The organism is Streptomyces sp. NPDC048623, from assembly GCF_040650755.1.
Classification (GTDB): Bacteria; Actinomycetota; Actinomycetes; order Streptomycetales; family Streptomycetaceae; genus Streptomyces.
On record NZ_JBEZHV010000003.1, the window covers coordinates 170487 to 283852 of the forward strand.

Genomic DNA, 113366 nt, shown 5'->3' on the forward strand with positions numbered 1-113366 from the left:
GGCTGGCGTGCCCTCGTTCGCGGGCATCTCGCGGCCAGCCGCAGCGGCAGACCTGCGGCAACCGGCCTCGACACCGTTCTCAGCACCATCGAACAGGCCATCGACGCCTTCGCCGAAGGCTACGAACACGCCCAACAACTCGTCGTACGGAAGGAAGAGGCCGCTCGGCGCGAATTCATCGACGACCTCCTCCACGGTCTGGGAGACGCCGGGCGCCTGTCCGCTCGCTCGGAGAGATTCGGCCTGCGACTGTCCCGCGCGCACGCCGTCGCAGTCGCGGAGGGCCCCGCGAAATACGAGGAGACCGACCCCGTGCCAAGAGAGGTGGAGGCCGGCCTGTTCGCCCGTTTCGAAAGGCGTCGCATCCTGTTCACCACCAAGGACGGCCGGATGGTGTGCATCGCGCCGGCCGACCAGGACGACGTACTCGTCCACTTCGCCAAGCGAGCGCACGCGGCGACAGGCGGCCAGGCCGCGATCGGTCGGGCCCGTCCGGGCGTCGGCGGCATCGGCCACAGCTACGAAGAGGCACTCAACGCACTCGACGTCGCCGGCCGCATGGGCTTCGAGGAGCCACTGTTGCGCGCCGCGGACCTGCTGGTCTTCCCCGTCCTCGCCCGCGACCGGCAGGCGCTGGTGGACCTGGTGGACAACGCGCTCGGCCCGCTGCAGCAGGCACGAGGCGGCCCGCAGCCCCTGATCCACACCCTCATCGCCTACTTCGATTCCAGCTGCGTCGCCACCGAAACCGCTCGGCGCCTCTCCTTGAGCGTACGGGCCCTGACCTATCGTCTCGGACGCGTTCACAACCTCACCGGCCTGGACCCGAACGACCCCATGCAGCGCTACACGCTGCACACCGCGGTCATCGGCGCACGGCTGCTCGACTGGCCGACAAGATGATCCACATGCTCATGACAGCCGCTGCCGCGACCCTGTAGGGCTTACGGTCCCGTCGGCGACCGGCGACGACGCAGCGTACAGCGATGATCTGATGGCAGATCCCCTGCACGAGACCTCAACCGGTCGGTACAGGGGGAAGGGGGGGGCAGCATGGTCGTGCTGCCGCAGCAGGGTGAGGTCGGCAACCAGGACGGGCACATGGTCGTATGCGGCGACGACGGACTCGCGCAACGGCTTGCCGACGAGCTTCGGGACGTCTACCGCCAGCAGGTCGTACTCGTGGTTCCCGGCGACCAAGAGGAGGAACGGTCGGCCCGACGGACGGCCCAGCGGCTCGGCACAACGGTCGGGGTCCGCTCCGGGGGTTTCTCACCCGAGGGCGCCGATGGCGCGCTGCTCCAGCCGCTGGAGGAGGAGTTCCTGGCGTCGGCACCGACCGAGGACGTCCTGCGGCTCGCAGGCGCGGACCGGGCCTCGGCGCTCGCGTTGCTGTACGAGGACGACGAGACGAACCTGCGCGCTGCGCTCGCCGCCCGGAGGCTGAGCCCCGGGCTACGGCTCGTGGTCCGTATGTACAACCGCAAGCTCGGGCAGTATCTGGAGGAACTCCTCGATCAGGCCGTCCTGATGGCCGAGCCCGGCATCGACCGGGCGGTCCTGGAGGCTTCCACGACGGTGCTGTCCGACGCGGACACCGCGGCCCCGGCACTCGCCGCCACCGCGACCGCCGGCACCAGCAGGGTCGTCCAGGCCGACGGCCTGCTCCTGCGCGCCGCCGAACGGACTCCGCCGGAGCGGGGTGAGGTGGCCCCCGCCGGATTGTGCACACTGGCTCTGCTCTCGTCCACGACCTCCGATCCGGCGGGTGCCGAGGGCTCCGACTCCAGCGGGCCGGCGGGGCCCGAACTCCTCCCGGACGACCGCACGGTGCTGCGTGCGGCCGGGCGGGGAAGCATCGTTCTGGAGACCGTCCACCACACCGGGCCCACGATGCACGCCCGCCGTCTCTCCCGTCACGGCGCTCCGCTGCGGAAATTGTTCTCCACCCGGCTGCGCTGGGCGCTCGCGGGCATCGTCGTCTGCGTTCTCGCACTGAGCGTCACGACCACCGTCCTCACCGACGCCGACCCCGTCCACGCCGCCTACCTCACCCTGCTCGACCTGTTCGCCATCAACGACCCCGCTGTCGAGGAATCCACCACCCGCCAGGTCCTCCAACTCCTGTCCGGTCTCGTCGGCCTCGCGCTGCTCCCGCTCCTCGTCGCCGGTGCGCTCGAAGCCCTCGGCACCTTCCGTGCCGCCGGCGCGCTGCGCCGACCGCCCCGGGGCCTCTCGGCCCACGTCGTGCTTCTCGGCCTGGGCAGAATCGGAACCCGGGTTCTCGCCCGGCTCCGCGAACTGGACATCCCCGTCGTCTGCGTGGAGGAAGACCCCGAGGCCCGTGGCGTTCCCCTCGCCCGCAGCCTCGGCGTCCCTGTCGTCCTCGGCGACGTCACCGACGAGGGCGTCCTCGAAGCCGCGAAGATCCACCGCGCCCACGCCCTGCTCGCCCTCACCAGCTCCGACACCACCAACCTCGAAGCCACCCTCTACGCGCGCACGATCAAGAACGACCTGAAGGTCGCCCTGCGCCTGTACCACGACGACTTCGCCACCGCCGTCTACCGCACCCTGCGCACCGCCCACCCCGACGCCCTCACCCGCAGCCGCAGCGTCACCCACCTCGCTGCCCCCGCCTTCGCCGGCGCCATGATGGGCCGCCAGATCCTCGGCGCCATACCTGTCGAGCGGCGGGTCCTCGTCTTCGCCGCCCTGCTCGTAAGGGGACATCCGCGCCTCGAAGGCCGCACGGTCGCGGAAGCCTTCCGTCCTGGCGCCTGGCGCGTCCTCGCACTGGACACCGCCGAACCCGCAGCCCGCCGCCCGGACCTCGCCATCCCCCATGACGACGGCGAGCATCCCCAACTCCTGTGGGACCTCCACCCCGGCTATGTCCTTCGTCCCCAGGACCGCGTCGTGATCGCGGCGACCCGCCAAGGCCTCGCGGAACTCCTCAGAGCGGCACCGTCCCGCCGCCCCGGTCAGGAATGACGTGGGCCGACGATCGCCTGGCCGGCCGACAGGTCCTGGGGTGTCCTGATGAACGGCAACAGCCGCGGCTCTCACCGGGGTGCAGGGCTAGAGCGTGTCTCTTTGATCGGTTGGTCAGTTGATCGGATGTGTCTGTCCGGTTAGTTATCACTGATGCGATGTGGGACCGGATCGAGCCGTTGATGCCGGCCGATCCGGTCCGTGGTCGGCGGTGGGCCGATCACCGCCGCACCCGGCCATCGCGTGGAAGTACCGCACCTGCTCGCCCTGGCGGGACCTGCCCGACGAACTCGGCTCGTTCCAGACCGCCCACGAACGGCTGCTCAGGTGGGCCGTGGACCGCACCTGGGAACGCATCCTCGCCGCGGTCCTGGCAGCGGCCGACGACGCTGACGACATCGGCTGGACCGTGTCGGTGGACTCCACCGTCTGCCGGGCTCACCAGCATTCCGCCGGCGCCAGGAAAAAGGGGCTCCAGGCCGGGCCGAACCCGACGACCACGCGCTCGGACGCTCCCGCGGCGGCCTGAGTACGAAGGTCCATCTCGCCAGTGACGCCCGTGCACGGCCCCTGGCCCTCCGCGTCACCGCAGGCCAGGCGGGCGACGCCCCGGCCTTCGAGACCGTCATGGCTGCCATCCGCGTTCCGCGAAGCGGCCCCGGACGACCGAGGACCCGCCCCGATGCCGTCCTCGCGGACCGCGCGTACTCATCCCGCGCGATCCGAAGTCACCTCCGCCAACGCGGAATCCGCGCTGTTATCCCCCAGCCCTCCGACCAGATCGGCCACCGTCTGCGGCGAGGCAGTGCGGGCGGTCGCCCGCCGACTTTCGACGCGGAGTCGTACAAGCAGCGCAACGCGGTCGAGCGATGCATCAACCGCCTCAAGCAGTGGCGCGGCCTGGCCATGCGGACCGACAAGCTCGCCATCGCCTACCAGGCCGCGCTCCACCTCGCCGCGATCCTCATCTGGGCACGGCGATAGCCCGCTCAGCGATCGACCACCCAACGTGCGTCCGCAGGCCAAGAGCCCGTGCCAACGATGTGCTCCACGAGCCTGAATGCCTCACGGATGGGGACGGTGTCCTCATCCGGATACTCGTCGCCCTGCCCGTTGGAGAGGATGAACCCGTCGCTCGACCCCGCAGTTCCGGGGTCCACGGCGTGCTCGCCGGGATCACCCTCGCCTTCGAGCAGCACCACCATCGCTCGCTCGGCATTCGTCACGAAGGCCAGCAACCGTCCAGACGAACTGGTCAGCCACGTCTCAAGCTGCCCGCTGTCGATCCTCGACCGAAGAGCCTCCACCACCCCCGCCGACGACACAGGGACAGGGCTGTCGTCATTGATCACCCAAGACTCGATCACGAGCACGACGATCTCACGGACGGATCCAAGAGACAGGCCCTAGGGCACCGTTTCGCGTTCCACGGCTTCATCGCGGCGCACAGCGACGCCCTGGGGCGTCGTCACGAACCAAGCGTCACGTCTCCAGCAGAGGCGGAGCCGCCGCACAGGTCGTCGGTCAGCCAACGATGGCGACCGGTGCGTCCCACACGTTGCGATCGACTGTGATGGTGTAACCGCCGCGGGTCTCCTTGCTGTTGGCCTTGTACTGGTGACCGCGGCTGTGGTCGGTGTACAGCTTCGGATCCCAGGGCCAGTCCTTGGTTGTGGTCTCCTGGCCGTCCCACAACGCGTACCACAGGTTGCCCGGGAGGTCCGTGCGGTCCCTGGCGCTGGCGATCGCCTTGGCGCTGGAGCTGCTGAAGCCGTAGAGGCCTGCGCGGTAGGTCTTGGCGCGCAGCGTCCTCGTGAAGGACCGCACATAGGTCAAGGTCGCGTCGTTGCACACCTTGTCAGCGATATCGTACGACTCCATGTTGAGGTAGATCGGGCTGCCGGCCTTGATGCCAAGCGCCGAGGCCTTGGCGATCGCGTCGTTGGCGTTGCTCGCCCCGACCGAGGCCGCGGTGGCTGCGGTGAACCGCTCCTTGTTCCCGCTCTTCTGGCAGGGCGGCTGAGCTCCGACGTAGAGGGGGATGATCCGCCAGCCAAGTGTGTCTACGGACTTCGTCCAGGACTTGGTCAGGTTGGGCTGGGCACAGCCACGGTTCTTACCGCCGATGTAGACAGCGACACCGCCGTAGTACGCGTCCTTCTTCCACGCCTTCATCGCACTGAACGAGGGCGCCGTGCACGCATCGAACGCCCGGCCTGTGTAGGTCCTTTGCGCCGGCCACACTGTTGCGGCCATCGAGGTCTGCGCTGCCACCCCCGCACCAACGACGACGAGGACCCCCGTCGTCGCCAGCGCAATGTGGCGCCCTCTTCTGGACAGCCGATGCTTCGGCATTTCCCATCCCTTCTCAATTGTCTTCCGGATTCCGCGCCACCCTAACGGGACACTGCAGGGGCGCAGCAGCCACGAGCCGTCCCCTCGCACGCCGACGTCCTGCGCTTCACAGACCCTCGGCGTTCTCCGTAGGTGCGCGCAGGAGGAGGTCCCCAGACCTCATCGGACACGGCGCACGACAGCGCGTGCTGGGCACACCGTGCCACGAAGAACCTTGTGGTCAGCTCGTACAGAAACTGCTCCGTTGATCTCTTCCTCCGCTGTGTGCGGCCGGCAGGCGCTGGGTGCGGTTGGCAAGGCTCAGCCCGAGCAGTCCAGGAACTTCTGGACGGCAGGCAAGTACGCCCCGATGAATGCTGTGAGGTCCTTCCGGCGCTGGGCCACGTCCTGGGGAGGGTCGCTCGGGATATGGGCCTCGACGATCACCTTCCTGTCCGCGCCCTGACGCTGGCAGGCGGCCGCGGCGAGCGCCCCGCTGTCCGCCACACGCCCCTGGTCGCCGACGTTGACCGGGGCCGGGTTGCCGTACCGGTCGAGCTCGCGCTTTCTCACCTCCACCGGGTCGGTGTCGGACGGGGCCAGGTCTGTCTGGAGGTACAGGGCGAGCTTCTTGTCGACGGAGATCTTGCATCGGGAGCTTCCCCCGCCCAGGTCCACCGGCTCGGCGCGCAACTCCTTGCCAGCGGGCAGCAGCGGACGGAGGACGTCCTCCGTGATGGTGATCCCGCAGAACTGTTCGGGCACGGCGTACGACGCGGGCTGGGCACACCCTGCCACGGAGAGCATGGCGAGCCCGGCCCCGGCGAGCGCGGCCGCGAGACGGCGGCGGCTGGCGTTCGTACGTCGGAGGGATGGACAGGTCGGCTCGACCTGCGGAGGTTTCATCCTTCACCTGCCAGAGCCGAGGCCCTCTTGTTGCCGTCGAAGGCGGCGCCGTTGATTTCGCCGGTGATCGTGTACCTGTTCTGGCCCTTGTGTTCGGGGTTCGCCTCGATCCAGGCGTCTGCGAGCGCCTGGAGCTGGCGTTCCCTCGCAGTAAAGGTATCCCCGTTCATCCGGGCGGTCTCATCGTTGATCCGGGCCTGCTCGTCCAGCTGCCACTGATAGGCGAGAGCGTCGATGCCGCGCTGTGCCGCGTCACCCACGACAGGGATGAAGTTCGCCGCGCCGCCGAAACCGTGATAGAGCCACTTGGCGTTCCAGCTCGGGTCTTCCTTGTCCGTCTGCAGCGCCTGGTAGCGGGCTTCCTCCAAGAAGCCGACGGTGGCTCCGGCCCGCTGCAACGTCTCCTTCTGGTCCGACGGTACTCCCGTGTGGATGTCGTTCAGCATCTCCCGGTTCATGGCCTCGTTGAGCATGCCGTACGCGTCCTGATCACGGGAGACCTGCTTGCTGACTTCCAGCAGCGCCGCGCGATCAAGGAGTCGCGGGTCCTTGTCGTCGTCGGCCAGCGTGCTCGCCGAGTGGTGCACCACGTCGCTGTGCCGGGAGAGGACCTTCGCCATGTCGTCGCGCATCTCCGCCGGGAAGTCGTCGCCGCGCGCCGACAGGTACTCCAGCGAGCGGTCGAGGACCTTGCGGTGCTCAGGAGTCAGGTCGACCTGCGGTGCCGTCGGGTCGTTCGGGTTCATGCCGGTGGCGGCGGCCGTCAGCGCGGCGCCGGTGGCGTTCGTGGCCGAGTTGCCGTCCTTGCTGTCCAGCGGCGTGTCGTCGAAGGTGTCGCGGTCGCCGAGGACGTACTTGGCGTTGTCCTCCGGCGCGGTGGTGTTGAAGAACTCGGTGGCGGCGTTGGGGCTGGCGGCGAGTGCCGTCATGAAGCCGGTCATCGGGTCGCGGCCGAAGTCCTCGCCGATGAAGTTCATCTTCGGCATCGGCGGCACCCCGGAGTTCCAGTAGTGCGAGGGGAGCTGCATCTTCTTCTCGGTGGCGACGAGCGCGTTGCCGTAGTCGTTGAGGAACCGGTTGTCCCAGTCGCCGGTCCGCATCAGGTTGCTCATCAGCTGGAAGCCGTACACCTGGGTGCCGCGGGTCTGGACGCGTTCCTCGCCGAGCTTCACCATGTCGTTCTCCCAGGTGCGCATGGCGGGGCTGTCGGACTGGGTAGCGCCGGCCAGGACGAGGGACAGGTTCTGCTGGAAGTCGCCGAGGTCCTTCAGCCGGGCCCGCTGGAGACCGCCGCCGTCCGAGGGGTCGGACAGGTCGGCCCAGAACTCCAGCACGCCGCGCGGGCCGAGTGTGGTGGCCAGCTTCTCCTGGAAGAGCCGGTCGTCCTTGTAGGCGGCGAGGTCCTTGTTGAGCCGGTCGAACTGCTCGGGGGTCAGGTCGTCCCCCTTCGTCTTCAGTAGGTTCGCGATCTCCTCCGCGTCCTTCATGGCCTTCGCGGCGCGGTCCCGGTCGTAGTAGGCGGCGTCGGAGAATCCGTACGGTGTCTGGCCGACGAGCATGGTGAGCGCCTGCGCGGCGGTGGTGTCGCTCTCGGTGGCCTGGGTCAGGATCTTCTGCACCTCGTCGCGCAGGGCGTTGACGTCGGCCTGGGTGTGTTCCGGCACCTCGTGGCCCTTGGCGGCACGGTCCGGATGGATGTTCATGGTCACGGTGAAGCCGCCGTCGCCGGTGGCCACGACGGTCAGGTTCCGCGTCAGGGCCTGTTCGATCGTTTCGTTCAACTGCTGCTTGTAGCCGACGAGTTCGCCGTGAGTGTCCTTGAGGATGTTGGCGATGCTGGTGGCCTGGGTGGCGGCGTCGGCGAACTCCTTGGCCGTCTTGCCGACGAACTCCTTGGTGACGGTGGCGTTCACCCCCTCCCAGTGGGCCTTCGCGGCCTTGCCGCCGAGGTCGCCGCGGGCGTCCGACTCCAGGTCCCACAGCTTCTTCGCCATGGCCTCCCAGTCGCCAGCCGCCGTGCCGAGCTGCGTGAAAACCCCGAACCTGAGGGCATCGAGATCCATCAGTGCTGCGCCCTCTCCTCGAAGCCCTTGTTGAGCTGCTCGAACTTGAACTGCGTGGCGATCACGTACTCGTCGTCCGCGTGGGCCTTCTTGGAGTACTCGAGATGGTTGGAGATATGCCCGCAGGCGTCCAGCAGAGTGGTCAGCTGCTTGCCCCACTTCTCGGCCACGGTGCTCAGAGCCGGGCCCAGCGCGAATTCCTGCTTCATCGCGGTGCCCGCCTCCTGGGTGCTGGCCCTGGCGTGGTTGCCGTCGGTGGCCAGCCGCTGGTGCAGCTTGAAGGCGGCGTTGCCGATGGCCGCGAGGTCCGACTGCTCCACCGTCAGCACAGCGTCGGGGTTCGAACCCCCACCTCCTCCACCGCCGCCGCCTCCGCCGTCGAGCTGGTTCAGACGCATCGCCGTCTGCTTCTCACGGACCGCGGCCTTGGCAGCAGCCCACTCTTCATCGAATGACACAAGACCCCCGTGTGATTCCTCAATCCGATGCAAGTGCGAATCGATCCTAGGTACCGGCACTGCACACGTGAGGCGTCTCACGAGCACACTTCCACGAAAGCGCACGTCAAAGGCCTGCACCCATTCGAAAGATGGGTGGCAGCATGTAGATGGAACGGCTGGCCGCCAACGACGGAACTTGCTCCTGCCGACTCCCCGTCCTGGGTGGCTGGTGGCGTGCCACGGGCACCCGACAGGCCAGCGCACCATGTTCGCGGTCTACGGCCTCATCGCGGTCGGCGGCGGCGCGGTGACCTCGTCTTCGCAAAGCTGGACGACTGGGCGGGCCGGTCATGAGTGGGGGCTCCGAGGCACGGCAAGCCGTATGACCGAGCCGCCGACGCCTGCAGTACGGGGTCGTGGGTCTGGCCGGCCTGGTGGTCCTCCTGGTGGGCGCCGCCCCCGTCGGCTCCGCGCGCGTGACGGATCCTCGCAGGCCTCCCGCCCCATTCGGCCAGGGGCGCGTCCTGGACGCGTTCCCACCCGGCGTTCGGCAGTAGCGGCTGCTGGGAATTATCGGACCCTCGAAGAGGCCCGCAAGCCGAGACGGCGGCCGTCGCCGGCTGCTCCGGCTAGGAGTAGCTGGGGGCGCCCGCTGTCGCGATGATGGGCAGAAAGGCCGAGGTTGGACGGCGGCCATGCCGTCGACTCCCGTGGGGCCCTCCCACCCGTGGGGTCGGGCCGATGCCGCGCTGCTAGGACGCTGTGCGTCCTCGGCCGGCGCGGAGGAGCAAGGAGGCGCTGTGAACGACTACCCCCCGATCGCAGACCACGGCATAATCGGCGATCTTCAGACGGCGGCGCTGATCGCCGCCGACGGAACCGTCGACTGGTGGTGTACCCCTCGGTTCGATTCCCCCAGCGTGTTCGCCTCACTGCTCGACAGCGATCGCGGCGGTTTCTGCCGCCTCGCCGCCGATGTTGGAGGCGACGCCGCCGTCCGCCAGCTCTACCTTCCTGACACCGCCGTCCTCATTACCCGCTTCATGACGCCCGGCGGCGTCAGCGAGGTCGTCGACTTCATGCCTCCCGACCCGTCGACGAGGCCGTCGGCCCGGCACCGGCTGATTCGGGTCGCGCGGGTGGTACGCGGCAGCATGCCGTTCGAACTGATCTGCCGACCCCGTTTTGACTACGGTCGCGCACCACATGACCTTAAGCGCCTCGACGACGGATCCGTGCTGTTCCGGGGGCCCGGCACCGATCTGCACCTGCAGGTCACCGCTCCGATCGTCCTTCACCCGGACGGCTCCGACGTCTCCGCCCGCTTCACCCTTCAGGCTGGGCAACGCGCCGCCGTCGTCCTGACCAGTGAAACCAGCGACCTGGGCGACCTCAGCGGTCGGCCCGGTGGTGGAACGCCCTCCATCGACGCGATCCTTGCCGACTTCGACGCATGCAGCGCGTTCTGGCTGAACTGGCTACGCGCCTCCCGCTACCGCGGCCGCTGGCACGAGATGGTCACCCGCTCCGCGATCACCCTCAAGCTGCTGACGTACGCCCCCACCGGGGCCCCTATCGCCGCCGCCACCATGGGCCTGCCGGAACAGATCGGCGGCGAGCGGAACTGGGACTACCGCTACACCTGGGTCCGCGACGCCTCGCTGTCGGTGCGGGCGCTGATCGGCCTCGGCTTCACCATGGAGGCGAACGCCTTCCGCCGGTGGCTGCGTGAGCGCCTGGACGCCGGCGGCACTGCCTCCGGCGAGCCGCTGCAGATCATGTACCGCGTGGACGGTGAACCGCACCTGACCGAGGAGGTGCTGGATCATCTTGAGGGCTATCGCCGCTCCGCACCGGTACGAGCTGGAAACGCCGCCGCCGACCAGATCCAGCTCGACATCTACGGTGAGGCCGCCTACGCCCTCGCCCAGGCCGAGGACATCGGTGGCCTCCGGGGCTGGCGCGCATTCACCAACGTCATCGACTGGCTCACCGAGCACTGGGACCGGCCCGACGAAGGCATCTGGGAGACCCGAGGCGGCCGCCAGGACTTCACCTACAGCCGCCTGATGGCCTGGGTCGCCTTCGACCGCGCCATCCATCTGGCCACCACCCGCTCACGCCCCGGCGACCTGGACGGCTGGCAGGACGCCCGCGACGCGGTCTTCCAGCAGATCACGGAACGCGGCTGGCGCGAGGAGCGCCGCGCCTTCGTTCAGCACTACGACAGCGACGTCCTCGACGCCTCCCTGCTCCTGATGCCGAAGGTCGGCTTCCTCACCCCCACCGACCCCGACTGGCTGACCACGCTCGACGCCATGGACGCCGAGCTGGTCAGCGACAGCCTCGTCTACCGCTACAACCCCGCGGCCTCCCCGGACGGCCTGCGCGGCTCGGAGGGCACCTTCAACCTGTGCAGCTTCCTGTACGTAGAGGCACTCGCCCGGGCCGGACGCGTCAACCAGGCCCGCTACGCCTTCTCCAAAATGCTCACCTACGCCAACCACGTCGGCCTGTTCGCCGAGGAGATCGGCCCCTCCGGTGAGCAGCTCGGCAACTTCCCGCAAGCCTTCACCCACTTGGCCCTGATTGACGCTGCGCTCGCTCTGGACGAGGAGCTCGACCGCGTCGAGGGCAGGAGAGGCTGACCAGACGCGGCGTCGGCTGCCCGAGGAAGACTTTGGACCGTCGACGGGGCATGTGGTGCGGGGTCACTCCTGCGGCACCCCTGGCGGTGCAACCGTCCCAGCCCCGGTCGCAGGGGGCCGGCCGGTGCGTGGCAGCAGGGCCGCGGCAGTCAGCCCGCCCAGGCCGACGACCGCGGTCGCCGCCATCGCCGCCGCGTACGCGCCCTTGCTGAGTCCTGCCACCAGGATCGTGCCCGCGACGGCCGTGCCGAGCGAGGAGCCGAGGTTGGAGATGCTGCGCGACAGACCAGAGATCTCGCCCTGCTGCGTCTCGGGAAAACACGACTGCACCACGTTCACCGACGGGGTGAGCATCACCCCCAGCCCCAACCCGATCAACAACAGGCCGGGGGTGAACGCCCAGGCACCGGGCTTCCAGGCGACCAGAGCCAACAGCACGGCTACGCCAGCGATCGTCACGACGAAGCCCGCCATGATGAGGGTGCGCTGGGAACGGCGCTGGGCCAGCTTCTCGGCGGCCAGTGAGGAGGCGAGGATGCCGAGGGTCGCGGCGGTGAAGATGACGCCGGTCTCGATCGCGTCGTAGCCGCGGACTACCTGCAGGTATGCGGCGACGGTGAACGAGACGCCCATCAGCATCAGCCACTGCGTGTTCTGGGTGACCAGGCCCAAGTTGGAGGTGCGGTTGCGGAACAGGTCCGTCGACAGCAGAGCCTCCCGGCCGGCGCGCTCGCGGCCCCGCACCCAGGCGAAGAAGCCGGCCAGCACGAGCGCACCAGCGAGCAACAGGCCCAGCGCCAGCCAGCCGTTGTCGTCGACGGCCAGGATGCCGGTCACCAGCAGCACCAGGCCCGCCGCCGACAGTACAGCCCCGACCGTGTCAAAGGGCCGCGCGGGATCGGGCGGCAGCGGATCGTCGATTCTGCGGCTGAGCATCACGATCACCACGATCACGAGCGCCTGGAACACAAATGCGGCCCGCCAGCTGATCGCGCTCGTGATCAGCCCGCCAATCAGCGGACCGGCGGCCGCCCCGATCCCGCCCATCGCCATGATCGCGCCGAACGCACGCGCCCGGGACGCCGTGTCGGTGAACAGCAGCGTGGTCAGGATGTAGACCGGCGGGATCAGCAGCGCCGTCCCCACGCCCTCCAGAATCGAGTTCCCGAGGATCAGCACCCCCAGCCCCGGCGCGGCCGCACTGAGCACCGCCCCCACGCCGTACACCACTAGTCCCGTCAGAAGGCAGCGTTTGCGCCCCCACTTGTCGGTCAGCTTCCCGCCCGGGATCATCAGCGCGGCCATCACCAGCAGGAAGATCGTGATCGCGACCTGGACACCCTGCACGGTAGTGTCCAGATCTTCGCTGATGTCATTGATCATCACGTTCATGTTCGAGCCCGCAAAACTGCAGATGAACTGGGCCAACGCCAACGGGGCGAGAACCCGCCGCGCCGTCGGCGCAGGTCCCCGAGCTCTCGCAGCAGCCGATCCCGCCATATCGCCCATCCCATCCGCTCGCCTGCCTCGATGACCGCCGCGCGCTGCCACTCCCCGCAGAGCGCCACAGCGTCACCGCGACCGTCCCACGAACGCCTGCCGTCGTGACGAAGACGCGCAGTGAGCGACCGGGTATGTCACCACGACGAGGGTGCGGCACGGCAGACTGCGGGCCGGGACTCGGAGCGCAAGGGCACGGATGCCTGGCAGGTCCGCCAGGTTGGTGACGGCACCGCCTGCTCTGGCACCGGACTGGTCCTTCCGTCTCACAGACCGTGGCGAGCGAAGCGGATTGCGTGGCCCTGGGCTGGGGTTCCGTTTGACGGTATGGACGCGGTAAGCGCATCGTAGCCAGCCGGGATGCTCTGGCTGGGACGCTGCCACTTCGTCCCGAGAGCGGCATGCGCGGCGCAATGTAGCCGAGAGTCCCCGGTTAGCCCAACCGGGGACTCTCGGGATGGTGGATATCTCCACCGCCACCTTCTGCCGGCCCGTCGAAGGGCACACTCACCACACCGCCCTGAATGACGACACGACCGTGGATTCGCGTGCGCGTGGCACTGAACCCTCACGCCGCCGCGTAGCTGGCGCGGAAGAGGTCTTGAGCGCGCTCGAGGTCGCTTTCCGTCCGCAGTCGTACCTCCAGATCGCCTGTGCCATGGTGCCCCAGGCCCGTCACGTTCCTGGTGAAGTCAGGGACAAGGTCGACATCGGCCGGGTCAAGCGACAGATACACATGGACCTTGGTCCGCTGGGGCGGGCAGATGCTCGCGAAATTCTGCAGCCGCCGGTAGGCGCTGTAGTGCTTGCGCTGCACCTTGGTGATGCCGTCGCCAAGGCCGAGGAGCACTTCATCCGCCGCTGCCGCCAGCTCCACAAGACGCTCCGGTCCCATGCCGGCCAGTCCCGTGGGCTGTACTCGCCTGCCTTGCGTCGGCCGTCCTGCGGCCGTGGCCACGGTCTCAAGGCCAATAAGGTCCCTGCCGAAGAAGCGGTAGCGGACCAGATCGATGCTGCGCCGGTGCTCACGCACGGCGTGGAGGTCGTAGCGGGTGTAGTCGCCGGCCACACAGATCAATCGGGGTCCGCTCCAGAGCACCTGGGCCGCGGCGTTCGCCCCGAGCTTGTCACGGACCAGGTGCTCGAACTCGCTGCGGTGATCGACGAGCCAGCTCAGGTAGAAGAGCCCCTGGTTGATCACGCCCGGATCCGTGCCGCGCTTGTACTCGACCACGACGGGTGCCCCGTTCGCGTCGAGCCCCAGCGAATCGATTCGGCCGGCGTGAACAGGCCCCGTGCTGTATTCGGATGCCAGGAACCGGACGCCCAACAACGCCTCCATGCCTGTCTCGACAAGGCGCTGCACGTCCACTTCGGCAGCGGCGAGCCGGGGCGCGAGCTCGCTCACGCCCCTGTCCATGGTCTGGAACAACCGCAGTTCCCACACCTCCCCATTCCGTGGTCGGCTCCAACGCATAAGGCTGCAGGCATATTTCCAGGCCGACGTGCAGCTACGGAGCGTATTCGACCGCCGATACAGGCAAGCGAGGCGAGAGCGATGGCGCCCTGGGGCGCGCACAGCAGAAAGCCGCCCTTCCGACCGGGTTGTCACACCGGCTGGAAGGGCGGCTTTCTACTGCTGACGGGTAGTCAGCGTATGAGCCGGGCGTGCGTCAGATATGCGTCAAGATATCGCCCGTAACGCACGTAATGCACACTCGGCAAAGCCGCAGGTCAGCGGCCCTTTTCGGCGGGCTCAAGGATCGCGACGCACTCGACATGGTGGGTCATCGAGAACGGGTAAAGTCGCTGCCGTTCACCTTCCCCTGATGACACCAGAGGTCAGGCTCACTTCGTCAGTGAAGGGGCGATGTGGATGCCTCGCGACCGGGACTCGAGACGACGACCGCGTCTCCCCATCAGTGGCGTTGCGGGGACCTCCCGCACTGAGCGTCCAACCAGCGAAGCGATGTTACGCCGCAAGCTGTACCGAGTCCTCGCCAAAGCCCCGGTCGACGCCGACTCCTGGCCGCCGGAAGCTCACGGCGATCCCGGATCGGGTGGTGAACTCCACCAGCTCGTGGCACAGCACACCCAAGGCCGGCGTAGCCGCCACCTCCAGTGCAGCTGCCAACTCAGGCAGCTCCGCAGCGAGTTCCCATGAACTCGAATCGAAACAGAACACACCCAGATCGGGAAGAGCCGCCAGTCGAAAGCAGATGTTGACCTCCGGCATCGGCCCGCGACCAGCCTGGGCTGCTGCCTTGCGGTCAGCCAGGCCCGTCGGACAACCGCACAGCGATCCACGCGCCCCGGCCGGCTCCAGAAACCTGTTTCCGTCACAGACATGGAGAGTCCCGCCCTCTCCACGCATCACCATGCGAAACGAGACAGCCCGACTTCCTTCCAACAGGATACGAACGCGATCGCAACGTGTCTGGACCGCAAAAACCTGGTCGCCGTCGGTTTCCAACAGCTGTGGTACGCCTCCCAGGAGCCCGCCCAAGGCATCAGCCACCGCTCGGTCCTCAGTCGTAACGCGCCACGCCGACACTGCAATGGGCCTTCCGCCCTGCTGGCCCGCGACGCGGAACCACCCTACGGGGCGGCCTCCGGACGCGTGAGGAGCATATGACGCGTCCTCGGTAGGCTCCAGATCCGAGCCAGAACTCTGCGGCAGATGAGTGATGTGATTCCTCCGGTAGACAGCGGCAGTGCGCTCGCACTTGCCGGTGACGGCGTTCTTCTTGTTCATCGCACTGAAGCCGGGCGGGCCATGGCGGCGACGCCACCAGACGCACAGTGCCTGCGCCGTACTCGCGTCCGCACGCGAAAGACAACGTGCGGACAACACCGTCCGCATCCGAACCGCCGCCCAGCAGCAAGTGCGAACGGGATCCATCGTCCACAGAATCGCCGGTTAGGCTAACCGGCGATCACGGTGTATGTTCCGCGGACCACCGGGCCCGTCCGAGGCGACAGATCACCCTCAGCCCGTCAGGCGGGCCGCGTCTTCGTCATCCACGGTGGCCCAGTCGATGACTGCACGGGTCTCGCCGTTGAACGGTCGGCCATGCTCCGCTTCGCTGGCCTTGCGGACAATCACGCGGTCGATAGCCAGCCGCAGCAGGTCTCCCCTGTCACCCTCGCTGGCAGCCTCCCACATGTGCCGGAACACCTTCGGGTCATCGAACGCCGTCAGGTCGATGGAGGGTCCGCGCAGCTCCGCCAGCGACTCCTCGGCGGCGGTGAGCCGTTCTTCCGCCTCTCGCTTGGCGGGCATCCTGTAGCGCGCTGACCGGCCCTTATAGAACCCTGCGCGGTCGTCCGCGTGGAACTGGTCGAGCGCTGCCTCAGCGGCCTTCACGGCGGCCACGGCCTCCCGGATTCCCTCAGTCTCTTGCGGAGCCGTGAGGGCCTGCCAGCGCGCTGCCACGACGACCATGAGGGGGTCGCCCAGTTCCAGCCGTCCCAGACGTGCCGCCCACTCCCCGAACACATACCGTTCAATGGCGCTGCGGTACACGGACGCGGGTTCCGCACAAGCACCACCCTGCGGCTTGAGCTGGCATCGGTAGTTCAGACCGTCGGCCACCATGCGAAGGTTGCACGACGCGCAGTAGAGCAGGCCGGCAAGCGGGTACCAGCGGCGACCTTCGGGACGTTCCGCGGGCCGCACGGCGTGTCCGGCAAGGGTTGCCCGAGCCTTGTCGGCGGTCTCCTCCGGGATCATCTTCGGCACCGTCTCCGGCTCGACGCAGCGGACCGGGTTTCCCTTGTCGTCGAGGTACTTGGCGGGCTTGTGTCCATTGCCGGAAGCCACCGTGAGCCAACCGCAGTAGACGGGGTGGTGAACGATCCGGCCAATGGTGTTCGCTCGCCATGTCTTCCCTGACGGAGATGGGATGGCCTCTGCGTTGAACCGTTTCGCCAGCGCGCGCGACGACGTGCCCCCGGCGACGCTGTCGAAGATCCGCACAACGACCGCCCAGGGCGACCGCTTCTCTCCCTTGCGCCGAGTGTTGTCCGGGGACAACTTGCGGGTGACGGGGTCGACCACCAGGCCGTACGGGGCTTGGTTCAGCCACTTCCCCTCGCGCTGCTGCCGAGCCTTGGTCGTCCGTACGTTGTGGCTGAGCCTCTGGGAGTACTCGCGGGCGTCCTCAGCGCGCTGGATGATCCAGCGACGATCGCGCTCGATGGAGCTGTCCAGCTGTTCGTAGTCGAAGATCACACGGGCCCGGCCGAGGATCGGCACGATGGCCTCTACACCCTTCCGGGTGAATCGGTCCAGTGCGTACACCCACAGGGCGGGTACCTCTCCGTTCAGCACGGCGTCCATGGCGGCGTCGTACTTCGGCCGCTGGATGTCGGACCACGCGGACAGGTTCTCCTTCCAGACCTTGCGGACCCGGTACCCTTCCTGGTCAGCCCACTGGCGGCCTCGGTCCTCCTGCGCCCGGATGGACAGGGCCCGCTCCCCTTCCCGGACAACCTTTGACTTCCTGAGCAGGAGGTCGACCTCTGGTCTGTCGTCCGTGCTGCCTCTGTGCATGTGACCAGCCTCTGACCTGCGGGTACGGCCCGCATCCCGAGTGGTAGCAGGGTGTACCACCGACCTGGGTCGCGGAGCACCACAGTGTGCCCGGGGTGGCCGGGTCGGCGCCGACCGTGCTTGCGGCGGCCGTGGCCGGGGCGACCTCGCGGATCCGGGTCGGCACGGGTGGGGTGATGCTGCCGAACCACCAGCCGATGGTGGTGGCGGAGCAGTTCGGTGTTCTGGAGTCGCTGTTCCCGGGGCGGATCGACATGGGGCTCGGCCGTTCGGTCGGATTCACCGACGGGATCCGGCGGGCGCTCGGCCGGGACAAGGAGGACGCGGACCGTTTCGCGGAGCAACTGGACGAGCTGCTCGGCTGGTTCACCGGTACGCAGCGCGCGCATCCGCAGGTGCACGCGCGGCCCGCGGAGGGGCTGCGCGTGCCGCCGTACGTCCTGGCGACCGGCGAGGGCGCGGCGATCGCGGCGGCGGCCGGGCTGCCGTTGGTGATCGGCGATCTGCGGGGCCGGGCGCGGCTGCGGGAGGCGGTCGGGACGTACCGGTCCGCGTTCGTCCCCTCGGTGTGGTCGGCCGAGCCGTATGTGATGGTCGCGGGCACGGTCGTGGTGGCCGGCAGCGAGGAGCGGGCGCGGCGGCTGCTGATGCCGGAGGCCTGGTCGATGGCGTGCGCGCGGACGGTCGGTGTGTTCCCGCCGCTGCTGCCGCCGGAGCGGATCGAGGCGCTGCCGATGTCGGAGAAGCAGCGCGGTTTCTACGAGGCGGGGCTGAGCGGGCATGTGTACGGCACCGAGGAGCAGGTCGCGGAGCAGCTGGCGCGGGCGGTGGCGGAGACGGGCGCGCAGGAGGTCCTGGTGACGACGAGCACCCACGACCGGGACGCGCTGCTCGACTCGTACCGCGCGCTGGCTCGACTGGCGGGCCTGACCAGGGCAAACGAGGCAAGCCGGGCCTAGAATCAGCGGATGCGCGACACCGGCACCGACCGCACCGACCCGTTCCCCCTCGGCTCCGCCGCCGCCCCTCACGACCCGTTCGTGCGGGTGCGGGGCGCCCGGGAGCACAATCTGCGCGGGGTCGACGTCGACATCCCGCGCGACGCGCTCACCGTGTTCACGGGGGTGTCGGGCTCGGGGAAGTCGTCGCTGGCGTTCGGCACGATCTACGCGGAGGCGCAGCGGCGCTACTTCGAGTCGGTCGCGCCGTACGCGCGCCGCCTCATCCACCAGGTCGGGGCGCCGAAGGTCGGGGAGATCAGCGGGCTGCCGCCGGCGGTGTCCCTGGAGCAGCGACGGGCGGCGCCGAACGCCCGTTCCTCGGTGGGCACGGTGACCACCCTGTCCAACTCGCTGCGGATGCTGTTCTCCCGCGCGGGCGCCTATCCACCGGGCGCCGAGCGGCTCGACTCGGACGCCTTCTCCCCCAACACCGCGGCCGGGGCGTGTCCTTCGTGCCACGGTCTGGGCCGGGTGCACGAGACGAGTGAGGAACTGCTCGTGCCGGACCCGGGGTTGTCGATCCGCGAGGGCGCGATCGCGGCGTGGCCGGGGGCCTGGCAGGGGAAGAACCTGCGGGACGTGCTCGACACCCTGGGCCACGACGTGGACCGGCCGTGGCGGGAGCTCGACGCGAAGGACCGCGAGTGGATCCTGTTCACGGACGAGCAGCCGGTGGTGACGGTGCACCCGGTGCGCGAGGCGAACCGGATCCAACGTCCGTACCAGGGCACGTACATGAGCGCCCGGCGCTATGTGATGCACACCTTCTCCGACTCGAAGAGCGCGACGCTGCGGGCGAAGGCCGAGCGCTTCCTGACCAGCGCGCCGTGCCCGGTGTGCGGGGGCAGCCGGCTGCGGCCCGAGGCGCTGGCGGTCACCTTCGCGGGCCGGACGATCGCGGAACTGGCTGCCCTGCCGCTGACCGGGCTCGCCCGCACGCTCGCCGCGCACGACGGCTCCGAGACGGCCCGGGTGCTCACCGAGGACCTGGTGGCGCGGATCGCCACCGTCACCGAGCTGGGGCTCGGTTATCTCAGCCTCGACCGGGCGACGCCGACGCTCTCCAACGGGGAGCTGCAGCGGCTGCGGCTCGCCACCCAACTGCGGGCCGGCCTGTTCGGAGTGGTGTACGTGCTCGACGAGCCGTCCGCCGGTCTGCACCCGGCGGACACGGAGGCGCTGCTCGTGGTCCTCGACCGGCTGAAGGCGGCCGGGAACACGGTGTTCGTGGTCGAGCACCATCTGGATGTGGTGCGGCACGCCGACTGGCTGGTGGACGTGGGGCCGCGGGCCGGTGAGCACGGCGGCCGGGTGCTGCACAGCGGACCGCCTGAGTCCCTCGCGGAGGTGGCGGAGTCGGCGACCCGCCGTTTCCTCTTCGATCCGGCTCCGGTTCCGGTACGGGCGGTGCGCGCCCCGTCCGGGGAGCTGAGGGTCGGCCCGGTGACCCGGCACAACCTGAGGGCTCTGGAGACCGCGTTCCCGCTCGGGCTGCTCACGGCGGTGACGGGTGTGTCCGGGTCCGGCAAGTCGACGCTGGTCGGGGCGCTCACCGAGGTGGCGGAGGAGGGCGGCGGTGTGGCCCGGGTGGTGACGGTCGATCAGAAGCCGATCGGCCGGACCCCGCGCTCCAACCTGGCCACCTACACGGGTCTGTTCGACGTCGTACGGAAGCTCTTCACGGAGACCGAGGAGGCACGCGCGCGCGGCTACAAGGCGGGCCGCTTCTCCTTCAACGTGCCGGGCGGACGCTGCGAGACGTGCCAGGGCGAGGGCTTCGTCTCGGTGGAGCTGCTGTTCCTGCCGAGCACGTACGCGCCCTGCCCGGACTGTCACGGGGCCCGCTACAACCCCGAGACGCTGGAGGTACGGCTGCGGGGGCGGACGATCGCCGAGGTCCTCGACCTCACGGTGGAGGCGGCCGCGGACTTCTTCGCCGGCACCCCGGCCGCGGCCCGGCCGCTGCGCACTCTGCTCGACGTCGGCCTCGGCTATCTGCGCCTCGGGCAGCCGGCCACGGAGCTGTCCGGCGGCGAGGCGCAGCGCATCAAGCTGGCCGCCGAGCTCCAGCGGCCGCGCCGCGCGCACACCCTGTACGTCCTGGACGAGCCGACGACCGGGCTGCACCCGGCGGACGTGGAGGTGCTGATGCGGCAGCTGCACGGGCTCGCCGACGCGGGGCACACCGTGGTGGTGGTCGAGCACGACTTGGACGTGGTGGCGACCGCCGACCGGGTCCTGGACCTGGGGCCGGGTGGCGGGGCCGAGGGAGGCAGGATCGTGGCCGAGGGGACGCCCGCGGAGGTGGCCCGGACGCCGGAGAGCCGGACCGCGCGCTTCCTCGCGGCCCGGCTCGGCATCTGAGCCGGGACCGCATCACCGCCCCTCGGCCCCTGTACGGTGCCGGCCCCGGCCCCCGTACGGTTCCGGCACCCGGGCGTCTCCCCGCCGGACCCGCCTCGACCCACCTCTCCCCCCACCCCCCCCGGAGCCGCTACCGCGGGTCGACGAACTGCATCTCCAGCGTGACCTTGATGACGTCACCGAGGACACCGGGCGCGAAGTCCAGGCCGAAGTCGCTGCGCCGGAACTCGCCGGTGGCGTCGAAGCCGGCGTGCCTGTGCCCGTCCACGGGGTTGTCCACGACCCCGCCGAACTCGACGTCGAAGGCGATCGGCCGGGTCACGTCGCCGATGGTGAGCTCGCCCTCCAGGGTCCAGTCCTCGCCGTCTCCGGAGATCCGGGTGGAGCGGAAGGTCATCGTGGGCCGCTTCTCGACGTCGAGCAGATCGGCGGCGCGGACGTGGGCGTCGCGGTCCGGGTTGCCGGTGTCGACGGAGGCGAGCCGGACCGTGGCGGTGACCGAGGACGCGTCGAGGGTCTCGCCGACGGCGAGCTCGGCCTCGAAGTCGTTGAAGCGGCCGCGGACCTTCGAGATCCCGAAGTGGCGGATGACGAAGCCGACGGAGGAGTGCAGCGGGTCGAAGGCCCAGCGGCCCGGGGTCAGCGGGAGGGCGGTGGGGGCGGTGGGGGCGGCGGGGACGGTGTTCTGCGTTTCAGCGGTCATGGGCTCCACGCTCGCGCGGCGTGGCACGGCGAGGAAGGCCGTGCCGAGACGGGTAGTGGGGAGCCTGGTAGTCGCGGAGCCTGGTAGTGACAGGGCCACCCTCACCCGCGCCCGCGCTCGTACGATCGACGGATGAGCGACAACGAGCTGGGGGCGTTCCTGCGCGCCCGTCGTGAGGCCGTGACCCCCGCCGAGGCCGGGCTTCCGGCCGGTCCCCGGCGGCGGACCCCGGGCCTGCGCCGGACCGAGCTGGCCATGCTGGCGGGGATCAGTGTCGAGTACCTGGCCCGGCTCGAACAGGGCCGGGACCGCAATCCCTCGCCGCAGGTGCTCGGCGCGCTGAGCGAGGCGCTGGGGCTGCCGCTCGAAGCCCGGCTGCATCTGCGGAACCTGATGAAGTCCGGCACCCACCATCACATGTGCACCCGGGCGCCCACCCCGGCGAACGAGGTGCGGGCCCCGGTCCGGGCGCTGCTCGACCGGCTCGGCCCGACCCCGGCGTTCGTCCTGAACATGCTGGGCGAGATAGTGGCGCACACCGACGGCTACGCCCGGCTCGCGGGCCCGGTGGGCCTCCTCGACGGCGAGCGGCCCAGCCTGCCGCGCTTCGTCTTCACCGACCCCCGCGCCCGTGAGGTCTATCCGGACTGGGACCGGGTGGCCGACCAGCAGGTGGCCGGCCTTCAGCTCTCGCTCACCCGCAGCGACCCGCACATGGCGGAGCTGGTCCAGGAGCTGACCGTGACGGCGGGACCGGCCTTCTCCTCCCGGCTCGGCGGGCCCGCACCCGTACCCTCCCGCTCCGGTGTGGACCGCTTCGTCCACCCGGAGGCGGGTGAGCTGCGCCTCGCGTACGAGGTCCTGGAACCGACCGAGACGGACGCCCAGCGCCTGGTGGTGTACCTGCCGGCGGACGAGGCCACGGAGGTGGCGCTCGACGGACTGATGGGCCGCCGCCCGGGCACCCTGCGCGCCGTCGGAGCCTGACCACCGCCCCCGTACACGGACCGGGGGTGTACCCAGGTGCACCCCGGTCCGGTATCTGGCCCCAGTGGCCCGGCCCGCTCCGAGCGGCAGAGTCGACGGCGACGGATCAGGAGCCGAACGACGGGGAGGCCGGCGGGATGCGGGTGTGGAAGGCGGAGACGGGGGTGTTCCTCGCGGTCGCGTTCGTGGCGGCGGGGCTGCTCGGGGCGGTGCAGCCGGGGACGGGGATACCCACGGAGGTCGTGCAGCTGACCCAGTTCGGGCCGGCGCTGGGCGTCCTGGTGGTGGCGCTGCTCTGGCGGGGGCGGATCCGGGCGCGGCTCGCCGGGGCGCTGCCTTCGCCCGGGGGCACGGAGCACGAGCGGGGCCCCGGGCTGTGGCTGCCGCTCACGGCGCCGCTGGTCATCGGGCTCGCGGCGGGCGGGTACGGGCTGTCGACCGGCGATCCCGGGTTCACCGATCCCAGGACCCTGGACCAGCCCTTCGCGCTGATCGTGGCGGCCCAGCTGGTGGGTGCCTGCGGGGAGGAGATCGGCTGGCGCTGCTTCCTCCAGCCGCTGCTGCGCGTCCGGTTCGGTCCGTGGACCGCCTCGCTCCTGGTCGGTGCGGTGTGGGGCGTCTGGCACGTGGGGGTGTTCGCCGAGGCACCGGCGTACGCGGCGGGATTCCTGGTGGCGACGATGGCGCTCTCCGTGGTGCTCGGCCTCGGTCTGGAGCGGGTCCGGGCCAACCGGCTGCTGCTCGCGGGCGGCTTCCACGCGCTGGTCAATCTGGGGATGCTGCTCTTCATGGACGAGGAGTCGGGCGCGGTCGCCCCGATGGTCCTGTTCGGAGCGGCGGCGCTGCTCGCCGCGGTGCCGTGGGGGCTGCGGCGGCCGGCGGATACCATCGGCGACGCGGCGCGACGGGGCGCGCTCTGACAGGGGTCGCGGGGGAACGGGCGATGGGAACAGTAGGTGACGTGCGGCCGGCCGACGGCCCCGGCCGCACGTCAGGCCGGTCGGCCCGGTCCGGCCTGCCGGTCCGGGCCGCGGCACGGAGCCTCCGGCGCTGCCAGCTGCTGTCCCTCGCCGCCCTCGCGTTGCCCCTGACGGGTGCTCTGGTGGTGGGTGCGCTGCTCCTCCTTCCCGTCGGCCTGGGATTCCCGCTCCTTCCGCCCGCGGCGCGCATGCTGCGGCGGCGCGCCGACCGGGCCCGGGCCCGGGCCCGGGCCCTCCATGCCGTCCCCACCGCACCCCTCCCCCGCACCGCGCGCGGAATCCTGGGAGACGCGGGCTTCTGGCGGGAGCTGCGCTGGGCGTGGCTGGAGCCGGTGACCGGTGGACTGCTCGTCGCGGTGCCGCTCGCGCTGTTCTGGTACGGGGTGTTCGGAGCCCTCGTCCAGCCCTTCGTGTGGCGGTGGTTGGGCGACGGCAACTGGTACGCGTTCGTGCCGGTGGTCTCCCCCGCCACCATGGCGGCGGCCCTGCTGCTGGGGCTCGGCTTCGCTGCGACGGGGCTGCTCCTGGCGCCCTGGGCGGCCGCCCGGCACGCCCGCTGGACCGGGCGCGCGCTCTCGGAGCCGTACGAGACACGACTCGTCCGCCGGATCGATCAGCTGACGGGCACCCGGGCCGACGCGCTGGACTTCCAGGCGGCGGAACTCCGGCGTATCGAGCGGGACTTGCACGACGGGGCGCAGGCCCGCCTGGTGGCGCTCGGGATGACCCTGGCGGAGACGGAACGGCGTCTCGACAGCGATCCGGCGGCGGCGCGTGCGCTGCTCGCGGACGCGCGGGAGGTCTCGGAGCGGGCACTGGGGGACCTGCGGGAGCTGGTGCACGGGATCCTGCCGCCGGTCCTCGCCGACCGGGGGCTCGGCGACGCGGTGCGCTCGCTGGCGCTCGACAGCTTTCTCGATGTGCGGGTGGACACCGCCGGTCTGCCGCCGGGCCGGCTGCCGGCGGCCGTGGAGTCCGCCGCCTACTTCGCGGTGGCCGAACTGCTCGCCAACGCGGGCAAGCACTCCGGCGCCCAGGAGGTCCGGATCGGCCTCGCCCACACCGGTGGTCTCCTGCGGGTCACCGTCGCCGACGACGGGCACGGCGGCGCGGCCCCGGCCGCCGCTCCGGCCGCCGCTCCGGCCGCCGCTCCGGGCGGCGGCGGGCTGCACGGGGTGCTGCGCCGGCTGCGTGCGTTCGACGGAACCCTCGCCCTGGACAGTCCGCCGGGCGGTCCCACTCTCGCGACCCTGGAGATACCGTGCGTGTCGTCCTCGCCGAAGACCTCTTCCTCCTCCGGGACGGGCTGACCCGCACCCTTCAGGAGCACGGCTGCGAGGTGGTCGCCGCCGTCGACAACCATCCCGCCCTGGTCCGGGCGCTGCGCGAGGAGCGCCCGGACGTCGCCGTGATCGACATCCGGCTGCCGCCGGGCTTCACCGACGAGGGGCTGCGGGCCGCCCTGGAGGCCCGCCGGGAGCGGCCGGGCCTGCCGGTCCTGATCCTCTCGCAGTACGTGGAGCAGTTGTACGCCCAGGAGTTGCTGGCCGGCGGCGAGGGCGCCGTCGGTTATCTCCTGAAGGACCGGGTGACGCACACGGCTCAATTCGTGGACGCGGTACGGACGGTGGCCGCGGGCGGCACGGTGCTCGACCCTCAGGTGGTGGCCCGGCTGCTCGCCCGCAGCGAGGCGCGCGGGAACACGGCGGCGCTCACCCCGCGCGAGCACGAGGTGCTTCGGCTGATGGCCGAGGGGCGCTCGAACGCGGCCATCGCCACCGCCCTCCACTTCAGTGAGAGCGCGGTGGCGAAGCACACGGCGGGCATCTTCGCGAAGCTGCGGATCGAGCCCTCGGCCGACGACAACCGCCGGGTGCTCGCGGTCCTCGCGTACCTCCGCCGCTGAACCCCCTTACTTGCTACGCGACGTGCGCCGTGCCCGCAGCCACTCCTTGTTCATGGCGGAGATCGACGGCAGCGGGATGCCCTTGGGGCAGGCGGTGGCGCACTCGCCGGTGAGGGTGCAGCCGCCGAAGCCCTCGGCGTCCATCTGGGCGACCATGTCGAGGACCCGGGTCTCCCGCTCGGGCGCGCCCTGCGGCAGCACGTTGAGGTGGTTGACCTTGGCGGAGGTGAACAGCATCGCCGAGCCGTTGGGGCAGGCCGCGACGCAGGCGCCGCAGCCGATGCACTCGGCGTGCTCGAAGGCGTAGTCGGCGTCGGCCTTGGGGACCGGGGTGGCGTGGGCCTCGGGCGCGGAGCCGGTGGGGACGCTGACGTAGCCGCCGGCCTGGATGATCCGGTCGAAGGCGGAGCGGTCGACGACCAGGTCCTTGACGACCGGGAAGGCGGCGGCCCGCCAGGGCTCGACGTCGATGGTGTCGCCGTCCCGGAAGGAGCGCATGTGCAACTGGCAGGTGGTGGTGCGCTCGGGGCCGTGGGCGTCGCCGTTGATGACCAGGCTGCACGCGCCGCAGATGCCCTCGCGGCAGTCGTGGTCGAAGGCGACGGGGTCCTCACCGCGCAGGATGAGATCCTCGTTGAGGGTGTCCAGCATCTCCAGGAACGACATGTCGGGTGAGACGCCGTCCACCTCGTAGGTGGCCATGGCGCCCTCGGTGGCGCCGTTCTTCTGGCGCCAGACGCGCAGGTTGAGCCTCATGCGTAGCTCCGCTGGGTGGGGTGGACGTACTCGAAGGTCAGGTCTTCCTTGTGGAGGACGGGGGCGTCGCCCGCTCCGCCGAACTCCCAGGCGGCGGCGTACGAGAACTCCTCGTCGCGCCGGGCCGCCTCGCCGTCCGGGGTCTGGGACTCCTCGCGGAAGTGGCCGCCGCAGGACTCGGCGCGGTGGAGGGCGTCGAGGCACATCAGCTCGGCGAGCTCCAGGTAGTCGACGATCCGGTTGGCCTTCTCCAGGGACTGGTTGAACTCCTCACCCACACCGGGGACCTTGATGCGGCGCCAGAACTCCTCGCGGATCCCGGGGATGCGGCGCAGCGCCTGGCGCAGGCCGTCCTCGGTGCGGGCCATGCCGCAGAACTCCCACATGAGTTCGCCGAGTTCGCGGTGGAAGGAGTCGGGAGTGCGGTCGCCGTCGATGGCGAGCAGGAGGCGGATCCGGTCCTCGGTCTCGGCCAGCACGTCCTGGACGGCGGGGTGGGCGTCGGTCACGGGTTCGGCGTGCGGGTGGCGGGCCAGGTAGTCGTTGATGGTGGCCGGGAGCACGAAGTAGCCGTCGGCGAGGCCCTGCATGAGGGCGGAGGCGCCGAGCCGGTTGGCGCCGTGGTCGGAGAAGTTGGCCTCGCCGATGGCGAAGAGGCCGGGGACGGTGGTCTGGAGGTCGTAGTCGACCCAGAGCCCGCCCATCGTGTAGTGCACGGCGGGGTAGATCCGCATCGGCACCTCGTACGGGTTCTCGGCGGTGATCCGCTCGTACATGTCGAAGAGGTTGCCGTACTTCTCCTCGACCTTGGCCCGGCCCATCCGCCGGACGGCGTCGGCGAAGTCGAGGTAGACCCCTTGTCCGCCGGGGCCGACGCCGCGGCCCTCGTCGCAGACGTTCTTGGCGGCGCGGGAGGCGATGTCGCGCGGGACGAGGTTGCCGAAGGAGGGGTAGATGCGCTCCAGGTAGTAGTCGCGCTCCTCCTCGGGGATCTCGTTCGCCGGGCGGGTGTCGCCCTGCGCCTTCGGCACCCAGATGCGTCCGTCGTTGCGCAGCGACTCGCTCATCAGGGTCAGCTTGGACTGGTGGTCGCCGGTGCGCGGGATGCAGGTGGGGTGGATCTGGGTGAAGCAGGGGTTGGCGAAGTACGCGCCGCGCCGGTGGGCCCGCCACACGGCGGTGGCGTTGGAGTTCATGGCGTTGGTGGAGAGGTAGAAGACGTTGCCGTAGCCGCCGGTGGCGAGGACGACGGCGTCGGCGTAGTGGGTGGAGATCTCTCCGGTGATCAGGTCGCGGGCGACGATGCCGCGGGCCCGGCCGTCGACCACGATCAGGTCGAGCATCTCCGTGCGGGGGTGCATCTCCACGTTGCCCGCGGCGATCTGCCGGGACAGCGCCTGGTAGGCGCCGAGGAGGAGCTGCTGGCCGGTCTGGCCGCGCGCGTAGAAGGTGCGGGAGACCTGGACGCCGCCGAAGGAGCGGGTGTCGAGGAGTCCGCCGTACTCGCGGGCGAAGGGGACGCCCTGGGCGACGCACTGGTCGATGATCTCGACGGAGATCTGGGCGAGGCGGTGCACGTTGGACTCGCGGGCGCGGAAGTCGCCGCCCTTGACGGTGTCGTAGAAGAGGCGGTGGACGGAGTCGCCGTCGTTGCGGTAGTTCTTCGCGGCGTTGATGCCGCCCTGGGCGGCGATGGAGTGGGCGCGGCGCGGAGAGTCCTGGTAGCAGAACTGGACGACCTGGTAGCCCTGTTCGGCGAGCGTGGCGCCGGCTGAGCCGCCGGCCAGGCCGGTGCCGACGACGATGATCCGGTGGCCGCGGCGGTTGGCGGGGTTGACCAGCTTGGCCTGGAAGCGGCGGGTGTCCCAGCGTTCGGCGATCGGCCCGGCGGGGGCGGCGGTGTCGGCGAGCGGCTCGCCGACCGTGAAGTCGGTGAAGTCGGGGGAGGACATGGTCAGTTCACCACTCCGGTCATGACGGCGACGGGGACGGAGACGAAGCCCGCGGTCAGGACGAGCGCGAGGGCGTCGGCCAGGAACTTCAGCGTGCGCTCGCGGCGCGCGTTGCCGACGCCGAGGGTCTGGGCGGCGCTCCAGAAGCCGTGCCGGACGTGGAGGCCGACGGCGAGCATGGCGACGATGTAGATGACGTCGCCGTACCAGGTGGAGAAGGTGTCGACGACGTTCTGGTACGGCATGCCCTCCTGGAAGCCGCCGGGGTGGACGGTGCCGGTGGTGAGGTCGAGGAGGTGCCACACGATGAACAGGCCGACGATCACGCCGCCCCAGCGCATGGTGCGGGTGGCGTAGGAGGAGCGCCTGCGGCGGTGCACGTACGCGGTGGGGCGGGCCTTGAGGTCGCGCCTGCTCAGCTGGTACGCGGAGACGGCGTGGGCCACGACGGCGGCGACCAGCACGATCCGGACCAGCCAGAGCGCCCACTGGTGGTGCAGGACCGGGGCGCCCATGACGCGCAGCCAGTGGCCGTAGGCGTTGAACTCCTCGGGGCCGAAGAAGACCTTGAGGTTGCCCGCGACATGGGCGACGAGGTAGCCGAGCATGATCAGGCCGCTCGCGGCCATGACGGTCTTCTTGCCGATGGTGGATGCCCAGAAGCCGCGGGTGGGGGCGGCGGGCGGGGGTGCGGACTTCTGTCCGGGCTGTCGTCCGGGCTGTCCGGGTTGCCGATCGGACTTGGTTGCCAGAGCCATGGGGGCGACGGTAGGGCCGAATGGCCTAAGAGGTCCAAGACATGGTTCAGCTGATCTCAATAGGCGGGACCTATGAAGGCCGGTAGAGTCTGGGTCATGCAGTTCCAGCAGCTCCTGTATTTCGTCGCCGTCGCCGAGACCCTTCACTTCACCCGGGCCGCCGAGCGGGTGCATGTCTCGCAGCCCTCGCTCTCGCAGCAGATCAAGGCCCTGGAGCAGGAGCTGGGGGCGGAGCTCTTCAGCCGGGCCCGGGGCAACATCGCGCTCACCGACGCGGGCGAGGCCCTGCTGCCGCTGGCCCGCCGGATCCTCGCCGACACGGACACCGCGCGCCACGAGGTGCAGGAGCTGGTGCAGCTGAGGCGGGGGCGGGTGCGGCTCGGTGCGACGCCCAGCGTGTGCACCGGGCTGCTGCCGGACGTGCTGCGCGACTTCCACGAGCTGCACCCGGGGATCCGGCTGCTGATCGAGGAGGGCGGTTCGCACGATCTGGTACGGGAGCTGGCGCGCGGCTCGCTCGACCTGGCGCTCGTGGTGCTGCCGCTGCCGACGCCGTCGCCCGCGCTGACCACGGTGGAGCTGCTGACCGAGGACCTGGTGGTCGTCTCCTCGGCCTCGGCGCCCGCGCCGCGCCGGCCGGTGCGGATCTCGGATCTGCGCGACCAGCCGCTCGTGATGTTCCGGCACGGCTACGACCTGCGGGAGCTGACCGTGGCGGCCTGCCGGGCGGAGGGCTTCGAGCCCTCATTCACGGTGGAGGGCGGCGAGATGGACGCGGTCCTCGGTTTCGTCCGCGCGGGTCTCGGCCTCGCGGTCGTCCCGGCCATGGTGGCCGCCCGCGCCGGCCGCGACCTCCGCATCACGGCCCTGGCCCGCCCGGGCCTGCGCCGCACGATCGCCCTGGCCCACCGCAGCGACGTGGCCCCGCCGCGCGCGGCGCGGGAACTCCAGAAGCTTCTGCTGCACCGGAGGTGACGGCCGCGGGCGCAGCCCGCGGGAAGAGGGCGAGGGCCTGATCCGCCGGACAGGCCCTACACCGCGTCCACCAGTGCCAGCGACCGGATGCGGTCCGGGGCGCCGGGGCGGGCGTAGTACCAGCCCTGGGCCGTGTCGCAGCCGAGGTCGCGGAGCTGCTGGGCCTGGGCGCCGGTCTCGACGCCCTCGACCGTGACTGCGAGTTCCAGGCTGTGGGCGAGCTGGACGATGCCCTCGACGATCTTGATGTCGACCGGGTCCACCGGGTGCTGCTGCATGCCCTGGGTGAAGGAGCGGTCCAGCTTGAGGACGCTCACCGGGAGGCGGCGCAGGTTCGCCAGGTTGGAGTAGCCGGTGCCGAAGTCGTCGAGCGCGATGTCGACGCCCATCTCGGCGAGCTGGCGCAGCGGCTTGAGGAGGTCGTCGTCGGCGCCGATCAGCGCGGACTCGGTGACCTCCAGACACAGCGCCCCCGGTGCGAGCCCCGAGCGTTCCAGGACGTCGACGGTCTCGGCGACCAGGCCGGGGTGGTGCAGCTGGGTCGGCGAGAGGTTGACGTTGATCCGCAGCGGGCCGGTGGCGGGGTGGCCGCCGGGCGCCTCGTCCTGCCAGAACCGGGCCTGGCGCACGGCCTCCTGGAGCACCCAGCGGCCCAGCGGCACGATGAGCCCGGTGTTCTCGGCGAGCGGGATGAAGCGGTCCGGGCCGAGCACCCCGTGCTGCGGGTGGCACCACCGTACGAGCGCCTCGGCGCCGTGCACGCTGCCGTCACCGAGGTGCACCAGCGGCTGGTACTCGATGAAGAACTCGCCGCGCTCCAGGGCCGCCGGCAGCGCCGTGGTCAGCCCGTGCCGGGTGATGGCCCGTGCGTCGGCCTCCTCGTCGGCGTACTCGAAGCGGTTCCCGCCCGCGGACTTGGCCCGGTACATGGTGATGTCGGCGCTGCGCAGCACCTCGGCCGCGGTGCGCTCCCCCGCCGGTCCCTCGACCACGCCGACGCTGCCGCGCACGGTGAGCTCGCGTCCGTCGATGCTGATCGGGGTGGCGAGCGAGGCGAGCATCCGGTCGGCGAGCTCGCCGACCTTGCGCTCGCTGACGGCGCCGGTGGTCAGGGCGACGAACTCGTCGCCGCCGAGCCGGGCGACCATCTCGCCGGGCGCGGTGACACAGCTCTGGAGCCGGTCGGCGACCTCCACGAGCAGCCGGTCGCCGGTGGAGTGGCCCAGGCTGTCGTTGATGACCTTGAAGCCGTCGAGGTCGAGGTAGCACAGGCCGAAGCGGCTGTCGCCGCCCGGCCCGAGGGTCTTCTCCAGGCGTTCGAAGAACAGCGTGCGGTTGGGCAGCCCGGTGAGCGCGTCGTGGGTCGCCTCGTACCGCAGCCGCAGGTTGAGCAGCCGCCGCTCGGTGGTGTCCTCCATCAGCGCCAGCTGGTAGCGCGGGACGCCGTTCGCGTCGCGCAGCAGCGAGACGGTGAGGTTGGTCCACAGGACCGTGCCGTCGCCGCGGTAGTACGGCTTCTCCACGCGGTACGACTCGCGCTCGCCGCGCACCAGTTCGTCGTACAGGCGCCAGACGTGCGGTCCGTCCTCGGGGTGCACCCACTCGACGATGTTCTTGCTGGTGACGGTCCCCTCCAGACCGCCGAACATGCGGGTCAGGGCCTCGTTCACCTCAAGGATGTTGCCGTCGAGGTCGGCAACGCCGATGCCGATGGCGGCACCGTCGAAGACGGCGCGGAAACGGCTCTCGGTCGCGTGCAGGGCGAGTTCGGCGGCGCTGCGCGCGGAGAGCGCGGAGTGCGCGATGGACTCCTGCTCGGCGAGGGTGCGTTCGCGCAGCGCCTGGGCGAAGCCGGCGGCCATGGCGTGCTGGAGGCGGGAGCAGCGGGCGCGCAGCTCGTCGGTGCCGATGCCCTGTTCGTCGCCGTAGTACAGCACCAGATACGCGTCGACCACGCCGAGGCTGCGGGCGAGCGCGTCCGGGTCGGTGCAGTGCGCGGCCACCAGGGCCTGCCCGGCCCGGTGCGCGGGCGCCGTGTCGAAGGGCCGGGCGTGCAGCGCGTCCCACAGCTCCCGGGCGGGCGGCAGCAGATGCCGCTCGAACTCCTGGCGGGTCATCGAGGTGGCGGTGACCGGGAACACGGCGCGGCTCCAGATGGTCACGAACCGCCTGAGTCTGTCCTCCGGTCCGTCGGCCACGGAACCGGCAGGCTGGGACGGCACCTTCACGCCTTGCGCCCCACCCCTGCGAAGCCGGAGAAGGCGAAGGGATCCTCCTCCTCGTCGGGGGTGCCGGGCCGCCACAGCGGCATCGGCACGACGCCCGGTTCGACGAGCTCGGTGCCGTCGAAGAAGCGGGTGATCTCCTCGTGGGAGCGCATCACCAGCGGGTTGCGGATGTCGCGGTAGACGCCGACGGCCCCGCCGGCCCGCTCCTCCGGCACCGGGATGCCCTCGTACGAGGCGTGGGTGAGGATCAGCATGCTGCCGGGCGCGAGCGCGTCGACCAGCTCGGCGACGGCGGCGTACGGCTCGTCCGAGTCCTCCAGGAAGTGCAGCACGGCGACCAGCAGCAGGGCCACCGGCCGGTCCAGGTCGAGGAGTTCGCCGACCTCGGCGCTGTGCAGGATCTCGCGCGGCTTGCGCAGGTCCGCGGCGACCACCGCCGCGCGGTCGACGCCTTCGAGGACGGCGCGGCTGTGGGCGACGGCGACCGGGTCGTGGTCGACGTAGACGACCCGGGCCGTGTCGCTGGCGGCCTGGGCGACCTCGTGGACGTTGCCGAAGGTCGGTATCCCCGAGCCGATGTCCAGGAACTGCGTGACGTCGTTGTCAACGGCATGCCGCACGGCGCGGCGCATGAAGGCACGGTTCGCCTGCATGATCTTGGGCAGGCCCGGAAGGAACTCCATGGCCTTGCGGGCCGCTTCCCGGTCCACTTCGAAATTGTGCGAGCCGCCCAGATAGAAGTCGTACATACGGGACACGCTCGGCACCGAGATGTCGATGCCCGGCGGAGCCCAGGCGGGACGCTCCATCAAAGTCTCCAACAAGTCGCCGTGGTCTGCGGCCAGGTGTACGCCGCCTGTGTTCGAGCAGAGGCTACTGATCGACCGCCACAAGAGCGAGTAGAAACGGAAATTCGCGATCCGTTCTTGGTCACACTCCATTGGCACATGCGCGCGGTAAGGAAGAGTTCACGCCTTCAGGTCGTGCAAATTCACGTGCATATGGTCGTGCGCGCCGCTGACCTGGCCTCCGTCCGAGGCCGCGAGCCGAAGGAAGCGCCCGCCGCGCACAACCGGAGTCGACAACCGGCCAGTTCGGGGAATCGGGCCCGCGCGGCGCCGCGCGCCGCTCCCGCACCACCCTCGCACGCCGTCCCCGCGGGCTCGGCCGGATCGGTGGGAATCCCCCACCGGAGGGTGACTTCGCGGCGACGGGACCCACGCGGGGCGACAGAGTCGGCGGAATCGTCAAGTCCGCACACTTCCGGATCCGCTCCATCCGGCGAATCAAAGTCCGTTCCGGTCCACCCGGGCCGTCCGGGTGATCAAGCTGCACTGCGTGTCTCTCTTGTCTCAGTTGTCTCAGTACCGCTTCACCCGCTATGGAACGCGGCTCGCGCGCCCGCTGGCGGCAGGGGCGCTGATGTGGCTGCTGACGGCGCCCGCCCTACCCGCCACCGCGGACGCCTGCGCCTGGGCCTCGACCGGGCCCGGCGGATCGACCGGGGTGTCGATCGCGGGTGACGGGCCCTGTCATCCGGCCCATCCGACCCATCCGCCGCACCCCACGCATCCCCCGCACCCGACCCATCCGCCGCACCCCACGCATCCCCCGCACCCGACCCATCCACCGCATCCGTCGCACCCGCCGCATCCCTCCAAACCGCCGAAGCCGACGCCCAAGCCCACGCCCAGGCCCGAGCCCCCGCCCACGCCGGCCCCGAAGCCGCCGCCCCCGGTGCGCACCACACCACCGCGGCCCGCCCCGCCACCGCCGCCGCGTCCCGCGCCCCGGCCGCCCGAGCCGGCACCGGCGCCGGAGCCCCCGAGCCCGTCCCCGGCCCCCACGGTGCGCCCCCGGCCCGCCCCGGTCGTCCTGCCGCACTACCGGCGCACGGCCCGGGTCAAGCCCAAGAGCACGCCGAACGTGCTCACCGCGACCCTGCTCGTCACGGCTCCCGCGGTGCTCGCGACCGCGATCCTGCGCCCCCGCTCCCGCTAGCCGCCCCAGCCGTCCCACCGGGCCCGTCCGGCCCGACCAACGGAGGAACCCCTTGTCCGAATGGGTAGTGCTCACCCTCGCGATGGCCGCCGCGTGCGCCGTCGTGCTCGCCATCGTCGTCATGAACAACCGGCGGATCGCCGAGGACGACGACCCCAGCGAGACCCCCGACGTCATCGAGTACATGACGATGATGATCGGCGTGGTGTACGCGATCGTCCTCGGCCTCGCCATCGCCGGCGTCTGGGAGGCCCGCAGCGCGGCCCAGGAGACCGTGCGCCAGGAGGCGCAGGCGATGCACGAGATCTCGGAGCGGGTCGAGGTGTACCCGCTCGCCACCCGGGAGCGGATCCGCGCCGACGTCGACGCGTACGTCCGGTACGTCGTCGACGACGAGTTCCCGTACATGGCGGAGCACGGCGAGCTGAGCGACACCGGCACCGAACTGCTCGGCAAGGTGCGCCGCAGCGTGACCGACTACCAGCCCGCCAACGACTTCGAGGGCCAGGCCTACCAGCCGCTGGTGGACCAGGTCGCGGTCGCCGACGACGCCCGCAACGCGCGCGGCGAGAACGCGGGCGCGACGATGCCGGGGGTCGTGTGGTTCGGCCTGATCACCGGCGCGCTGGTGACGGTGGGCCTGATCTTCACGCTCCAGATCCGGCGCACCGGACGGGAGTTGCTGCTCGCCGGCCTCTTCAGTGCCCTGATCGCCTTCCTGCTCTTCCTCATCTGGGACTTCGACGCGCCCTTCAGCCGGGGCCTGGCGGCCACCGCCGCGCCGTTCACCGATCTGTTCCCGCAGGTCGCAGGCTGATCCCAGGGCACACACTGGGCCGAGCGGGGGACATCGGTGCCCCATTCGCACGTCTGGGATCGCGGCTGTGGTAAAGGGCTCCTAGCGTTTCGGGCATCGAGGTGCATGTCCCGTCTGTTGCGCGGATACCCCTTCCGCGGCTGCTCCTCGGGGACCCGGAGGATTGACCATGCGCGCGATACGTGCCGCGTCCACCGCTCTGCTGGGGGCGGCCGCCCTCGCCCTGGCCGCCCCCCACGCCGTCGCCGCCGACGGCGCCCCGGCGCCCGCCCGTCAGGCTCCCGGAGCCAAGGCACCGGGCGACTTCGTCGTGTCGCCCGGGGTCGTCGCACCCGGCGGCCGGGTCACGCTCAGCGCCCCCGGCTGCGCGAGTACGGCGACGGCCTCGGCCGGCATCTTCGACACCGTCACCATCGCCCCGGGCTCGGCGGTCACCGCCACGGTGGACGCGGACGCCAAGCGCGGCGCCGTGTACACGGTGGCGTTCAACTGCACCGGCGGGATCCAGGGCACCGTCGACCTGACCATCAGCGGCGGGACGACGGCGACGCCGACGGCCCGCTCGACCGTGCTCACCACCCCGCGCGGAGTTGCGGGCGGCCTCGGCGGCTCCTTCGACGCCACGAACTCGTGGACCTTCGCGGCCGGCGGCGCCCTGGTGCTCGCGGCGGCCGGCGGTCTCGTCCTCGTGGTGCGCCGCAGGTCGTCGTCGACCGACGGCCGGCGTCACTGACGGCGCGGCCGCGGCCGTGCCCGGCACGACCACCGCCCTCTCCGCCCGCGGCACCCGCGGCGCGGAGTCCGCAACGCCCGTCGCCCCCGAGCCCTGACTGCGGACTCGGGGGCGACGGGCGTTGCGGGCCGACCGGGAGGTTCGGCCGGTCAGACCCCCGCGCCGGTCATACGGCGCCGGCGGGCGATGAACAGCGACCCGCCCAGCGCGGCGGCGGCGACGAGGCTGCCGCCCACCGCCATCTCGGTGGAGCTCGGGGCGAGCGAGCCGCCCAGCCCGCCCGCCGCACCCTGGCCGGCCAGCACGCGGAACTGCGTCGTGAGCTTCCGGCCGTTGGTGCACGTGGCGGTCACGGTGTAGAGGCCGGGCGTGGCGTTGTCGAAGATGCGGACGCTGACCGTGGAGAACCCTTGGTTGGAGCCCGAGAGGGTGCCGGACGGGAAGGCCGCGGACGAGACCGTGCCCGCGGCGCAGTCCCTGGTGGTGACCAGGAGAAGCGCGCCCTGGTGGACCGCGAAGGGGGAGACGGTGATGTTGGAATTGGTGACATTGGAATTGTCGCCACCCTTGGGGGCCTGGAAGGAGCCGACGGTCACGCTGCTGGGCCCGTTGGTGGCGGTGGCGAGGGGGGCCGCGAGCCCGAGCGCCGCGAACGCGGTCGCCGTCACCGCGAGAGTGCGTGCAACACGCATGGTTGAACCTCCAGTGGAAGACGCCCCGAAGCCGTGCTTCGGGAGATTCGACGAGTACGCCTCCCATGACGAACCATCACAAGTCGGGAAGACCTTCGCATGTCGGCCTTGGGCCGGTCCGGTGAGGGACGGCACCGGCCGAACGAGTGGGGAATCTGACGGATCCGCAGGTCACACAGCGTCAGAACGATGATCTGACGATTACTCGGATGGCTGATCACCCGTTCCCCCGCGGGACCGCCGGGGCGGGGTCGCTCCTCCGGCGGACACCCGTTCGCCCCGCCCGGCGCGCCGGATCGCCTCGGCGCCCTTACGGTTCCCGTGACGCCACCAAGGGAGAACCATGAGCCCCAAGGACTTCAGCCTCTTCGACGCCGCCAGGAGACGCCAACCCTGGGGCGCGCTGGCTCTCGTCATGCTGTCCGGCCTGGCGATAATGCGCAACGGCGTGGGCTTCGAGTCCGGCCCGCCGCAGCCCAGCGCGGCCGCGCGCCCGGTCGCCCGGCCGGTCGCCCCCGCCCCGACGGCCGGCGCCGTCCCCGAGCTGCCGTTCGCCCCCGCCTCACGCATCAGGATCCCGGCCATCCGGGTGGCGGCCCCGCTCATGGACGTGGGTCTGGACACCAACGGCTGGGTCGCCGCCCCGCCGCCCGAGGAGGCCAACCTCGCCGGCTGGTACCAGAACGGCATCGCGCCGGGCATGCGCGGCACCTCCGTCATCGTGGGGCACGTCGACAACCTGGCGGGGCCCGCGGTGTTCTACGGACTCGGCTCGCTGCAGCAGGGCCAGCACATCGAGGTCGACCGTTACGACGGCCACGTGGCCGTGTTCGAGATCTACGGGGTCGAGGTCTTCGCGAAGAACGACTTCCCCGGAGCCCAGGTGTACGGGGACACCGGCCAGCCGGAGCTGCGGGTGATCACGTGCGGCGGCGGCTACACGCGCGCCCACGGCTACGACGGCAACGTGGTGGTCTTCGCCCGGATGGTCAGCTTCCGCTAGGCGGTCCGTACGGCGGAGGGCCCGGCACCCACGAGAGGTGCCGGGCCCTTCGCTTACGCCCGCGCCGCCGAACCGGCTCAGCGGCGCGGCACGGTGATGGCGTAGCCGGCGTCGAGCAGGCGCGGCAGATAGCGCTTGAGGGCGGCGACGCTGTGCGAACGGTTGCCGCCCGCATCGTGGTTGAGCACGACGACGCCCTCGCCCGCGCCGTCCAGGACCCGCCGGACGATGGTGTCCGCGGGCGGCTCCTGCCAGTCGAGGGTGTCCACGGTCCAGGCCAGCGGTTCCATGCCGAGCTCGGCGCCGATCTCGAACGACAGCTTGTTCCAGGCCCCGTAGGGCGCGCGGTACCACAACGGCGGTGCGCCCAGGGCCTGTTCGATGACGTCGCTGGTGGAGCCGAGCTCCTTGCGGATCTGCGAGGGGCGCAGCTTGGGGACGAGCGGATGGGACCAGGAGTGGTTGCCCACCAGGTGCCCGTCCTCGGCCATCCGCTTGAGCAGGTCCTGGTTGTCGACCGCCATCTCGCCGCAGACGAAGAACATCGCCCGGCAGCCGTAGCGGCGCAGGGTGGCGAGGATCTCGGGGGTGTAGCGCGGATCGGGACCGTCGTCGAAGGTGAGCACCATCGAGCGTCCGACGCCGGTCAGATGGAGGAAGGGCCGGGTGCGCACCGGCGGGAGCGCGCGGCGGAGGGCGGGGGGCGCGTAGCCGGTCATCGGCTGGAGGCGGTACGCGGCGGGCCGCAGCCGCGCGGCCTGGGCCCGGGCCTTGGCCTCTGCCTGTGCCTTCGCCTTCGCCTGGGCTCCGGCCGCGCCGGGTGCCGGGTGCTCGGGCCGCGTCCCGGCCGCCTCGCCGCCCGTCGCGCCCTCGGCCCCGCCCGTCCCGCCCGTCCCGTCCGCCCCGCCCAGGCGGTCCACGGCGAAGACTCCGACGGTGGCGGTGGCGCCGAGGGCGGCGGCGAGGCGGAGCAGCGACCGGCGCCCTGTGGTCGTCTCATCCTTTTTCATGACCAATAGTGCGAACGGTGGACGGCACCGGCCGCGCAGCGACACCGACCTCCCGTCGGAAAACACCTGATGAGCCGATAACCTCGGAGGGTGAATGGATTCGAACGAGGTACGGACGGCCCGAAGGTGATCGTCGCCGGGGTCGACTGCTCGGCGTCCTCGCTCCGCGCGGCGGCGTACGCGGCGGGGCTCGCCAGGCGGCAGGGCGCGCTCCTCGCCCTCGTCTACGTACAGCCCGTCCTTGCCGCCGGTGCGGCGATGGGGGCGCCGGTCACGGGCGTCACCGAGGAGATCGCCGAGGGTCTGGCGGCCGAGATCCGGGAGTCCGCGGAGCGGGTGCGAGAGGTCTGGAAGGTGCGCTGGGAGTTCCACACCTTCCACGGGGACGCCTACGCGGGCCTGGTCTCGGCCGCCGACGAGCTCAAGGCGGACGCGGTGGTGGTCGGAGCCTCGGAGTCGGCCGGGCACCGGATCGTGGGTTCGGTGGCGGTACGCCTGGTGAAGGCGGGCCGCTGGCCGGTCACCGTGGTGCCGTAGGCAGCACGGACCGGGCGGCTACTCCCCCATCACGAGTCCGTCCCGGGCCGCGCCCCGGCCGAGGACGACCGAGCGGATGGCGTCCCGGGGCTCGGTGTACTGCGCCTGGCCCTGCCTGATCGCCGCGTTCAGATCGGTCACCCGGCCGCGGGCGGTGTCGAACAACTGGGGGACGAACTCGGCCTTGGACACCTCCCAGCGGCGGCCCGGGGCGGTGGGCGGGGCGAAGGTGAAGCGGGCCAGGGTGCCCATGTTGCCGCGCCGGTCGTAGGCGCCCTCGTAGTTGATCATGTCACCGGCGATCTGGTCGCCCATGCCGTAGACGATCCAGGTGCCGTTGACCTTCTCGTACGCCTGCGGCACATGGGCGTGGGTGCCGATGATCAGGTCGATGTCGGGCCGGTCGCCGGTACGGGACGCCGTGAGCGTCCGGCCGAGCGAGAGCTGCTTCTCGTCGGGCTCGGTCTGCCACTCGGTGCCCCAGTGGACGGAGACGACCACGACGTCGGCGCCTGCCGCGCGGGCGGCCCGGGCGTCCGCGACGATCTTCTGCTCGTCGATGAGGTTCACCGCCCAGGGCTGTCCCTCGGGGAGCGGATAGCCGTTGGTGTCGTACGTGTAGGCGAGCTGCGCGACGGTGGCCCGGCCGGCCTTGAGCAGGGTGGGCCGGGCGGCCTCCTCGGCGCTGCGGGCGGAGCCGGCGTGCCGTACACCGGCCTTGTCGAGCGCGTCGAGAGTGCGGCGCAGCCCGGCGGCGCCGTCGTCGAGGGTGTGGTTGGAGGCGGTGGAGCAGGAGTCGTAACCGGTCGCCCTGAGCGCGGCGGCGACCTCGGGCGGCGACTTGAAGGCGGGGTAGCCGGTGTAGGGGCCGCCGGGCGCGCCGTACACCGTCTCCATGTGGCAGATCGCCAGATCGGCCCGCGAGACCACGGGTTTCACGCCGGAGAGCATGGGGCGGAAGTCGTAGCCGTCGCCGCCCGCGTCGGCGGCGGCCTGCCGGATGATCGAGTCGTGCGGGAGGACGTCGCCGGAGGCGACGAGGGTGAAGGGGGTGGGGGCGGAGGCGCCCCCGGGGGCGGCGGGGCGCTCCGGCGTCCCGCTCTGCGCGGCGCCGCCGCCGGGGCGGTCCGGGGCGCGGCCGGCGACGGCGCAGCCGGCGGCCGCGGTGAGCAGGACGGCGGCGAGGGCGGCCGCGCCGGGTCTGGTGCGTGGGGTCATCTGCCGGGCTCCACGGGTTCGGGGTTCGGAGTTCGAGGATTCATGGGTTCATGAGATGAACAGCTTTTCCTACGAATTCACGGTGGCCGATAAGCCTCAGTCAAGGGCCAATGCCGTAGCTCGCCGTAATCCCGCTGAATCGGACGCACGGCGTCCGCCGGTCCGTTCGTCGCACCATTCACCGCTCGGTGCGACCGTTCGTCGCACGCCGCTGTCCCTTCCCTGTCGCCCGGGCGTCCGGATGCGTTCACATACGGCGCATGACGACGGCACTGACGCCTCCGACCGCAGCGGCGGCGACCACCACCGACGAGTGGGCCCTGAAGGAGCTCCAGCGCGAGCACGGACCGGCCCTGCACTCCTTCCTGCTCGGGCTGACCGGGGGCGACCGGCAGCGGGCCGAGGACCTGGTGCAGGAGACCCTGGTCCGCGCGTGGCTGCACCCGGAGGCCTTCGACTCCCCCTACGAGTCCATGCGGCCCTGGCTGTTCACGGTGGCCCGCCGGCTGGCCATCGACGCGCGCCGCTCCCGGCTCTCCCGGCCCACCGAGATCGGCGACGAGCTGCTCGCCGTCACCGCCGACCCGGCCGACGCCACCGAGTCCGCCGTCGCCGCGCTCGACGTCCGGGCGGCGGTGCGCGGACTGCGCCCCGAGCACCGGGCGGTGCTCGTACGGCTCTACTTCCACGGACTCACGGTCAACGAGGCCGCGGCGGATCTCGGCATCCCGGCCGGCACCGTCAAGTCCCGCTCGCACTACGCGCTGCGCCAGCTCGGCCACCGGCTGCCCGGGTACCGGCCGCGCCGTCGCGGCCCCGTTGCCCGGTCCTCGGCCGCGGCCCCACAATGACGCCCGTGACAACGACGCCACTGACGCTGACTCTCGCCGCCGCCGAGAAGATCCTCGCCGACAACTTCGCCCCCTGGGTGCTCGACCTGGGGCTCTCCGTGGCCTCCGTCGACGGCCAGGAGGCCGTCCTCCGGCTCCCCTGGTCCGAACGGCTCGCCCGGGAGGGCGGCGGGCTCTCCGGCCAGGCTCTGATGGCCGCCGCCGACACGGCGACCGTGATCGCGGTGGCCGCCGCCCGCGGCGGCTTCGTCCCGATGACCACCGTGCAGCAGTCCATCAGCTTCCAGCGGCCGGTGGCCGGCGCGGACGTCCTGGTGCGGGCCCGGCTCACCAAGGCGGGGAAGCGGATGGCCTTCGCGGACATCACGATGACCGCCGAGGACAGCGAGGAGACGGCCGCGCACGCGACGGCGGTCTACGCGCTGCTCGGCTGAGCCGCCGCCACGGCCGGCCGCCGGCCAGCCCTCGGCCGGACCACGGCGGGTCCTCGGTCCGGCCCTGGGCCGGCTCCCGGTCAGGCCTCGGCCGGACCACTGCCGTCCCCCGCGTTCACCCCCGTCACACGGCGCCCACCAGCACCGATGCGGCGGGGCCGGACAGCCGAATCCGCCCGGCCCAGTTGGGCGAACCGCCCCCGCGGACGCCCTTCTCGGAGGAGGCTCGTCCCCGGGGCGAACAGGACCTGGGGTCCGGAGAACCGGGAGAAGGTGGGAACGGTGCTGCCCGAGAGCACGAACGGCGCCGGCGGAGGCGGACTCGCCGTGCCGATGGACTGGCTGTGCGCCGAGTACGTCGCCGACGACGTGATGCGGATCAGCGGGCTCGTCGCGCCCGGCTCACTGGAGTTCCGGGCCGGGGTGCGCACCCTCGCCCTGACCGTCCTGCTCGACGGTCCCGGCGGGCCGGGCCCGGACGGCTGGCTGCGCCGCACCGCCCACGACCACCCCTGGGACGCCTGGGTCACCGCCCGGCTCGCCGCCCCGTCCGCCGCGACCCCGGCAGCCGATCTGGCACTCGCCCGGGACACCTGGCGGCTGCTGCGGAACACCGAACTGCGCGCCGCCGACCTGGCCGGCCTCGCGGGCTTCGGCGGGCCGGGACCGGTCGACGAGGAGCGCCAGGTGTGGCTGCCCGCCTGGCAGTTGGGCGTGGCCCTGAGCCACCTCGCGCTGCACCTCTGCTGACAGACGCACCCCTGAGGCCGCCGTGCCCGGTCAGCCGCGGGCGCGGCGCATCAGCAGGTCGCGGAGCTGGCGGGCGTGGCGGCGGGAGACCGCGAGGACGGCCTCGCCGACCCGGACGGAGGTCGCGCCGCCGTCCAGGCGCAGCTCGTCGATCCGGCCGAGCGCGACCAGATGGCTGCGGTGGATCCGGACGAAGCCACGGGCGGCCCAGCGCTCCTCCAGGACCGACAGCGGGATGCGCACCAGATGGTTGCCGTGGTCGGTGTGCAGCCGGGCGTAGTCGCCGTGCGCCTCGACGTACGCGATGTCGTCGACGGCCACGAAGCGGGTGACGCCGCCGAGTTCGACCGCGATCTGCTCGGGGGCGGGTGCGGGCGCCCCCGGGGCACCGGAGCCGGTGGCACCGGCGGAGGCGGGTGCGGCCTGGGCGCCCGCGTGCACGAGGTCGCGGACCCGGCGCACCGCCTCGGCGAGGCGTTCCCGGCGTACCGGCTTGAGCACGTAGTCGACGGCCTCCAGGTCGAAGGCCTGGACCGCGAAGCCCTCGTGGGCGGTGACGAAGACGATGAGCGGCGGGCGGGCGAGGCCGCCGAGCACCCGGGCCAGGTCGAGGCCGCCGAGGCCCGGCATGTGGATGTCGAGGAAGACGACGTCGATGCCCTCGGGCCCGTCGGGCCCGGACTCGACGGCCCGGCCGATCCTGCGCAGCGCCTCGGTGGCGTCGCCCGCGCCCTCGGCGGTGCGCACGCGCGGGTCGGCCCGCAGCAGGTAGAGCAGTTCCTCGAGGGCCGGCGCCTCGTCGTCGACGGCCAGTACGCGCAGCATGCCGGGAGTCTATTTCAGGCCGTGTCGCGGCCCGTCGCGCAGGCCGCTCCGCGCTACTTCAGGAGCTTGGACAGGCGGCGGTCGGCGAGCGGCTTCCCGCCGGTCTGGCAGGTGGGGCAGTACTGCAGCGAGGAGTCGCTGAAGGAGACGCTGCGGACGGTGTCGCCGCACACCGGGCAGGGCTCGCCGTCCCGGCCGTGCACGCGCAGCCCGCTCTTCTTCTCGGCCTTGAGCCGGCCGGCGGCGAGCCCGTGGGAGCGTTCGACGGCCTCGCCGAGGGTGGTGCGCATCGCCTCGTAGAGGCCGGCGGTCTCCTCGGCGGTGAGGTTCTGGGTGGGCTTGAACGGGGACATCCTCGCGGCGTGCAGGATCTCGTCGCTGTACGCGTTGCCGATGCCCGCGATGAGGCTCTGGTCGCGCAGCGCGCCCTTGATCTGGCGCCGTTCGCCGGCCAGGAGGGCGGTGAAGGCGGCGAGGTCGAAGTCCGGGGCGAGCGGGTCGGGGCCGAGGCGGGCGACGCCGGGCACCTCGGCGGGGTCGCGGACGACGTACACGGCGAGCCGCTTGGTGGTGCCGGCTTCGGTGAGGTCGAAGCCGTCGCCGCCGGTGAGCGCGATCCTGAGCGCGAGCGGCCCCTTGCCCGGCTTCGGCGGCCCGGACGGCAGGACGTCCTTCCAGTGCAGCCAGCCGGCCCGGGCGAGATGGGTGACGAGGTGCAGTTCGCCCGCGGCGCCGTCGGTGGCGAGGTCGAGGAACTTGCCGTGCCGGGCCACGCCGGTGACCCGGGCGCCGTCGAGCGCGGTCACGGGCGGGTCGTACGTCTTGAGCACGCTGATCGCGGCGGGCAGCACGCGGGCGATCTCCTTGCCCACGAGGTGCTCGCCGAGGAACTCGCGGAGGGCTTCGACCTCGGGCAGCTCGGGCATGCCCCCACCCTGCCGTACGGGCGGGGCGCCCGCCCGTCGGACGCGCGCGCCGGTTCCGTACGAACCCGGCCCGTACACCCCCGGGCCGTACGCCCCCGGGCAGGGTGCGCGGTCAGGTCGGCTCGGTCGTCCACTCCCCCGGCTGGTCGGTGACGAACTCGCACCACACGCACTTGCCGCCGCCACGCGGCTCGACGCCCCACAGGTCGGAGATGCGGTCGACGAGCAGCAGGCCGCGCCCGGAGACGCCGGCCTCGCCGGCCTCGCGGCGGCGCGGGAGGGCGCTGGAGCGGTCCTCGACCTCGACCCGGAGGCGGCGTTCGGGCCCGGCGAGCATCCGCAGGGTCACGATCGCGCCGCCGTCGGTGTGCATCAGCGCGTTGGTCATCAGCTCGTCGGCGACCAGCTCGATCTCGAAGGAGCGGTCGCCCACGCCCCAGGCGCGCACGGCGGCGCGGATCATGTGGCGGGCGGAGCTGAGCGCCTCGGGGTCGTTCTGGCCGACGTGCTGCTGGAGCCGTCCGCCGGTCTGCGCCGTCCGCTCGCCCTCGCGGCGCAGGAGCAGCACGGCCACGTCGTCCTCGCCGCCGCGCTCGTCGACGACGTCGCAGAGGTGGTCGGCGAGCCGGCCCAGGTCCCGGGGCCCGCGTTTGACCAGCGAGGAGAGCCACTGAAGGCCCTCGTCGAGGTCGGCGCCCGGCTTCTCGACCAGGCCGTCGGTGTAGAGCAGCAGGGTCTGGCCGGGGTCGAGCTCGACGGTGGTGACCGGGTAGTCGAGGCGCGCGAACTCGGCGGAGAGACCCAGCGGCAGGCCGCCCTCGACGGGCAGCCTGCGGGCGCTGCCGTCGCGGTCCTGGAGCATCGGGTCGACATGGCCGGCCCGCACGATCTGGACGAGTCCGGTGCCGGGGTCGGCCTCGGCGTAGGTGCAGGTGGCGAAGCGGTCGGTGTCGAGCTCGTGGAGGAAGACGGAGGCGCGGGCCATCACGGTGGCGGGCGTGTGGCCCTCGGCGGCGTAGGCGCGCAGCACGATCCGCAGCTGGCCCATGACGGCGGCGGCGTGGGTGTCGTGGCCCTGGACGTCGCCGATGACGGCGCCGACCCGGCCCCCGGGCAGCGGGACGATGTCGTACCAGTCGCCGCCGATGTCCCGGCCGAGCCGGGCCGAGCGGTAGCGGACCGCGATCTGGGCGCCGGGCACGTCGGGGATGCGGCGCGGCAGCATGGCCTGCTGGAGGCCCTCGGCGAGGTCGTGCTCCTGCTCGTACAGCATGGCGCGTTGAAGGCTCTGGGCGATGGAGCTGCCGAGGGCGACGAGCAGGTTGCGCTCGTCGGCGCTGAACCCGGTCCGGTCGCTGTAGAGCAGACCGAGGGCGCCGATGGGGCGGGCCTGGGCGATCAGCGGGAGGTAGACGGCGGAGGTGATGCCGAGGCCGCTGATGTGCGGCCACAGGATGGGGTAGGAGGCGGCGAAGTCCTCGGGGGTCTCGATGAAGCGGGGGCTGAGGGTGCGGATGACCTCGCTCATCGGGTACGGCTCGTCCACCCGGGTGAACCGGGTGCCCGGCACGAAGGCGCCGACGGGTCCCTCCGCCACCAGATGGATGCGGCCGGCCTCCAGGAGGCCCATGACGAGGCTGGCGGCGCCGAAGTGCTCCAGGCCCTGGGAGTCGTTCAGGAGGTCGATGATGTCCTGCACGGTGCGGGCGTGGGCGAGGGCGGCGGTCATGCCCTCGACGACGCTGGTGCGCTGCCGCCGGCCCTCGTCGAGGCCGAGCCGGGCGGCGGACTCGGTGAGTTCCGCGGAGGCGTCCCGGAGGATGCCGATGATGCGCACCGGGCGCCCGTCGGGGTCGCGGCGGACCACGCCCTGGGTGTGGGTCCAGCGCTGGCCGCCGTCCCGGGTGCGGATGCGGAAGTACGCGCCGTAGGTCTCGCTGCCGTCCTTGAGCGCCTGGGCGACCAGGGCGTCGAGGCGACGGCCCTCGTCGGTCAGGACGCGGGATCCGAGCGTGGCGGGGTCGCCGTCGTAGTCGGCGGGATCCAACTCGAAGATCTCCAGGGCACTGTCGTCCATGACCATCCGGCCGGTGAGCAGGTCCCAGTCGAAGCTGCCCATCCGGAATTCCCGGCCGAACTCGTGGAAGAAGCAGGCCGACTCCGCCGTGCCCGCCGCGCAGCGGCACCGCTCGGCCGCCTCCCCGCCCCCTCTGCCCGCAGTCATGGGGCCACGCTAGGCGCCGCACCGGCCGCGCGCACGGCGAAGATCGGCACAGCTTCGCAACAACATGCGCGGCAGGATTCGCGGCAGGATTCGCGACGGCTTGCGCACGGCGGCTCAGCCCTCGAAGGTCTCGGGCTGCCCGGGCCCGGTGTCGGCGGGGAAGGGGTCCGGGAAGACCGGCGGCGGCTCGGGCCGCGGGTGCTCGCCGGGACCGTCCGGAACGGTCGGAGTGCCGGGCTCCATCGGTACGTCGGGGGTGGGCGCGGGGCTGCCGCCGTCGGGCACGGGCGGGGCGACCGGGTCGCGGGGCAGCTCGTTCTCGCGGGGCGCGGAGGGGGTGTGCGGCACGGTCGGCACCGAGGGCGGGGGGGACGGCGCCGGGGGGTCGGTGGGGGCGGCCGGGGCCTGGCGGTCCGGCAGCGGCCGGGGCGGGTCGCTGACCAGGTCGCAGGAGGCCGGGGCGCAGGAGGGCAGGACGTCCGGCCTGCGGTCCTGGTCGCCGTCGGTGCCGGTACGGCGTTCGAGCCAGGTGTTGTCGGCGGCGCTGGCGATCACCAGGCTGCCGACGACGCCGCTGGTTGGGGTGATGACGACGACCCGGTCGGGGCGGTAGCCGGGCCAGGCCTCGCCCTTGTGCACGGCGCCCTCGGCGGCGGCCGGGGAGCGCAGCGGGTTGCCGCAGGCGCAGCGGACCCTCGGGGTGCCGTACTGGTCGACGAGGACGGCGGTGCCGGCCTGGAGCACGGACTGGAAGGCGGTGGCGCGCCCGTCCTGGAAGCCGTGGCTGGTGACGCGGGTGTCGGCGCGCAGCAGCACCGGGGTGAGCTCGCGCACCCAGTCGGGGAGCCTGCTCTCGGGGATGCCGGCGGCCTCGGCGAAGGCGCGGGCCTTGGCCGGTTCGGCGGTGAGGTAGGAGACCTGCTGCTCGACGTTGCAGCTGGCGACGGCGCGGGTGCCGCCGTAGAGGCCGGGGGTCGAGCCGGTGAGGGCGTGTCCGGCGGGGGCCGGGTCGGCGACGCCGGTGACGGGCGGCGCGTCCTGCTGCACGGGGGGACCCTCCTGGGCCGTGGAGGCGGTGAAGGGGGCGGGGCCCTGGGCGCCGGCGGGCTGGAGCAGCACCTCGCGGGCGGGTCCGGAGGCGCTCTGTTCGGCCCCGGGTTCGCCCGGGTCGCCGCCGGAGCAGCCCGCGAGGAGCAGGGCCGAGGCCAGCGCGGCGAGCAGGCGCGCGGTCCGGGGGGCGTGGCCTGGTGGTGTCGGGGGCCGTCGTCTGGATGCGTCGCGCACTGGGTCTCCCGCCTTGTCACCTTGTCGCCCCGGGTCGTTCCTTCATGTCTGCCGCAGGCCCCGGGGGCCCGCAATCCGGGCGCGTCCATCCGGCGTGGCACCCACCCCCACCCCGCCACTTGAACACGTTCAAGCAAGGCTCTAGGCTCACCACCGAAGGATTGAACGCGTTCAATGACCTCGTCAGGGGGTGCCGGTGCCATGTCCGTGCTCGTCGGACTGATCGTGATGCTTGGCATGCTGGTCGTCGTGCCGCTCGGGCTCCGCCTGCTCGACGGACCGCAGCCGGTCACCCTGCGGCTGCTCCGCCGTGCCTGGCCGCTGCTCGCCCTGCCCGGCGCCGTCTCGCTCTGGCTCCCGCGCTCGCCGCTCGCCGTGCTCCTCGCCGCGGTCTACGCCCTGGCCACCCTGGCACTCGCGCTGCACGCCCCGGTCCGCCTGGCACTCACCCGGTCGCTCGCCCCCGCCGAGATCGCCGCGCTCACCGCGCTCACCACCCCGGCCGTCGCGGGCCTCGCCCTGGTCGCCGAGCGCGCCGGACACGAGCTGCTCGGCTTCGAGCTCGGCATCCTCGCCCTCACCGTGCCCCACTTCCACTTCGCGGGCTTCGCCGCAGCGCTGGTCGCGGGCCTCGTGTGCCGTACGGCCCCGGGACCGGCCACCCGCTTCGCGGCGCTCAGCGTGCCGCTCGGCACCCTGCTCGTCCTGCTCGGCTACTTCGTCGACGACTGGGCCGAACTCGCCGGGGCCCTCGTGCTCACCGCCGGGATGTGGGCGGTCGCCCTCGCCACCTGGCGCGAGCTGCGCGCGGACGCCCCCGATCCGGTCACGCGGGCGCTGCTCACCACCTCGGCCGCGGTCCTGGTCGCGACCATGCTGCTCGCGCTGAGCTGGGCCCTCGGCGAGGCCACCGGACTGCCGCACCCGAGCCTGACCTGGATGGCCGCCACCCACGGCCTGGGCAACGCGCTCGGCTTCGCCCTCTGCGCGCTGCTCGCCTGGCGCCGGCTCGCCCCGGCCCGTACCGGCGGCGCCACCCCGCCTCGTACCGCCACCGCTGTCCCCGCCCTCCGAACGGAGCTCCCGGCATGACCCGCCTGATCCGCAGCCTCTCGGACGTCCTCGCCACCGGCCCCGCGACCGGCTCCACCGCCGACGCCCCCACCGGCGACGCCTCCGCCACCGACGCCTCCGCCACCGGCCTCAGCTACCCCGAGGTCGGCGCCACCCGCACCGGCCCGCTGCCCGCCGGCTACCACTACCTCCACCACACCGTCCGGGTCGGCCACGGCCGAGCCGCCTACGAGGCCGCGGGCGCGGCTGTCACCACCTGGGCGATGCACCGGGCGACCGGCGCCCGGGTGGCCACCTCGGCCGAACGGGCCGTGCCCGGCGTCACCCTGGAGGTCTCCCTCGGCCTCGGCCCGGTCCGGTTCACCGCGCCGTGCCAGGTGATCTGGACGACGTACACCGAGGCCGAGACCGGTTTCGCGTACGGCACCCGCGGCGGGCACCCGGAGCGCGGCGAGGAGTCGTTCGTCGTCGATCTGCACGAGGACGGCAGCGTGTGGTTCACGGTGACCGCGTTCAGCCGGGCCGCCGCCTGGTACACCCGGCTCGGCGGGCCGGTCGTACGGGCCCTCCAGCACGCGTACGCCCGCCGGCTCGGCCGCGTGCTCGGAGGTCTCGTCGCGGGTCACGTCGCGGGTCACGTCGCCGGCCGCACCACCGGCCGCGCCACCGGTCTCGCCGCGGGCCGATGAGAGTTACGCTCGCTGTGTACTCACCCGTGCTCCTCCGAGGAGGCGGCCATGAGCCAGTACGACGAGTACACCAACCCCTCGCAGGCCGAGGGCGAGCGCCTCGACGAGGATCTGGACGCGCAGCAGAAGGCGCAGGTCCATCCCCAGGTCACGCGCACCACTCCCTCCCAGGCGGAGGGTGAGCGGACGGCGGACGACGACGAGAACCAGAAGCGCTGACCGTCCGCACCGCCGTACGCGATGGACTGGTTCAACGCCCCCGACTACTGGCTGAGCCGGATCGTCTTCCAGCGGGGGCTCGCCGGCCTGTATCTCGTGGCGTTCCTGTCCGCCGCGTTCCAGTTCCGGGCGCTCATCGGCGAACGGGGCATGCTGCCGGTGCCCGACTTCGTACGGGTCGTGCCGGCCCGGCGGGCGCCCAGCCTCTTCCAGTGGCGCTACTCCGACCGCCTGTTCGCGGGCGTCGCATGGGGTGGCGCCGCTCTCGCGCTCGCCCTGGTGGCGGGGGCCGGCGACGCGGTGCCGCTGCCGGTGTCGATGCTGCTCTGGCTGCTCGTGTGGGCGCTGTATCTGTCCATCGTGAACGTGGGGCAGACCTGGTACTCCTTCGGCTGGGAGTCCCTTCTCCTGGAGACCGGCTTCCTCGCCGTACTGCTCGGCAACGACGACGCCGGGCCGCCGGTGCTCGTGCTCTTCCTGCTGCGCTGGCTGCTGTTCCGGGTCGAGTTCGGCGCCGGGCTCATCAAGATCCGCGGGGACGCGTGCTGGCGGAATCTGACCTGCCTCTACCACCACCACGAGACCCAGCCGATGCCGGGACCGCTGAGCTGGTTCTTCCACCACCTTCCCCGGCCGCTGCACAAGGTCGAGTGCGCCGCCAACCATGTGGTCCAGCTCGGCGTCCCCGTGCTCCTGTTCACCCCGCAGCCGGTCGCCACGATCGCCGCGGGTCTGATGATCACCACCCAGCTCTGGCTGGTGCTCTCCGGCAACTTCGCCTGGCTGAACTGGCTCACCATCGTGCTCGCGCTCTCCGCCGTCGACGGCTCGCTCCTCGCGGGCCACGACCACCCGCAGCCCGGGGCGCCGGTCTGGTACGTGGTCGTGGTGTGCGCCGCCACGGCCCTGATCCTCGTCCAGAGCCGGCACCCGGTGCGCAATCTGCTCTCCCGGCGCCAGGCGATGAACCGGTCCTTCGACCCGCTGCACCTGGTCAACACGTACGGCGCCTTCGGCACGGTCGGCCGGGTGCGGGACGAGATCGCGGTGGAGGGCACCGCGGAGCCGGAGGAGCCGCACGCGGGGACGGTGTGGCGGGAGTACGGGTTCAAGGGCAAGCCGGGCGACCCGCGCCGGATGCCGCGCCAGTTCGCCCCGTACCATCTGCGGCTCGACTGGCTGATGTGGTTCGCGGCGCTCTCCCCCGGCTACGCCCGCGACTGGTTCGGGCCGTTCGTGGAGCGGCTGCTCACCGGGGACCGGGACACCCTGCGTCTCCTCCGGCACAACCCCTTCCCGGACGCGCCGCCGGTCTACGTACGGGCCCGGCTCTACCGCTACCGGTACACGAGCCGGCGGGAGCTGCGGGAGACCGGGGCGTGGTGGCACCGGACGCTGGTGCGCGAGTATCTGCCGCCGGTGCGGCTGCGCGAGCCCGCCGGGCGGCGCTGAACCCTCGTCGTACGCCCTGCGCGTCCCCCGGTCATGCCCATGCATGCCCGTGCCCCCGGCCGCGCGGGGCGGACGGAGGCACGGGGGGCGGCAGATGCCGGTCGGTCGATGCCGGTCGCTCGATGCCGGTCAGTCGATGCCGGGCAGGATGTGCGGCTCGGCGAGGTCGTCCTCGTAGCCGGCCAGACGGATCGGGGCCGAGCGGGCCCACACTTCGAGGCTGCCGAGCTCTCCGGAGCGCCGCTTGCGCTCCTCGGGTTCGGCCGGTCGCTCTTCCTGCTGGGTCAGTTCCGGTGTCACCGCGTACTCCTCTGGGTCGCGAAAAGGGGGATTCTGGGCCGTTCGGTCGCGGTTGCGCCGTTCCTTCCGGGCGGGACCGCGGCCTTGGTGGCAGGCCAGTCCCCCGGCCGACCGTGGAGGTTCGGTGGAACCCCGGATGGCCGACCGTGGACATCACATTAACCAGATGAGCGCCTCAGCGCTCTATGGGGCACGAAAGTGTGACGCGTTCGAGTGAAACTGGCTCGTTCAACGCGTTTACCGAGGTCAAACGCCCGATCATCGATCAAACGCGGGGCGCTGAACAACGCTTCGATCGATCATCGGGCGCGGTGCTCGTCACCACTTGCCGGGCGCGTAGTCCTTCATGAAGACGCCGTACAGGTCCTCGCCGTCCTCGCCGCGCACGATCGGGTCGTAGACCCGGGCCGCGCCGTCGACCAGGTCGAGCGGGGCGTGGAAGCCCTCCTCGGCGAGCCGCAGCTTGTCGAAGTGCGGACGCTCGTCGGTGATCCAGCCGGTGTCGACCGAGGTCATGAGGATGCCGTCGGACTGGAACATCTCCTGCGCGCTGGTCCGCGTCACCATGTTGATCGCGGCCTTGGCGGCGTTGGTGTTCGGGTGCCCGGCGCCCTTGTAGCCGCGGTTGAAGACGCCCTCCATGGCGGAGACGTTCACGACGTACGCGCGCCCGCTCTTCGCCCGCGCGGCGGCCTCGGCCATCGCCGGGCGCAGCTTGCTGATGAGAATGAAGGGCGAGGTGTAGTTGCAGAGCTGGGTCTCCAGGAGCTCCACCGGGGAGATCTGGTCGATGGTCTGCACCCAGGTGTTGCTGTCGACGACGTCGGGGACCAGGCCGCCGGCGTCGATCGCGGTGCCGGCGTGGTGCCGCTCGATGCTCGCGTTGCCCGCGACCAGGGCCAGGTCGGCGACCTTCTGGGCGTCCAGGCCGCTGGTGCCGAGCGGGAGCGCGGCCAGGCCGTCGACGGCGCCGGAGTTGAAGGCGCCGATGACGTGGTGGGCGGGCAGCTCGCCGGCGGGCAGCGGCGCGGTCTCGCCCTCGACCAGGGCGGCGTACGCGGACGGCAGCCGGCGCACGGTCTGGGTCGCGTTGTTCACCAGGATGTCCAGCGGCCCGGCGGCGGCGAGCTGGTCGGCGAGGGCCACGGACTGGGCCGGGTCGCGCAGGTCGATGCCGACGACCTCCAGGCGGTGCATCCAGTCCGCGGAGTCCTCCATCGCCTTGAAGCGGCGGATGGCGTCCTTGGGGAAGCGGGTGGTGATGGTGGTGTGCGCGCCGTCGCGGAGCAGCCGCAGCGCGATGTACATGCCGATCTTGGCGCGGCCGCCGGTGAGCAGCGCGCGCTTGCCGGTGAGGTCGGCGCGGGCCTCCCGCTTGGTGCGGTTCAGCGCGGCGCAGTCCGGACAGAGCTGGTGGTAGAAGTAGTCGACCTCGACGTACCGCGCCTTGCACGTGTAGCAGGAGCGCGGACGCTGGAGTATCCCGGCGATCCGCCCGGCCTCGGTGACCGAGGAGGGCAGGATGCCCTCGGTCTCGTCGTCGATGCGCTGCGCGGAGCCGGTCGCGGTGGCCTCGGTGACCGCCTTGTCGTGGGCGGTCTTGGCGGCCCGGCGCTCCTGGCGGCGGCGCTGCTTCACCGTCCGGTAGATGCCGGCGGTGGCGCGGCGGACGGCGATGGCGTCCGGGTGGTCGACGTCGATCGTGTCGAGTTCGTCGAGCACGCTGAGGCAGACGGCAAGTCGCTCCGGGTCGATGCCCGGCCCGTACTCCTGGGACTCTCCGAGGTCCTGGGTCTCCCCGAGGTCCTGGGTCTCTTCGGTCACCGTCATGGCCTTCGTCGTTCCTCGATCGCTCGCGCCTGCAAGTACTCCCGAAGAGGCAACTTTACGGAGCCGGGGGCCGTCGCTCCAAACCCTTGCGGGGCGGGTGGTCGAACACACAGTCGCCGCACAGGCCTCCGGACGGGGAGCGGTAGTAGAGGCAGCAGGTGGTGCGGCGCAGCGCGGGGCCGTGGACGGTGGGCGCCAGGTCGGAGTGGGCGAGCAGACCGCGGGCGAGCCCGACGGCCCGTTCGGCGGCTCGTTCGGCGGCCCGGTCGGCGGCCCGGCCTGCGGTCTCGGGCCGGTCGTGGGCGCGGGGCCGGCGGAGCAGCTCGCGCAGCGCTCCGGCGAGCGCGGAGCCCGCGTTCCCCCACAGCAGCCGCGGGGAGATCCTGCCGTCGCGGGCGAGGGCGGCGTGCAGCGGGACCAGGTGGGCCTCGTGGACGGCGGCCCGCAGCTCCTCGACGGTGGCGGGACGGCTGCCGGTGCCGGACCACCACAGCTCGTCGGGGGCGGACAGCGTGCCGCTCCAGTGGAGAGTCTCGGGCGTGAGGTCGGGGAAGCGGCCGAAGAGCGCGGCGGGACCGAGGGTCACGGACCAGAGGCGGGCGGCCAGACCGAGGTGGGCGGCGGAGGCGGCGACCCGGCGCTCGGAGGTGCGGAGGCCGGCGGCGACGCGGTCGATGCGGGCGGCGAGGGCGGCGTCGGCGCCCTTGTCGCCCGCGTACAGGAGCGCGAGGGGGACGTGGTCGCCCTGGGGCGCGGGCGCCGTGGGCGGAGTGGGCGGAGTGGGCGGCGGGCTGGTGCGCAGGGCGAAGAAACCGCCGATCCGCGCGCTCTGGTCGAGGTCCACGGCGCACACGGTACGGGTGGGGCCCGGTGGGGTCCCGGTGCGGGCCAATGTGGACCGGGCGGGGGCCGCGGTGGCTCGGAATGCGGGGCGGCCGAAGCGGGTCCCGCGGCCCGCCGTGCGCCCGAAAGATCCCGTTCCGCCCCTCCTGACCTGGGACGGCGTACAGCCTGAGGTGTACGAGGAGCCGTCGTACTCCCTCCGCGGTATGTCCGATCGTGTTCCCTGGTACGACGACGCGGACGCCCGGAAGAGAGATCGTGGAGGTATGAGCCCCCTCGCGCTTTCCGTGCTCCTCGCCCTGGTCTCCGCGGTCGCCTACGCGGCCGCGGCGATCGTGCAGGAGCGGGTCGCCGCCGCGGCCGACGGCCCGCGCTACGCGCCACTGCGCCGCCCCGCCTGGTGGGGCGCCGTCGCGCTCAACGGCGTCGGCGCGGCGCTGCACGTGGCGGCACTCGCGTACGGCCCGCTGAGCCTGGTCCAGCCGCTCGGCGCGCTCACCATCGTGTTCGCGCTGCCGATGGCGGCGCTGTTCGTGGGCCGCAAGGTCGGGGGCACCGCCTGGCGGGGTGCCCTGATGGCGACGGTGGGCCTGGCCGGACTCCTCAGCCTGACCGGCGGCCCCGGGTCCCATCCGCTGTCCGACGCCGACCGGCACCTGCTCACGGCGGTGACCTTCGGCGGGGTGGCGGCGCTGTTCGTGCTCGCGCAGCTGGTGGGCCGGTCGGCGCTGCGCAGCGTGATCCTGGCCGCGGCGGCCGGGGTGTCGTTCGGTCTCGCGTCGGTGTTCACCAAGACGGTGGCCGAGCAGTGGTCGCCGGACGCGCCGCTCGCCGAGTGGACCAGCCTGCTGATCCTCTCGGCACTCGCGATCACCGGTCTGCTGCTCTCGCAGGCCTCCTACCGGGGCGCGGGCCTCGCCGCGCCGCTGGCCACGGTCACCGTGGTCAATCCGGTGATCGCGGCGGCCGTGGGCCTCACCCTGTTCGGCGAGTCGTTCCGGTACGGCGCCGCCGGCACCGTCGCCGCCCTGATCTGCGGCGCGGTGGCGGCGGGCGGCCTGGTGCAGCTCACCCTGGACCGGCTCGCGCGGTCCGAGGACTCCCCGGCGGTGTCATCGGGCCCGGCGGCGACGCCGGGCGGGTCAGATCGAGACGCCGCGGGCCCTGAGGTACGCCAGGGGGTCGATGTCGGACCCGTACCCGGGACCCGTCCGCATCTCGAAGTGGAGGTGCGGTCCCGAAGCGTTGCCGGTCGATCCTGAGCGGGCGATCCGCTGGCCGGCACCGACCCGCTGCCCCTCGCGGACGGAGAGCGCCGAGAGGTGCGCGTACTGGCTGTAGCGCCCGTCCTCGTGCCGGATGACGACCTGGTAGCCGTACGCGCCGCCCCAGCCGGCCGAGACGACCTTCCCGTCGGCCACGGCCCGTACGGAGGTGCCGGTGGGCACGGGGAAGTCGACGCCGGTGTGGTAGCCGCTGGACCAGGAGGAGCCGGCCTTGCGGTAGCGGGTGCCGATGTCGGTGTCGGCGACGGGGGAGGCGAAGCGGGCGCGCTCGGGGGCGGGCTTGTGGACCGGATTCGGGGCAGGCTTGGCGGCGACCGGCTTGGTGACGGGCTTCGGGGCGGGCTTGGAGGCGGTCGGCCGGGGCGCGGGGCGGGCCGGGGTTTTGGTGGCGGGCGGGGCCGGGGTGGGCGGCGTGACCGGGGTCTTCACGGTCGGCGGCTTCGCGGTCGGCGGCTTCGCGGTCGGCGGCTTCGGGGCGGCCGGCTTGGTCACGGGCCCGGGCTTCGGCGGCGCGGCGGGGGCGCTGATCCGGAGGGTGAGCCGCTGGCCGGGGAGGATCAGGTCGGGGTCGTCGCCGACGACCTCGCGGTTGGCCGCGTAGAGGCGGGGCCAGCCGCCGCGTACATGCTCGTCGCGGGCGATCTTCGAGAGCGAGTCGCCGCGGGCGACGGTGTACATCTCGCGGACGGTCGGCACGGTGGTCGGGCTCGCCTGGCTCGTCGGGCTCGCCTGGCTTGTCGGGGCGGCGGTCCGCTGGGCGGGTAACGCGGCCTGGCGCGCCCGCGGGGCGTCCGTCAGCGGCCGGGTGCGCTCGGTCTGGGTGGTGACGGAGGGGGCCGCGTCCCCGCGCTCCAGCCCGGCACGGGGCGCGCAGGCGGGCCAGGCGCCGGGGCCCTGGCCCTTGAGCACCCGTTCGGCGATCACGATCTGCTGGTCCTTGGAGGCGAGGTCGGCGCGCGGCGCGTAGTGCGTGCCGCCGTACCGCTCCCAGGTGGACTGGGTGAACTGGAGTCCGCCGAAGTAGCCGTTACCGGTGTTGATCTGCCAGTTGGACGAGGACTCGCAGGACGCGAGCTTGTCCCAGACGTCCAGTGAGGCGGCCTGCGCCGCGCCTGCGCCGACCAGCGGCAGGGCGATGCCGGCGCCGCCGGCGGTGACGGTCAGCGAGGCACGGTTGATCCGGCTCGGCTGGTACCGACGGTGCTTCCCGCGATTCCCGCGTACGGCCATGGGCCCCCCTCGAAGGCATCGGCAGTCGCCCACGGTAGGGGCTGACAACCGTGCGTGACAAGGCCTTCCGGCCGATCCCCCGCCCCTTCCGTCACGTCCCCGGCCGGGTCAGCGGCCGGCTGGCCCGGGCTGCGGCTGGGGTTCGGGTTCCGGTACGGGTACGGGGTTGGGCGGCGGGACCGGCGGGGGCACCGGGGAGGGCGGGGCGGGCGGCACGGGGCCGGGCGAGGGCAGCGGGTCGGGGATCGGGGGCTGGGTCATGACGGACTCCCGGGCGGCGGTACGGGTGGGGTGCGGGCGCCGGGCCCCAGGCCGTGTCACGGCGCGGCGGGCCCGGATCCCAGCCTCCCCCTGTGCGGGTGCCCCGGCGCGCCGGACCCATTCCTTCGGGTGGTGACGCGCCCGGGCGCCGTCACCAGAGTTCCGGCGTGGCCTTCAGCTGCCGTTTGGCCGCGCGGGCGACCTCCGGCGCGGGCGGCGGGGCCTCCTCGGGGTGCCGTTCGGCCCACTTGGCGGCGTACGGGCAGAGCGGCACGACGGGGACGCCCTCGGCGGCGGCGATCCGGTAGAACTCCTTCACCAGCGCCCCGGCGACGCCCCTGCCCTCGTGCGTGGCCTCGACAACGGTGTGCACGGCGACAAGGGCGTGCGGTTCCTCGTCGAGGACGAAGTAGACGACGACGCCGGCGTAGTCGCCGTCGTCGAACGCCTCCAGGCGCCCCTTGTCCCGGTCGTCGCGGATGGTCAGGTTCAGCTCTGCCATGCTCCGGGCCTCCTCGGCCGTCGTCAGACCTGCGCGGGTACCGCGTGCGGCGGGCGCACCGTGTCGGTCCCCGGCACGGGCGCCGACGCGTCGCCCCCGAGCTCCACGATGCGGTTGCCGGCATCGACGTGCACGACACGCGGCACGAACGTGCGCGCCTCGGCATCGTCGATCTGCGCGTAACTGATGAGGATGACCAGGTCCCCGGGGTGCACCAGATGTGCGGCCGCGCCGTTGATCCCGATCACTCCGGAGCCGCGCTCGCCCTCGATGACATAGGTCTCCAGCCGGGCCCCGTTGTCGATGTCGACGATGTGGACGAGCTCGCCGGGCAGCAGATCGGCCGCCTCCATCAGCTCGGCGTCGACGGTCACGGATCCGACGTAGTGGAGATCGGCCTGCGTCACGGTGGCGCGGTGGATCTTCGACTTGAACATCGTTCGTATCACTGAGGTACTCCTGGACATAGGCTCCCTGCCTGCGTTTTTGCAGGTCAAGGGCTGTTTCCACACCTTACAACGAGTCGCATGTCCGGGCAGCATTCCCCAGGTTTCTCAGGACTCATGCTGACCACGTGCTGACTTTCCTGACGCATCATTCAGACAGTGATGGAGGACCTCGCCCACTCTCCCGACCTCCACTGCGACGACCCTCACAAGGGTACGCAGCACCCGCCCAAGAGCCCTCGTGACCGTCGTCACCCCGACACCGATCTTCGGGTCGCTCGGGCTCCTGGTCGGTTGCAGTCATCAACCGGCCAGTCAACGGTCCGGGTCCAGCCAACGTCGTCACCGCCTGGTCTCCTTGATGCTGAGCAGGGTGTTCGCAGGCGGCGGAGGCACATGAGGCTGCAGTGTCTTCACCGGCCCCCGGGCGAGTCCCTGTTCGGTGGCTGCCGTGTTCGCGGATCGTAAGATCCGATACGCCGATTCCGGGCCGGATGGTTCCTACAGTTGGCCACACGCGCCGGTACGGGAGAGGTGGGTCGGGTGATGGTCGGTCGGGGTGGGCTACGCGCCGAGGTAGGGGTGATCGGCGGTTCGGGGCTCTACGCGCTCTTGGACGATGCCGTGGAGATACGGGTGGAGACGCCGTACGGGGAGCCGAGCGACGTGCTGGTCGTGGGTGAGGTGGCCGGCCGCTCGGTGGCGTTCCTGCCGCGGCACGGTCGAGGGCACCGGCTGCCGCCGCACCGGATCAACTACCGGGCGAACCTGTGGGCCCTGCAGGCGCTGGGGGTGCGTCAGGTGCTCGCTCCCTGTGCGGTGGGCGGGCTGCGTCCGGCATACGGTCCGGGCACGCTGCTGATTCCCGACCAGTTCGTCGACCGGACCTCCGGGCGGGTGCAGACCTTCTTCGACGGCCTGCCGCTCCCGGACGGGACGGTGCCCGAGGTCGTGCACGTGTCGATGGCGGATCCGTACTGCCCGCATGGGCGGGCGGCCGCTCTGGACGCCGCCGGGGCGGCGGCGTGGGGGCCGGTCGACGGCGGGACCCTGGTGGTGATCGAGGGGCCGCGTTTCTCCACGCGTGCCGAGTCGCGCTGGTTCGCCGCGAGCGGCTGGTCGGTGGTCGGCATGACAGGCCATCCGGAGGCCGTCCTGGCCCGTGAACTCGGCCTCTGCTACACCTCGTTGGCCCTGGTGACCGATCTCGACGCGGGAGCGGACACCGGGGAGGGTGTCACGCACACCGAGGTACTGACGGTCTTCGCCCGCAATGTCGAACGGCTGCGCACCGTGCTGCTCAAGACGATCGGACTGCTGCCCGTGGTCCCTGACTGCCCGTGCGGGCACGCGCTGGACGGTCTTGCGACAGGGCTGCCCGGGGTCTCCGGTAACTGACCCGCAGCCTCGTACCGGGAGTGCGCCTGGGAACCCATGCCCGCGGTGGACCGAGATGACGAAAGTCTGACGGAGCGGCGTCGGGCCTGGTCGTGCGCGGGGAGAGCTGGTCGTATCGGGGGTGTGAACAGCACAGTGGAAGATCCCCGAGATCCCCGAGGCACCCCCGTGGGCCGCCGCGTCGTGCTCGGTCTGCTCGGGCTCGGCGTCGCGGGCGTCGCGGCGGGGCCGTACCTCCAGCAGGCGCAGAGCACCGTCGCCGCCAAGGATCCGACCGGGCTGACCGGTCTGCTGCCGGGCAGTGGCGGTTTTCGGTACTACTCCGTGGTCTCCTCGGTGCCCGCCCGCACCGAGCAGACCTACGCGTTGAGCGTGGACGGCCTGGTCGAGCGCCCGGCCCGCTACCGCCTGGCCGACCTGCGGGCCATGCCGCAGCGCCGCATCGTGCGGGACGTGCAGTGTGTGACCGGCTGGCGGGTGCCCGACACCCCCTTCGAGGGCGTCTCCCTCGCGCACCTGCTGGACGTCGCGGGTGTCCGGGCGGGGGCCGGCGCGGTCCGGTTCACCTGCTTCGACGGCGCGTACACCGAGAGCCTCACGCTCGACCAGGCACGTCGTGACGACGTCCTCGTGGCGCTGCGGATGCGGGACACCCCGATCTCCCATGCCCACGGCGGGCCGGTGCGGCTGTATGTGGCGCCGATGTACTTCTACAAGTCCGCCAAATGGCTGTCGGGCATCACCGTCACCTCGGCGGTGCGGCCGGGTTACTGGGAGCGGTACGGATACGACGTCGACGCCTGGGTCGGCCGGTCGAACGGGCGGGACGATGCGCCGACCGGCTGACCCCGACCCCCGCCTGCTCCGCTTCGCCCGCCCCGTGCGCTGGGTGCATCGCACCACCGCGGCGCTGATGCTGACCTGCCTGGCCACAGCCGCCTGTCTGTACGTGACCCCCCTGGCCGAACTGGTCGGGCGCCGCCGGCTGGTCGTGACCGTGCACGTGTGGTGCGGTCTGGCCCTGCCCGTGACCCTGCTGCTCGGACTGCTCTTCCGGTCCCTGCGCGCGGACGCGGCCCGGCTCAGCCGGTTCACCCCGTTCGACCGGGCGTGGCTGAGGGCTGTGCGGTCCCGTGCCCCGTACCGCCCGGCGGGGAAGTTCAACGCCGGACAGAAGCTCTACGCACAGTGGACGCTCGGGGCGATGCTGGTGATCGTCGGTACGGGACTGCTGATGTGGCTCACCCATCTCGCGCCCCCTTCGCTGCGGACCGGTGCGACGTTCGTCCACGAGTGGCTCGCCGCGGCCATCGCGGGCGTGACGGCCGGGCACGTCTGGATGGCGGCACGGGATCCGCAGGCCCGGCTCGGGATGCGGACCGGCCTGGTGGACCGCGACTGGGCCGCACGCGAACACCCGCACTGGAGACGGGAGCGGGAAGCTCTTACGGAAGAGTGACGGGAGGCCGTGGTGGAGCCGGACCGGGGCCTCGGCCCTCTAGCGTGGGGCGGTATGCGGGTATTGGTCACCGGCGGAGCCGGTTTCATTGGCACCCAGATCGTCGACGCGCTCCTCGTGCGCGGCCATGACGTCGTCTCCTACGACGTCCTGCTGCCGTCCGCGCACTCCGGTCCGCCTCGCGTGGCGCGCCCTGGGGAGGAGCTGGTCATCGCGGACGTGCGGGACGGCATGGCCGTCGCGGAGGCCCTGCGGGGCGTGGACGCGGTGTGCCACCAGGCGGCGATGGTGGGCCTGGGCAAGGACTTCGCGGACGCGCCGGCGTACGTCGGCTGCAACGATCTGGGCACGGCGGTGCTGTTGGCCGCGATGGCCGAGTCAGGGGTGCGGGAGCTGGTCCTGGCCGGGTCGATGGTGGTCTACGGCGAGGGCCGCTACGAGTGCGGCCGGCACGGTGCGGTACGGCCGGCTCCAAGGCTTGAGGCGGATCTGGCGGAGGGCCGGTTCGAACCCGGCTGCCCGCTGTGCGGAGCCGCGCTCACGCCGGGGCTCGTGACCGAGGACGCGCCGGCGGACCCGCGCAACGTGTACGCGGCGACGAAGCTCACGCAGGAACACCTCGGCGCGGCCTGGGCCCGCGCGACCGGCGGCCGGGCGGTGTCGCTGCGCTACCACAACGTCTACGGCCCCGGCATGCCACGGGACACGCCGTACGCCGGGGTGGCGTCGCTGTTCCGTTCCGCGCTCGCCCGCGGCGAGGCCCCCCGCGTCTTCGAGGACGGCGGCCAGCGACGGGACTTCGTCCACGTCCGGGACGTGGCCGAGGCGGCGGCGCTGGCCCTGGAGGCCGCGAACGGCCTGGGCGCGGGCTCGTTCACCGCGTACAACACCGGCAGCGGTGATCCTCGTACGGTCGGGGACATGGCCTGGGCCCTCGCCCGGGCGTACGGCGGGCCGCTGCCGGTGACCACGGGCGAGTACCGGCTGGGGGACGTACGGCACGTCACGGCGGACTCGTCCCGGCTGCGCCGGGACCTGGGGTGGAAGCCGCAGGTCGGATTCGAGGCCGGGATGAGGGAGTTCGCGCAGGCCGAGCTGCGCTAGCGGCCGGGTCGCCAGGGCCGCACGAGGCCGCCGGCCCTGGCGGGCCTCGAAGGGGTGCGGGGCGTCCGGCCTGACGGCCCGCGTCGGATCCTCCGCCGCGGTCAGTTCGACGCGGCCGGCAGGGTGACCTCGAAGCGGCAGCCGCCCGGGACGTTGCGGACCTCGGCGCGGCCCGCGTGGGCCTCGACGATGCCGCGGACGATGGCGAGGCCGAGCCCGGCCCCGGCCGGTGGGGTGCGGGCCTCGGTGCCCCGCCATCCGGTGTCGAAGACGCGGGGCAGGTCCTCGTCGGCGATGCCGCCGCAGCCGTCGGTGACGGACAGGACGACGGCTCCGGCGCGCCGTTCGGCCGCCACCGCGACCGTGCCGTCGGCCGGTGTGTGGCGGATGGCGTTGACGAGGAGGTTCGCGAGGACCCGGGTCATCTCCTTGCCGTCCACCTCGACGGGGACCGCTTCGACCTCCTCCCCCACCAGGCGCACCCCGTGCTCGCGGGCGAGCGGGTCGGCGCCGCTCAGGGCGTCGCCCACGAGGTCGTACACGGACATGCGGCTCGGGCTGATGGCCAGCGCGCCGGCGTGGATGCGGGAGAGTTCGAAGAGGTCGGTGACCATGGTCGTCAGGCGCTCGACCTCGGTGCGGATCTGCCGGTGGTAGCGGGCGGGGTCGGCGGCCATGCCGTCCTCCAGGGCCTCCGCCATGGCCCGCAGGCCGGCCAGTGGGGTGCGCAGGTCGTGGGAGATCCACGCGACGAGTTCCCTGCGGGATGCCTCAAGGGATCGCTCGCGGCGGCGGGAGGCGTCGAGTTTCGCGCTGGTGGCGGCCAGTTCCCGGGTGAGCGCGGCGAGTTCGGCGGTGGCGGCGCCGTCCGGTGCGGCGAAGCTGCCCCCGTCGCCGAAGTCGCGGGCGGCGCGGGCCAGGGCCCGGCTTCGGGCCACCACCCAGCGGCCCAGGAGCAGGGCGGTACCGAGCGAGACGAGGGCCGCCATGGCGACGACGACGGTCACCACCCACAGGTCGTGCGCGGACAGGAACATCGCCTGGGCCACGGCGAGCGTCCCGGCGAGCATCGCGGTGACCGTGACGGCCGCGACCACGGTCAGGGAGACGGCGACCGAGCGGCGGCGTACGAGGCGGAGCACCAGCGCTCCGGCGAGACCGGCGCACACGGCTCCCGCCAGTGCGAACCCCGCGATCAGCAGGACGTCCTTCATGCCGCTCCTCCACCCGTCGCGTCCGTACCGTCCCGCTCGGGTTCGAAGCGGTAGCCGACGCCCCATACGGTACGGATGAGCCGGGGCCGGGCCGGGTCGTCCTCGATCTTGGCGCGCAGGCGCCGGACGTGGACCGTGACCGTGGACAGGTCGCCGAAGTCCCAGCCCCACACCCGCCGCATCAGTTCCTCCCTGGTGTGCGCGGCGCCGGGGTGCTCCAGGAAGTACGCGAGGAGGTCGAACTCCCGGAGTGTGAGCGCGAGTTCACGGCCCTCTCGGGTGGCGCGGCGGGTCACCGGGTCGACGGCGAGACCGGCGGCGCGCAGGATCGGCCGCGGGGCTGCCGGACCGGCGGCCGCACGGCTGCGACGCAGCACGGACTCGACCCTCAGCACCAGCTCGCGCGGGCTGAACGGCTTGGTGACGTAGTCGTCCGCACCGACCTCCAGGCCGGTGATCCGGTCCTCCTCGTCGCCGCGCGCCGTCAGCATGATCACCGGTACGGGCCCGGTCTCGCGCAGTCTGCGGCACACCTCCAGGCCGTCGATGCCCGGCAGCATGAGGTCGAGCAGAACGAGGTCCGGCCACCGCTCCCCGGCGCGCAGCAGGGCGTCGGGGCCGTCGGCCGCGTGCTCCACGGCGAACCCCGACCGGTCGAGGTAGCCGGTCACCACCTCGGCCACGGTCGGGTCGTCGTCCACGACCAGGATCCGGGCCGTGGGCCGGGCCACGGGCGGGACCGTGGGCCGGGCCGCGGGCCCGGGGGCGCTGTACTCGTTCATGCCGCACAGCGTCGCATCCGCCGCGCCGGGGGTCACCGCCACCCGGGCGTACGCACCTCGACGTCCGCGTTTCGTAAGGACTTCCACGCCCCCGATCCACCAGGTGCTTCCTACGGTGGGAGCCGTGACCCTCCTGACCGTAGATGTCGTTCTTCCTTGTCTCGACGAGGCCGAGGCGCTGCCCTGGGTGCTGTCCCGCATCCCGGCCGGCTGGCGGGCGATCGTCGTCGACAACGGCTCCACCGACGGCTCCGCCGGTATCGCGGCGGGCCTCGGCGCCACCGTCGTGACCGAGCCGAGGCGCGGTTTCGGTGCCGCCTGCCACGCCGGGCTGCTCGCCTCCGACGCCGAGTACGTCTGCTTCTGCGACTGCGACGCCTCCCTCGACCCCGGCCTCCTGCCGGGCCTGGTCGGTGCCGTGGCCGACGGCTCCGCCGACCTCCTGCTCGGCCGCCGCCGGCCCACCGCGCGCGGAGCCTGGCCGGTGCACGCCCGGGCCGGCAACCTGGCGTTGTCCTGGCTGCTGCGCCGCCGTACCGGGCTTCGGCTGCGCGACCTGGGCCCGCTGCGCGCCGCCCGCCGCGAGGCGCTCCTCGGCCTCGGGCTGTCCGACCGACGCAGCGGCTACCCGCTCCAGATGGTCGTCCGGGCGGCCGACGCGGGCTGGCGGGTGCGCGAGGTCGACGTGCCGTATCTGCCCCGGGCCGGACGGTCGAAGGTCACCGGCACCTGGCGGGGCACCTGGCAGGCGGTCCACGACATGCGCAAGGTGCTCGACGAGCCGACGCCGGTGTCGGCGCCGACGACCGGAGTACGCCCGTGACCGCCCTCCTCGTCATCGCGAAGCAGCCGCTGCCGGGCCGGGTGAAGACCCGGCTCACTCCCCCGTTCACCCCCGAGCAGGCCGCGGCGCTCGCCGAGGCGGCCCTCGCCGACACGCTGACAGCGGCCGCCCGCGTTCCTGCGGACCGGCACGTCCTCGTGCTCGACGGGGAGCCCGGCCCCTGGCTGCCGCCGGGATTCCGTGTCGTTCCCCAGGCGGCTGGAGGGCTCGACGCACGGCTCGCGGCCGCCTTCGCGGCCTGCGACGGGCCGGCGCTGCTCATCGGCATGGACACCCCGCAGGTCACGCCCTCGCTGCTTGCCCCGGCCCTGTGCTGGGACGCGTACGACGCCTGGTTCGGTCCGGCGGCCGACGGCGGCTTCTGGGCCCTCGGTCTGGCCGAGCCCGATCCCGCGCTCCTGCTCGGTGTGCCGATGTCCCGGCCGGACACCGGCGCCGTCCAGCACGCGCGGCTGCGGAAGGCCGGGCTGCGCGTCGGCCGGTTGCCGGTCCTGCGGGACGTGGACACCGCGTCGGACGCCCGGGAGGTGGCGGCCGCCGTGCCCGGGAGCCGCTTCGCCGGCCGGTACGCCGAGTTGACCGGCGCGACGGCGGGAGCCGGCCGTTGACCACGACCACCACATCCGAGACCACCACGGCGTGGCGGGCCGATCCGTACACCGACGCCCTGCGCACCGGTCAGGGGCCCCTCTTCCTGCGCCGGCACGACGGCTGGCTGCTCCCCCTGGAGGTCGAGCGCTGGTGCGAGGCGCCGGACGTCGCCGACCGCACCGTGCTCGACCGCTGCCGCGGCACGGTCCTCGACGTCGGCTGCGGGCCGGGACGGCTCGCCGCCGCGCTCGCCGCCGAAGGCCGGCGGGCCCTCGGCATCGACATCAGCCCGGCCGCGGTGGACCGCACCGCACGACTCGGCGCCACGGCGCTGTGCCGGTCGGTCTTCGACCCGCTGCCCGCCGAGGGACGCTGGGACACGGCGCTGCTGATCGACGGCAACATAGGCATCGGCGGTGACCCGGCCGCCCTCCTGCGCAGACTCCGCCAGGTCGTGTCGCGTTCGGGGCAGGTCATCGCGGAGTGCGCGCCCGTCGACGTCGACGAGTGCTGCGAGGTGCGCGTCGACGACGGCCGGGGCGGACGGGGGACGCCGTTTCCCTGGGCCCGGGTGGGCGCCCGCGCCCTGGCCGCGCACGCGCGGGACTCGGGCTGGGCCGTCCGCGAACAGTGGGCCGTGGCGGGGCGCCCCTTCCTGTGCCTCGCCCCTCAGTCGTCGGCGGCAGGACTCCGCTGAGGACGAACCCGCCCGCGTCGTACGCGATCCCGCCCCCGCCGTACGAGATACAGCGCCCCCGCCGACGCGGCCACGCCCGCCAGCACGATCGCGAGATTCCGGCCGTACGGGAGGGGCAGCGCCGACGGGTTGGGCGGGACACCAGGGCGTACGAGCAGGGGCAGGGCGATCAGGACCACGCAGCCCGCCACGAGCAACGCCCCTCGCCACAGGCCCCGTTGACGCCGCCCCACGAGCAGCAGCCCCACGCCGAACACCAGCGGGGCGAGGATCCCGTCGTGCAGCACGAGCGCACCGGCCAGCCACACGAGCACCCCGAGCGGATCCGGCTCGGCCACCACGAGCCATGCCCCGAGGCCGATCAGCACGAGACCGAGCCCGCCGACCGCGAATCGCAGCACCTGAGTCGTGCTCACCGTTCTCACAACACCTCCAGTCTGTGCACCCACTTGGTCTGCAGGACCCCAGGCCGGCCGGGGGCGATGATCCGGGCCGGGAAGCCGTGGTCCAGCGAGAGCGGCTGCCCGTTGAGTGTCAGGGCGAGGAGGGTGAGCGGGTCGTCCGCGTACTCCGCGCCCATCTCCATCACCCGGTAGGCGCCGCTCACTTCGAGCGAGGTCACCCGCACCGCATCCCGGCCCGGCCGCCCACCGGCCCGCTCGACCAGGTCCCGTACCCGTACGCCGCCCCAGTCGGCGTCGACGCTCCAGCCCTCGACGCAGGCGATCGGCAGCCGGGCCCCGGAGTGGGGCATGGCCCGCAGGGCGTCGAGCGTGAGGAGGTACGGCCGGGGCCCCGCGACCTCGAGCCGCCACCCCGCCAGGCCGCGCGCCGTGACACCGGCCGCGGCGGCGGTCCGGTTCACCGGCAGCCCCTGCGGGCCGTGGTCGGGGTGCCGGGGCGCGAGCAGGTCGAGCGCCTTCAGCGGGGTGAAGGACTGCCCGACGGTCGTCAGCGTGACGACACCGACGGCCGCGCCCGTGGCGAGGAGCAGCGAGCGGCGGCCTGTGGCGTCCTCGGCCGGCAGGGCGCGCGTCCCGGCCGAGCTCCTCCCCCAATGGTCCCTGATCTCGGGGGTCTTGACCGCGATGTGCAGCAGGATCGCTCCGGTGACCACCCAGGCCACGGCGAAGTGGACGGGGACGAAGGCGAAGGGCCACGGGTACCACTCGACGATGTTGAGCAGCCCGGTGAGAACCTCGAAGAGGGCGGCGGCCACCAGGACCGCGACCGACAACCGCTCCAGGCCGTGCCGCACGGAGCGCACCGGCGGCCACTCGAACAGCCGGGGATAGACCGCCCACAGCTTCACGAGAAGCAGCACGATCGCCGCGAGTCCGGTGGCGACGTGCAGGCCCTGGGTGAGCGCGTAGCCCCACACCGGCCGGGCGGGCAGCCGGTCGGCGAGCCAGTCCGGCGGGTGCTGGAGGTAGTGACTGACGAGGCCGGTCGCGAAGCAGACGGCGAAGGCCGCGCCGAGCCACCGGCCGACGGCCGTCGCCGTTCTCGCGTCGTGCAGGCGCCCGGTGAAGGCGGGTGGCCGGACGGCCGGGGGCCGGAACGCGGGGCGCGGCAGGTGCGGCCGACGGGGCAGGCGCGGCAGCCTGGGCTTGCGGAACGTCATGCCGTCCATGACACCGCCGCGAGCGGCCGCGCGGAGCGCCCGACACCTTACGAAACCCGAACGCCTCGCCGGGTCTCCTCCTCGTCCGTCGCACGCGCTGCCAGTCTGCGGCCATGACCCGCGCCCGCCGTCTTCCGCTCCCTGTCATCGTCACCGCCCTCCTGCTGTCGCTCCTGGCCGTCTCGCTGATCCTTCTGCTCCGTGGGGACGCCGGCGGGGCCGGTTTCCTGGCCGGGTACGCGGGCGCGTGGGCGGTGTTCGCGGCGGCGGTGGTCGCCCTGCGCCGGGTTCCCCGCCGGCACGTCGTCCCGCTCCTCCTCGCGGGGGCGGTCGCGGTGACGGCGACGGGCCTTGCGGCGGCCCCGCGGACGAGCACGGACTCCTACCGTTACGCGTGGGACGGGCGGGTGCAGGCCGCCGGCGTCTCGCCGTACGACCACGCGCCCGCGGACCCGGCGCTCGCCGGGCTGCGTGACGACTGGCTCTTCCCCGGCCCCGCGGCCTGCGGGCGCGGCGACGCCGACCTCGCGCCGCTCGACGCGGGCGGGTGCACACGGATCAACCGGCCCGCCGTCCACACGATCTACCCTCCCGTGGCGGAGGGCTGGTTCCTCCTCGTCCACGAACTCTCACCGGACGACGTCCGCCACAAGGGGCTCCAGACGGGCGCGGCGCTGCTCTCGCTGGCCGTCACCGGCCTCCTGGTCGGCGTGCTGCGCCGGCGGGGCGACCCGCGCCGGGCCGCGCTGTGGGCGTGGTGCCCCGCGGTCCCCGTCGAGGCGGTCGACAACGCCCATGTCGACGTCCTCGCCGTGCTGTTGTCGGTCGGCGCGCTCGCCCTCGTGGCCCGCCGCCGTCACCTCACGGGCGGGGTGCTGCTCGGTCTGGCGGTAGCCGCCAAGCTGCTGCCCGCCGTGCTTCTGCCGGGCGCGCTGTCCGGCGTCCGGCGGCCCCGTACGGTCGTGGCCGTGACGCTGTCGGCCGCGGCCACCGTGGCGCTGGCGTACCTGCCGTACGTGCTCCTGTCCGAGGGTTCCGTCCTCGGCTATCTGGGCGGCTACGCGCGGGAGGAGGGCTACGACGACGCGGGCGCGGGCGGGCGGTACGCCCTGTTGCGGCTCGTGCTGCCGGACGCGTGGGCGCTGCCCGCGGCCTTGCTGGGCATGGCGGCGGTGTCGGTGACGGTGTGGTGGCGCGGCGACCCCGAACGCCCGTGGCACGGCGCCCTGTCCACCCTCGGCACCGGCTTCCTCCTGCTGACGCCCGGCTACTCCTGGTACGCCCTGCTGCTCATCGCCCTCGTCGCCCTCGACGGGCGCTGGGAGTGGCTCGGCGTCGCCCTCGCCGGCGCGGTGGCGTATCTCGCAGGCGCGGCCACCGGCACCGCCGCGTACGGAGCGGCGGGGGCGGTGGTGTGCGCGATGTGGTGGACACGGCAACGAAGCATCGGACGATCCGCCCGGACGCGGAGCGAGGCCACCACCCCCACGAAGGACCCCGCCGACACCTCCGAGCCGCGACCGGCCGCCCGTAGGTCCAGTTCGCCGGCCGACTGGCCGAGGCCAGGCAGGTCGACGGCGATGGGCCGCAGCCCCGCCGCCGCCAGCTCCGTCAGCACCGGCAGCCAGGTGGGCGGCCGCTGTACACGGGAGGTGGGGATAGTGCGGCTGTCACAGTTGCGGATCTTGCTGGCCGTCGCCGAGCACGGCGGGTTCACCGCCGCAGCGCAAGAAAGTCTTCTATTGGTCCGGAGGAAGGTGGGCCGAGCCTGGTCGGAGCGTCAGTGCCCCCGGCGGTATGGGCCGGTGAGGGGGCGTTAGGGGAACACTAGGCCCGCGTTAGCGCGGTGTTCGAGACTGTACGACGACCTCCGTCACCCCAGGTGACCCGGGCACGTGGAAGGTGATCGTATGACGACAAGGCATCCCCAGGGCGGACCGGCCCGGGAGACCGGCGACCAGGCGCGGCCCGCGTCCCACAAGGCCGCCGAGCCGGGGCGGGGGGCGGCGACGGGCTGGCTGCCGGCCCTTCAGTCCGTCGCGGGCAACGCGGCGGTGGTGCAGATGCTGCGCCAGGCGGGCCACGCCTGGGTCCAGGAGCAGCACCAGCACGGCGCCGGCTGCGGGCATCAGCAGGCCGTGCAGCGTTCGGCGGTCCACGATGTCCTCAAGGCCCCCGGCCGCCCCCTGGACGAGGCGACCCGCACGGACATGGAGTCCCGGCTGGGGGCGGACTTCTCCGACGTCCGTATCCATGACGACGCCGCTGCCAAGGCTTCGGCCGGCGAGGTCGGGGCCCGTGCCTACACCTCGGGCAGTCATGTCGTCATCGGCGAGGGCGGCGCGGACAAGCACACCCTTGCCCATGAGCTCACGCATGTGATCCAGCAGCGGCAGGGGCCCGTGGCGGGCACGGACAACGGCAGTGGCCTCAAGGTATCCGACCCGGGGGACCGGTTCGAGCGGGAGGCGGAAGCCAACGCGCGGCGGGCCATGGCGAGTTCGCCGGTGCAGCGGGACGCCGTGGAGACCGCGCAGGAGCGGACGCCCACGCTTGGTCCGGCGGTCGTCCAGCGGTATCACCTGGGCGTTCTCCGTGCTCCGGGCAATGAGATGCTGAACCTGAAGGTGTCGCAGACCGGTCAGTACTTCATGATCGTCAACGAGTATGACACCACCACCATCTGGGGCAGAGCCGAAGCGGCCGCGCCGCGATACTGCAGGCCCACCAACCAGCAGAATGTTCCCCTCACCCTCCAGGTGGGAAGCGAGACGCTCATCGGCGTCTACACGGAGTACGAGCCGGAATCGGCGTTCCTGGCGGACTGCTCGCACACCGCCGAGGAAATCATGCACCGCAAGCGGCTCCAGATGGGGCAGGACGCCAGCCGGATTCGCGGCCGTGGGGTGTTCGGGGGCGCGGGGCACAACGGCAACGTCCGGCAAGCCCTCGCCTACGCGCGGAACCGGGGAGTGGGGAACGGCGAGGAACGACCGAATCCCGGTGAGGCGTTCGCCATCATCGAGACCCGGTGGGACATGGCGGACGCCGACCACGACGACGCCTCTCCATGGAACGAGTCCGGGTGGCCCTACCACGTTGCCGCGGTCGTGGCCAGGGACGGCGACGACCGCATCACGATCGAGCAGACCGCGGGGTCGAGCGACGCCGTCCAGAACCAAGGCTACGAAGGGATCATCGACATCTATACGTCGGGAAGCCTCGCGGGCGGTGCGGCGCTGCCGGCCAGCTTCCACGGGCGGCACGCCGGAGCGTTCTCCGAGGGGGCCGTCACCGTCACGCTCGCCCCGATCAACGAAGGCCGGCTGCAACAGGAACACGGCGCCCGGCGGTACATGGAGGACTAGGAAACACCGTGCGGGCGGTCGGCCACCCGCGAGAAACCCGGCACGGGGCGCGGGAGCCGCGCTCCCGGGCCGTGCCGTGGCGCCTACTGAGGTTGAACTCGTGATGTCGCCGGGTCGCTCAGGCAGGTCGGTAGTAGACGGTCAGCCAGTCCCGGGCTTCGGCGAACTCCCGCAGGCCGGCGGCCTTGTGGACATTCAGGTTGTCCCAGACGAGAACGATCGGGCCGCCGAGCTGCTCATTTCCGGCCCCAGCCAGGCCGATGACGCGCATCAACTGTCGTTTCCAGTGGTGACACTTGGCGGGCGCCGCCCAGGACCGGAAATCCGGCTCCCCGCCCTGGCCACCTCCCCGACGGCGCCAGCGCCAGGATGATGCTCGCCACGCGGCACCGGCGACACGGGAGCCCCGTCCGAGCGGCAAGGACCGGGCGTTGCCCTGGGACGCACGGTACGACGTACACGCCGACCGGGCTTCGGTCGGCTCTGTGCGGCGCTTCCCCGAAGGCGAGTCAGCGGGAGGCGTGACGCGGGTGATGTCGAGGCCCGTGGGCGGGTCCGTCCTCGTCCGGGGACCCCGCAGCCTCGATGGCGTGACCCGCGGGCCGGAGCCCGGCCAGGGTGACCGCGACGAGTCGCCGGACCGCCGCCTTCGACGGGAGGCCCGCCGCCGCGCCGAGCGCGTGGAGGCAGTACGCGGCGAGTTCGTCGGCCTCGACGTCGGCGCGCAGGGCGCCGGCCGCGGCGCCCTCGGCGACGAGGTCCCGGACGAGCGCCAGGAGCCGCTGGTGGGCCTGGGTGATCGCCGGGCTCTGATGGAGCAGGGCGGCCATGTCGGACCCGTGGTGGCCGTGCCGCTCGTACGCGATGAGGGCGTACGCCTCCAGTACGGCGCGGAGCCGCTGCCCCGTGTCCGTGACACGGTCCCGTACGGCTGCCAGCTGTTCGAGGTGGTGGGCGACCTGGCGCTCGTGCCAGGCGACAAGGATCGACTCGACGTCAGGCCGCCGGCGCCCCGGCCCCGCTGGGTGACCGCCCTCCTGATCGGTGCGGCCGTCCTCGGCGTGGCCTTTCTCGCCCTCCATCTGGCGGGCGGCGGCATGCGGGGCCACGGCTGATGGCGATGTCGCCGCGGCTTCGCAAGCTCGCCCTCACCGCCCATGTGACCGTCTCCGTCGGCTGGTTCGGCGCGGTCGCCGTCTTTCTCGCCCTCGCCGTGACCGGGCTGACCGCACAGGACGCCCTGACGGTGAGATCGGTGTACGTCACCCTGGGTGTGACCGGCTCGTACGTCATCGTGCCGCTCTGCTTCGCCTCGCTGGCGACCGGCGTCGTCTGCTCCCTCGGCACCACCTGGGGCCTCCTGCGGTACTGCTGGGTGACGGTGAAGCTCGCGATCACGGTCCTCGCGACCGGCGCACTGCTCCTCCACATGCCGCCCATCAGCCACATCGCCGACGCGGCGGCCGCACCGGACTGGACCGCCGGCGCGCTCACCGGCCTGCGCGCCCAGCTCGTCGTCCAGTCCGTCGCCGCTCTCGTCGTCCTCCTCGTGGCGACGGCCCTGTCGACGTACAAACCCCAGGGCCGGACCCGCTATGGGCAGAGAAGGCTGCTGCGGACGCCGTGAGGTGCGCCATGAGGTGTGCCGTGAACGGGGTGCTCCGCCGGGTGACGCACACTCACTCCTCCTTCGGTGTCCCGGACGCCCGTCGGTTCCTCTGCCCGGAGAACCGACGGATGGGGGCCGGGGCGGTGAGCGCGGCCAGGATCCGGGCCGCCTGGACGAGCGAGCCGATCAGCAGGAGGGCGCTGCCCAGGACGAGCAGTCCGGTGGCGGGCCCGGGCTCGGCCCGCAGCCCGTCGTACAGACTGCCCGCGGAGAACACCGCGGCCGCGGTGAGCGCCCAGAACCAGCGCCGGGCGCGCCGGGCGCCGGCCGGGGCCATCAGTGGCCCTTGGGGTTGGCGATCCACACCTGGATGGTGATCGCGACCAGGGCGAGCAGCAGCACGGCGGCGATGCCGAGGGCGAGCCTGCGCTCGCGCCATCGCCGCTTCGGGCTCCGGTCGAGGAACGGCACGAGGAAGATCAGCCCGAACACACCCGCGATGACGTAGGCGATCGAGGCGACCCCGAACCACTCCTCCATGGGGAAGAACCACCAGAACATCCACAGCGGGCGGGTGACCTCGATCCCTTCGACGGGCGTCGGCCCGACGACCGGCGGCAGCAGCACGCCGAGGATGGACAGCACGCCGAGCAGGACCAGGCCGAAGGCGGCTACGCGCTGGAGGTGTGCCGTGAACGGCTCCGGCGTCTCCACCTCCGGGACCGGGATCTCGGGATGCGGTGAGATCCTGTGCCGCTTGACCAGCAGGGCGTGCCACACGAAGAGCAGCAGGACGAGGCCGGGGATGATCACCGTGTGCGCGCTGTAGAGGCGCAGCAGGATCGACACCCGGTCGGTGAGCTCCTCCGTGAACCAGATCCCCGCCCCGCCGAGCAGTTCCGCCACGTCCAGGTTGTGGATCAGCGCCTCGTAGCCCTCCTGGTCCCACTTCAGGACCGTGCCGGTGAACACGGCGAGGAAGGTCAGCAGGAACATGGCCGCGCCCAGGACCCAGTTCCCCTCGCGGGGCTTCTTGTACGAGGCGTGGAAGAACACGCGCAGCAGGTGGAGCAGGGCGAGGACGAACATCGCCTGCGCCGCCCAGTAGTGCAGGGCGCGGGCGAAGCCGCCGAGCCAGGCGCCGGTCACCAGCTCGCGTACCGACTGGTTCGCGTCCTCCGGCATCGGGTCGTAGTACTGCGCGATGTAGATCCCGGTGGCCAGAAGGATCACGAACGCGACCGCGGTGATGCCGCCCAGGCTCCAGGACAGGTTGTTCGCGTGTTCCGGAACCGGGTAGGCGAGCGCCTTGATCCCCATGCGTTCGTCGATCGCGTCGACCGTGCGGTGGAACCAGCCGCGCCGGGCGGGGGCGGCGGTCTCGCTCTCGCCCGGCGCGTCCGAGTTCGGGGCACTCGGGTTCGGGGCGGCCGTCATGGCTTCTTGCCCTTCTGCGCGGCGGCGGCTCGGCGTTCGAGTTCACGGATACGGTGCGGGGGCCGGAGCCGTACCGACAGCCAGAGCCCGACGGCCACCGCGCACACGGCCAGGGCGAACAGCACCGCGTCCTGGGTGCCGGAGATGCCGCGAGCGGGCCGGAATCCGTCCAGCACCCTGCTCGTGCCGGTCTCGGTGCCCGTCGCGAGGCGGCCTCCCTCCGGGGCGGACGGCAGCTTGCCGCCGAGCGAGTCCCACAGCAGCACGCGTGCCCGCCGTAGCGCCGCCTCGTCCTCGCCCGGGGCTTCGACGGCATCGAGTGCCCGCCGCACCAGAACGAGGTCGACGCCCTCCTTGTCGGGTGCGTCCAGGGCGTCCTCGATCCGTTCGGCCACCCGTTCCTCGCCCGCGTCGTTGGCGATCAGCGCGATGGCCTGTGCGACGAGTTCGGCGGATTCACGGCTCTCCTCCTCATCCGCCCGGGCCGGCCCGGAGAACACCGCGGTGAGGGCCAGAACGAGCGCCATCACGATCAGCGGTGCCGCGATCAGCCCGGGGAAGCGGTGGCGTGCGCTCGGTCCTCCGCCTCCCCTGCCGGCCGACGGGACCTCACTCATCCATGCCTCCCTGCTGCGGCTACCCGGCACAGCACCGCGATCTCCCTCAGAGACTGGCGGGTGCCGGGCGCGCTCCCTGGCCCCGACCCGCCGGACCGCCGGGAGCGTCACTCCTTCGCGCACCGGCGGTGCACGACGATCGACCCGTGGGAGAGTGGAAGGCGGTTCACGCGGAACGGCTCCTCGCCAGGGCGGGGGCCGACGCCGAGTCCGACGAGACACCCACGGACACGTAAGGACGTCGAGATGAGCGAGGGCCCGGTCGCGGCGCCGTCCCAGCGTGCCCTGGTGGTCGACGACGAGGTGGAGCTGGCCCGGCTGGTCGGTGACTACCTGTCCCGCGAGGGGTTCGCGGTCGACGTCGCGCACGACGGGGAGCACGCTCTCGAACTGGCCCGGGCCGCGGCGCCCGACGTGGTCGTGCTCGATGTGATGATGCCCGGCATCGACGGTGTGGAGGTGTGCCGTCAGCTGCGTACCTTCACCGATGCCTACGTCATCATGCTGACCGCGCGCGCCGAGGAGGTCGACAAGATCGTCGGCCTGTCGGTGGGCGCCGACGACTATCTGACCAAACCGTTCAGCCCCCGGGAGCTCGTCGCCCGGGTCAAGGCGATGCTGCGCCGGCCCCGGACCTCGCCGTCAGGAGCGGACCACGCGTCGCCGGTGCGCCGGTTCGGCGAGCTGACGATCGACCCCGAGGCCCGGGAGGTGAGCGTCGCGGACCGTCGGGTGGAGCTGACCCGGCTGGAGTTCGACCTCCTTGAGGCGCTGTCGGCCCGCCCTCGTCTGGCCTTCAGCCGCCGCCGGCTCATCGAGCAGGTATGGGCGAAGGACTGGGGCGGCGACGAGCACATCGTCGACGTCCACATCGCGCACCTGCGGCGCAAGCTCGGAGACGCCCCGGCCGCGCCCCGCTATGTGCTGACCGTACGCGGCGTCGGCTACCGGATGGGGCCCGGTTGATGCCCCGGCTGATGCCCCGGCGCCCGGGCCTGACAGGTCAGCTGGTTCTCGCCCAGCTGCTCGCGGTCCTGGCCGGAGCCGCCGCCCTCGCACAAGTGGGGCGTGACCGCGCCCGCGGAGCAGGGCACCACGCTGCCGGTCCGGCAGGGCGAGCGGATCAAGCTGGTCCTGGAGAACCGGAGCATGATGTGGCACCCGATGCACCTGCACGGCCACACCTTCCAGGTGGAAGGCGACGGCGCCCCGGGACCGCGCAAGGACACGGTCATCGTGCCGCCCATGGGCAGGGTCACCGTCGAGCTCGACGCGGACGACCCCGGCCAGTGGCCGCTGCACTGCCACAACGCCTACCACGCGGAGGCGGGGATGCAGACCATGCTCTCCTACGTGAAGTAGCTCCCTCCGCGGTGCGGGAACGGGCGGCGGGCCCGCCCGCACCGCCCCCGTCCGTTACGGAACCGGCGCCCAGCGGGACCGGGGTTGCGGCCCGTACGACGGCACTGGAGCCTGAAGGTGTCCGCCCACGACATCGCCTGGCCGGTGCTTCACCCGGCCGAGAGGAGGCGGGCCGCGATGACCAGCATCACCCGCCGCATCACCACCCTGTTCCGGGTCAAGGCGAACAAGGCCCTCGACAAGGCCGAGGACCCGCGCGAGGTACTGGACTACTCCTACGTCCAGCAGCAGGAGATGCTGCAGAAGGTACGGCGCGGCGTGGCCGACGTGGCCACCAGCCGCAAGCGCGTCGAATTGCAGATCGGACAACTGGAGCAGTCCAGCGGCAAGCTGGAGGGGCAGGCGCAGCAGGCGGTGGCCGCCGGACGCGAGGACCTCGCCCGCGAGGCCCTGGCCCGGCGCACCGCCGTGGCCTCCCAGCTCGCCGACCTCCAGGGCCAGCACGAGACCTTGCAGGCCGAGGAGGAGAAGCTGACCCTCGCCGCGCAGCGTCTGCAGGCGAAGGTGGACGCCTTCCGTACCAGCAAGGAGACCATCAAGGCCCGTTACACCGCGGCCGAGGCCCAGACCCGTGTCACCGAGGCCGTCACCGGGATCGGTGAGGAGCTGGGCGACGTCGGCCTGGCCATGCAGCGTGCCCAGGACAAGACCGAGCAGTTGCAGGCCCGCGCGGGCGCGCTGGACGAGCTGATCGCCTCCGGCGCGCTGGAGGACGCGACCCTGCCGGCCGGACGCGACGACATCCAGGCCGAGCTCGAACGTGTCACCGCCGGGCAGGACGTGGAGGCCGAGCTGGCCCGCATGAAGGCCCGGCTCCCGGCCTCTGCCACCCCACCTGCCGTGGAGGGCAAGGGCACCGCGGCGAGCACGCCGGACCAGGAGGCGACATCATGATCATGCGCATCCTGGGCGAGGGCCAGTACGAGATCGACGACAAGCACCTCGGCCATCTCAACGAGCTGGACTCCGACCTGCAGTCGGCCGCCGACGCGGGCGACGAGACCGCCTTCGCCACCGCGCTGTCGGCCCTGCTGGACGCCGTACGCACCCTGGGCGCTCGGCTGCCGGACGAGACGATCACGCCGTCCGACCTGGTGCTGCCGGATGCGGACACCGGCCTCGCGCGGGTGCGGGCGCTTCTCTCGGACGAGGGCCTGATCCCAGGGTGACGACGTGACGACGTGACGACGTACTCCGACCGGATCGCCCGGCACCCGCTCCCGCTCCCGCTCCCGCTCCCAGGGACCTTCCGGTCCGAAGATGTCCGTCACCGGTCGTCGCCGGCGTGTTCGCTGCTCATGGCGGTCTCCTGCGGCGTGGCGGGCGGCAGCGGCGTCATGCGCCATCGGCGCAGGCGCGAGGCGTTGGTGACGACCGACAGGGAGGACAGGGCCATCGCGGCCGCGGCGATGATCGGGCTGAGCCGGATGCCCCACAGCGGATAGAGGGCCCCGGCGGCGACGGGGACGCCGACGGCGTTGTAGACCAGGGCGAAGAACAGGTTCTGCCGGATGTTGCGCATCGTCGCGCGGGAGAGCCTGATCGCGGTGACGACTCCGGTCAGTGAGCCGGAGATGAGGGTGATGTCGGCGGCTTCGATGGCCACGTCGGTGCCCGTTCCGATGGCCAGGCCGACGTCGGCGGCGGCCAGCGCGGGAGCGTCGTTGATGCCGTCGCCGACCATGCCCACCCGGCGCCCCTCGCTCTGAAGGCGACGGATCTCGTCCGCCTTGTGCTCCGGCAGCACCTCGGCCAGGACCCGCCGTACGCCCACCTGGGCGGCGATCGCGGCGGCGGTGCGGCCGTTGTCGCCGGTCAGGATGACGGTCTCGATCCCGAGCCGGTGCAGGGCGGCGATGGCCTGGGCGGAGTCGTCCTTGACGGTGTCGGCGACGGCGAGCACGCCCGCGGGCCGGCCGTCGACGGCGGCGAGGACCGGGGTCTTGCCCTCGGCCGAATAACGGCCGGCCACCGGGTCGAGCGCCGTGGCGGCGATGCCGGCGATGCCGGCGTCGCCGAGCAGCCGGGCGGCGCCGACCAGGACCGTACGGCCGTCGACGGTCGCCTGCACGCCCTTGCCGGTGACCGAGTCGAAGGCGCTCGCCGCCGGCCAGGTCAGGCCCCGGTCACGGGCCCCGGTGACGACGGCTGCCGCGAGCGGGTGCTCGCTGTCGGCCTCGGCCGCCGCGGTCAGTGCCAGGAGCTCGTCGTCCTGGAACCCGTCGGCGGCATGGACGTCGGTGAGTCGCGGCTTGCCCGCCGTCACGGTGCCGGTCTTGTCCAGCACCACGGTGTCCAGCTTGTGGGCGGTCTCCAGCGCCTCGGCGGAACGGATGAGGATGCCCGCCTGTGCGCCCTTGCCCGTACCGACCATGATCGACAGCGGGGTGGCCAGCCCGAGCGCGCACGGGCAGGCGATGATCAGGACCGAGACGGCCGAGACCAGCGCCAGGGTGAGCGCGGGGGCGGGACCGATCGTGAACCACAGCGCGAAGGTGACGATCGCGATGGCGATGACGGCGGGCACGAAGTACGCGGAGACGGCGTCGGCGAGCCGCTGGATGGGGGCCTTGGACGCCTGGGCCTGCTGCACGAGGCGCACGATCTGGGCGAGCATCGTGTCCGCCCCGACCTTGCTCGCCCGCACCCGGAGCGCCCCGGTGCCGTTGACCGTGGCGCCGATGACCGTGGCGCCGGCCCGCTTCGTGACCGGCATCGGCTCACCCGTGATCATCGACTCGTCCACCGCCGAGGCCCCCGACAGCACTTCGGCGTCGACCGGCACCTTCTCTCCGGGCCGGATCAGCACCTCGTCGCCGACCGCGACCTCCTCGACCGGGATCTCGGCCTCGGTGCCGTCGCGGATCACCCGGGCCGTGCGGGCCTGAAGCCCCAGCAGGGCACGGATGGCCTCGCCGGTGCCGGCCTTGGCCCGGGCCTCCAGCAGACGGCCCAGCAGGATCAGGGTGAGGATCACCCCGACCGCCTCGAAGTACACCTCCCGTACGTCCTCCGGAAGCAGGCCGGGGGCGAGGGTGACCAGGAGGCTGTAGCCGTACGCCGCCGTCGTGCCCAGCGTGATGAGGGAGTTCATGTCGGCGCCGCGGTGCCTGAGCGTCAGCCACCCGGTGGAGTGGATCGGCCACCCGGTGTAGAACATCACCGGAGTGATCAGCGCCAGCTGCAGCCAGTGGTTCAGCAGCCAGCCGGGCACCCAGTCCGCGTGGAACAGCGAGTCGGCCATCACGGCGAAGAGCACGGGGAGTGTGAGCACCGCGCCGACGGTGACCCGGCGGGTCAGGTCGGTGATCTCGGCCCGCCGCTCGGCGGCCTCGGCATCCTCCGCCTCGGCCTCGGCCCGGGTGCCGGTGCCGGCGCTTGTGCCGGCGCTTGTGCCTTCGATGGTGGCGGCGTCGGCGGCGCCGCGGACATCGCTCGGGACGGACTCCGCCGCGTCGCCGTCGGCCGGTTCGACCAGCATCGTGCCGTGGATCATGTTCATCCCGCAGGCGAAACCGAAGGCCCCGGCCCGGTCAGGGCTGATCCGCACGGTGGTCCGCGCGTACGCGGGAAGCCCGGCGCTGACCCTCAGGTCTGGGAAGACGACCCGGGACGTGCACTCGCCGCTCTCCTGCCGGTCGAAGACCAGCTCCACCGGCACTCCCTGGCGGACCCGGATGACATCGGGGCTGTAGCCGCCCCGCACCCTCACCTCGATCCGCTGCACCCCGGCCTCCAGCTGTGCGGCGCGGGCGCGGCGCGGCCCGAAGAAGAACCAGCCGAGACCGGCGATCAGGACGGTGGCGAGGGCCACCACGACGACATCGGCGACACCCATGGCGGATCGTCCTCCCTGCGCGGTCGCTCCTCCGTCCATCGTCGCTCGCGGGTACCCGTACGAGGGAGGAGCGGGTCGACCCGACACCCTGGGCCGGTCGGCTCTGCACCCGCGCGACCGCGCCGAGGGACCATGACGGTGACGGAACTTCCCCGGACGTGCTCCGCACATCGCGGGCCCGCCGTCTCCCGAAGGAGGCGCCGTGATGAACCTCCCCGCTGATGATGTTCTTCATGATGCGCGGCATGCACGGCGGCCAGGGCGGAGGCGACCGGCACCGGTACCGGTACCAGGACGATCCGCTGCACAAGCGCGACCACGACCACGACCACCAGTACCCCGGATCCGCCCGGCCCTGACCGGCCGGACCCCCTGCGTCGACGGCAGGACCGGGTGAACGTCATGGGTGCCCTGGCAGCCATCGTGATCGGCGTGCTGGTCGTGGCCGCGATCGCCTACGACGTCGCGCGCCTGATCACACCGATCGAGAGCCGCTGCCCGCCGCCGGCCCGGCTTCGGGGACGGCGGGCCGCCCTGGAGGAAGCTGAACGGTGGTGTGTCGGCCTTCGTCTGCGCGGCCGGATCGGCCAGGCCGCCTACCAGCGGAGGATGGCCGCCCTCGCCCACGGGCGCCGACGGCCGGAGCCGCCGCGCGGACCCCACTCGCACGTCACGCGGAGGTGACACGACCATGGACGCGCTCGTCTGGACTCTGATCGTCCTCGCCGGCCTGGCCACCCTCGCATGCGCCGTCCGTCTCGTCCGGCGCCACCACCGCGACCCCGCGAGGCTGGTCCGTACCCTCCACCGCACCGCCCTCGTCCTGCCGGCCGCCGGGCTGCTCCCCCTTCCCGCCCTCCTGGCCGACGAGGCGCCCGCCGCGGCCTGGGGCCTCTGGGGTGCCATCACCATCGTCGCCGCCCTCGTCTACGCCTGCGGAGACGCGCTGCGCGACGTGCCGCCTCGCACCCCGAAGGGGGCCGAGACCTGGAGCGGGCCATGACCGATCGCCCTCCGGTCCTGCGCGGAATGTGCTCCCGCGCGACGCACCCGAGGCCCGCTGACGAGCGCCTGTCCCCGGGTGGCGGAGGCGACGAAGCCATGGCCTGCCCGAGCGCCGTCACCGTGGTCGAGCGGCCCCTCTGTCCGTCTCGTCACCCCGTCGTCGCGTCGAGGGTGGTCCGCGCCTCCGTGCGGCATGCCTCCGCCCGGTCCGGGTGGCCCGCGCCGTCCAGGGTCGTCGCCAGTTCGGTGAAGGCGGTGGCGATGCCATGCGGGTCGCCGAGCCGCAGGCGGAGGGCCAGGGCCTGTTCGCCGGACTCGACGGCCTCTCGCCACCGCGCGAGGTCCCGGTGGGCGGTGGCGGCGTCGAGGAGCGCGTACGCCTCCCGGTAGACGTTGCCCTGCGCGCGGGCCAGGGCGCGGCTGCGCTCCTGGCAGTCCACGGCTTCGGCCCGGCGGCCCTGCGCGCGGCGGATCAGGCCGAGGATGTTGTACGTGGCGGCCGCCGCCTCCGGTGTCCCGCCGGCCTCGTGGAGGGCGAGCCCTTCGTCGCACGACCGCTCGGCCCGGTCCAGGGCTCCCCGGCGGAGGTGGAGCAGGGCCAGGTTGTCCAGGGCGATGGCGATGTCGGCGGGCTGACGGGCGGTGCGGTGGATGTCCAGGGCCCGCTCCAGGCAGTCGGCGGACTCGGCGGTTTCGCCGCGTTCGAGGCGGACCAGGCCGAGGTTGTTCAGGGCCCGGGCCTCGCCCCGGCGGTCGTCGGCGGTACCGAAGAGAGCGGTCGCGGCGCCGAGTTCGTCGGCGGCCTCGTCGAGGAGGTGGCGTGCCGCGGCCAGCGTGCCGAGTTCCAGCCGTCCGGTCGCCTCGGCGACCGGGTCGGGCTCGGGGTCGGCCCGCGCGAGCCGTACGGTCTCCCGCGCAAGGTGCTCCCAGTCCTGCCAGTGGCCGCGCCGCTGGAGGAACCCTCTTATCCGGGTGGTGAGTTCGGCCAGGACGGCGGGTGGTACGGCGCCCGCGGCGGCGGCCTGGAGTGCCGCTCCCAGGACGGTGCCGCGTGCCTCCTCCAGCCAGGCGATGGCCTGTTCCGCCGTGTCGAAGCGGTGCTCGGGATACGGGGTGCCCGGGCCCCGGTAGCCCGCTCCGGCGCTGTGTCCGGGGCGGAGCAGCAGGTCGGCCGCGTGGACGGCGGCGAGATGGCTGCGGGTGAGGCGGGCGAGCATCACGTTCGGGGCGGAGGTGCGGACCGGGCCGTCACCGAGGCCGCGGCCGAAGACCCTGAGCAGGTCGTGGAACCGGTAGCGGTGGTGCTCCACGCGCTCGGCGGTGCCCTGGCCGGCGGCTCCCCGTTCGGGCAGGAAGACCTCCAGGAGGTGGGCGTCCGCCAGGGTCTCCAGACGTTCTTCGGCCCGGTGGTCGGCCAGACCGAGGGCCGCGGCCGCGTCGGACACCCCGAGGTCGGGCACGTCGAGCAGGCTCAGCATCCGGAAGGCGGAGGCGGACTCGGCGTCCGGCAGTCCGTCGTAACCGGCCCTCAGGCTGCTCGCCACCGCGAGGTCCCCCACCGCCAGTTCCCTCAGGCGGCGCTCCTCGTCCCGCAGCCTGCGGGCCATCGCCCCGAAGGCTCCGGGCGGCCGTCCCGCGGCCCGGGCCGCGACCACGCGCAGGGCGAGCGGGTGGCCGCCGCACACCTGGAGGATCTCCGCCACGCTGTCGGCCTCGCGGTCGACCGGGTCGGCGCCGACGGCCTGGCGCAGCAGCCCGCGCGCCTCCCGCGGGTCCAGGGCGCCGAGCCGCAGCACGGTCCTGGTGGACAGGTCGGTCAGCCGGAACCGGCTGGTCACCAGGACCAGGCAGGTCCCGGACGCCGGCAGCAGGGGCCTGACCTGCGCGGCCCGGTGGGCGTCGTCGAGCAGCAGGAGCAGCCGGCGTCCGGCGGTGACGGTGCGGTACAGGGCGGCGCGGCGCTCCAGGCCGCCCGGTATCCGGTCGGCGGGGACGCCGAGGTCTTCGAGGAAGCGGCCGAGGACGTCCTCAGGGCGCACGGGACGCTCGCGGTCGCCGTCGAGACGCGCGTACAGGTGCCCGTCGGGGTAGCGCGCGCCGAGCTGGTGTGCGGCGTGGACGGCGAGCGCGGTCTTGCCGATCCCTCCGGGGCCGGTGACGACGGCGATACGCGGGGCCGTGCCGCTCGCGGGCCCGGTTCCCTGGCTCCTGGCCGGCGACGTCCTGGCGGCACCGCGGGCCGTGATCCTTCTGATCTCGACGAGTTCGGGCCTTCGTCCGACGAAGTCGGCGATGTCCGGCGGGAGTTGTGAGACGACCGGCCGCACGTCCACGGAGGCGGCGGCCGCGGCGGGTGCGGGCCGCAGCGCGGGGTCCCCTTCCAGGATGCGCCGCTGGAGGTCGCACAGTTCACGCCCGGGTTCCACACCCGCCTGTTCCACCAGGGTGCGCCAGGTGTCCTGGAAGACGGCGAGGGCCTCCGCCTGACGGCCGGCCCGGTGGAGCGCCAGCATCAGCAGGGCGCGGAGGCGTTCCCGTACGGGATGCGCAGCGGCCAGTGCGGACAGTTCGGGCACGATCTCGTGGTGCCGCCCCTGGTCGAGCAGCAGCGCGTACCGCTCCTCCTGCGCCGCGAGCCGCATTTCCTCCAGGCGGTGCCGCTGCCGCTCCGCGTGCGGCCCGGGCACCCCCTCCAGGGCCCCGCCGCGCCACAGCGCGAGGCCCTGGTCCAACTCCCGGGCGCACGCGTCGAGATCGCCCTCGGAGCGCCGCTGCCGGGCGGCCTGCCATGCCTCCTCGAAGCGGCGCGCGTCCAGATGTCCGGGCGCGGCCGGGAGGGCGTACGCGTCGCCACGGGACAGCAGCACGGTGGCCCGGGAGCGGTGGGCCCGGCCCGGCTCCAGAGCCTTGCGGAGCCGGGCCACGTAGGTGACGACCAGCTGGGGCGCGGTGGCGGGGGCGGAGGTGCCCCATACACCGCGCACGATGTCCCGGCGGGCCACGTACGCCCCGTCGGCGCAGAGCAGCAGGGCGAGCACCGCCCGCTGCTTCGCGGTGCCGGTGTCGACCTCCGACGTGCCGTCGAACACCCTGACAGGGCCTAACAGTTGATAGTTGAGCACCAACGTGCGCGTCCCACCCCTTCACGTCCGTCACCAGCAGCGGGGCGCTCAGCCTAGGACGTGAAGGGGCGTGTGGGAATGGTGTGCTCCGCCTCCTCAGACGGCCTGCCAGAGGGCGGGGACGTTCGGCGGCTCCCAGCCCGTCTGGGAGGTGTGCGCCTGGAGGCAGCTGTAGAGCAGGCCGCCGTAGGTGACCCGGTCGCCGACCCGGTACGCGACGCCGGCCGCCCAGGCCGGTGCCTGCGTCGAGGTCGGGGTCGGGGTCGGGGACGTGGTCGGGGACGGAGAGGCCGTCGGGGACGAGGACGCCGTCGGGGACGGGGAGGCCCCGCCGTTCTTGCGGTAGAGGTGGATGTTCTTGATGTAGACATCCGTGCGCTGGGACATGCCGGTGCGCCCGTAGATGCCGCATTTGAAGTAGTGCGTGTTGTCACCGCGGTCGTTGAACGTGTTCTTCAGCTGGCCGTTCACGTACACGTACACCTTGCCCGCGTCGGCGTCGTGCACGACGTTGAGGTGGATCCACTGGTCGTAGACCGGCGAGTGGATCCGGGTCGTGGAGTCGTAGTAGTTGATGCTGTCGGTGTTCATCGCCAGGGTCATGAACGCCGTGGCAGCGGTGGCGCCCCCGAAGATCTGCTGGACACAGACCCGGTGTGCCCCCGAGGCGATCTTCATGTCGCACTCGAACTGTGCCGAGCCCGAGGTGTATTCGTCGAGGAAGCGGAGCTCGCTGCGTGGCCCGGAGTCCTGTCCCGGGAAGGTGCTGGGATCGGTGTCGTAGAGCCAGAAGTGGTGCAGGCCGGTGCTGTCGACGGTGTGCCGGGTCATATTGGGCGGCTGGTGGACCTTGTAGTCGCCGCTGACCTCGGCCCAGCCCGAGCCGATCGCCACGGCCTGCGCGGGTCGCGCGGTCCACAGGCCGGCCGCCGCCAGGGCGGCGGTGGCGGCGGCGGCCGCGCCGCCGCCCAGGAACATCCGTCTGTCCATGTCGAACTCCTCCTCCAACGCAGGTGAGCCACCGTCGCGCCGACGGGGCGGTGGGGGCCGGGTCCGGCCCGAGGGGGACGCCTCGGGCCGGACCCGGCCGCCGGTCATCCGGTGAAACCGGCCGTGATCTTGGTGAACTGCCAGTTGTCCTGGCTGATGCCGGAGCAGTTGGAGGTCACGCCACCGCCCGCGCAGCCGCGGTCACGGTTGACGGACCAGAAGGCGAGGCGCGCGATGTGGTTCGCGTTCGCCCAGTCGCGGATCTGCGTCCAGATCGCCGGCGTGGTCGTCTCCTGCTGGTCGGAGAGGCCGTTCATGCCGGAGATGCCGACGTGGGCGTACGCGGTGGCGTCGCTCCAGCCGAAGGTCGACTTCAGCTTGTTCTTCAGGCCGTCGGCGGCGTTGACGGTGTTGCCGTACATGTCGGCACCGCCGTTGAAGTCGAAGGGCATGATGGTGAACACGTCGATGTTCGCGTTCAGCGCCTTCGACTGCTCGATGAGCCGGTTGCCCCAGTAGGTCGGGCCGGTGGTCGAGGTGCCGAAGGTGAGGATCGTCTTCAGGCCGGGGTTGTCGGCCTTGACGGTCTTCAGCGCGGTGAGGATCTTGTCCTGCACGGCCGCGTTCTCGAACTCGTCGGTGTTCTCGATGTCGACGTCGATGGACTTCAGCCCGTACGCGTCGATGACCTTCTGGTACGCGCCGGCGAGATCGGCCGCGGTGGCGCAGTTCGGGCCGAGCTTGTTGCCCTGCCAGCCACCGATCGACGGGACGACGTCGCCGCCCGCGTTGCGGATCGCGTTGATGGTGCTCTGGTCGGTGCCGCCCGCCAGCGGGCGCGTGCCGTCCCAGGCCGGGTTGCACCCGCCCGAGGAGAGGATGAAGGCCATGGTGAAGGTCTTGATCCCCGTCGCGCTCATCACCGAGGCCGCGCTCGGCGGCTCGCCCCAGCCGAGGTAGAGATAGGGCGCGGCCTGCTTGAAGCCGGTGCCGCCGCCGCTGCCGGCGTCGGTGGTCACGGAGACGCTGTTGGAGGCCGCGGAGGCGTTGCCGGCCGCGTCATGGGCCTTCACGGTGAAGCTGTACGCGGTGCTCGCGGACAGCCCGGACACGGTGGCGCTGGTCCCGGTGACCGTGGAGACCTTCGACGAGCCCTGGTACACGTCGTAGCCGGTCACACCCACGTTGTCGGTGGAGGCGTCCCAGGCCAGCGACACACTGGACGAGGACTTCCCCGTCGAACGCAGGCTCCCCGGCGCCGACGGCGCCTGCGTGTCACCACCGCCGCCACCGCCTCCGGGGCCGTCGAGGCTGATGTCGTCGGCGTAGTAGGTGCCCTGGGCGTACCAGCCGTGGGTGTAGATCGTCGCGCTGGTCTGCGCGGAGCCGGTGGTGAAGGTGTACGTCAGCTGGGTGTACGAGCTCGCCGACGGGGTCCATGTCTCCGATGCGCCGTCCACACCCAGGTAGACGTAGCTGCCACGGACCCAGCCCGACAGCGTGTACGTGGTGTTCGGCTGGACGGAGACGGTCTGGGTGCACTTGGCGTTGTCGCTGGAACTCGCCGCGCCGGCCAGCGCCTTGGCGCCGCCGTGCACGGGGCTGGAGACGACCGAGCCGAGGCCGCCGGTACAGCTCCAGCCGGAGAGGTCCCCGGTCTCGAAGCCGGGGTTGGTCAGCAGATTCGCGGCCTGCGCCGGGGTGGGAAGGGCGACCAGGGCCGCCGCACCGAGCAGCGTGGCGCCCAGTGACGCCACCACACGATGTCGAGTACGCACCGCACCTCCAGAGGAAGTCGGGGGATGGAGGAAGGACCGGCACGCACACTCCGCGGCGTCGCGATCGGCCGGTCCTGGTGGGGGGTGCGCACACACTGGCCTGGACCAATTCTCCGGTCAAGCCCCCGGCACGCGGGGCCCGCCGGGTGCTCCGCCCGTCACCGGGCTCCGGCTGCCGGTCGGTTGCGGTGGCCGCGGCACCCGGCGACATCGCCAATTCCGCTGGTGGGCCGGGGATCCGAGGCGTCCCGTGGGGTCCCGGGCGACACCGGACGGTCGGGCAGGTCGCCGCCCGCGGACGGAGGACTCGGGTACCGCGATTCCATTCGGATTCCATTCGCCCCCGGACGAGCACACGCCGGGCGGCACCCCGGAGGGGGCGGTCTGATCTGCCCCTTCACCGCTCCGCGCAGTCGGGTTCTCGGGGCGAACACGCCCCGCCCGGCGCGGTGTCGGTGACGGCCGGGCACGGGTCCGCGGCCACGGAATCCCGCCGGCGGGCGAGAGGTCTCGTTGACCACGGCGGCTTCACCCGGTTTTCTGCGTCTGCCAACTCCCGTACTTTCAGAGCACGTTCAGGAGGACAGATGCATCGCCCGCTCCAGCGCCCGGTCCTGTGGGCCACCGCCTTGCTCGGAGCCGTGATCCTCGCGGCGTTCGGCATCGGGACCGCCTTCGCCGCGATCCCCATCGGCGAATCCCGTACGGGCAAGATGACCTGGTACGACGACGCCGGCACCGGCGCGTGCGGCACCGCCATCAACGCGGCCGCCGAGGACCTGGTCGCGGTCTCGTACCAGTGGTGGACCGCCGCCAACCCCAACAACGACGACCTCTGCAAGGGCATCTCCGTCGAGGTCACGTACAACGGAAAGACCATCACCGTGCCCGTCAAGGACAAGTGCCCGTCCTGCAGCTCCGAGCACATAGACCTGAGCAAGACCGCCTTCCAGAAGCTGGCGAACCTCGATCTCGGCGTCGTCACCGGCATCACCTGGAAGTTCGTCTCCACCGGAGGTGGGGGCGGTGGTGGCGGGGGCGACACGCAGGCGCCGTCGGCGCCCACCGGTCTGAACTCGACCGGCAAGACCTCCTCCAGCGTCTCGCTGGCCTGGACCGCCTCGACCGACAACGTGGGCGTGACCGGCTACGACGTCTACCGCGGCACCACCAAGGTCTCCACCGTCACCGGGACCAGCGCCACCGTGTCCGGGCTGTCTGCGAGCACCGCGTACAGCTTCACCGTGAAGGCCCATGACGCGGCCGGGAACGTGTCAGGTTCCTCCAACAGCGTCTCCGTGACCACCGACGCCGGCAGCGGCGGAGGCGGAGGCGGAAGCTGCCCGGCCGCGTGGAGCTCGACCACCTCGTACGTCCCGGGTGACGTGGTCTCGTACGCCGGCCACACGTACACCTCCACCTACTACTCCACCGGCGCCGTGCCGAACGACCCCGCCTCCTGGGCGGTGTGGCGCGACGACGGCACCTGCGGCTGACCGACACCGCCGCCGCCCGCCTTCGTGACCGCCGTCACTGCGCCTCGTCCCGCCAGTCCCCGTAGTCCTCCACCGTGTTCGAGATCAGCTCAAGCAGGGCGTCGGCCCGGGCCCGGTCCTCCGTCTGGGCGCGCAGGGCTTCGTCGGCGGCCCGAAGGCGGGCGAGGGCGGCTGGTTCGGCGTCGGTGATGTCGTCGAAGAGGGGCTGGGTGACCAGGTCGACGCAGTCGCTGAGGAGGCGGCGGGTGGCGGCGGCCGGCGGAGCCGGGTCAGGGGCGGCGAAGCCGGTGGTCAGGTGGCGGGCCGGGTCGGTGAGGGTCCAGCCGACGACGGTGCCGTGCTGGAGGAGGAGCGTGAGGTCGGGGGCGATGCCGATCCGGGCCTCCAGCGGTGCGTCGAGGACGTCGAGGTCCCGCAGGCAGATCAGCTCGGAGTCTCCGGGGGTGCGGCACAGGGTCGTGCACATCTCCAGGTGGCAGTCCTTGGCCTCGTCCGCGCGCAGTCCGCCGGGGCGGACTTCGGGCAGGGCGGGGAGCCGTGTGGTGGTCTCCGCGTACGCCGAGGTGTACGGGATCTGGAGCTCCACCGCGACCAGTTCCCGGCTGTCCTTGTCGAAGCGGAGGATGTCGGGGGTGTCCCAGAGGAAGTGCATGCTGCCGAACGTGGCCGAGAAGAACCGCTCGCGTTCCTCCCGGTTCGTGTAGGGGCCGACGTCCACCGAGTCGACCGCCAAGCGGGGGGTGCGGGACAGCGGGGTGTCCGTCACCGTCGCGGTCCAGCCGTCGTTCAGGGTCACGTGGGTCGCGTGCATGGGGGGCCTCGTCATTTGATCTGTACCGCCGGGGGCATGTTGCCGTTCTTGCCGGGAATCCTGCCCTCCACGATGTCCTCGTGGGTGATGGGCCGGCCGGCGTCGGTGGCCTTGGCGCCGTTGCCGACCGCCGTCGCGCCGGACTCGCCGAGGACGCCGGAGGGTCCGTAGGCCGTGATGGCCTGGCCGGCCTCGGAGCCGACACCCTTGGTGACGACGACGTCGTCGCCCTGCCGGAAGATCAGGTTTCCGGAGCCGCCCGTCGACTGGTACACGGCGTCCGGCTTCTTGAGGATCTCCAGGACCCGTTCGTCGGTGAAGCCGTGCATGGTGTCGCCGTGGTAGTCGGGGTGTTTGCGGAACTTGCCGTCGCCCGCCCGGTCGATGACGCCGTCGGCGGCCTTGACCGCCCGCTTCTTGGCCTTCGCGTCCTTGCATTCGGGCGCCAGGCCCAGCGGGTCGCAGCCCGTGTACGGGTTGTCGACGTAGCCGAGGGGGTTGGGGGCCGGGGCGAGGCCGAGGGGGTCCGGGGAGGTGTAGCGGGCGGTCTCGGGGTCGTAGTGGCGGAAGAGGTTGTAGTGGAGGCCGGTCTCGGGGTCGTAGTACTGGCCGGGGAAGCGCAGCGGGGTGTAGGCGCTGCTGTCGCGGGACCAGGCGGTGGTGCCCCACAGGGTGCCGCGGGTGTGCCAGGCGACGGTACCGGTCTCGTCGACGAGTTCGGTGGGGGTGCCCGCCAGGTCGGTGGCGATGGCGAAGAAGCGCCGGTCGATCTCGTCCTGCCGCTCGTCGGCGGTGAGGATGCGTTCGGTCTGGGCGAGCGGGACGACGTCGCGGTGGTCCCAGGTCAGCGCGACGGTGTGGGGGGTGTCGGGCCGGTGGGTGGTCTGCTCGCAGAGGGTGAGGCCGTCCCAGGTGAAGCGCACCTCCTCGACGACCGTATCGGTGTCGCCGTCGGCGGCGAGGCGTTGCTTGGCCGTGCGGCGGCCCAGCGGGTCGTAGCGGTAGCGCCAGCGGGTGCCGTCGGGGGTGGTGACGGCGGTGAGGCGGTTCTCGGTGTCCCAGGTGTAGCGCCAGGTGTCGGGTTTGCGGGAGATGCGGGTCTTCTGGCGCAGGGTGACGCGCCCGAGGGCGTCGTGCTCGAAGCGGACGGCGCCGGCGCGGGTGACGGAGGTGCCGGAGTAGGCGCGCGGGCCGGTCGCCTCGTGGCCGGGGTGCGATTCCGGCCAGTCCGCGGTCGTCTGGTTGCCGGACTCGTCGTACGCGTACCGCTCCGTCCAGCCGGCGGCGTGCACGGCCGTGACGCGGCCGAGCGGGTCGAGGTCGAAGCGGCGCGAGCCCGACAGGCCGTCGGTGATGCCCACCAGGCGCCCGTCGGCGCGGTAGGCGTAGGCGCGGCTGTTGACGGCGCGGGGGCCGGCGGTGACATGCTGGGCGGCGAGGCGGCCGTGCTCGTCCCAGGCGGAGGCGAGGGTGAGGCCGCCGTCGAAGACCCGGGCCAGTTCCCGTCCGTCGGCGTCGTGGGCGAAGTCGACCGACCGGCCGCCGGTGGTGAGGCGCCGTGGGAGTCCGTCCTCGTCGAAGGCGTACGAGGTGACGTGGCCGGTCGGGGTGGTGCGGCGGATGCGGCGGCCGAGAGCGTCGTAGGCGTAGACGATGGGGTTGCCGTCGACCATCTCCGTCTTGACCCGGCCGGCGCGGTCGTACTGGTAACGCAGTTCGGTGTCCGGGCCGGCCGCTTCGAGGAGGCGTCCGGCCCGGTCGTACGCGTACGTGGTCGCCCGGCCGTCGACGTCCTTGCGCAGCACCTGTCCGAGCGGGTCGCGGGTGAAGGCGATGGTGCCGCCGAGCGCGTCGACGCGCTCGGCGAGGCGGCCGGCGGCGTCGGTGCGGTAGGTGAGGGTGCGGCCGTCGAAGTCGGTCTCGGACAGGACGTTGCCGACCGCGTCGTACATGTAACTCCAGGTCAGGCCCTGGGGGTTGGTGACCCGGGTGAGCCGCATCTCGCGGTCGTGCTCGAAGGTGTGGCGGGTGCCGTCCGGGCGGGTGGTGGCGGCCGGGAGGTCCATGGGGCCGTACTCGTAGCGGGTGACCGCGCCCGACGGGTCGGTCTCGGTGAGGCAGTTGCCCTCGCCGTCGTAGGTCCAGGCCCAGGTGGCGCCTCCGGGGTCGGTGCGCCGGGCGAGGTGTCCGTCGGCGTGCCACTCCAGCTCGGTGACGCCGCCCGCGGGGTCGGTGACACGCAACTGCCGCCCCAGGTCGTCCCGTTCGGTACGGGTGGTCGCGCCGGTCGGTTCGGTCACGGCCACGACCCGGCCGGCGGCGTCGCAGACCACGCGCGTCGTACGTCCGAGGGCATCGGTCACGGAGGTGAGCCGGCCCGCCTCGTCGTAGGCGGAGTGGGTGGTGTTGCCGGTGGGGTCGGTGACGGCCGTACGGTTGCCGCGTTCGTCGTACGCGTACCGCGTCCGGGCCCCGTCGGCGGCGACGACTTCGACCGGCAGCCCGAACGGGCCGCGTACGAAGCGCAGTTCGGCCCCGTCGGCGCGCACCGCGGAGACCAGCCGGCCCTCGTCGTCGTAGCCGAAGGCGGTGGTGGCGCCCAGCGGATCGGTGTGGGAGAGGACGTTGCCGTCGGGGTCGTGGCGGTAGCGGGTGGTGTGTCCGAGGGCGTCGACGGTGGCGAGGATCTGGCAGCCGGGGCCGACGAGGTGCCGGGTGACGGCGCCGCCGGCGGTGGTCAGGGTCGTGGTGCGGTGGCCGGTGGCGGCGTCGGGCTCGGTGTAGGCGAGGGTGAGCTGGACGTGCCCGGCGGCGCCGCCCTCGGCGACGACGCGGTCCCGGTCGTCGTAGACGTAGTCGTAGCGGTGCCCGTTGGAGTCGGTCCAGGCGATGACCCGGTGGCGCTCGTCGTACTGGAAGGTGGTGGCGGCGCCGGACGGGCGGGTGACGGTGGTCAGTTCGCCGTCCTCGTAGCCGTACGCCATGAGGGGCAGGTCCGTGCCGCCCGGGGCAGCACCGGCGAGGGCGAGCGCGGTGATCCGGCCGTCTGCCGTGGTCAGGTTCAGGCGGTGGCCCGCGGAGTGGGCGAGGGCCAGCGGCAGGCCGTCGTCGGCGCGGTCGACGGTGACGGTGTGGCCGTTGCGCTCGCTCAGGCCGACCAGCCACGCGGTGCCGTCGCCGCCGGGTTCGGCGCCCGCCGGGGCGGCGAAGCGGCGCACGAGGCCGGTGTCGGGGTCGGCGAGCGTGTAGTCGCCGTCGGTCTCGCGGGTGAGGACGCGGCGGATCCGGCCCCGGCCGGGGTGGGTCGGGACGCCGGGGACGGGATGCGGATACGGCACGAGCAGGCCGTCGGCGGTGACATGGAGGACGCCGACGGCGTCGATCTCCAGGCGTTCGTCGACCGTGGACGACCAGGCGGAGCCGAGGAACCGGCCGGTCGCCGTACCCGACTCGACGCGGCGGGAGAACAGCAGCGGCAGGATGCCGGGGATCTCGACGTCGGTCTGGGGCAGGAACATCCGGCCGGTGGCGAGGTCGACCGGGTCGGTGCCGTCGGTGCAGCGCTCGCCGTCCGGGCGCTTGTGGGTGCCGTCGGGGGCGTCGTCGACGAGCTTGCGCAGGCGGGCGGCGTCGGCGGCGTCCTCGGCGAGCCGGATGCCCTTCACGGCCGCGCCGCCGCCTCCGGTGGCGGCGGTCAGGGCGAGGTCGGGGATCAGCCGGCCGAAGCCTTCGGCCGGGTCCTTCATGAAGTCCTTGACCATCTGTGTGCCGGTGCCGACCGGGTCGTTCGCGGCGACGACCAGACCGGCGGCGAGGTTGTTCAGGGACATCGCGTACTCGGCGGGATGGGTCAGGTTGTACGGGTCCGTCGGGTTGACCGAGCGGACGAAGTTCACGATGCCCGCGGTGCCCTTGATGATGCCGCCGCCGACATGGTCGCCCATGATCTGCATCTCCTCGTACCCGTCGCGCAGCTGCTCCGCGTACGAGGGCTTCGCCGGCGCCATGTCGCGCGCGGCCCGGACCGCCGAACGCGCGGTCTCGGCCGCCGAGTTCCGCTGTTTGCGGGCCTCGGCGAGGATGTCCTGGGCGTCCTGCATCAGCTTCTTGCCCGGGTCGTCGAAGGTCTCGCCGGGCCTGGGCGGGAGGGTGGACCGGTCCTGCTTGTCGGCGGGCCGGCTGTTGAACCGCTCGACGGCGTTGTTGTAGTCCTCGACCTTCTTCTTGTGCGCGTCGGCGGCGTTCTCCGACGCCTTGGTGCCCTGCTTCCACGTGTCGATCGCGGTCTGGGCCTGTCCCTGTGCCCAGGTCACGGTGTCAGCGAAGGACTCGACCGCGCCAGCGGCCTTCTCGCAGGCGTCGGAGGCGGTGAACCACTTCGGCGGCTGGGTGCCGACGGCGGTGCGCAGCGCGTCGGCCGTCGCACCCTTCAGCTCCCCCGCGTCCAGGCCCTTGAGGCCGCCGCCCGTGTCGTCGAAGGCCTTCTGGAAGGCCCGGAGCCTGGTCGCGGTCGCGTTGATCTTCTCGGCGCTGCCGTAGATCAGTTTGGTCTTGTCCTCGGTCTGCCCGAGGTCCATCTCGTCGACCTCGGCGCCCATCCGGTTCGCGACCGAACGCGACTGCTCGCGCACCCAGTCCGCGCCGGACTCCCAGCCGACGTCCTCCAGGCGGTCGGCCGTCCAGTCGCCCGCGTCCTCGACCCGGTTGCCGACCCACTCGACGCCGTCCTCGACCGCGTCCTCGACCACGTCCGGGGTGATGTCGCTGATGAAGTCCCCGATGCCCACCGTCCATCACCCCGAATGACGTCCCGCTCGTGCTACTGGTCCTGCTGCTTCGCGCGTTCCTCCGGCGAGGGGCCGAAGGTGTCGTCGAGCGCCTGGTTCCACTCGTTGTCGTCCACGCCGAGCAGCTCGTTGAGAATGCGCGAGCGCTGTCCGCCCTGACCTTCCGTCAGCACCGTGCGCCCGGTGTCCTTCCAGGTCTGCGCCATCTCGTCGCCGGCCTTCTCGAAGGACTCGGCGCTGTAGTCCGGGTTCAGGTAGTCCGGGGTGAAGATGTCGCCCCAGCCCTGCCGGGCGATCTCCTCCTCGCTCGCGTGCGGATTGCCGCCCATCAGCGAGTTGGCGCCCACCTTGAGCGTGCCGGCGATGTACTGGTCGTGCTCCCACTGGGTGCCCGCGGCCAGACCGAGGCGGTTCGCGAGCTGGCTCGCGTCGCGCACCAGGGCGCGCACGCCCCACTCCCAGCGCTCGCAGAAGTCCTCGAAGTCGACGGAGAGTCCGTGGTGTCCCGCCTCCATGCCGGTCATCGACAGCTCGGAGAAGCCCTTGCCCATGACGGAGCCGGTGGCGCCGCCCAGGTCGCCGAGCTCGTCGATGGTCGTGCCCACGCCCTTGGTGAACTTCGCGACCGACGCCTTGTCGAGGTGGAGATCCGCTCCGTCACCGCCGCTCATCGCCACGCTCCTCCCCTGTCGCGTCCGTGGTGTCCCTGGTGTCCACCGCCGCCTCGTCCGGGACGATGCCGGTGACCGGCGGGAAGAACATCGATCCGTCCTCGGTCGCGATGTCCACGGCCAGTCCGGCGGGCTCGCCCAGGGAGGGCACGATCTCGTCCACGATGCGGGCGCCGAGCAGCGCCGCGTAGTCCATCGGCTGGTCGCCGGGCCCGTGGTGGAGGGCGAACCGGGCGAGCGCGGCCTCGTCGGTGAATCCGCAGATCCACCGGACACCGCCCGCGCGCACCGACCAGAGCCCGCCGTCGGCCACGGGTACGAGCAGCACCGAGCGGCGCATCTCGCCGACGAGCGCGCGGGGGTCGTCGCCGCCCCTTCTGCGCTCCGCGATGCGCTCCGCGAGCGCGGCCCCGGTCCGCTCCACGGTCCCTCCCTGCTCTCCGCCGCCTGACTGCACCGTAGAACAGGACGTGCGTCGAGGGTGTGCGGTTCTGGTGGAGCTTTGCCGGCCCGGTCAGCGCAGGCGCAGACCCGGGAAGCCCGGCGGCAGAGACGCGAGGGCATCCCCGGCCTGGGCGACGACCCATGACGTGCCGTCGACGACGACCCCGGGACGGCCGACGTGGCTGGGCAGCTGGCGCGTGAGGGGCGTGCTGAGATAGCTGCCGGGCGGCGGTACGGGGATCCGCAGCGCCTCGGCCATGGCGCGACCCCGGGGGTTGCCGGCCAGGAGCAGCACGCCCTCGTCACGCAACGTGCGGCCCGCGAGGCGCACGACCCGTTCCAGGGTGGCACCTCTGTCCCGGTCGCGGTCCCGGTCCTGGTCGGCGACGAGCAGGCTGAGCGATGCGGCGTGCACGATGCGGTGGCGCACCTGACGGAAGAGCTCGGCGACCCGGGCGACGTCGTCGGGCCGGGCGAGGACGGCCTCGCGGGTCCGCCCGTCCAGGGTGAGCAGGACGTTCTCGGGGAAAGGCGCGTTGCGGTGCAGCCAGAGGGTGGCGCTCGGGGTCAGGCGCCCGTCGCGGGCCCGGACGAGCCCGGCGGACCAGCGGACGCGGGCGTCCTCCACGTACACGACGAGGTACGTCGTGCCGTCCTCACCCGGGTCCGGTAGCGGCTCGGCACCGCGCGGTGCGTGCAGCACCACGCGGGTACGGACCGGTACGGGACGCCTCTGGGGCCACTCCCAGACCAGCGTGGCGGGCCGGCCGGAGCGGAACGGGAACGCGTTGCGGCCAAGAGCTCGCGCCAACTCCGCCGCCACATACTCGCGTTCGGCTTCCGACAACTGTTCCGGGTCGAAGCGGCCGGTGGTCCGCGGACCGAGCGCGGTGTCCAGGGCGTCCCGGACGATCCGGGAAAGGATCAGGCCGTCCGGGTCGAGCTCGTTGAACACCCGTGCGAGATCCATGAGTTGGGTGTCGTACGCGGACAGGTCCACGCGCGGCAGGAGGATCACGCAGACCACGTCGCCCGCGGCGCTGCGCACCTCTTCCGGGCTGTAGGCCTCCGCCAGCGTGCCGTGCCCGTCCGCCTCCTCCTCGGAGAGCACGGTGTACGCCTCCGGGGACACACACAGCAGCGCGTCGTCCGGGTAGTCGGCCCGGGCCCGGTCGAACGCGGTCGAACGCAGCATCGTCCTCGTGTACTCGACAGCCAGGTCCCTCTCCGGTGCGAGGAGCACCGGCCCCTTGTGGACCGCGAGGCTGACGGCCGCACGGTCGAGCCGGAGCTGCACGCGCTCGACGAGGGCGGGGACGAGCCGGGCGAGGGGGGTGACGGCGTCGGCGAACAGGACGAGGCCGTCGTCCAGAGTCTGGGCCTGCGGTTCGCGCACGCCGAGCGAGGCGAGGTCGCGGAGCAACGCGCCGGCGAGGGGTGCGAGCGCGCGGACGGGGAGGTCGGCGCGGACCACGATCACGAACCGGTCGTAGGCGCGGGCCTCGCCGCGCAACCGCAGGGCCGCCTCGCGGGTGGCCGCGTCGTCGGTGCCGTCGAGCAGAGCCAGCGCCCGGCCGACCACCGCCTCCATTTCGACGGGACGTCCGAGGGACAGCAGCGTGTCTGCCATCCGGACCAGGATCCGCGCCTCCTCTGGACGGCGCCCCACGCCATGGAAGGCGGCGGCCAACTTTCCCTGAACCTCAAGGAGTTCGTGAATCTCAGGGGTCACGTTCAGAGCCTCTTCGAGGCAGTGGAGCGTGTCGGTGAGCTCCGAGCAGGTGGTGTCCTCGAACCGGGCCAGGGCCTCTCTGGCGCGGGCGGCCGCGAATTCGACGCGGAGCGGTCCGGCGGTGAGGGCCAGTCGGGCGAGGAGGAGCAGGGTGTGCCCGTAGGTCGCGCTGTCGGCCTCCAGAACCGTGGAGCTCACCTCGCCCAGCGTGTCGCGCGCGGCCTCGTACAGTCCGACCCGGTACAGGGAGCTCGCCAGGGCGAGCACCGCGCGGGCGGTGGCCGGTCCTGGATAGTCATCGAGATGCCGTCGGGCGGCAGAGGAGAAACGGACGCGGTACACGGGCGTGGAGCCCACGTCCTGGAGCAGGAGCAGCGTGTCGGGGTCCACCGACGGGAACGCGAGGGCGTTGGGCACCCACACCTCGGGGTGTGGCGCGGGCAGGGGCTCGATGCCGAGGAGTTCCGGGAGCATGCTGTCAGGGTGGTGTTCGCGGTAGAGCCCGGCGGCGGCCCGGCGGTGGAACTCACGGATGCGCGCCCGGGACAGCTCGCGCCGCTCGTCGTATCCCGGTTGCCGGGCGATCTCCTCGTACACGACGGAGGGGAAGGCGTAGCGCCCCCGCCGGGCGGGTTCGAGCAGTCGCTCGGCCACGAGGTCGTCGAGGTGCCGGGTGATGCGGTCGGGACCGATGTCCAGGACGGCGGCGGCCTCCTCCGCGGTGAACTCGTCGGCCGTGATCTCCGCGAGGCGCACGAGGACGCGGCTGCTGACCGAATCGTCGAGCACGCTGCGGACGGCGGTCTCAGGATCGACCGCGTCGCCCTCGCCCATTGCGTTGACGACCAGATGACGGGCGCGCAGGGCTACGTTGCTGTCGGAGGAGTCGAGCGCCGCCCTCAGCACGCGCATACTGAGCGGCCACCAGTGACCCTCCACCGCCGACCGCATCGCCAGCAGGCGGCTCACGTCCTCGCCCGCCAGGGGCGGCAGCTCGACCACGAGGTGGTCGGACCAGCCGGCCGATGGCAGCCGTCGGCCCGTCACCACGACCGCACAGTCCTCCGGCAGTTCGGCCGCGAGCATGCCGACGAAGTGATCGTCGCCCACGTCGTCCAGGACCAGGAGGACACGCCTCCCCCGCAACCGGGCGAGGACGGCGTCCACGCATTCCTTGACCGTCTTGAAGGAACCCTCCCCCGCGTCACCGCCCATGTCGGCGAGCAGTCCGAGCAGCGCCACCATCGGGTCCACGGGGCGCCGGCCGGAGGCCCGGAGCGGCACGAAGTGCACCCCGTCGGGGAAGTCGGCGGCCGCGCGGTGGGCCACGGCGAGGGCCAGGGCGGTCCGTCCGGCGCCGGGGACGGCCCACGCCGCGGTGATCCACAGGACCGGGCGCCGGCCGTCGGCGAACACGTCGCGGGCCAGCCGCTTCGCGAGCCTGTCGTGACCCACGTACGGCACCGGAACCGGCGGCAGGTCCACGACAGGCGCAGGGTCGGCACCCCGCTCCGGCTCCGCCAACCCCAGCAGCTCCAGCGTCCGCCGCGACGCCCGCGCGAACGCCGCCCGTTCCGCGGCCAGCGACTGAGCGCCCTCGCCGCCCTGGGCCACCGACGGCAGGCCCGTACGCCCCGTCCCCCGGTTCGCGAGATGGGCGTCGAGGGCCTGGTGGAGGGCCCAGACCTCGTGGGCCGGGAGGTGTTCCCCAAGGACCTCCTGGGCCTCGGGCGGGAGGGCGAGTTCGACGGCGCCGCCCTCGTCCGTGACGGCGAAGACGCCGCTGGTGACGACCTCGGCCACGTCCGCGAGCGCCGCGTCCGGGACGAGCGTCGCCCGTACCAGGTGCAGCAGGCGCAGGCTGAGCCGGTCGAAGGGGGCGCAGAGGACGGCGAGGCGGGCGGCGCGCGGGGAGGCGGTGCGGAGGAAGCGGCGGGTGAGTTCGGCGGGCGGGAGCGGGGTCGCCGGGGGTCGGGCGGGCCCGCCGTAACCGGTCGAGGGGCGGCCGGTCGGCGGGACGAGGACGGCGGTGCAGCCCTCCGGGTCGCCGCGCATGAGGGTCTGCGACCAGCGGCCGAGGGAGTGCGGGGTGAGGGAGAGGACGGGCACGGGCAGCCACTCGCCGTGCTCGTCCTCGTCACCGCGCCCGGGGGCGAGGAGGGCGGGCGGTTCGACGGGGACGCGGCTGCGCGGGCTGCCGGGGGCGGCCGGGATGAAGCGGGTGGTGGGCAGGTTGAGGCCGCCGCGCCGCCACAGTTTGGTGGGCAGCGGGTTGAGCAGCGCGGTGGGCTGGGCGCCGGCCCAGTCTCGGATCAGGTGCCAGATCTCCGGGCGGCGCCAGGACTCGGCCATGCAGTCGGAGACGACCACGACCAGCCGCCGGCCGTCGGCCGCGCGCAGCGGACCGAGGGCGCGGGGCTCTCCCTGGGCGTCGAAGGTGAGGTCGGTGACCTGGAGGGTACGGAAGGCGCCGAGGCGGTCGAGGACGGCGGTGAACTCGGTGACGGTCTCGGCCCACACCCGCATGCCGGGCGAGCGGTCGACGACGAGGACGAGGTCGAACCAGCGCTCGGGCTCGGCCCTGAGGACGGGGATGAGTTCGCCGCTGCGGGCGTAGCCGTCGACGGTGGCGTCGATGTCGAGGGCGCTGCCGCGGCCTTCGGGCCAGCGCCGTTTCCAGGGGCGCAGGGCACGGGTGAGTTCCAGGGCGCGCGGCAGTCCGCCGGCGTGGGGTGCGGCGACGGCCCGGCCGTGGACGGGGGTGGCGCTGCCGGGGAGCCGTTCGTGCAGGGGGCGGGCGGAGGTCCCGCCGGACGGTGCGTCGTCCGGGGCGGTACGGGGTGGCGGGGTGGTGCCGCCGGGCCGGTCGGGTACGTCGTCGGGACGGTCCGCGGGTGGTACGGGGCGCCGCCGCGCGGCCGGGTCCGGCTCCCCGTCGGAGGCCGGGGACACGGGAGCGGGTGCGGGTGCGGCGCCCTCGGCCGCGCCCATGTGCGCGGCCAGCCACAGCGCCTCCGCCAGCGCCGTGCCGTCCAGTTCGGGGACGGCGGTGCGCAGGGCGGAGAGCAGCCGGGGCAGCGGATCAGGCATGCGAGAGCTCGCGCAGGATGAGGTCCTCGACGGCCTGGCGGCGCGCCTCGTCGGGGGCGTCGATGCCGGCGAGGAGGTGGACGGCGTTGAGGAGCTGGTCGACGGCGAGGCTCTCGCCCGCGCCGAGCCGTTCGAGGAAGGCGCTGACGAGCCGGCCGGCCTCGGGCGTGCCGGCCCGCTCCGTGCCCATGTGGGCCTCGACGATGCGCAGCAGGGTCTCGGGGGTGGGCAGCGGCATGGTGTAGCGGACGCAGCGGCGCAGGAAGGCGGCGGGGAAGTCGCGTTCGCCGTTGCTGGTCATGACGATGAACGGGAACTCGGTGCACTGCACCCGCCCGCGCCGTACGTCGTGGTGCGCGTCGCCCTGCCATTCGCGTACGGCGACGACGTCGGTGCCGTAGCGGGCGAGTTCGGGGATCTCGAACTCGCCGCGCTCCAGGACGTCGAGGAGGTCGCTGGGCAGGTCGAGGTCGCTCTTGTCGATCTCGTCGATGAGCAGCGCGCGGGGCCGGTCGGTGGGCAGCAGGGCGGTGCCGAGCGGGCCCATGCGCAGGAAGGGCGCGATCTCGTCGCCCTGCGAGCCGTCCCCGCGCGAGCCGTCGCCCGGGGTCGTGCCGCCCGCGGCCGTCCCGTCCGGGCCCTGGAGGCGCTGGGCGTGGATGCGGCCGAGGGCGTCGTAGCGGTAGAGGGCGTCGGCGAGGCTGCTGCGGGAGGTGATGTGCCAGCGCAGCACGGTGCCGAGGTCGAGTTCGGCGGCGACCTGTTCGATCACCGTGGACTTGCCGGAGCCGGCGGGTCCGGTGACGAGCAGCGGGCGGCGCAGCGCGAGCGCGGCGTTGACGGCCTCGACGAGGCCGGCCGGCGGCACGAACTGCCGGTGCATCGAGCGGCGCGGGAACTCGCGCCAGGGCGGGGCGGGCGGCAGGGCGACCCGGTCCTCGGCGCGCGCGGGCGGGGTGCCGTGGCCCGCGTAGAAGGGCTGCCAGGTCATGCGTGTTCCTCCCGGTCCGTCGGGCGGCGCGGCCCCGGTGGAGCCACCCCCGGCCCCACGTCCTGATCCTCGTAGGCGAATTGCTCGTACCGCTCGTACCGCTCGTACTGCTCGAACCACGTGCAGAAGTCGAGCCACTCGGTGCCGTCCCACACGGTGCGCAGTCCGGCCAGGTGGTGCAGGGCGCCGGGGCCGTCGGGCGCGGGCGGCTGTCCGCCGCCCGCCGGGCGTGCGCTCCACCTCTCGCGGTAGGCGTGGCAGAAGGCGCCGGGCAGCTGGTGCCAGTGGGCGTCGACGGAGCGGCGTACGGCGGCGGGTGCCGGTGGGGCCTCGGGGTCCTGGTCCGGCCACATCACGATGGGCGAGGAGGCGAGCAGGGTCTCCATCAGGCCGGTGAGCTGGGCGGGGCGGTGGGCGAGGGCGAGGGCGCGGGTGGGCGGCGCGTCCATGAGACGGGCGCGCAGCTCGGGGGCGCGGCGGGTGTCGCCCTCGCCGAGCCAGTCGACGCGGCTGCCGTCGGGGCTCTCTTCGAGGGTCTTGAGGATGCCGCGGGCGTGGTCGTTGATCCAGAAGAGGTGGTCGGGTGGCTGGATCCGGTCGCTCCAGCGCAGGACCACGTCGTAGAGCGTGCCGAGGCGCCGGCCGATGTCGGCCTCCTCTGGCCGCCAGGTCGCGAGCAGCGGGGCGGGGGCGGCGATCTCCACCCGGCGCAGTGGTGCGTCGAGCGCCCGGGCGAGCCGGCCGGCCCAGCGCAGTACGCCGAGGAGGGTGCGTTCGGTGCCCGTACGGTCCTGGGCGGGGCAGGGGAACTCCTCGCGGTGGCGGACGGTGCCGCCGTCGAGGAGCCAGGCCTCCAGGGTCTCGGGCCATTCGTCGCCGATCGCGGAGTGGAGGCTGACGACCAGCCGGAGCCGCAGCTCGGTGGTGTGCCGGGCGAGCCCGGCGAAGGCGTCGTTGAGGTCGATGACGGCGCCGGTGTCCTTGGCCCAGGCGCGCAAAACGGGATTCTGCGGGTCGACGTCGGTGTCCCGGGCGAGCCGGGCGACGAAGGCGGCGAGGGGTGCGGTACGGCTCCGGCCGGCGCGCGGGGCGCGGAGGAGCAGGTGTTCGACGGCGTCACGGAGGAGGTCGGTGCCGGTGGAGTCGGGCAGCGGATCGGCCGACGCGGGGCCGAACCCGGCCCCGAAGCCCGCCCCGGCCCCGTACCCGGCCGCCCCGGCGACGCTCCCGGTGCCGGTCGCGACGGCGGCGAGGGTACGGCGCAGGAGCGCGGTGGTGAGGTCGGCGCCGGGCCAGGCCTCCAGGAGCGCGAGGGTGCGGACGGCGTCCCGCAGGGCGTCGAGGACGCCCGCCGCCCAGCGGCGTTCGGCGCCGGCGAGCTCCGGAAGCCGGGCCCGCAGGGCCTCCAGATCGCGAGGGTGGGCGACGGTGTCAGCGAGGGAGAGGGAGGGGAAGGGGTACGGGCCGGGGCCTGGCCCGACGGGGCCGGGCTCGCCGGATCCGGGAGCGCCGCCGCCCTGGGCCCCCGGCAGGGCGGACCCGGGCGGCACCGGGCCGGGAGCCCGGGCCGTACGCTCCGCGCCCGGCACCGCGCGGCGGCCCGCCCCCGTACCGTCGCTGCCCTCAGGCGTCAACGGGCCGAGCGCGCGGGCGAGTTCGGAGCGTCCGAGGGAGCCGAGCATGGAGGCCCCGCGCATCGCGTGCCGGGCGTTGCGGGCGAGCCACAGCGGGGCGGTGGCGAAGGCGGCACCGTCGTAGTCGGCCCAGTGGACGTTCTGGCCGAGGGCGCCGCCGTCCCGGCGGACGGCCTGGGCGACGACCGCGCCGGTCAGGGTCTCCCCGGCGTCGGAGACCCCGGCCTCCAGCACCTTGACGACGGTGGTGGAGAAGCGCAGCGCGTACGCCTCCTCGTCGGCACCCGCGGCCATGAGGAGGGAGAGCCGGGTGTCGCCGCGCCGGATGCCGTTCGCGAGGGAGGGCAGATCGGGCAGGGCGTTGCCGGCGTGGCAGGTGTCGACGAGGGCGACGAGCCCGTCGAGGCCGGTGGTGTCGAGGAGGGCGCCGAGCAGCGAGCCGAGGTCGACCGCGCTGAGCGGGTCCTCGGGGCGCGAGTCCTCGGCCATGTAGTGGAGTTGGGTGCCGGCGGCCATGCCGTGGCCGAGGAAGGCGAGCACCAGGACGGCGCCCGCGTCGGCCGCGGCGTGCCCGGCCCGTCGTACCTCCTTCTCGACCCTCTCGCGGGTGAGTCCGGGGCCGTGGAGGAGCGTCCGGCCGAGCTCCGGGTCCTGGGCGCAGGCACCCGCCCACGGGGTGGTGAGGGTCCGGTGGAGGGAGCGGGCGGCCGTGTCGAGCTCGTCGAGGAGGCCCAGGCCGGGGCACTGGGCCCCGATCACCAGCACATGGCGCGGTCCGCTCATCGCTCCGCGAGGGTGGTGAGCGCTTCGACGAGGGGCCCGGCGACGGCGGGCTGCGCCAGGTACTTGGCGGCCGGGTGCACCCAGGCGCCGTCGGAGTCGACGCGGTGGCTGACGGGGGCGGTGCCGGCGGCGTTCGGCTTGACCACGTCCTCCAGGCGCGGCCGGGCGGCGACGAGGTCGTCGCGGTCCCAGAAGTTGAGCCAGCGGCCGACGTTTTCGGGGGTGCCGAGGTGCGGGCGGACCCGTGGGCCGACGGCGGTGCGGATGCCGAGGGGTGAGCCGAGAGTGACGAACAGCGGTACGTCGACGGGGTGTTCGCGCAGGGCCTGTTCGTGCAGGGTCTCCAGGGCGACGACGGTGCCGAGCGAGTGGGCGACGACGATGTTGGGGCCGTGCGGATCGAGGCAGTCGGCGACACGGGCGCGGATGCGCTGGTCGAGGGTGCTGGTGCCGTCGGACTCGGCGCGGTTGAGGTAGCGGGCGACCTGGCCGAGGATGCCCGCGGTGACCCGGGCGCTGACCCAGCCGCCGACGGCGCGGAGTCCCGGGACGGCGAGCAGGCTGGTGACGGCGTTGACGACGTGCCGGGCGGGCGCGCCCGCGCCCTGGGCCCCGGCGGGCGGGGCGAGCCGGGTGCGGGCGGCGCGCAGGGCGCCGGCCTCGGCGGGGGTGAGCGACGCCGGGTCGGCGAGGCGGGCGTCGACGGCTTCGAGGAGCAGGGCGGCGAGGAGCGTGTCGTCCTGGCCCTCGCTCTGGGACGCGTCCGGGCGCGCGGGGGTGGGGGCAAGCGCGGGCGCGGGGGTGGGGGTGGTCCGGGCCGCGCCGGTGCCCTGGGCTCCGGCGGTACGGAACAGGTCGCCGTAGTGGGCGAAGCGGGCGTCCGCCGCCCAGCCCCGGGTGAGGGCCGAGACCTGCGCGGAGTGGCCCGCGGCGCGGGCGCCGGCGGCGACCGCGCGCAGCCATTCGTCCAGCTCGGCGGCGGCGTCGCGGGGAGCGCCGATGCCGTGGACGAAGACCAGGCGAGGCTTCATTGCTCCCCCGTTCGACATGGTGTTCCGGCTGATCCTGTCCGGTGCGGCGGGGCCGGAGCAAGCCGCCCGGGGGTGGACCGTAGGTTCTCGGCCAACTCCCCCGGGCACCTTGGCCGGAAGCGCATGGTCCGTCCAGGTCAATGCGGGTGGGTCAGTGCAGGTGAGTCAGTGCGTCCCGGTGCCGCCGACCAGTTCCTCGATGCGGGCGAGGGCGTCGTGGGCCGCGTACTCCTTGGCGAGGGCGGCGGCCCGCTCCCGGTGGGCCGAGGTGTCGAGGACCGTGTCGACGGCCGTGCGCAGGGCGGCGTCGCTGGGGTCGGCGGTGCGCAGGTTGACTCCGGTGCCGGTCCATTCGACGCGGGCGGCGACCTCGGGCTTGTCCTCGCTGTCGCCGGCCACGACGACCGGCACGCCGTGGGCGAGGGCCGCCTGCGTGCCGCCGTAACCGCCGTTGGTCACCAACACGTCGGCAAGCGGGAGGAGTTCGGCGAAGGGCACGAAGCCGGCGACGATCGCGTTGCCGGGGACGGGCGCGGGGGCGAGGGCCGCGGCGAACTGCTCGGCGGCGTCCGGACGTCCGGTGGCGGCCACGACCAGCACGTCCTCGCGGTCGGCGAGAGCACGCACGGTGGGCACGACGAGCCGCGCCAACTCGGCGTTGGCGAGGGTGCCCTGGGTGGTGACGACGATCCGCTTCCCGGCCGCGCGGGCCCGTTCGAGCTCCGGCCACCAGGCGGGCCGCGCCTGCCCGTCGGCAGCGGGGATCGGGATCGCGCCGACGAACCGGACGCCGGCCGGTTGGTCGCTGCGCGGATACTCGAAGCCCGGCACGGTCAGCTGGAGGAAGACGTCGGCCGAGTCGGTGAGCGTCCGGCCCAGCGGCCCCTCGGGCAGAGTGGCGCCCGCCGCGGTGAAGCAGGCCCGCAGATGGGCGGTGAGGGGCGCGCGGTGCTCGGCCATGCGGGCGGCGATCTGCGCGTACTCGGCCCGCTGGGCGTCGTCCACGGGCGGCAGCAGCCCGAGCACATGCGGCGCGGTGTCCCGGCTCTCCACGCCGAGCGGCGAGATGCCGACGCTGTACGTGGTGGGGCGGGCGTCCGGCGCGGCGCCGAGGGAGAGTGCGGCACCGCCGAAGAAGAGGTTGTCGTAGAGGACGGCGGTGGCCGGGAACCCGGCCAGGATCTCCTTCAGGGCGCGGTGCTGATGGGGCGTCGGGTCGCCGAAGACATGCATGACGTCCCACATGGTCTGCGCCGGACCGGCCGGGACCTGCGCGCGCTCGGGGAAGCGCGCGGTGAAGTCCCGGTCGTCGAAGTCCGCTTCGGGGGGCAGCGCACGGAACTCGGGTCCGGCCACCCGGACTTCGGCGGCGAAGCGGGCACCGCCGAGGAAGACGACCTCGTGGCCGGAGGCGGCGAGATGGCCCGCGATGCGGAGCAGCGGGGCATGGTGGCCGGCGGCGGGTGTGGCGGCGACGAGAACCTTGGGCATCGTGGTGTTCCCCCTGGGTATGCGGTGCGGTGCGGTGTGGTGCCGTCGCGCGCCGGTACGACGCGCGGAGCGAGCGTATGAGCTGGTGAGACGGGCTTCCGAAGGGTTGGACGGGCGCGGCGCGTCGGCCATGTCAGGTACGGGACTTCCAGCGACGCCCACGCGCGGCGACGCGCGCTTCGAGCAGCCGGCTGTAGTGCGCGGCGCGCTCGCCGTCGATGTCGAGGCACCGGAAGATCTCCAGGACCGTCTCGGCGTACGGTGCGCGTCCGACGAGCCCGATCCGTACCAGCGGCCAGAAGCCTTCGGTGACGGCTTCGCGGATCTGGTCCTCGATCCCGGCCGGCTCCGCGGGGACGAACTCGACGGTGGCGATGGTCCAGAGCGTGTCGAGGAACTCGTCGCGGGCGAGTGCCGAGTGGTCGCCGGAGAGTGCGGCGACGAGGACGCCGACGGCCGCCGGCGTGCAGGCGAAGAGATCGCCGTTCCACTCGACGTGTCCGTTGAGAGAGTACCCCCGCAGTTCCGCCGGCGTCTCGGCGGTGAGGATCGCCTCGAAGAGCAGCGGCAGGTGTTCGGCGGTGTCGCCGCAGCCGCAGCGCAACGCCGCCCAGTCGTACCGGGCCAGCTCCTCTTTGACGAACTCGTCGAGCTCCATTCCGTACCCCCGTTCGTGCCTGTGCCGACATCACCACCCTTTCATCCGGCCGGGCCCCGGACGGGCCCCGGCCGGGGAGAATGGGCGTCGTGAAGATCACCGCGCGGGAACTCAACCGGGCCACGCTCCACCGCCAACTGCTCCTGGAGCGCGCCTCGCTGGACGTCGCAGAAGGGGTGCGGCGGGTGGTGGCCCTCCAGGCGCAGCAGCCCGGGTCGCCGTACGTGGCGCTGTGGAACCGGCTCGCGGGTTTCGACCCGGCCGGGCTCGACGCGGCGTTCACGGACCGCACGGTCGTGAAGGCGACGCTGATGCGGATCACGCTGCACGCGGTGCACGCCGAGGACTACCCGGTCTTCCGGGAGGCGCTCCAGCCGACGTTGTACGCGTCCAAGCTCGGCAGCCGGACGGGGCTGCCGCCCGCGGAGGTACTGGCTCTGGTGCCGGGGCTCCTCGACTTCACGGCGGTGCCGCGCGGCACCGCGGAGCTGCGGGCCTGGCTGGAGGAGCGGGTCGGGGCGGAGGCGCGGGACGGGGCCTGGTGGGGGCTGAAGGGGTATGCGCCGCTGCACCATCATCCGACCGGCGGCCCCTGGTCGTTCAGTGACCGGCCCTCGTACGTGGCGGCCGGGAGCGGTCCGCTGCCGGAGGGCCCGGAGGGCGCGCCCGAGGCGCTGCGACGGCTCGTGGTGCGGTATCTGGAGGGCTTCGGCCCGGCGTCGGTGGCGGACCTGGCACAGTTCGGCATGCTGCGCCGGGGGCCGGTGCGGCAGGCGCTCCGCGCGCTCGACGGTGAGGTGGAGAGGCTCGAAGGACCGGCCGGGGAGGAGCTGTTCGACCTGGTGGGGGCGGAGCGGCCGGACGGGGCGACGCCCGCGCCCGCGCGGCTGCTCGGGATGTGGGACAGCGTGCTCCTGGCGTACGCCGACCGCAGCCGGGTGGTGCCGCCGGAGCTGCGGCGGACGGTGATCCGGGTCAACGGCGACGTGCTGCCGACGCTGCTCGTCGACGGGCGGGTGGCGGGGGTCTGGCGGCCGGCCGACGGCGGGATCGAGGCGACGGCCTTCGCCGAGCTGCCGGAGCCGGTCTGGGACGAGCTGGCCGAGGAGGCCCGCTCCCTGTGCGCGCTGCTCGCCGGACGCGACCCGGAGCTGTACGGGCGGCGGTACGGGCACTGGTGGGCGAAGCTGCCGACGGGTCGGGTCCGGCTGCTGCCGGGGTAGCGGGGGCGGCCCGTGACCACGCTCGGAAAGGAGCACCGTCTGCCCCCTGGGGGGCGCGAGGCGGGGCCGGTCGGGTGGCCGGCCCCGCGGCGCTGGGGTTCGTCAGTGCCAGTACTTCATGTCCGTACCTCCTCCTGCTGCGGTGAAGGGCGTGCGGGCATTCACTTCGGCGCGGGCGCCGTTCAGTGCCAGTACTTCATGACGTGACCTCCTCCCCCGTGACGGGGCGCAGCGTCACCTCGAAGCGGTCGAGGCCGCGCAGGGTGAGGTTGCGCCGGTGGTGGGGTTCCGCGACCGCCCGTGCGCCGGGGTGGTCCGTGGCGAGGGTCGTGAGGACCGATCCGGCGAGCCGGATCGCCATGGACGCGCCCAGGCAGGCGTGGGCCCCGCGGCCGAACCCGAGGTGCGGGTTGGGCGCGCGGTCGAGTCGCAGCTCGGTGGGGTGGGCGAAGCGCAGCGGGTCGTGGTTGGCCGCGCCGAGGAGCAGGGTGACCGGGTCGCCCGCCTTGACGGGGACGCCGCCGAGTTCGGTGTCGGCGACGCAGACGCGGGCGTCGGCCTGGACGGGGGCGTCGAAGCGGACGAGTTCGTCGACGGCGGTGCCGATGCCGGGGCCGGGGCCGGCCGCGCGGAGGGCGGCGAGGGCGCCGGGGGTGGTGAGCAGGGCCGCGGCGGCGTTGCCGAGGAGCCGGGAGGCGGATTCGTAGCCGGCGTGCAGGACGGCGCGCAGGCTGTTGCGGAGCACGGCCGGGTCGACGCCGCTGGTGTCGGCGTGCGCGGCGACGTACGCGATGAGGCCGTCGGCGGGCGGGTCGGCGAGCCAGCCGCCGGCGTACGCGGCGAGTTCGGCGCGCGCGGCGACGGCGGGTTCGTGTTTCTCGGGCCACAGCCCGGCGTCCATGCCGTCGACGACGGTGCGGGACATGGGCACGAACCAGTCGAGGTCCGGGGCGGGCACGCCGAGGAAGGCGGTCACGAAGCGCAGCGCGAGGGGTTCGGCGAGTTCGCCGACGAAGTCGAAGGAGGGGCGTTCGGCGAGCTCGGCGAGGAGCTGTTTGACCTGCCGGTCGAGGTCTTCGTGGAGGGCGTGCCGGTCCTGGGCGCGGAAGCCGTCGAGCAGGAGGTGCCGGATGGCGGTGTGCTCGGGCGGGTCGAGGGTCTGGACGCTGAGCAGGGGCGCGGGGATGTCCTCGCCGGCGCGGCGCCAGTCGGAGGCGAAGCGAGTGCTGTCGGTGAGGACGGCGAGGCAGTCGGCGTGCCGGGTGAGGACCCAGGAGCCGAGGAGCTCGTGCCAGAACACGGGGGTGTTCTCGCGCAGTGCGGCGTAGGCCGGGTAGGGGTTCCGGAGCAGTTCGGGACGGGCGAGCCGCAGGATCGGATCGGTTGCCGCCGGGTGCTCGACGGGTGCCACGAATATGCCTCCCCTCCGCAGTGGGCCCTGGTCGGGCCGTAAATGCTGTCGGTTGAGCTGTGCGGAACAAACGTTTCGCCGGTGGGCGTCCCGGTTCCGCGGGCAATTCTCCGTGCTGATCGTCGGTGACGCTACCACGCAACTTCCGTGGCTGGTATGACTACTTGCCGCAGATCTTTCTCACGCTCTCGGGGAGTGGCGGATGTCGGATCAGAGCCGGACCATCGTGCACGACGTACCGTTGAACGTGGCCCAACAGCCGGATCCGTACCCGTTGTTCGAGCGGATCCGCGAGCACGGGGTGGTGCAGCGGGTACGGCTGAATCCGACCCTTGAGGTCTGGATGGTGACGGGGTACGACGAGGCGGTGGCGGCGCTCACGGATCCGCGGCTGAGCAGCAGCCCGGCCGGAGTGAACGGGCTCGAAGAGGAGATGGCCCACCAGGAGCGCACCAATGTCCTGATGGCCAGCATGCTGGTCGCCGACGGCACGGATCACACTCGGTTGCGCAATCTGGTGTCGCGGGCGTTCACGGCGCGCCGGGTCGAGGCGATGGCGCCGCGGATCCAGGAGCACACCGACGCGTTCCTCGACGCCTTCGCCGGGCGCGGATCGGCCGATCTGGTGGCGGAGTTCGCGCTGCCGCTGCCGATGGCGGTGCTCAGCGAGCTGATCGGCATCCCGGCCGAGGGGCAGCCGGACTTCGCGCGGCTCGCGGTCGGTCTGATCATGCCGCCGAACACGCCCGAGCGGCTCGCGAAGGGGGCCCGGGCGCGGGCCGAGCTCACCGAGTTCTACGAGCCGTTGATCGCCGCCCGGCGCAGGGAGCCGCGGGACGACCTGCTGAGCGCGCTGTGCGCGGCGCAGGCCGAGGCACGGATCAGTGACCGCGAACTGACCGCCATGGCCATCCTGTTGACGCTCGCCGGGCACGAGACCACGGCGAGTCTGATCGCCAACGGGGTGCACGCGCTGCTTCGCCATCCCGGCCAGTTCGCGGCTCTGCGCGACGACCAGGGCCTGCTGCCCGGGGCGATCGAGGAACTGCTGCGCTACGAGGGACCGGTGAGCCGCGGGGTCGCGCGCTTCACCGTGGACGCGTACGAGATCGGCGGGGTCACCATCCCGGCCGGCGAGATGATCATCATCGGTCTCGCCGCGGCCAACCGCGACCCGGCCCGTTTCGACCGCCCCGACATCCTCGACGTGGCCCGCCGGGAGATGCCGCAACAGCTCGCTTTCGGCCATGGCATGCACTTCTGTCTGGGTGCGCCGCTGGCCCGCGCCGAGGCCCGGATCGCGCTCGGGACGCTGCTGCGCCGCTTCCCCGATCTGCGGCTGACCGACCCGGACGAGGACCTGACCCGGCGCGAGGGCATCCTGCGCGGGATGGCGACGCTGCCGGTCAGCTTCACACCGGTGCCGACGGTCTCTGCAGGTGCCGGTACGGGCGGGCGCGCGTGAACGGGGCGCGGGCCCGGGCGGGGGCTCGGGCCGGGGCCGGCACCGCCGCCTTCGACGCCATCGCGCCGACGTACGACGCCTCACGCGGCGGCACCGCCCGGGCGGCGGGCTTCGCCGGCCAGCTGGCCCCGCTGCTCGACCCGGGCGAGCCGGTCCTCGACATCGGGGTGGGCACCGGGATCGTGGCGGCCGAACTGGGCCGTGTCTTGTGGGGCAGGCCGGATCAGCGAGCGGCGTTCGGTGCCGTGGATCCCAAGGCGGAGGAGGGAGACGACGCGGAGCGTCGGCGACCGACGACAACGCGGCGAGGCTTCCCCTCGGCCCTGGCGGGCCTGGGGAGACCCCATGTGCCGGGCGTCGGAAGCCCGGCAAGTCCCACAAGACACGGCCTCACAGCGCGCGGCCACCGGGTGTACGGCGTCGACCTGTCCCCCGGCATGCTGGCGCACGCCCGTAGCCGGCTCGGGGCCCGGGTCGCGGTGGGGGACGCGGGCCGGCTGCCGGTCCGTACGGCATCGGTCGCCCAGGCGGTGTCCACCTGGCTGCTGCACGCGGGCCCCGCCCCGCGCGCGGTGTTCGCCGAGGTGGCGCGGGTGCTGCGACCCGGGGGCCGCTATCTGGTGATCCCGGCGCGCGGGATGCGGCCCGCCGACGACATCGGGCGGATCGTGGGCGAGCTGGAGGACCGGCTCGACCCGGACGGCACCCGCCAGGACTCCCCCGCCCTGCTCGCGCCGGTCGCCGCCGCGCACGGGCTGTGCTACGAGGGCCCGGCGAGCGAACGGCCCGCCGTCTTCCATGTGTCACCGGAGGGCATGGCCCGCTCGATCGCCGACGGGCGCCTGTTCACCGGCGCCTGGCAGGTCCGCCCGGAGGACCTGCCCCTGGTCGCGGAGGCCTGCGCGCGGCTGCGGGCGCTGCCGGAGCCGTGGCGCCCGCGGGTCCGCGAGATGGCCGACTTCGTGATGGTGTTCCGCAAGGCGTGAGACGGCGGCCGGCCCGCGCATCGGCCGGCCGTCACTGGCCGTGGCGCAGAGCCGCCGCGTAGGCCTCGTCCGGGTCCAGACGGCGCAGTTCCTCGGCGATCAGTTCGGCGGTGGTGCGCACCTTGAGGGCCATCACCCGGTTCGGCTGGCCCGGGATGGCGAGGTGGGCGACGGGTCCCTCGGGGCGGTCGATGACGATCTCGCCGTCCGGGGTGCCGAGGCGGACGGCCGTGACCACGGGGCCGTCGGTGACGACCCGGTCGACGGGGACGTTCAGCCGGTCGCCGAACCAGCGGGCGAGGAGTTCGGCGCTGGGGTTCTCCGCCTCGCTCTCGACGACGGCCGAGGTGACCGTCGTACGCGCCTGGTCGAGGGCGGCGGCGAGCATCGAGCGCCACGGGGTGAGGCGGGTCCAGGCGAGGTCGGTGTCGCCCGGTGCGTACGAGGCGGCGCGGGCCGCGAGCGCGCCCAGCGGGTCCTCGACGGCGTAGGTGTCGGTGATACGGCGCTGGGCGAGCGCCCCGAGCGGGTCGCGGGAGGGCACCTCGGGGGCGTCGACCGGCCACCAGACGACGACCGGCGCGTCCGGCAGCAGCAGCGGCAGGACGACGGAGTCGGCACGCCGGGCGACCTCGCCCTGCATCCGCAGCAGCACGGTCTCGCCGGCCCCGGCGTCGGTGCCGACCCGGACCTCGGCGTCGAGCCTCGGCTCGTTGCGGCCGCGCGGGCCCCGGGCGTGCCGCTTGATCACCACGAGGGTGCGCGAGGGGTGCTCGCGGGAGGCCTCGTTGGCGGCCTTCACGGAGTCGTAGGCGTTCTCCTCGTCGGTGACGATGACGAGGGTGAGCACCGCGCCGACGGCGGGGGTGCCGACGGCGCGCCGGGCCGACAGGATCGCCTTGTTGATGCTGCTGGAGTTGGTGTCCGTGAGATCGATCTTCATGACCGGCACCGGTCCCTTCCGTCGCGTTCCCGCATGCGCGGCTCTCCCCCTGCTCTCCCCGTGGCGTGCTCTCCCCGTAGCGCCGGATCGGCTCCGGATCTTCCCGGGAACGGGCCTCTCATTGTTCAGATGACGGTTCAGATTGTCAGGACCAGTTTGCCCCGGGTGTGGCCCTCGCTGCCGCGCCGCCATGCCTCGGCGGCCTCGCGCAGCGGCAGTTCCTTCTCGACGAAGACGGTGAGCCGGCCCTCGTCGGCGAGTGCGGCCAGGGTCGCGAGGCCGGCGCCGTCGGGCCGTACCCACAGATAGTGCCCGCCGAAGGCGGCGGCCCGGTGGTCGGCGATGGAGACCAGGCGGCCGGGGGTGCGGACGAGTTCGGCGGAGACGTCGACGGACTCGCCGCCGACGAAGTCGAGGGCGGCGTCGACGCCGTCCGGGGCCAGTTCGCGGACCCGGTCGGCGAGCCCGGGGCCGTACGCGACGGGTTCGGCGCCCATGTCGAGCAGGAAGCCGTGGTTGGCGGGGCTCGCGGTGCCGATCACCCGGGCGCCGCGGGCGGTCAGGATCTGCACGGCGAGCGAGCCGACGCCCCCGGCGGCGGCGTGGACGAGGACGGTGTCGCCGGACGCGCAGCCGGCCCGGTCGGCGGACTGGAGCGCGGTGAGCCCGGCGAGCGGCAGTCCGGCGGCCTGGGCCCAGCTCAGCGAGCGGGGTTTGCGGGCGAGCATGCGGACCGGGACCGCGACCTGTTCGGCGTAGGCGCCGTGCTCGGCGCTGTCCTTGCGGATGTAGCCGATGACCTCGTCGCCCGGGGTGAACTCGGGCGAGTCGAGGCCGTTGCTCGCGACGACGCCGGCGACGTCCCAGCCGGGGATCATCGGGAAGTGGCTCACCATGATCGGGTCGAGCGCGCCGGCGGCGAGCTTCCAGTCGACCGGGTTGACGCCGGCGGCCCGGACGTGGACCAGGACCTCGCCCGGGGCGACCTTGGGGTCGGGGAGCTCCATCAGGGTGAGCGCGTCGGAGCCGCCGTACTCCGGCACGGCCATGGCCTTCACGGGGTCAGTCCTCCGTCTCGCGGGCGCTGGTGTGCTCGGGTTCGGGCTCCTCGGGGGCGGGCTCCTCGGGGGCGGCTTCGTCCGGCGAGGCGCCGGCGAGGGCACCGGCCCGGCGGTTGACGACGGCCGCGGCGGCGAGCGCCGTGCCGAGGAAGGCGGTGGCGACCACCCAGGGGCGGTCGAGGACGTGCCCGGTGGCGTGGTCGAGCGAGAGCCGGCCGGCGCCGGTGATGCCGATCGCGGCGGCGGTGAAGCCGAGGAAGGCGGGGTACTCG

96 protein-coding genes and 7 pseudogenes (2 of these 103 cut by a window edge) are annotated in these 113366 nt (G+C 72.8%); 47 read left to right on the forward strand and 56 right to left on the reverse strand.

Going from position 1 to position 113366, the window contains the following annotated elements; genetic code table 11:
- The 3 genes and pseudogenes from AB0C73_RS05970 to AB0C73_RS05980 form a co-directional block, all read left to right on the forward strand.
- A protein-coding gene (locus tag AB0C73_RS05970) for a helix-turn-helix domain-containing protein (RefSeq protein ID WP_362525102.1) crosses the window boundary here: on the forward strand, nt 1-903 show its 3' portion. The gene continues 141 nt to the left of window position 1, outside the view; 903 of the gene's 1044 nt are visible here — the last part of the coding sequence; the start codon falls outside the window, past its left edge; it ends in the stop codon at nt 901-903.
- 198 nt (nt 904-1101) lie between these two features.
- The gene (locus tag AB0C73_RS05975; RefSeq protein WP_362525595.1) at nt 1102-2994 is read left to right on the forward strand and encodes an NAD-binding protein; all 1893 of its coding nucleotides are present in this window, start codon (nt 1102-1104) and stop codon (nt 2992-2994) included.
- A 128-nt stretch (nt 2995-3122) separates the two neighbouring features.
- Nucleotides 3123-3978 (forward strand): annotated as a pseudogene (locus AB0C73_RS05980) (IS5 family transposase).
- A gap of 5 nt (nt 3979-3983) precedes the next feature.
- On the opposite strand, the gene AB0C73_RS05985 reads toward AB0C73_RS05980, so the two are convergent.
- The 5 genes from AB0C73_RS05985 to AB0C73_RS06005 all read right to left on the reverse strand — a co-directional run bounded on the left by AB0C73_RS05985 (nt 3984) and on the right by AB0C73_RS06005 (nt 8755).
- Nucleotides 3984-4367, reverse strand: coding sequence for a hypothetical protein (locus AB0C73_RS05985; RefSeq protein WP_362525104.1), 384 nt, complete (start codon nt 4365-4367; stop codon nt 3984-3986).
- Between the two features lie 151 nt (nt 4368-4518).
- Nucleotides 4519-5349, reverse strand: a complete 831-nt coding sequence (locus tag AB0C73_RS05990) for a glycoside hydrolase domain-containing protein (RefSeq protein ID WP_362525107.1) — start codon at nt 5347-5349, stop codon at nt 4519-4521.
- Nucleotides 5350-5649: 300 nt separating this feature from the next.
- Nucleotides 5650-6234 carry a hypothetical protein gene (locus tag AB0C73_RS05995; RefSeq protein ID WP_362525109.1) on the reverse strand — a complete coding sequence of 195 codons (585 nt, stop codon included), beginning with the start codon at nt 6232-6234 and terminating at the stop codon, nt 5650-5652.
- Nucleotides 6231-8297 (reverse strand): hypothetical protein, encoded by a 2067-nt coding sequence (locus AB0C73_RS06000; protein WP_362525111.1) that lies wholly within the window; start codon nt 8295-8297, stop codon nt 6231-6233. Before AB0C73_RS06000 ends, AB0C73_RS05995 begins: the two co-directional genes overlap by 4 nt.
- Entirely contained in the window at nt 8297-8755 is a 459-nt protein-coding gene (locus AB0C73_RS06005) for a hypothetical protein (RefSeq protein ID WP_362525113.1), read from the reverse strand. The genes AB0C73_RS06000 and AB0C73_RS06005 overlap by 1 nt, the downstream gene beginning before the upstream one ends.
- Before the next feature lie 782 nt (nt 8756-9537).
- On the opposite strand from AB0C73_RS06005, the gene AB0C73_RS06010 reads away from it, so the two are divergent.
- A complete protein-coding gene (locus AB0C73_RS06010) occupies nt 9538-11385 on the forward strand; it encodes a glycoside hydrolase family 15 protein (protein WP_362525115.1) in 1848 nt (615 codons plus the stop codon).
- Between the two features lie 63 nt (nt 11386-11448).
- Here AB0C73_RS06010 and AB0C73_RS06015 read toward each other — a convergent pair whose 3' ends face one another.
- From AB0C73_RS06015 to AB0C73_RS06030, 4 genes are all read right to left on the reverse strand, one after another.
- Complete coding sequence (locus AB0C73_RS06015; RefSeq protein WP_362525598.1) at nt 11449-12885, reverse strand: MFS transporter; 1437 nt, start codon at nt 12883-12885, stop codon at nt 11449-11451.
- 568 nt (nt 12886-13453) lie between these two features.
- Complete coding sequence (locus tag AB0C73_RS06020; RefSeq protein ID WP_362525117.1) at nt 13454-14332, reverse strand: DUF5655 domain-containing protein; 879 nt, start codon at nt 14330-14332, stop codon at nt 13454-13456.
- A gap of 525 nt (nt 14333-14857) precedes the next feature.
- A complete protein-coding gene (locus AB0C73_RS06025) occupies nt 14858-15787 on the reverse strand; it encodes a hypothetical protein (RefSeq protein WP_362525119.1) in 930 nt (309 codons plus the stop codon).
- A gap of 87 nt (nt 15788-15874) precedes the next feature.
- A complete protein-coding gene (locus AB0C73_RS06030; protein WP_362525121.1) occupies nt 15875-17440 on the reverse strand; it encodes a recombinase family protein in 1566 nt (521 codons plus the stop codon).
- Between the two features lie 65 nt (nt 17441-17505).
- Between AB0C73_RS06030 and AB0C73_RS06035 the strand changes: the two are divergent.
- Both AB0C73_RS06035 and AB0C73_RS06040 read left to right on the forward strand, forming a co-directional pair.
- A pseudogene (locus tag AB0C73_RS06035) lies at nt 17506-18399 on the forward strand (MsnO8 family LLM class oxidoreductase); the annotation flags it as partial.
- Between the two features lie 9 nt (nt 18400-18408).
- Nucleotides 18409-20805, forward strand: a complete 2397-nt coding sequence (locus AB0C73_RS06040) for an excinuclease ABC subunit UvrA (protein WP_362525124.1) — start codon at nt 18409-18411, stop codon at nt 20803-20805.
- Nucleotides 20806-20935: 130 nt separating this feature from the next.
- Here the strand turns inward: AB0C73_RS06040 and AB0C73_RS06045 are convergent, their stop codons facing one another.
- On the reverse strand, nt 20936-21508 hold the full coding sequence (locus AB0C73_RS06045) for a YceI family protein (RefSeq protein ID WP_362525126.1): 573 nt from the start codon (nt 21506-21508) through the stop codon (nt 20936-20938).
- A gap of 132 nt (nt 21509-21640) precedes the next feature.
- On the opposite strand from AB0C73_RS06045, the gene AB0C73_RS06050 reads away from it, so the two are divergent.
- From AB0C73_RS06050 to AB0C73_RS06065, 4 genes are all read left to right on the forward strand, one after another.
- Nucleotides 21641-22495, forward strand: a complete 855-nt coding sequence (locus AB0C73_RS06050; protein ID WP_362525128.1) for a helix-turn-helix transcriptional regulator — start codon at nt 21641-21643, stop codon at nt 22493-22495.
- A gap of 137 nt (nt 22496-22632) precedes the next feature.
- Nucleotides 22633-23415 (forward strand): CPBP family intramembrane glutamic endopeptidase, encoded by a 783-nt coding sequence (locus tag AB0C73_RS06055; RefSeq protein WP_362525130.1) that lies wholly within the window; start codon nt 22633-22635, stop codon nt 23413-23415.
- Nucleotides 23416-23438: 23 nt separating this feature from the next.
- The gene (locus AB0C73_RS06060; protein ID WP_362525132.1) at nt 23439-24785 is read left to right on the forward strand and encodes a histidine kinase; all 1347 of its coding nucleotides are present in this window, start codon (nt 23439-23441) and stop codon (nt 24783-24785) included.
- Nucleotides 24737-25381: a response regulator transcription factor gene (locus AB0C73_RS06065; RefSeq protein WP_362525134.1), complete on the forward strand. Its 645-nt coding sequence runs from the start codon at nt 24737-24739 to the stop codon at nt 25379-25381. The genes AB0C73_RS06060 and AB0C73_RS06065 overlap by 49 nt, the downstream gene beginning before the upstream one ends.
- Before the next feature lie 6 nt (nt 25382-25387).
- On the opposite strand, the gene AB0C73_RS06070 is transcribed toward AB0C73_RS06065, so the two are convergent.
- From AB0C73_RS06070 to AB0C73_RS06080, 3 genes are read right to left on the reverse strand one after another with little or no spacing between them, the layout of a single operon-like run.
- Nucleotides 25388-26137 carry a succinate dehydrogenase/fumarate reductase iron-sulfur subunit gene (locus tag AB0C73_RS06070; protein WP_362525135.1) on the reverse strand — a complete coding sequence of 250 codons (750 nt, stop codon included), beginning with the start codon at nt 26135-26137 and terminating at the stop codon, nt 25388-25390.
- Entirely contained in the window at nt 26134-28089 is a 1956-nt protein-coding gene (locus AB0C73_RS06075) for a fumarate reductase/succinate dehydrogenase flavoprotein subunit (protein ID WP_362525137.1), read from the reverse strand. The genes AB0C73_RS06070 and AB0C73_RS06075 overlap by 4 nt, the downstream gene beginning before the upstream one ends.
- A 2-nt stretch (nt 28090-28091) precedes the next feature.
- Nucleotides 28092-28847, reverse strand: coding sequence for a succinate dehydrogenase (locus AB0C73_RS06080; protein WP_362525139.1), 756 nt, complete (start codon nt 28845-28847; stop codon nt 28092-28094).
- 96 nt (nt 28848-28943) lie between these two features.
- Between AB0C73_RS06080 and AB0C73_RS06085 the strand changes: the two genes are divergently transcribed.
- A complete protein-coding gene (locus AB0C73_RS06085; RefSeq protein ID WP_362525141.1) occupies nt 28944-29822 on the forward strand; it encodes a LysR substrate-binding domain-containing protein in 879 nt (292 codons plus the stop codon).
- 56 nt (nt 29823-29878) lie between these two features.
- Here the strand turns inward: AB0C73_RS06085 and AB0C73_RS06090 are convergent, their stop codons facing one another.
- Together AB0C73_RS06090 and AB0C73_RS06095 are read right to left on the reverse strand one after the other, a co-directional pair.
- The gene (locus AB0C73_RS06090; protein WP_362525143.1) at nt 29879-32050 is read right to left on the reverse strand and encodes an EAL domain-containing protein; all 2172 of its coding nucleotides are present in this window, start codon (nt 32048-32050) and stop codon (nt 29879-29881) included.
- Nucleotides 32047-32859: an SAM-dependent methyltransferase gene (locus tag AB0C73_RS06095; protein ID WP_362525146.1), complete on the reverse strand. Its 813-nt coding sequence runs from the start codon at nt 32857-32859 to the stop codon at nt 32047-32049. Before AB0C73_RS06095 ends, AB0C73_RS06090 begins: the two co-directional genes overlap by 4 nt.
- 1039 nt (nt 32860-33898) lie before the next feature.
- Between AB0C73_RS06095 and AB0C73_RS06100 the strand changes: the two genes are divergently transcribed.
- From AB0C73_RS06100 to AB0C73_RS06110, 3 genes are all read left to right on the forward strand, one after another.
- Nucleotides 33899-34051, forward strand: a complete 153-nt coding sequence (locus AB0C73_RS06100; RefSeq protein WP_362525148.1) for a hypothetical protein — start codon at nt 33899-33901, stop codon at nt 34049-34051.
- A 52-nt stretch (nt 34052-34103) separates the two neighbouring features.
- Nucleotides 34104-34868: a hypothetical protein gene (locus tag AB0C73_RS06105; RefSeq protein WP_362525150.1), complete on the forward strand. Its 765-nt coding sequence runs from the start codon at nt 34104-34106 to the stop codon at nt 34866-34868.
- A gap of 169 nt (nt 34869-35037) precedes the next feature.
- Nucleotides 35038-35601, forward strand: a complete 564-nt coding sequence (locus tag AB0C73_RS06110; RefSeq protein WP_362525152.1) for a hypothetical protein — start codon at nt 35038-35040, stop codon at nt 35599-35601.
- Between the two features lie 149 nt (nt 35602-35750).
- On the opposite strand, the gene AB0C73_RS06115 is transcribed toward AB0C73_RS06110, so the two are convergent.
- On the reverse strand, nt 35751-36293 hold the full coding sequence (locus AB0C73_RS06115) for a hypothetical protein (protein WP_362525154.1): 543 nt from the start codon (nt 36291-36293) through the stop codon (nt 35751-35753).
- 343 nt (nt 36294-36636) lie between these two features.
- On the opposite strand from AB0C73_RS06115, the gene AB0C73_RS06120 reads away from it, so the two are divergent.
- On the forward strand, nt 36637-37296 hold the full coding sequence (locus AB0C73_RS06120) for a class F sortase (protein WP_362525155.1): 660 nt from the start codon (nt 36637-36639) through the stop codon (nt 37294-37296).
- Nucleotides 37297-37373: 77 nt separating this feature from the next.
- Here the strand turns inward: AB0C73_RS06120 and AB0C73_RS06125 are convergent, their stop codons facing one another.
- Nucleotides 37374-38306 (reverse strand): polysaccharide deacetylase family protein, encoded by a 933-nt coding sequence (locus tag AB0C73_RS06125; RefSeq protein ID WP_362525157.1) that lies wholly within the window; start codon nt 38304-38306, stop codon nt 37374-37376.
- A gap of 90 nt (nt 38307-38396) precedes the next feature.
- On the opposite strand from AB0C73_RS06125, the gene AB0C73_RS06130 reads away from it, so the two are divergent.
- Nucleotides 38397-38843, forward strand: a complete 447-nt coding sequence (locus AB0C73_RS06130) for a universal stress protein (protein WP_362525159.1) — start codon at nt 38397-38399, stop codon at nt 38841-38843.
- 18 nt (nt 38844-38861) lie between these two features.
- On the opposite strand, the gene AB0C73_RS06135 is transcribed toward AB0C73_RS06130, so the two are convergent.
- Nucleotides 38862-40061, reverse strand: a complete 1200-nt coding sequence (locus AB0C73_RS06135) for a CapA family protein (protein WP_362525161.1) — start codon at nt 40059-40061, stop codon at nt 38862-38864.
- A 260-nt stretch (nt 40062-40321) separates the two neighbouring features.
- Here AB0C73_RS06135 and AB0C73_RS06140 point away from each other — a divergent pair, with 260 nt between their 5' ends.
- From AB0C73_RS06140 to AB0C73_RS06150, 3 genes are all read left to right on the forward strand, one after another.
- Nucleotides 40322-40912 carry a sigma-70 family RNA polymerase sigma factor gene (locus AB0C73_RS06140; protein ID WP_362525163.1) on the forward strand — a complete coding sequence of 197 codons (591 nt, stop codon included), beginning with the start codon at nt 40322-40324 and terminating at the stop codon, nt 40910-40912.
- Nucleotides 40913-40932: 20 nt separating this feature from the next.
- A complete protein-coding gene (locus AB0C73_RS06145) occupies nt 40933-41346 on the forward strand; it encodes a PaaI family thioesterase (RefSeq protein WP_362525601.1) in 414 nt (137 codons plus the stop codon).
- A gap of 282 nt (nt 41347-41628) precedes the next feature.
- Nucleotides 41629-42096, forward strand: a complete 468-nt coding sequence (locus AB0C73_RS06150) for a hypothetical protein (RefSeq protein ID WP_362525164.1) — start codon at nt 41629-41631, stop codon at nt 42094-42096.
- Nucleotides 42097-42126: 30 nt separating this feature from the next.
- Here AB0C73_RS06150 and AB0C73_RS06155 read toward each other — a convergent pair whose 3' ends face one another.
- The 4 genes from AB0C73_RS06155 to AB0C73_RS06170 all read right to left on the reverse strand — a co-directional run bounded on the left by AB0C73_RS06155 (nt 42127) and on the right by AB0C73_RS06170 (nt 47355).
- A complete protein-coding gene (locus AB0C73_RS06155; RefSeq protein WP_362525166.1) occupies nt 42127-42921 on the reverse strand; it encodes a LytTR family DNA-binding domain-containing protein in 795 nt (264 codons plus the stop codon).
- A gap of 53 nt (nt 42922-42974) precedes the next feature.
- Complete coding sequence (locus tag AB0C73_RS06160; protein ID WP_362525168.1) at nt 42975-43847, reverse strand: DNA-formamidopyrimidine glycosylase family protein; 873 nt, start codon at nt 43845-43847, stop codon at nt 42975-42977.
- 112 nt (nt 43848-43959) lie between these two features.
- The gene (locus AB0C73_RS06165; protein WP_362525604.1) at nt 43960-45966 is read right to left on the reverse strand and encodes a SpoIIE family protein phosphatase; all 2007 of its coding nucleotides are present in this window, start codon (nt 45964-45966) and stop codon (nt 43960-43962) included.
- Between the two features lie 219 nt (nt 45967-46185).
- Nucleotides 46186-47355 (reverse strand): DUF6777 domain-containing protein, encoded by a 1170-nt coding sequence (locus tag AB0C73_RS06170; protein WP_362525170.1) that lies wholly within the window; start codon nt 47353-47355, stop codon nt 46186-46188.
- A 201-nt stretch (nt 47356-47556) separates the two neighbouring features.
- Between AB0C73_RS06170 and AB0C73_RS06175 the strand changes: the two genes are divergently transcribed.
- The 4 genes and pseudogenes from AB0C73_RS06175 (at nt 47557) to AB0C73_RS06190 (ending at nt 50789) form a co-directional block, all read left to right on the forward strand.
- A complete protein-coding gene (locus AB0C73_RS06175) occupies nt 47557-48447 on the forward strand; it encodes a YndJ family protein (RefSeq protein WP_362525173.1) in 891 nt (296 codons plus the stop codon).
- A 104-nt stretch (nt 48448-48551) separates the two neighbouring features.
- Nucleotides 48552-49118: pseudogene (locus AB0C73_RS06180) on the forward strand (DUF1990 domain-containing protein); the annotation flags it as partial.
- A gap of 48 nt (nt 49119-49166) precedes the next feature.
- Nucleotides 49167-49337, forward strand: coding sequence for a hypothetical protein (locus AB0C73_RS06185; protein WP_362525175.1), 171 nt, complete (start codon nt 49167-49169; stop codon nt 49335-49337).
- Between the two features lie 21 nt (nt 49338-49358).
- Entirely contained in the window at nt 49359-50789 is a 1431-nt protein-coding gene (locus AB0C73_RS06190; protein WP_362525177.1) for a lipase maturation factor family protein, read from the forward strand.
- Nucleotides 50790-50918: 129 nt separating this feature from the next.
- Here the strand turns inward: AB0C73_RS06190 and AB0C73_RS06195 are convergent, their stop codons facing one another.
- From AB0C73_RS06195 to AB0C73_RS06205, 3 genes are all read right to left on the reverse strand, one after another.
- Nucleotides 50919-51089, reverse strand: coding sequence for a hypothetical protein (locus AB0C73_RS06195; RefSeq protein WP_362525179.1), 171 nt, complete (start codon nt 51087-51089; stop codon nt 50919-50921).
- Nucleotides 51090-51407: 318 nt separating this feature from the next.
- A complete protein-coding gene (locus AB0C73_RS06200) occupies nt 51408-52919 on the reverse strand; it encodes an SDR family NAD(P)-dependent oxidoreductase (RefSeq protein ID WP_362525182.1) in 1512 nt (503 codons plus the stop codon).
- Nucleotides 52920-52974: 55 nt separating this feature from the next.
- Nucleotides 52975-53763, reverse strand: coding sequence for a (2Fe-2S)-binding protein (locus tag AB0C73_RS06205; RefSeq protein ID WP_362525184.1), 789 nt, complete (start codon nt 53761-53763; stop codon nt 52975-52977).
- A 265-nt stretch (nt 53764-54028) separates the two neighbouring features.
- Between AB0C73_RS06205 and AB0C73_RS06210 the strand changes: the two genes are divergently transcribed.
- Nucleotides 54029-55024: a DMT family transporter gene (locus tag AB0C73_RS06210; protein ID WP_362525186.1), complete on the forward strand. Its 996-nt coding sequence runs from the start codon at nt 54029-54031 to the stop codon at nt 55022-55024.
- Here the strand turns inward: AB0C73_RS06210 and AB0C73_RS06215 are convergent.
- From AB0C73_RS06215 to panD, 4 genes are all read right to left on the reverse strand, one after another.
- Nucleotides 54905-56278 carry a transglycosylase family protein gene (locus AB0C73_RS06215; RefSeq protein WP_362525188.1) on the reverse strand — a complete coding sequence of 458 codons (1374 nt, stop codon included), beginning with the start codon at nt 56276-56278 and terminating at the stop codon, nt 54905-54907. The genes AB0C73_RS06210 and AB0C73_RS06215 overlap by 120 nt on opposite strands.
- A gap of 108 nt (nt 56279-56386) precedes the next feature.
- Nucleotides 56387-56539 carry a hypothetical protein gene (locus AB0C73_RS06220; protein ID WP_362525190.1) on the reverse strand — a complete coding sequence of 51 codons (153 nt, stop codon included), beginning with the start codon at nt 56537-56539 and terminating at the stop codon, nt 56387-56389.
- Between the two features lie 151 nt (nt 56540-56690).
- Complete coding sequence (locus AB0C73_RS06225; RefSeq protein WP_362525193.1) at nt 56691-57041, reverse strand: GNAT family N-acetyltransferase; 351 nt, start codon at nt 57039-57041, stop codon at nt 56691-56693.
- A 23-nt stretch (nt 57042-57064) separates the two neighbouring features.
- Nucleotides 57065-57490 carry an aspartate 1-decarboxylase gene (panD, locus tag AB0C73_RS06230; RefSeq protein ID WP_362525195.1) on the reverse strand — a complete coding sequence of 142 codons (426 nt, stop codon included), beginning with the start codon at nt 57488-57490 and terminating at the stop codon, nt 57065-57067.
- A 543-nt stretch (nt 57491-58033) separates the two neighbouring features.
- Here panD and AB0C73_RS06235 point away from each other — a divergent pair.
- The 4 genes from AB0C73_RS06235 to AB0C73_RS06250 all read left to right on the forward strand — a co-directional run bounded on the left by AB0C73_RS06235 (nt 58034) and on the right by AB0C73_RS06250 (nt 61448).
- Entirely contained in the window at nt 58034-58885 is an 852-nt protein-coding gene (locus AB0C73_RS06235) for an S-methyl-5'-thioadenosine phosphorylase (protein WP_362525197.1), read from the forward strand.
- A 123-nt stretch (nt 58886-59008) separates the two neighbouring features.
- Nucleotides 59009-59731: a molybdopterin-dependent oxidoreductase gene (locus AB0C73_RS06240; RefSeq protein ID WP_362525199.1), complete on the forward strand. Its 723-nt coding sequence runs from the start codon at nt 59009-59011 to the stop codon at nt 59729-59731.
- Complete coding sequence (locus AB0C73_RS06245; protein WP_362525201.1) at nt 59715-60344, forward strand: cytochrome b/b6 domain-containing protein; 630 nt, start codon at nt 59715-59717, stop codon at nt 60342-60344. Before AB0C73_RS06240 ends, AB0C73_RS06245 begins: the two co-directional genes overlap by 17 nt.
- Before the next feature lie 54 nt (nt 60345-60398).
- Nucleotides 60399-61448: an NAD-dependent epimerase/dehydratase family protein gene (locus tag AB0C73_RS06250; RefSeq protein WP_362525203.1), complete on the forward strand. Its 1050-nt coding sequence runs from the start codon at nt 60399-60401 to the stop codon at nt 61446-61448.
- 101 nt (nt 61449-61549) lie between these two features.
- Here AB0C73_RS06250 and AB0C73_RS06255 read toward each other — a convergent pair whose 3' ends face one another.
- Nucleotides 61550-62662 carry a HAMP domain-containing sensor histidine kinase gene (locus AB0C73_RS06255; protein ID WP_362525205.1) on the reverse strand — a complete coding sequence of 371 codons (1113 nt, stop codon included), beginning with the start codon at nt 62660-62662 and terminating at the stop codon, nt 61550-61552.
- A complete protein-coding gene (locus AB0C73_RS06260) occupies nt 62659-63444 on the reverse strand; it encodes a response regulator transcription factor (RefSeq protein ID WP_362525207.1) in 786 nt (261 codons plus the stop codon). Before AB0C73_RS06260 ends, AB0C73_RS06255 begins: the two co-directional genes overlap by 4 nt.
- 115 nt (nt 63445-63559) lie before the next feature.
- Here AB0C73_RS06260 and AB0C73_RS06265 point away from each other — a divergent pair, with 115 nt between their 5' ends.
- The 3 genes from AB0C73_RS06265 to AB0C73_RS06275 are packed head-to-tail and all read left to right on the forward strand — an operon-like array spanning nt 63560 to nt 65576.
- Nucleotides 63560-64267 carry a glycosyltransferase family 2 protein gene (locus AB0C73_RS06265; RefSeq protein WP_362525209.1) on the forward strand — a complete coding sequence of 236 codons (708 nt, stop codon included), beginning with the start codon at nt 63560-63562 and terminating at the stop codon, nt 64265-64267.
- The gene (locus tag AB0C73_RS06270; RefSeq protein ID WP_362525211.1) at nt 64264-64896 is read left to right on the forward strand and encodes a DUF2064 domain-containing protein; all 633 of its coding nucleotides are present in this window, start codon (nt 64264-64266) and stop codon (nt 64894-64896) included. The genes AB0C73_RS06265 and AB0C73_RS06270 overlap by 4 nt, the downstream gene beginning before the upstream one ends.
- Nucleotides 64893-65576 carry a methyltransferase domain-containing protein gene (locus tag AB0C73_RS06275; protein WP_362525214.1) on the forward strand — a complete coding sequence of 228 codons (684 nt, stop codon included), beginning with the start codon at nt 64893-64895 and terminating at the stop codon, nt 65574-65576. Before AB0C73_RS06270 ends, AB0C73_RS06275 begins: the two co-directional genes overlap by 4 nt.
- On the opposite strand, the gene AB0C73_RS06280 is transcribed toward AB0C73_RS06275, so the two are convergent.
- Nucleotides 65549-65992, reverse strand: a complete 444-nt coding sequence (locus AB0C73_RS06280; protein ID WP_362525215.1) for a hypothetical protein — start codon at nt 65990-65992, stop codon at nt 65549-65551. The genes AB0C73_RS06275 and AB0C73_RS06280 overlap by 28 nt on opposite strands.
- A 5-nt stretch (nt 65993-65997) precedes the next feature.
- Nucleotides 65998-67200 (reverse strand): molybdopterin-dependent oxidoreductase, encoded by a 1203-nt coding sequence (locus AB0C73_RS06285; protein ID WP_362525216.1) that lies wholly within the window; start codon nt 67198-67200, stop codon nt 65998-66000.
- A 113-nt stretch (nt 67201-67313) separates the two neighbouring features.
- Here AB0C73_RS06285 and AB0C73_RS06290 point away from each other — a divergent pair, with 113 nt between their 5' ends.
- The gene (locus AB0C73_RS06290) at nt 67314-69020 is read left to right on the forward strand and encodes a glycosyltransferase 87 family protein (protein WP_362525218.1); all 1707 of its coding nucleotides are present in this window, start codon (nt 67314-67316) and stop codon (nt 69018-69020) included.
- A gap of 243 nt (nt 69021-69263) precedes the next feature.
- The gene (locus AB0C73_RS06295) at nt 69264-70568 is read left to right on the forward strand and encodes a DUF4157 domain-containing protein (protein ID WP_362525220.1); all 1305 of its coding nucleotides are present in this window, start codon (nt 69264-69266) and stop codon (nt 70566-70568) included.
- Between the two features lie 124 nt (nt 70569-70692).
- Here the strand turns inward: AB0C73_RS06295 and AB0C73_RS06300 are convergent.
- Nucleotides 70693-70815: pseudogene (locus AB0C73_RS06300) on the reverse strand (IS630 family transposase); the annotation flags it as partial.
- Nucleotides 70816-71077: 262 nt separating this feature from the next.
- The gene (locus tag AB0C73_RS06305) at nt 71078-71677 is read right to left on the reverse strand and encodes a TetR/AcrR family transcriptional regulator (protein ID WP_362525222.1); all 600 of its coding nucleotides are present in this window, start codon (nt 71675-71677) and stop codon (nt 71078-71080) included.
- A 5-nt stretch (nt 71678-71682) separates the two neighbouring features.
- On the opposite strand from AB0C73_RS06305, the gene AB0C73_RS06310 reads away from it, so the two are divergent.
- Nucleotides 71683-72195 (forward strand): hypothetical protein, encoded by a 513-nt coding sequence (locus tag AB0C73_RS06310; RefSeq protein WP_362525224.1) that lies wholly within the window; start codon nt 71683-71685, stop codon nt 72193-72195.
- A 52-nt stretch (nt 72196-72247) separates the two neighbouring features.
- On the opposite strand, the gene AB0C73_RS06315 is transcribed toward AB0C73_RS06310, so the two are convergent.
- Genes AB0C73_RS06315 through AB0C73_RS06325 form a run of 3 tightly spaced genes read right to left on the reverse strand, consistent with a single transcriptional unit; the run spans nt 72248 to nt 74231 of the window.
- The gene (locus AB0C73_RS06315) at nt 72248-72514 is read right to left on the reverse strand and encodes a hypothetical protein (protein ID WP_362525226.1); all 267 of its coding nucleotides are present in this window, start codon (nt 72512-72514) and stop codon (nt 72248-72250) included.
- Nucleotides 72514-73614 carry a cytochrome b N-terminal domain-containing protein gene (locus AB0C73_RS06320; protein ID WP_362525228.1) on the reverse strand — a complete coding sequence of 367 codons (1101 nt, stop codon included), beginning with the start codon at nt 73612-73614 and terminating at the stop codon, nt 72514-72516. The genes AB0C73_RS06315 and AB0C73_RS06320 overlap by 1 nt, the downstream gene beginning before the upstream one ends.
- Complete coding sequence (locus AB0C73_RS06325) at nt 73611-74231, reverse strand: hypothetical protein (RefSeq protein ID WP_362525231.1); 621 nt, start codon at nt 74229-74231, stop codon at nt 73611-73613. The genes AB0C73_RS06320 and AB0C73_RS06325 overlap by 4 nt, the downstream gene beginning before the upstream one ends.
- Before the next feature lie 246 nt (nt 74232-74477).
- Between AB0C73_RS06325 and AB0C73_RS06330 the strand changes: the two genes are divergently transcribed.
- The 4 genes from AB0C73_RS06330 to AB0C73_RS06345 all read left to right on the forward strand — a co-directional run bounded on the left by AB0C73_RS06330 (nt 74478) and on the right by AB0C73_RS06345 (nt 76822).
- Nucleotides 74478-75197 (forward strand): response regulator transcription factor, encoded by a 720-nt coding sequence (locus AB0C73_RS06330; RefSeq protein ID WP_362525233.1) that lies wholly within the window; start codon nt 74478-74480, stop codon nt 75195-75197.
- Between the two features lie 102 nt (nt 75198-75299).
- Nucleotides 75300-75593, forward strand: a complete 294-nt coding sequence (locus AB0C73_RS06335; RefSeq protein ID WP_362525235.1) for a multicopper oxidase domain-containing protein — start codon at nt 75300-75302, stop codon at nt 75591-75593.
- A 177-nt stretch (nt 75594-75770) separates the two neighbouring features.
- Entirely contained in the window at nt 75771-76547 is a 777-nt protein-coding gene (locus AB0C73_RS06340) for a PspA/IM30 family protein (protein WP_362525237.1), read from the forward strand.
- Nucleotides 76544-76822, forward strand: coding sequence for a hypothetical protein (locus AB0C73_RS06345; RefSeq protein ID WP_362525240.1), 279 nt, complete (start codon nt 76544-76546; stop codon nt 76820-76822). Before AB0C73_RS06340 ends, AB0C73_RS06345 begins: the two co-directional genes overlap by 4 nt.
- Nucleotides 76823-76920: 98 nt before the next feature.
- Here the strand turns inward: AB0C73_RS06345 and AB0C73_RS06350 are convergent, their stop codons facing one another.
- Nucleotides 76921-79491 (reverse strand): heavy metal translocating P-type ATPase, encoded by a 2571-nt coding sequence (locus AB0C73_RS06350; RefSeq protein ID WP_362525243.1) that lies wholly within the window; start codon nt 79489-79491, stop codon nt 76921-76923.
- 221 nt (nt 79492-79712) lie between these two features.
- On the opposite strand from AB0C73_RS06350, the gene AB0C73_RS06355 reads away from it, so the two are divergent.
- The 3 genes from AB0C73_RS06355 to AB0C73_RS06365 are packed head-to-tail and all read left to right on the forward strand — an operon-like array spanning nt 79713 to nt 80494.
- On the forward strand, nt 79713-79850 hold the full coding sequence (locus AB0C73_RS06355; protein WP_362525245.1) for a hypothetical protein: 138 nt from the start codon (nt 79713-79715) through the stop codon (nt 79848-79850).
- A 43-nt stretch (nt 79851-79893) separates the two neighbouring features.
- A complete protein-coding gene (locus AB0C73_RS06360; RefSeq protein WP_362525248.1) occupies nt 79894-80175 on the forward strand; it encodes a hypothetical protein in 282 nt (93 codons plus the stop codon).
- A 7-nt stretch (nt 80176-80182) separates the two neighbouring features.
- Nucleotides 80183-80494: a hypothetical protein gene (locus AB0C73_RS06365; RefSeq protein ID WP_362525251.1), complete on the forward strand. Its 312-nt coding sequence runs from the start codon at nt 80183-80185 to the stop codon at nt 80492-80494.
- 151 nt (nt 80495-80645) lie between these two features.
- On the opposite strand, the gene AB0C73_RS06370 is transcribed toward AB0C73_RS06365, so the two are convergent.
- From AB0C73_RS06370 to AB0C73_RS06380, 3 genes are all read right to left on the reverse strand, one after another.
- Entirely contained in the window at nt 80646-83585 is a 2940-nt protein-coding gene (locus tag AB0C73_RS06370; protein ID WP_362525254.1) for a BTAD domain-containing putative transcriptional regulator, read from the reverse strand.
- A 129-nt stretch (nt 83586-83714) separates the two neighbouring features.
- Nucleotides 83715-84608 carry a carbohydrate-binding protein gene (locus tag AB0C73_RS06375; protein WP_362525257.1) on the reverse strand — a complete coding sequence of 298 codons (894 nt, stop codon included), beginning with the start codon at nt 84606-84608 and terminating at the stop codon, nt 83715-83717.
- A gap of 104 nt (nt 84609-84712) precedes the next feature.
- Nucleotides 84713-86368, reverse strand: coding sequence for a carbohydrate binding domain-containing protein (locus AB0C73_RS06380; protein WP_362525260.1), 1656 nt, complete (start codon nt 86366-86368; stop codon nt 84713-84715).
- A 605-nt stretch (nt 86369-86973) separates the two neighbouring features.
- On the opposite strand from AB0C73_RS06380, the pseudogene AB0C73_RS06385 reads away from it, so the two are divergent.
- From AB0C73_RS06385 to AB0C73_RS06395, 3 pseudogenes are all read left to right on the forward strand, one after another.
- Nucleotides 86974-87357: pseudogene (locus tag AB0C73_RS06385) on the forward strand (cysteine/serine endopeptidase inhibitor); the annotation flags it as partial.
- A 48-nt stretch (nt 87358-87405) separates the two neighbouring features.
- Nucleotides 87406-87714: pseudogene (locus tag AB0C73_RS06390) on the forward strand (fibronectin type III domain-containing protein); the annotation flags it as partial.
- 33 nt (nt 87715-87747) lie between these two features.
- Nucleotides 87748-87882, forward strand: a pseudogene (locus AB0C73_RS06395) (carbohydrate-binding protein); the annotation flags it as partial.
- Nucleotides 87883-87916: 34 nt separating this feature from the next.
- Here AB0C73_RS06395 and AB0C73_RS06400 read toward each other — a convergent pair.
- The 10 genes from AB0C73_RS06400 to AB0C73_RS06445 all read right to left on the reverse strand — a co-directional run bounded on the left by AB0C73_RS06400 (nt 87917) and on the right by AB0C73_RS06445 (nt 106005).
- Nucleotides 87917-88693, reverse strand: coding sequence for a hypothetical protein (locus AB0C73_RS06400; RefSeq protein WP_362525263.1), 777 nt, complete (start codon nt 88691-88693; stop codon nt 87917-87919).
- 11 nt (nt 88694-88704) lie between these two features.
- Nucleotides 88705-93480 (reverse strand): putative T7SS-secreted protein, encoded by a 4776-nt coding sequence (locus AB0C73_RS06405; RefSeq protein ID WP_362525266.1) that lies wholly within the window; start codon nt 93478-93480, stop codon nt 88705-88707.
- A gap of 32 nt (nt 93481-93512) precedes the next feature.
- Entirely contained in the window at nt 93513-94151 is a 639-nt protein-coding gene (locus tag AB0C73_RS06410; RefSeq protein WP_362525268.1) for a hypothetical protein, read from the reverse strand.
- Nucleotides 94138-94575 carry a hypothetical protein gene (locus AB0C73_RS06415; protein ID WP_362525271.1) on the reverse strand — a complete coding sequence of 146 codons (438 nt, stop codon included), beginning with the start codon at nt 94573-94575 and terminating at the stop codon, nt 94138-94140. Before AB0C73_RS06415 ends, AB0C73_RS06410 begins: the two co-directional genes overlap by 14 nt.
- Nucleotides 94576-94665: 90 nt before the next feature.
- Nucleotides 94666-99417 carry a NaeI family type II restriction endonuclease gene (locus tag AB0C73_RS06420; RefSeq protein ID WP_362525273.1) on the reverse strand — a complete coding sequence of 1584 codons (4752 nt, stop codon included), beginning with the start codon at nt 99415-99417 and terminating at the stop codon, nt 94666-94668.
- The gene (locus tag AB0C73_RS06425) at nt 99410-100408 is read right to left on the reverse strand and encodes an AAA family ATPase (protein ID WP_362525276.1); all 999 of its coding nucleotides are present in this window, start codon (nt 100406-100408) and stop codon (nt 99410-99412) included. Before AB0C73_RS06425 ends, AB0C73_RS06420 begins: the two co-directional genes overlap by 8 nt.
- A complete protein-coding gene (locus AB0C73_RS06430; RefSeq protein ID WP_362525279.1) occupies nt 100405-102825 on the reverse strand; it encodes a hypothetical protein in 2421 nt (806 codons plus the stop codon). Before AB0C73_RS06430 ends, AB0C73_RS06425 begins: the two co-directional genes overlap by 4 nt.
- Entirely contained in the window at nt 102822-103856 is a 1035-nt protein-coding gene (locus AB0C73_RS06435; RefSeq protein WP_362525282.1) for an alpha/beta hydrolase, read from the reverse strand. The genes AB0C73_RS06430 and AB0C73_RS06435 overlap by 4 nt, the downstream gene beginning before the upstream one ends.
- Before the next feature lie 165 nt (nt 103857-104021).
- Entirely contained in the window at nt 104022-105347 is a 1326-nt protein-coding gene (locus AB0C73_RS06440) for a nucleotide disphospho-sugar-binding domain-containing protein (protein ID WP_362525285.1), read from the reverse strand.
- Nucleotides 105348-105480: 133 nt separating this feature from the next.
- Nucleotides 105481-106005: a hypothetical protein gene (locus AB0C73_RS06445; RefSeq protein WP_362525287.1), complete on the reverse strand. Its 525-nt coding sequence runs from the start codon at nt 106003-106005 to the stop codon at nt 105481-105483.
- A gap of 89 nt (nt 106006-106094) precedes the next feature.
- Here AB0C73_RS06445 and AB0C73_RS06450 point away from each other — a divergent pair, with 89 nt between their 5' ends.
- On the forward strand, nt 106095-107228 hold the full coding sequence (locus AB0C73_RS06450) for a winged helix DNA-binding domain-containing protein (protein ID WP_362525290.1): 1134 nt from the start codon (nt 106095-106097) through the stop codon (nt 107226-107228).
- A gap of 196 nt (nt 107229-107424) precedes the next feature.
- Here AB0C73_RS06450 and AB0C73_RS06455 read toward each other — a convergent pair whose 3' ends face one another.
- On the reverse strand, nt 107425-108639 hold the full coding sequence (locus AB0C73_RS06455) for a cytochrome P450 (RefSeq protein ID WP_362525292.1): 1215 nt from the start codon (nt 108637-108639) through the stop codon (nt 107425-107427).
- A 202-nt stretch (nt 108640-108841) separates the two neighbouring features.
- Here AB0C73_RS06455 and AB0C73_RS06460 point away from each other — a divergent pair, with 202 nt between their 5' ends.
- Nucleotides 108842-110104, forward strand: a complete 1263-nt coding sequence (locus tag AB0C73_RS06460; RefSeq protein WP_362525294.1) for a cytochrome P450 — start codon at nt 108842-108844, stop codon at nt 110102-110104.
- Nucleotides 110101-111090: a methyltransferase domain-containing protein gene (locus tag AB0C73_RS06465; RefSeq protein WP_362525297.1), complete on the forward strand. Its 990-nt coding sequence runs from the start codon at nt 110101-110103 to the stop codon at nt 111088-111090. Before AB0C73_RS06460 ends, AB0C73_RS06465 begins: the two co-directional genes overlap by 4 nt.
- 31 nt (nt 111091-111121) lie before the next feature.
- Here the strand turns inward: AB0C73_RS06465 and opcA are convergent, their stop codons facing one another.
- The 3 genes from opcA to AB0C73_RS06480 form a co-directional block, all read right to left on the reverse strand.
- A complete protein-coding gene (gene opcA, locus AB0C73_RS06470) occupies nt 111122-112033 on the reverse strand; it encodes a glucose-6-phosphate dehydrogenase assembly protein OpcA (protein ID WP_362525300.1) in 912 nt (303 codons plus the stop codon).
- A 137-nt stretch (nt 112034-112170) separates the two neighbouring features.
- A complete protein-coding gene (locus tag AB0C73_RS06475) occupies nt 112171-113091 on the reverse strand; it encodes an NADP-dependent oxidoreductase (protein ID WP_362525301.1) in 921 nt (306 codons plus the stop codon).
- Between the two features lie 4 nt (nt 113092-113095).
- Nucleotides 113096-113366, reverse strand: the 3' portion of a protein-coding gene (locus AB0C73_RS06480; RefSeq protein WP_362525303.1) for a DoxX family protein. The gene runs 323 nt beyond the window's last position; 271 of the gene's 594 nt are visible here — the last part of the coding sequence; its start codon lies beyond the right edge, outside the window — the gene reads right to left on this strand; it ends in the stop codon at nt 113096-113098.

Coding starts and splice junctions, on each gene's coding strand:
- AB0C73_RS05975 (WP_362525595.1), top strand. CDS start 1,102: ATGGTCGTATGCGGCGACGACGGACTCGCGCAACGGCTTGCCGACGAG.
- AB0C73_RS05990 (WP_362525107.1), bottom strand. CDS start 5,349: ATGCCGAAGCATCGGCTGTCCAGAAGAGGGCGCCACATTGCGCTGGCG.
- AB0C73_RS05995 (WP_362525109.1), bottom strand. CDS start 6,234: ATGAAACCTCCGCAGGTCGAGCCGACCTGTCCATCCCTCCGACGTACG.
- AB0C73_RS06000 (WP_362525111.1), bottom strand. CDS start 8,297: ATGGATCTCGATGCCCTCAGGTTCGGGGTTTTCACGCAGCTCGGCACG.
- AB0C73_RS06015 (WP_362525598.1), bottom strand. CDS start 12,885: ATGGCGGGATCGGCTGCTGCGAGAGCTCGGGGACCTGCGCCGACGGCG.
- AB0C73_RS06025 (WP_362525119.1), bottom strand. CDS start 15,787: ATGGATCCCGTTCGCACTTGCTGCTGGGCGGCGGTTCGGATGCGGACG.
- AB0C73_RS06030 (WP_362525121.1), bottom strand. CDS start 17,440: ATGCACAGAGGCAGCACGGACGACAGACCAGAGGTCGACCTCCTGCTC.
- AB0C73_RS06040 (WP_362525124.1), top strand. CDS start 18,409: ATGCGCGACACCGGCACCGACCGCACCGACCCGTTCCCCCTCGGCTCC.
- AB0C73_RS06045 (WP_362525126.1), bottom strand. CDS start 21,508: ATGACCGCTGAAACGCAGAACACCGTCCCCGCCGCCCCCACCGCCCCC.
- AB0C73_RS06050 (WP_362525128.1), top strand. CDS start 21,641: ATGAGCGACAACGAGCTGGGGGCGTTCCTGCGCGCCCGTCGTGAGGCC.
- AB0C73_RS06055 (WP_362525130.1), top strand. CDS start 22,633: ATGCGGGTGTGGAAGGCGGAGACGGGGGTGTTCCTCGCGGTCGCGTTC.
- AB0C73_RS06060 (WP_362525132.1), top strand. CDS start 23,439: ATGGGAACAGTAGGTGACGTGCGGCCGGCCGACGGCCCCGGCCGCACG.
- AB0C73_RS06070 (WP_362525135.1), bottom strand. CDS start 26,137: ATGAGGCTCAACCTGCGCGTCTGGCGCCAGAAGAACGGCGCCACCGAG.
- AB0C73_RS06075 (WP_362525137.1), bottom strand. CDS start 28,089: ATGTCCTCCCCCGACTTCACCGACTTCACGGTCGGCGAGCCGCTCGCC.
- AB0C73_RS06080 (WP_362525139.1), bottom strand. CDS start 28,847: ATGGCTCTGGCAACCAAGTCCGATCGGCAACCCGGACAGCCCGGACGA.
- AB0C73_RS06085 (WP_362525141.1), top strand. CDS start 28,944: ATGCAGTTCCAGCAGCTCCTGTATTTCGTCGCCGTCGCCGAGACCCTT.
- AB0C73_RS06095 (WP_362525146.1), bottom strand. CDS start 32,859: ATGGAGCGTCCCGCCTGGGCTCCGCCGGGCATCGACATCTCGGTGCCG.
- AB0C73_RS06110 (WP_362525152.1), top strand. CDS start 35,038: ATGCGCGCGATACGTGCCGCGTCCACCGCTCTGCTGGGGGCGGCCGCC.
- AB0C73_RS06115 (WP_362525154.1), bottom strand. CDS start 36,293: ATGCGTGTTGCACGCACTCTCGCGGTGACGGCGACCGCGTTCGCGGCG.
- AB0C73_RS06120 (WP_362525155.1), top strand. CDS start 36,637: ATGAGCCCCAAGGACTTCAGCCTCTTCGACGCCGCCAGGAGACGCCAA.
- AB0C73_RS06125 (WP_362525157.1), bottom strand. CDS start 38,306: ATGAAAAAGGATGAGACGACCACAGGGCGCCGGTCGCTGCTCCGCCTC.
- AB0C73_RS06135 (WP_362525161.1), bottom strand. CDS start 40,061: ATGACCCCACGCACCAGACCCGGCGCGGCCGCCCTCGCCGCCGTCCTG.
- AB0C73_RS06140 (WP_362525163.1), top strand. CDS start 40,322: ATGACGACGGCACTGACGCCTCCGACCGCAGCGGCGGCGACCACCACC.
- AB0C73_RS06155 (WP_362525166.1), bottom strand. CDS start 42,921: ATGCTGCGCGTACTGGCCGTCGACGACGAGGCGCCGGCCCTCGAGGAA.
- AB0C73_RS06160 (WP_362525168.1), bottom strand. CDS start 43,847: ATGCCCGAGCTGCCCGAGGTCGAAGCCCTCCGCGAGTTCCTCGGCGAG.
- AB0C73_RS06165 (WP_362525604.1), bottom strand. CDS start 45,966: ATGGGCAGCTTCGACTGGGACCTGCTCACCGGCCGGATGGTCATGGAC.
- AB0C73_RS06175 (WP_362525173.1), top strand. CDS start 47,557: ATGTCCGTGCTCGTCGGACTGATCGTGATGCTTGGCATGCTGGTCGTC.
- AB0C73_RS06185 (WP_362525175.1), top strand. CDS start 49,167: ATGAGCCAGTACGACGAGTACACCAACCCCTCGCAGGCCGAGGGCGAG.
- AB0C73_RS06190 (WP_362525177.1), top strand. CDS start 49,359: ATGGACTGGTTCAACGCCCCCGACTACTGGCTGAGCCGGATCGTCTTC.
- AB0C73_RS06200 (WP_362525182.1), bottom strand. CDS start 52,919: ATGACGGTGACCGAAGAGACCCAGGACCTCGGGGAGACCCAGGACCTC.
- AB0C73_RS06210 (WP_362525186.1), top strand. CDS start 54,029: ATGAGCCCCCTCGCGCTTTCCGTGCTCCTCGCCCTGGTCTCCGCGGTC.
- AB0C73_RS06215 (WP_362525188.1), bottom strand. CDS start 56,278: ATGGCCGTACGCGGGAATCGCGGGAAGCACCGTCGGTACCAGCCGAGC.
- AB0C73_RS06220 (WP_362525190.1), bottom strand. CDS start 56,539: ATGACCCAGCCCCCGATCCCCGACCCGCTGCCCTCGCCCGGCCCCGTG.
- AB0C73_RS06225 (WP_362525193.1), bottom strand. CDS start 57,041: ATGGCAGAGCTGAACCTGACCATCCGCGACGACCGGGACAAGGGGCGC.
- AB0C73_RS06235 (WP_362525197.1), top strand. CDS start 58,034: ATGGTCGGTCGGGGTGGGCTACGCGCCGAGGTAGGGGTGATCGGCGGT.
- AB0C73_RS06245 (WP_362525201.1), top strand. CDS start 59,715: ATGCGCCGACCGGCTGACCCCGACCCCCGCCTGCTCCGCTTCGCCCGC.
- AB0C73_RS06250 (WP_362525203.1), top strand. CDS start 60,399: ATGCGGGTATTGGTCACCGGCGGAGCCGGTTTCATTGGCACCCAGATC.
- AB0C73_RS06255 (WP_362525205.1), bottom strand. CDS start 62,662: ATGAAGGACGTCCTGCTGATCGCGGGGTTCGCACTGGCGGGAGCCGTG.
- AB0C73_RS06260 (WP_362525207.1), bottom strand. CDS start 63,444: ATGAACGAGTACAGCGCCCCCGGGCCCGCGGCCCGGCCCACGGTCCCG.
- AB0C73_RS06285 (WP_362525216.1), bottom strand. CDS start 67,200: ATGACGTTCCGCAAGCCCAGGCTGCCGCGCCTGCCCCGTCGGCCGCAC.
- AB0C73_RS06290 (WP_362525218.1), top strand. CDS start 67,314: ATGACCCGCGCCCGCCGTCTTCCGCTCCCTGTCATCGTCACCGCCCTC.
- AB0C73_RS06295 (WP_362525220.1), top strand. CDS start 69,264: ATGCTGCGCCAGGCGGGCCACGCCTGGGTCCAGGAGCAGCACCAGCAC.
- AB0C73_RS06310 (WP_362525224.1), top strand. CDS start 71,683: ATGGCGATGTCGCCGCGGCTTCGCAAGCTCGCCCTCACCGCCCATGTG.
- AB0C73_RS06315 (WP_362525226.1), bottom strand. CDS start 72,514: ATGGCCCCGGCCGGCGCCCGGCGCGCCCGGCGCTGGTTCTGGGCGCTC.
- AB0C73_RS06320 (WP_362525228.1), bottom strand. CDS start 73,614: ATGACGGCCGCCCCGAACCCGAGTGCCCCGAACTCGGACGCGCCGGGC.
- AB0C73_RS06325 (WP_362525231.1), bottom strand. CDS start 74,231: ATGAGTGAGGTCCCGTCGGCCGGCAGGGGAGGCGGAGGACCGAGCGCA.
- AB0C73_RS06330 (WP_362525233.1), top strand. CDS start 74,478: ATGAGCGAGGGCCCGGTCGCGGCGCCGTCCCAGCGTGCCCTGGTGGTC.
- AB0C73_RS06340 (WP_362525237.1), top strand. CDS start 75,771: ATGACCAGCATCACCCGCCGCATCACCACCCTGTTCCGGGTCAAGGCG.
- AB0C73_RS06345 (WP_362525240.1), top strand. CDS start 76,544: ATGATCATGCGCATCCTGGGCGAGGGCCAGTACGAGATCGACGACAAG.
- AB0C73_RS06350 (WP_362525243.1), bottom strand. CDS start 79,491: ATGGGTGTCGCCGATGTCGTCGTGGTGGCCCTCGCCACCGTCCTGATC.
- AB0C73_RS06355 (WP_362525245.1), top strand. CDS start 79,713: ATGATGTTCTTCATGATGCGCGGCATGCACGGCGGCCAGGGCGGAGGC.
- AB0C73_RS06360 (WP_362525248.1), top strand. CDS start 79,894: ATGGGTGCCCTGGCAGCCATCGTGATCGGCGTGCTGGTCGTGGCCGCG.
- AB0C73_RS06365 (WP_362525251.1), top strand. CDS start 80,183: ATGGACGCGCTCGTCTGGACTCTGATCGTCCTCGCCGGCCTGGCCACC.
- AB0C73_RS06375 (WP_362525257.1), bottom strand. CDS start 84,608: ATGGACAGACGGATGTTCCTGGGCGGCGGCGCGGCCGCCGCCGCCACC.
- AB0C73_RS06400 (WP_362525263.1), bottom strand. CDS start 88,693: ATGCACGCGACCCACGTGACCCTGAACGACGGCTGGACCGCGACGGTG.
- AB0C73_RS06410 (WP_362525268.1), bottom strand. CDS start 94,151: ATGAGCGGCGGTGACGGAGCGGATCTCCACCTCGACAAGGCGTCGGTC.
- AB0C73_RS06420 (WP_362525273.1), bottom strand. CDS start 99,417: ATGCCTGATCCGCTGCCCCGGCTGCTCTCCGCCCTGCGCACCGCCGTC.
- AB0C73_RS06425 (WP_362525276.1), bottom strand. CDS start 100,408: ATGACCTGGCAGCCCTTCTACGCGGGCCACGGCACCCCGCCCGCGCGC.
- AB0C73_RS06430 (WP_362525279.1), bottom strand. CDS start 102,825: ATGAGCGGACCGCGCCATGTGCTGGTGATCGGGGCCCAGTGCCCCGGC.
- AB0C73_RS06435 (WP_362525282.1), bottom strand. CDS start 103,856: ATGAAGCCTCGCCTGGTCTTCGTCCACGGCATCGGCGCTCCCCGCGAC.
- AB0C73_RS06440 (WP_362525285.1), bottom strand. CDS start 105,347: ATGCCCAAGGTTCTCGTCGCCGCCACACCCGCCGCCGGCCACCATGCC.
- AB0C73_RS06445 (WP_362525287.1), bottom strand. CDS start 106,005: ATGGAGCTCGACGAGTTCGTCAAAGAGGAGCTGGCCCGGTACGACTGG.
- AB0C73_RS06460 (WP_362525294.1), top strand. CDS start 108,842: ATGTCGGATCAGAGCCGGACCATCGTGCACGACGTACCGTTGAACGTG.
- opcA (WP_362525300.1), bottom strand. CDS start 112,033: ATGAAGATCGATCTCACGGACACCAACTCCAGCAGCATCAACAAGGCG.